This is a genomic window from Pseudomonas sp. EU05-FHT14B02, assembly GCF_058791055.1.
Genome location: NZ_JBYTDD010000008.1, coordinates 1 through 115343 on the forward strand (window position 1 = coordinate 1; position 115343 = coordinate 115343).

General features: G+C 59.2%; 99 protein-coding genes, 1 tRNA gene and 2 pseudogenes (1 of these 102 running past the window's edge). 57 read left to right on the forward strand and 45 right to left on the reverse strand.

Annotation, left to right across the window (positions count from 1 at the left end; genetic code table 11):
• On the reverse strand, positions 1 to 1376 hold a 1376-nt coding region (locus tag AC3WTM_RS09795; protein ID WP_492587604.1), incomplete at its 3' end, for a retention module-containing protein.
• Between the two features lie 361 nt (positions 1377 to 1737).
• Between AC3WTM_RS09795 and AC3WTM_RS09800 the strand changes: the two genes are divergently transcribed.
• From AC3WTM_RS09800 to AC3WTM_RS09830, 7 genes are all read left to right on the forward strand, one after another.
• A complete protein-coding gene (locus AC3WTM_RS09800; protein ID WP_102672437.1) occupies positions 1738 to 3090 on the forward strand; it encodes a TolC family outer membrane protein in 1353 nt (450 codons plus the stop codon).
• Positions 3091 to 3132: 42 nt separating this feature from the next.
• Positions 3133 to 5289, forward strand: coding sequence for a type I secretion system permease/ATPase (locus tag AC3WTM_RS09805; protein ID WP_102672438.1), 2157 nt, complete (start codon positions 3133 to 3135; stop codon positions 5287 to 5289).
• Complete coding sequence (locus AC3WTM_RS09810) at positions 5279 to 6643, forward strand: HlyD family type I secretion periplasmic adaptor subunit (protein ID WP_102672439.1); 1365 nt, start codon at positions 5279 to 5281, stop codon at positions 6641 to 6643. Before AC3WTM_RS09805 ends, AC3WTM_RS09810 begins: the two co-directional genes overlap by 11 nt.
• A 370-nt stretch (positions 6644 to 7013) precedes the next feature.
• On the forward strand, positions 7014 to 7901 hold the full coding sequence (locus AC3WTM_RS09815; RefSeq protein ID WP_102672440.1) for a TauD/TfdA dioxygenase family protein: 888 nt from the start codon (positions 7014 to 7016) through the stop codon (positions 7899 to 7901).
• Between the two features lie 18 nt (positions 7902 to 7919).
• Positions 7920 to 8945: an ABC transporter substrate-binding protein gene (locus AC3WTM_RS09820; RefSeq protein ID WP_102672441.1), complete on the forward strand. Its 1026-nt coding sequence runs from the start codon at positions 7920 to 7922 to the stop codon at positions 8943 to 8945.
• Between the two features lie 5 nt (positions 8946 to 8950).
• On the forward strand, positions 8951 to 9811 hold the full coding sequence (locus tag AC3WTM_RS09825) for an ABC transporter ATP-binding protein (protein WP_102672442.1): 861 nt from the start codon (positions 8951 to 8953) through the stop codon (positions 9809 to 9811).
• Positions 9812 to 9832: 21 nt separating this feature from the next.
• Positions 9833 to 10699 (forward strand): ABC transporter permease, encoded by an 867-nt coding sequence (locus AC3WTM_RS09830; RefSeq protein ID WP_102672443.1) that lies wholly within the window; start codon positions 9833 to 9835, stop codon positions 10697 to 10699.
• A gap of 805 nt (positions 10700 to 11504) precedes the next feature.
• Here the strand turns inward: AC3WTM_RS09830 and AC3WTM_RS09835 are convergent.
• On the reverse strand, positions 11505 to 11804 hold the full coding sequence (locus AC3WTM_RS09835; protein ID WP_256586127.1) for an RHS repeat-associated core domain-containing protein: 300 nt from the start codon (positions 11802 to 11804) through the stop codon (positions 11505 to 11507).
• Between the two features lie 242 nt (positions 11805 to 12046).
• Here AC3WTM_RS09835 and AC3WTM_RS09840 point away from each other — a divergent pair, with 242 nt between their 5' ends.
• The 4 genes from AC3WTM_RS09840 to AC3WTM_RS09855 all read left to right on the forward strand — a co-directional run bounded on the left by AC3WTM_RS09840 (position 12047) and on the right by AC3WTM_RS09855 (position 17404).
• A complete protein-coding gene (locus AC3WTM_RS09840; protein WP_102672444.1) occupies positions 12047 to 12967 on the forward strand; it encodes a LysR family transcriptional regulator in 921 nt (306 codons plus the stop codon).
• A gap of 242 nt (positions 12968 to 13209) precedes the next feature.
• Positions 13210 to 14742 (forward strand): MFS transporter, encoded by a 1533-nt coding sequence (locus AC3WTM_RS09845; protein WP_102672445.1) that lies wholly within the window; start codon positions 13210 to 13212, stop codon positions 14740 to 14742.
• 26 nt (positions 14743 to 14768) lie between these two features.
• Positions 14769 to 15833 carry an HlyD family secretion protein gene (locus AC3WTM_RS09850; RefSeq protein ID WP_102672446.1) on the forward strand — a complete coding sequence of 355 codons (1065 nt, stop codon included), beginning with the start codon at positions 14769 to 14771 and terminating at the stop codon, positions 15831 to 15833.
• Positions 15830 to 17404 carry an efflux transporter outer membrane subunit gene (locus AC3WTM_RS09855; RefSeq protein ID WP_102672447.1) on the forward strand — a complete coding sequence of 525 codons (1575 nt, stop codon included), beginning with the start codon at positions 15830 to 15832 and terminating at the stop codon, positions 17402 to 17404. Before AC3WTM_RS09850 ends, AC3WTM_RS09855 begins: the two co-directional genes overlap by 4 nt.
• 10 nt (positions 17405 to 17414) lie before the next feature.
• Here AC3WTM_RS09855 and AC3WTM_RS09860 read toward each other — a convergent pair whose 3' ends face one another.
• Positions 17415 to 18173, reverse strand: coding sequence for a slipin family protein (locus AC3WTM_RS09860; protein WP_102672448.1), 759 nt, complete (start codon positions 18171 to 18173; stop codon positions 17415 to 17417).
• Between the two features lie 2 nt (positions 18174 to 18175).
• Positions 18176 to 18709 (reverse strand): NfeD family protein, encoded by a 534-nt coding sequence (locus AC3WTM_RS09865; RefSeq protein ID WP_102672449.1) that lies wholly within the window; start codon positions 18707 to 18709, stop codon positions 18176 to 18178.
• Between the two features lie 199 nt (positions 18710 to 18908).
• On the opposite strand from AC3WTM_RS09865, the gene AC3WTM_RS09870 reads away from it, so the two are divergent.
• On the forward strand, positions 18909 to 19370 hold the full coding sequence (locus AC3WTM_RS09870; protein WP_102672450.1) for an aminoacyl-tRNA deacylase: 462 nt from the start codon (positions 18909 to 18911) through the stop codon (positions 19368 to 19370).
• Positions 19371 to 19500: 130 nt separating this feature from the next.
• Positions 19501 to 19746: a DUF2789 domain-containing protein gene (locus AC3WTM_RS09875; protein ID WP_015092958.1), complete on the forward strand. Its 246-nt coding sequence runs from the start codon at positions 19501 to 19503 to the stop codon at positions 19744 to 19746.
• A 4-nt stretch (positions 19747 to 19750) separates the two neighbouring features.
• Here the strand turns inward: AC3WTM_RS09875 and AC3WTM_RS09880 are convergent, their stop codons facing one another.
• Entirely contained in the window at positions 19751 to 20032 is a 282-nt protein-coding gene (locus tag AC3WTM_RS09880) for a type II toxin-antitoxin system RelE/ParE family toxin (protein ID WP_102672451.1), read from the reverse strand.
• Positions 20029 to 20307, reverse strand: a complete 279-nt coding sequence (locus AC3WTM_RS09885; RefSeq protein WP_102672452.1) for an antitoxin of toxin-antitoxin stability system — start codon at positions 20305 to 20307, stop codon at positions 20029 to 20031. The genes AC3WTM_RS09880 and AC3WTM_RS09885 overlap by 4 nt, the downstream gene beginning before the upstream one ends.
• A 199-nt stretch (positions 20308 to 20506) precedes the next feature.
• On the opposite strand from AC3WTM_RS09885, the gene AC3WTM_RS09890 reads away from it, so the two are divergent.
• From AC3WTM_RS09890 to AC3WTM_RS09920, 7 genes are all read left to right on the forward strand, one after another.
• Positions 20507 to 20935: a MarR family winged helix-turn-helix transcriptional regulator gene (locus AC3WTM_RS09890; protein ID WP_173677982.1), complete on the forward strand. Its 429-nt coding sequence runs from the start codon at positions 20507 to 20509 to the stop codon at positions 20933 to 20935.
• Positions 20932 to 23004 carry an FUSC family protein gene (locus tag AC3WTM_RS09895; protein ID WP_102672453.1) on the forward strand — a complete coding sequence of 691 codons (2073 nt, stop codon included), beginning with the start codon at positions 20932 to 20934 and terminating at the stop codon, positions 23002 to 23004. The genes AC3WTM_RS09890 and AC3WTM_RS09895 overlap by 4 nt, the downstream gene beginning before the upstream one ends.
• Positions 23001 to 23210: a DUF1656 domain-containing protein gene (locus AC3WTM_RS09900; RefSeq protein WP_007987399.1), complete on the forward strand. Its 210-nt coding sequence runs from the start codon at positions 23001 to 23003 to the stop codon at positions 23208 to 23210. The genes AC3WTM_RS09895 and AC3WTM_RS09900 overlap by 4 nt, the downstream gene beginning before the upstream one ends.
• A complete protein-coding gene (locus AC3WTM_RS09905; protein ID WP_102672454.1) occupies positions 23207 to 24094 on the forward strand; it encodes an efflux RND transporter periplasmic adaptor subunit in 888 nt (295 codons plus the stop codon). Before AC3WTM_RS09900 ends, AC3WTM_RS09905 begins: the two co-directional genes overlap by 4 nt.
• Positions 24091 to 25539: an efflux transporter outer membrane subunit gene (locus AC3WTM_RS09910; RefSeq protein ID WP_102672455.1), complete on the forward strand. Its 1449-nt coding sequence runs from the start codon at positions 24091 to 24093 to the stop codon at positions 25537 to 25539. Before AC3WTM_RS09905 ends, AC3WTM_RS09910 begins: the two co-directional genes overlap by 4 nt.
• Before the next feature lie 93 nt (positions 25540 to 25632).
• On the forward strand, positions 25633 to 26268 hold the full coding sequence (locus AC3WTM_RS09915) for an NADH:ubiquinone oxidoreductase subunit N (RefSeq protein WP_102672456.1): 636 nt from the start codon (positions 25633 to 25635) through the stop codon (positions 26266 to 26268).
• A 297-nt stretch (positions 26269 to 26565) separates the two neighbouring features.
• A complete protein-coding gene (locus tag AC3WTM_RS09920) occupies positions 26566 to 28071 on the forward strand; it encodes a YdgA family protein (protein WP_102672457.1) in 1506 nt (501 codons plus the stop codon).
• Between the two features lie 72 nt (positions 28072 to 28143).
• Here AC3WTM_RS09920 and AC3WTM_RS09925 read toward each other — a convergent pair whose 3' ends face one another.
• Positions 28144 to 29673, reverse strand: coding sequence for an FAD-dependent oxidoreductase (locus AC3WTM_RS09925; RefSeq protein ID WP_102672458.1), 1530 nt, complete (start codon positions 29671 to 29673; stop codon positions 28144 to 28146).
• Between the two features lie 139 nt (positions 29674 to 29812).
• Here AC3WTM_RS09925 and AC3WTM_RS09930 point away from each other — a divergent pair, with 139 nt between their 5' ends.
• Together AC3WTM_RS09930 and AC3WTM_RS09935 are read left to right on the forward strand one after the other, a co-directional pair.
• Positions 29813 to 30373, forward strand: coding sequence for a YbhB/YbcL family Raf kinase inhibitor-like protein (locus AC3WTM_RS09930; protein WP_102672459.1), 561 nt, complete (start codon positions 29813 to 29815; stop codon positions 30371 to 30373).
• A 57-nt stretch (positions 30374 to 30430) separates the two neighbouring features.
• Positions 30431 to 30700 carry a hypothetical protein gene (locus tag AC3WTM_RS09935; protein ID WP_219736666.1) on the forward strand — a complete coding sequence of 90 codons (270 nt, stop codon included), beginning with the start codon at positions 30431 to 30433 and terminating at the stop codon, positions 30698 to 30700.
• 180 nt (positions 30701 to 30880) lie between these two features.
• On the opposite strand, the gene AC3WTM_RS09940 is transcribed toward AC3WTM_RS09935, so the two are convergent.
• The 5 genes from AC3WTM_RS09940 to AC3WTM_RS09960 all read right to left on the reverse strand — a co-directional run bounded on the left by AC3WTM_RS09940 (position 30881) and on the right by AC3WTM_RS09960 (position 35144).
• Positions 30881 to 31174 carry a DUF3077 domain-containing protein gene (locus AC3WTM_RS09940; RefSeq protein WP_102672461.1) on the reverse strand — a complete coding sequence of 98 codons (294 nt, stop codon included), beginning with the start codon at positions 31172 to 31174 and terminating at the stop codon, positions 30881 to 30883.
• A gap of 592 nt (positions 31175 to 31766) precedes the next feature.
• Positions 31767 to 33491: a DUF2326 domain-containing protein gene (locus AC3WTM_RS09945; protein ID WP_207291260.1), complete on the reverse strand. Its 1725-nt coding sequence runs from the start codon at positions 33489 to 33491 to the stop codon at positions 31767 to 31769.
• Complete coding sequence (locus AC3WTM_RS09950; protein WP_102672711.1) at positions 33482 to 33709, reverse strand: ABC-three component system middle component 6; 228 nt, start codon at positions 33707 to 33709, stop codon at positions 33482 to 33484. Before AC3WTM_RS09950 ends, AC3WTM_RS09945 begins: the two co-directional genes overlap by 10 nt.
• Positions 33696 to 34664 (reverse strand): ABC-three component system protein, encoded by a 969-nt coding sequence (locus AC3WTM_RS09955; RefSeq protein WP_102672712.1) that lies wholly within the window; start codon positions 34662 to 34664, stop codon positions 33696 to 33698. Before AC3WTM_RS09955 ends, AC3WTM_RS09950 begins: the two co-directional genes overlap by 14 nt.
• A gap of 403 nt (positions 34665 to 35067) precedes the next feature.
• Positions 35068 to 35144, reverse strand: a tRNA-Arg gene (locus AC3WTM_RS09960).
• A gap of 348 nt (positions 35145 to 35492) precedes the next feature.
• Here AC3WTM_RS09960 and gabD point away from each other — a divergent pair.
• The 3 genes from gabD (at position 35493) to AC3WTM_RS09975 (ending at position 39748) form a co-directional block, all read left to right on the forward strand.
• On the forward strand, positions 35493 to 36935 hold the full coding sequence (gabD, locus tag AC3WTM_RS09965; protein WP_090452425.1) for an NADP-dependent succinate-semialdehyde dehydrogenase: 1443 nt from the start codon (positions 35493 to 35495) through the stop codon (positions 36933 to 36935).
• A gap of 184 nt (positions 36936 to 37119) precedes the next feature.
• Positions 37120 to 38397 (forward strand): 4-aminobutyrate--2-oxoglutarate transaminase, encoded by a 1278-nt coding sequence (gene gabT / locus AC3WTM_RS09970; RefSeq protein WP_102672713.1) that lies wholly within the window; start codon positions 37120 to 37122, stop codon positions 38395 to 38397.
• A 136-nt stretch (positions 38398 to 38533) separates the two neighbouring features.
• Positions 38534 to 39748 carry a response regulator gene (locus AC3WTM_RS09975; RefSeq protein WP_102672714.1) on the forward strand — a complete coding sequence of 405 codons (1215 nt, stop codon included), beginning with the start codon at positions 38534 to 38536 and terminating at the stop codon, positions 39746 to 39748.
• 130 nt (positions 39749 to 39878) lie between these two features.
• On the opposite strand, the gene AC3WTM_RS09980 is transcribed toward AC3WTM_RS09975, so the two are convergent.
• The gene (locus AC3WTM_RS09980; protein ID WP_102672715.1) at positions 39879 to 40868 is read right to left on the reverse strand and encodes a GGDEF domain-containing protein; all 990 of its coding nucleotides are present in this window, start codon (positions 40866 to 40868) and stop codon (positions 39879 to 39881) included.
• 200 nt (positions 40869 to 41068) lie between these two features.
• A complete protein-coding gene (gene desA, locus AC3WTM_RS09985) occupies positions 41069 to 42253 on the reverse strand; it encodes a delta-9 fatty acid desaturase DesA (RefSeq protein WP_102672716.1) in 1185 nt (394 codons plus the stop codon).
• Positions 42254 to 42400: 147 nt separating this feature from the next.
• Here desA and dibA point away from each other — a divergent pair, with 147 nt between their 5' ends.
• From dibA to AC3WTM_RS10015, 6 genes are all read left to right on the forward strand, one after another.
• Positions 42401 to 44320 (forward strand): phosphodiesterase DibA, encoded by a 1920-nt coding sequence (dibA, locus tag AC3WTM_RS09990; protein ID WP_102672717.1) that lies wholly within the window; start codon positions 42401 to 42403, stop codon positions 44318 to 44320.
• A gap of 269 nt (positions 44321 to 44589) precedes the next feature.
• Positions 44590 to 44772, forward strand: coding sequence for a sulfur starvation response protein OscA (gene oscA / locus AC3WTM_RS09995; RefSeq protein WP_056726967.1), 183 nt, complete (start codon positions 44590 to 44592; stop codon positions 44770 to 44772).
• A 68-nt stretch (positions 44773 to 44840) separates the two neighbouring features.
• A complete protein-coding gene (locus tag AC3WTM_RS10000) occupies positions 44841 to 45854 on the forward strand; it encodes a sulfate ABC transporter substrate-binding protein (protein ID WP_102672718.1) in 1014 nt (337 codons plus the stop codon).
• A gap of 69 nt (positions 45855 to 45923) precedes the next feature.
• A complete protein-coding gene (cysT, locus tag AC3WTM_RS10005; protein WP_007972956.1) occupies positions 45924 to 46742 on the forward strand; it encodes a sulfate ABC transporter permease subunit CysT in 819 nt (272 codons plus the stop codon).
• A gap of 12 nt (positions 46743 to 46754) precedes the next feature.
• A complete protein-coding gene (gene cysW, locus AC3WTM_RS10010; protein WP_102672719.1) occupies positions 46755 to 47624 on the forward strand; it encodes a sulfate ABC transporter permease subunit CysW in 870 nt (289 codons plus the stop codon).
• A gap of 3 nt (positions 47625 to 47627) precedes the next feature.
• On the forward strand, positions 47628 to 48617 hold the full coding sequence (locus AC3WTM_RS10015; RefSeq protein WP_007983086.1) for a sulfate/molybdate ABC transporter ATP-binding protein: 990 nt from the start codon (positions 47628 to 47630) through the stop codon (positions 48615 to 48617).
• A gap of 90 nt (positions 48618 to 48707) precedes the next feature.
• Here the strand turns inward: AC3WTM_RS10015 and AC3WTM_RS10020 are convergent, their stop codons facing one another.
• A complete protein-coding gene (locus AC3WTM_RS10020) occupies positions 48708 to 49232 on the reverse strand; it encodes an Mpo1 family 2-hydroxy fatty acid dioxygenase (RefSeq protein ID WP_102672720.1) in 525 nt (174 codons plus the stop codon).
• Between the two features lie 83 nt (positions 49233 to 49315).
• Between AC3WTM_RS10020 and AC3WTM_RS10025 the strand changes: the two genes are divergently transcribed.
• Positions 49316 to 50002: a Crp/Fnr family transcriptional regulator gene (locus AC3WTM_RS10025; RefSeq protein ID WP_102672721.1), complete on the forward strand. Its 687-nt coding sequence runs from the start codon at positions 49316 to 49318 to the stop codon at positions 50000 to 50002.
• 34 nt (positions 50003 to 50036) lie between these two features.
• Here AC3WTM_RS10025 and AC3WTM_RS10030 read toward each other — a convergent pair whose 3' ends face one another.
• Positions 50037 to 51041: an AraC family transcriptional regulator gene (locus AC3WTM_RS10030; protein ID WP_102672722.1), complete on the reverse strand. Its 1005-nt coding sequence runs from the start codon at positions 51039 to 51041 to the stop codon at positions 50037 to 50039.
• A 100-nt stretch (positions 51042 to 51141) separates the two neighbouring features.
• Here AC3WTM_RS10030 and AC3WTM_RS10035 point away from each other — a divergent pair, with 100 nt between their 5' ends.
• The gene (locus tag AC3WTM_RS10035) at positions 51142 to 52215 is read left to right on the forward strand and encodes a fatty acid desaturase (RefSeq protein ID WP_102672723.1); all 1074 of its coding nucleotides are present in this window, start codon (positions 51142 to 51144) and stop codon (positions 52213 to 52215) included.
• Between the two features lie 131 nt (positions 52216 to 52346).
• Here AC3WTM_RS10035 and AC3WTM_RS10040 read toward each other — a convergent pair whose 3' ends face one another.
• Genes AC3WTM_RS10040 through AC3WTM_RS10050 form a run of 3 tightly spaced genes read right to left on the reverse strand, consistent with a single transcriptional unit; the run spans position 52347 to position 56383 of the window.
• On the reverse strand, positions 52347 to 53957 hold the full coding sequence (locus AC3WTM_RS10040; protein WP_102672724.1) for an arylsulfatase: 1611 nt from the start codon (positions 53955 to 53957) through the stop codon (positions 52347 to 52349).
• A 15-nt stretch (positions 53958 to 53972) separates the two neighbouring features.
• The gene (locus tag AC3WTM_RS10045) at positions 53973 to 54788 is read right to left on the reverse strand and encodes an ABC transporter ATP-binding protein (protein ID WP_057712506.1); all 816 of its coding nucleotides are present in this window, start codon (positions 54786 to 54788) and stop codon (positions 53973 to 53975) included.
• Positions 54785 to 56383 carry an ABC transporter permease gene (locus AC3WTM_RS10050; RefSeq protein ID WP_102672725.1) on the reverse strand — a complete coding sequence of 533 codons (1599 nt, stop codon included), beginning with the start codon at positions 56381 to 56383 and terminating at the stop codon, positions 54785 to 54787. Before AC3WTM_RS10050 ends, AC3WTM_RS10045 begins: the two co-directional genes overlap by 4 nt.
• A gap of 403 nt (positions 56384 to 56786) precedes the next feature.
• Between AC3WTM_RS10050 and AC3WTM_RS10055 the strand changes: the two genes are divergently transcribed.
• Positions 56787 to 57800 carry an ABC transporter substrate-binding protein gene (locus tag AC3WTM_RS10055; protein ID WP_102670652.1) on the forward strand — a complete coding sequence of 338 codons (1014 nt, stop codon included), beginning with the start codon at positions 56787 to 56789 and terminating at the stop codon, positions 57798 to 57800.
• Between the two features lie 106 nt (positions 57801 to 57906).
• On the opposite strand, the gene AC3WTM_RS10060 is transcribed toward AC3WTM_RS10055, so the two are convergent.
• Positions 57907 to 58827 carry a LysR family transcriptional regulator gene (locus AC3WTM_RS10060; protein ID WP_102670653.1) on the reverse strand — a complete coding sequence of 307 codons (921 nt, stop codon included), beginning with the start codon at positions 58825 to 58827 and terminating at the stop codon, positions 57907 to 57909.
• A gap of 183 nt (positions 58828 to 59010) precedes the next feature.
• Here AC3WTM_RS10060 and AC3WTM_RS10065 point away from each other — a divergent pair, with 183 nt between their 5' ends.
• The 11 genes from AC3WTM_RS10065 (at position 59011) to AC3WTM_RS10115 (ending at position 75024) form a co-directional block, all read left to right on the forward strand.
• Positions 59011 to 59931, forward strand: a complete 921-nt coding sequence (locus tag AC3WTM_RS10065; RefSeq protein ID WP_102670654.1) for a TauD/TfdA dioxygenase family protein — start codon at positions 59011 to 59013, stop codon at positions 59929 to 59931.
• A gap of 135 nt (positions 59932 to 60066) precedes the next feature.
• Positions 60067 to 62427, forward strand: a complete 2361-nt coding sequence (locus AC3WTM_RS10070) for a TonB-dependent receptor (protein WP_102670655.1) — start codon at positions 60067 to 60069, stop codon at positions 62425 to 62427.
• Positions 62428 to 62687: 260 nt separating this feature from the next.
• Positions 62688 to 63506, forward strand: a complete 819-nt coding sequence (locus AC3WTM_RS10075) for an energy transducer TonB (protein ID WP_102670656.1) — start codon at positions 62688 to 62690, stop codon at positions 63504 to 63506.
• Positions 63507 to 63550: 44 nt separating this feature from the next.
• Positions 63551 to 64276: a MotA/TolQ/ExbB proton channel family protein gene (locus AC3WTM_RS10080; RefSeq protein ID WP_057712499.1), complete on the forward strand. Its 726-nt coding sequence runs from the start codon at positions 63551 to 63553 to the stop codon at positions 64274 to 64276.
• Position 64277: 1 nt separating this feature from the next.
• Positions 64278 to 64679, forward strand: a complete 402-nt coding sequence (locus tag AC3WTM_RS10085; protein ID WP_008045412.1) for an ExbD/TolR family protein — start codon at positions 64278 to 64280, stop codon at positions 64677 to 64679.
• 288 nt (positions 64680 to 64967) lie between these two features.
• Entirely contained in the window at positions 64968 to 65549 is a 582-nt protein-coding gene (locus tag AC3WTM_RS10090) for an alpha/beta hydrolase (RefSeq protein WP_090452457.1), read from the forward strand.
• A 55-nt stretch (positions 65550 to 65604) separates the two neighbouring features.
• Entirely contained in the window at positions 65605 to 66531 is a 927-nt protein-coding gene (locus AC3WTM_RS10095; protein WP_102670657.1) for a sigma 54-interacting transcriptional regulator, read from the forward strand.
• Positions 66532 to 66745: 214 nt separating this feature from the next.
• The gene (locus AC3WTM_RS10100; protein ID WP_146023711.1) at positions 66746 to 67792 is read left to right on the forward strand and encodes a hypothetical protein; all 1047 of its coding nucleotides are present in this window, start codon (positions 66746 to 66748) and stop codon (positions 67790 to 67792) included.
• 44 nt (positions 67793 to 67836) lie between these two features.
• The gene (locus AC3WTM_RS10105; RefSeq protein WP_158247447.1) at positions 67837 to 72531 is read left to right on the forward strand and encodes an RHS repeat domain-containing protein; all 4695 of its coding nucleotides are present in this window, start codon (positions 67837 to 67839) and stop codon (positions 72529 to 72531) included.
• A 178-nt stretch (positions 72532 to 72709) separates the two neighbouring features.
• Positions 72710 to 73492 (forward strand): MetQ/NlpA family ABC transporter substrate-binding protein, encoded by a 783-nt coding sequence (locus tag AC3WTM_RS10110; protein WP_007972924.1) that lies wholly within the window; start codon positions 72710 to 72712, stop codon positions 73490 to 73492.
• Positions 73493 to 73893: 401 nt separating this feature from the next.
• Positions 73894 to 75024: an RHS repeat-associated core domain-containing protein gene (locus tag AC3WTM_RS10115; protein ID WP_102670660.1), complete on the forward strand. Its 1131-nt coding sequence runs from the start codon at positions 73894 to 73896 to the stop codon at positions 75022 to 75024.
• A 23-nt stretch (positions 75025 to 75047) separates the two neighbouring features.
• Here AC3WTM_RS10115 and AC3WTM_RS10120 read toward each other — a convergent pair whose 3' ends face one another.
• Positions 75048 to 76244 carry an AAA family ATPase gene (locus AC3WTM_RS10120; protein ID WP_102670661.1) on the reverse strand — a complete coding sequence of 399 codons (1197 nt, stop codon included), beginning with the start codon at positions 76242 to 76244 and terminating at the stop codon, positions 75048 to 75050.
• 175 nt (positions 76245 to 76419) lie between these two features.
• On the opposite strand from AC3WTM_RS10120, the gene AC3WTM_RS10125 reads away from it, so the two are divergent.
• From AC3WTM_RS10125 to AC3WTM_RS10135, 3 genes are read left to right on the forward strand one after another with little or no spacing between them, the layout of a single operon-like run.
• A complete protein-coding gene (locus tag AC3WTM_RS10125) occupies positions 76420 to 77523 on the forward strand; it encodes an efflux RND transporter periplasmic adaptor subunit (protein ID WP_102670662.1) in 1104 nt (367 codons plus the stop codon).
• Positions 77520 to 78584: an efflux RND transporter periplasmic adaptor subunit gene (locus AC3WTM_RS10130; RefSeq protein ID WP_102670663.1), complete on the forward strand. Its 1065-nt coding sequence runs from the start codon at positions 77520 to 77522 to the stop codon at positions 78582 to 78584. The genes AC3WTM_RS10125 and AC3WTM_RS10130 overlap by 4 nt, the downstream gene beginning before the upstream one ends.
• Entirely contained in the window at positions 78581 to 81631 is a 3051-nt protein-coding gene (locus AC3WTM_RS10135) for an efflux RND transporter permease subunit (RefSeq protein WP_102670664.1), read from the forward strand. Before AC3WTM_RS10130 ends, AC3WTM_RS10135 begins: the two co-directional genes overlap by 4 nt.
• 99 nt (positions 81632 to 81730) lie before the next feature.
• On the opposite strand, the gene AC3WTM_RS10140 is transcribed toward AC3WTM_RS10135, so the two are convergent.
• The 13 genes from AC3WTM_RS10140 to AC3WTM_RS10200 form a co-directional block, all read right to left on the reverse strand.
• Complete coding sequence (locus tag AC3WTM_RS10140; RefSeq protein WP_102670665.1) at positions 81731 to 82360, reverse strand: class I SAM-dependent methyltransferase; 630 nt, start codon at positions 82358 to 82360, stop codon at positions 81731 to 81733.
• A 197-nt stretch (positions 82361 to 82557) separates the two neighbouring features.
• Positions 82558 to 82914, reverse strand: coding sequence for a DUF6124 family protein (locus AC3WTM_RS10145; RefSeq protein ID WP_102670666.1), 357 nt, complete (start codon positions 82912 to 82914; stop codon positions 82558 to 82560).
• Positions 82915 to 83434: 520 nt separating this feature from the next.
• Complete coding sequence (locus AC3WTM_RS10150; RefSeq protein WP_057712488.1) at positions 83435 to 84079, reverse strand: methionine ABC transporter permease; 645 nt, start codon at positions 84077 to 84079, stop codon at positions 83435 to 83437.
• Positions 84069 to 85190 (reverse strand): methionine ABC transporter ATP-binding protein, encoded by a 1122-nt coding sequence (locus tag AC3WTM_RS10155; protein WP_102670667.1) that lies wholly within the window; start codon positions 85188 to 85190, stop codon positions 84069 to 84071. Before AC3WTM_RS10155 ends, AC3WTM_RS10150 begins: the two co-directional genes overlap by 11 nt.
• Positions 85191 to 85192: 2 nt before the next feature.
• Positions 85193 to 86002 carry a MetQ/NlpA family ABC transporter substrate-binding protein gene (locus AC3WTM_RS10160; protein WP_102670668.1) on the reverse strand — a complete coding sequence of 270 codons (810 nt, stop codon included), beginning with the start codon at positions 86000 to 86002 and terminating at the stop codon, positions 85193 to 85195.
• A 75-nt stretch (positions 86003 to 86077) separates the two neighbouring features.
• Positions 86078 to 87436, reverse strand: a complete 1359-nt coding sequence (locus AC3WTM_RS10165; protein WP_102670669.1) for an LLM class flavin-dependent oxidoreductase — start codon at positions 87434 to 87436, stop codon at positions 86078 to 86080.
• Entirely contained in the window at positions 87436 to 88629 is a 1194-nt protein-coding gene (locus AC3WTM_RS10170; RefSeq protein WP_102670670.1) for an SfnB family sulfur acquisition oxidoreductase, read from the reverse strand. Before AC3WTM_RS10170 ends, AC3WTM_RS10165 begins: the two co-directional genes overlap by 1 nt.
• Positions 88630 to 88652: 23 nt before the next feature.
• Complete coding sequence (locus AC3WTM_RS10175) at positions 88653 to 89885, reverse strand: SfnB family sulfur acquisition oxidoreductase (RefSeq protein WP_102670671.1); 1233 nt, start codon at positions 89883 to 89885, stop codon at positions 88653 to 88655.
• Positions 89886 to 90058: 173 nt separating this feature from the next.
• Positions 90059 to 90880: a hypothetical protein gene (locus AC3WTM_RS10180; protein WP_102670672.1), complete on the reverse strand. Its 822-nt coding sequence runs from the start codon at positions 90878 to 90880 to the stop codon at positions 90059 to 90061.
• Positions 90881 to 91363: 483 nt separating this feature from the next.
• Complete coding sequence (gene tcyN, locus AC3WTM_RS10185; protein ID WP_057712481.1) at positions 91364 to 92119, reverse strand: L-cystine ABC transporter ATP-binding protein TcyN; 756 nt, start codon at positions 92117 to 92119, stop codon at positions 91364 to 91366.
• Between the two features lie 4 nt (positions 92120 to 92123).
• Positions 92124 to 92789, reverse strand: a complete 666-nt coding sequence (gene tcyL / locus AC3WTM_RS10190) for a cystine ABC transporter permease (protein WP_102670673.1) — start codon at positions 92787 to 92789, stop codon at positions 92124 to 92126.
• Positions 92789 to 93589 (reverse strand): cystine ABC transporter substrate-binding protein, encoded by an 801-nt coding sequence (gene tcyJ / locus AC3WTM_RS10195; protein WP_102670674.1) that lies wholly within the window; start codon positions 93587 to 93589, stop codon positions 92789 to 92791. The genes tcyL and tcyJ overlap by 1 nt, the downstream gene beginning before the upstream one ends.
• A 301-nt stretch (positions 93590 to 93890) precedes the next feature.
• Positions 93891 to 94883, reverse strand: coding sequence for a D-cysteine desulfhydrase (locus AC3WTM_RS10200; protein WP_057712479.1), 993 nt, complete (start codon positions 94881 to 94883; stop codon positions 93891 to 93893).
• A gap of 190 nt (positions 94884 to 95073) precedes the next feature.
• Between AC3WTM_RS10200 and epsC the strand changes: the two genes are divergently transcribed.
• Together epsC and betT are read left to right on the forward strand one after the other, a co-directional pair.
• Entirely contained in the window at positions 95074 to 96000 is a 927-nt protein-coding gene (gene epsC / locus AC3WTM_RS10205) for a serine O-acetyltransferase EpsC (RefSeq protein ID WP_090452493.1), read from the forward strand.
• 375 nt (positions 96001 to 96375) lie between these two features.
• Positions 96376 to 98331 (forward strand): choline transporter BetT, encoded by a 1956-nt coding sequence (gene betT / locus AC3WTM_RS10210; protein ID WP_173677922.1) that lies wholly within the window; start codon positions 96376 to 96378, stop codon positions 98329 to 98331.
• A gap of 9 nt (positions 98332 to 98340) precedes the next feature.
• Here betT and AC3WTM_RS10215 read toward each other — a convergent pair whose 3' ends face one another.
• Together AC3WTM_RS10215 and AC3WTM_RS10220 are read right to left on the reverse strand one after the other, a co-directional pair.
• On the reverse strand, positions 98341 to 98601 hold the full coding sequence (locus tag AC3WTM_RS10215) for a hypothetical protein (RefSeq protein WP_102670676.1): 261 nt from the start codon (positions 98599 to 98601) through the stop codon (positions 98341 to 98343).
• A 166-nt stretch (positions 98602 to 98767) separates the two neighbouring features.
• Positions 98768 to 99208 (reverse strand): annotated as a pseudogene (locus AC3WTM_RS10220) (SDR family oxidoreductase); the annotation flags it as partial.
• Here AC3WTM_RS10220 and AC3WTM_RS10225 point away from each other — a divergent pair.
• Positions 99194 to 99673 (forward strand): annotated as a pseudogene (locus AC3WTM_RS10225) (LysR substrate-binding domain-containing protein); the annotation flags it as partial. The pseudogenes AC3WTM_RS10220 and AC3WTM_RS10225 sit on opposite strands and share 15 nt — an antisense overlap.
• A gap of 134 nt (positions 99674 to 99807) precedes the next feature.
• Positions 99808 to 100845 carry an L-glyceraldehyde 3-phosphate reductase gene (gene mgrA / locus AC3WTM_RS10230; RefSeq protein WP_102670677.1) on the forward strand — a complete coding sequence of 346 codons (1038 nt, stop codon included), beginning with the start codon at positions 99808 to 99810 and terminating at the stop codon, positions 100843 to 100845.
• 75 nt (positions 100846 to 100920) lie between these two features.
• On the opposite strand, the gene tauD is transcribed toward mgrA, so the two are convergent.
• From tauD to AC3WTM_RS10265, 7 genes are all read right to left on the reverse strand, one after another.
• Positions 100921 to 101763 carry a taurine dioxygenase gene (gene tauD, locus AC3WTM_RS10235; RefSeq protein WP_102670678.1) on the reverse strand — a complete coding sequence of 281 codons (843 nt, stop codon included), beginning with the start codon at positions 101761 to 101763 and terminating at the stop codon, positions 100921 to 100923.
• Positions 101764 to 101817: 54 nt separating this feature from the next.
• Positions 101818 to 102651, reverse strand: a complete 834-nt coding sequence (gene tauC, locus AC3WTM_RS10240) for a taurine ABC transporter permease TauC (RefSeq protein WP_102670679.1) — start codon at positions 102649 to 102651, stop codon at positions 101818 to 101820.
• Positions 102648 to 103442 carry a taurine ABC transporter ATP-binding subunit gene (tauB, locus tag AC3WTM_RS10245; protein WP_102670680.1) on the reverse strand — a complete coding sequence of 265 codons (795 nt, stop codon included), beginning with the start codon at positions 103440 to 103442 and terminating at the stop codon, positions 102648 to 102650. The genes tauC and tauB overlap by 4 nt, the downstream gene beginning before the upstream one ends.
• Before the next feature lie 15 nt (positions 103443 to 103457).
• Complete coding sequence (gene tauA, locus AC3WTM_RS10250) at positions 103458 to 104435, reverse strand: taurine ABC transporter substrate-binding protein (protein ID WP_102670681.1); 978 nt, start codon at positions 104433 to 104435, stop codon at positions 103458 to 103460.
• 225 nt (positions 104436 to 104660) lie between these two features.
• Positions 104661 to 106244 (reverse strand): glutamate--cysteine ligase, encoded by a 1584-nt coding sequence (gene gshA / locus AC3WTM_RS10255; protein ID WP_102670682.1) that lies wholly within the window; start codon positions 106242 to 106244, stop codon positions 104661 to 104663.
• Between the two features lie 255 nt (positions 106245 to 106499).
• Positions 106500 to 106883, reverse strand: coding sequence for a PaaI family thioesterase (locus tag AC3WTM_RS10260; RefSeq protein ID WP_102670684.1), 384 nt, complete (start codon positions 106881 to 106883; stop codon positions 106500 to 106502).
• A complete protein-coding gene (locus tag AC3WTM_RS10265; RefSeq protein ID WP_102670685.1) occupies positions 106883 to 109207 on the reverse strand; it encodes a Tex family protein in 2325 nt (774 codons plus the stop codon). Before AC3WTM_RS10265 ends, AC3WTM_RS10260 begins: the two co-directional genes overlap by 1 nt.
• A gap of 361 nt (positions 109208 to 109568) precedes the next feature.
• Between AC3WTM_RS10265 and ompR the strand changes: the two genes are divergently transcribed.
• Together ompR and AC3WTM_RS10275 are read left to right on the forward strand one after the other, a co-directional pair.
• Positions 109569 to 110309 carry an osmolarity response regulator transcription factor OmpR gene (gene ompR / locus AC3WTM_RS10270; RefSeq protein WP_007983158.1) on the forward strand — a complete coding sequence of 247 codons (741 nt, stop codon included), beginning with the start codon at positions 109569 to 109571 and terminating at the stop codon, positions 110307 to 110309.
• A gap of 115 nt (positions 110310 to 110424) precedes the next feature.
• The gene (locus AC3WTM_RS10275; protein ID WP_090452519.1) at positions 110425 to 111738 is read left to right on the forward strand and encodes an ATP-binding protein; all 1314 of its coding nucleotides are present in this window, start codon (positions 110425 to 110427) and stop codon (positions 111736 to 111738) included.
• 129 nt (positions 111739 to 111867) lie between these two features.
• Here AC3WTM_RS10275 and rimK read toward each other — a convergent pair whose 3' ends face one another.
• Together rimK and rimB are read right to left on the reverse strand one after the other, a co-directional pair.
• Positions 111868 to 112773: a 30S ribosomal protein S6--L-glutamate ligase gene (rimK, locus tag AC3WTM_RS10280; RefSeq protein WP_007972871.1), complete on the reverse strand. Its 906-nt coding sequence runs from the start codon at positions 112771 to 112773 to the stop codon at positions 111868 to 111870.
• The gene (rimB, locus tag AC3WTM_RS10285; RefSeq protein WP_007983163.1) at positions 112770 to 113249 is read right to left on the reverse strand and encodes a retropepsin-like aspartic endopeptidase RimB; all 480 of its coding nucleotides are present in this window, start codon (positions 113247 to 113249) and stop codon (positions 112770 to 112772) included. Before rimB ends, rimK begins: the two co-directional genes overlap by 4 nt.
• A gap of 216 nt (positions 113250 to 113465) precedes the next feature.
• On the opposite strand from rimB, the gene AC3WTM_RS10290 reads away from it, so the two are divergent.
• From AC3WTM_RS10290 to AC3WTM_RS10300, 3 genes are all read left to right on the forward strand, one after another.
• Positions 113466 to 113873: an RNA-binding S4 domain-containing protein gene (locus tag AC3WTM_RS10290; protein ID WP_057712465.1), complete on the forward strand. Its 408-nt coding sequence runs from the start codon at positions 113466 to 113468 to the stop codon at positions 113871 to 113873.
• A 362-nt stretch (positions 113874 to 114235) separates the two neighbouring features.
• Positions 114236 to 115138 (forward strand): Hsp33 family molecular chaperone HslO, encoded by a 903-nt coding sequence (gene hslO, locus AC3WTM_RS10295; RefSeq protein ID WP_102670686.1) that lies wholly within the window; start codon positions 114236 to 114238, stop codon positions 115136 to 115138.
• A gap of 180 nt (positions 115139 to 115318) precedes the next feature.
• Positions 115319 to 115343: the 5' portion of a phosphoenolpyruvate carboxykinase gene (locus AC3WTM_RS10300; protein WP_102670687.1), read on the forward strand. 1517 nt of this gene lie beyond the right edge of the window; the window shows 25 of its 1542 coding nt (coding positions 1-25); it begins with the start codon at positions 115319 to 115321; the stop codon falls past the right edge of the window.

Below are 115343 nucleotides of genomic sequence, written 5' to 3' on the forward strand. Positions count from 1 at the left end.
CCGGTGGTGCCAGTGATGGTGGTGCTGACGGTGCTGCCGTTGACATAAACGTCATTGGTCGGGGTCTCGACCACGACAGTACCGGTGGTCTGGCCCGCGGCGATGGTGATGACCGAGCCGTTGCTCAAGGTCACGGTCATCGGTGTGCCGGCCGGGTTGCTCAGGGTCGCGGTGTAGGTGATCTGACCGCCTTCGATGACGCTGCCGGTGGCGGTCAGGGTCAGCCCGGTGTTGTCCACGGAATCGGTAATGGTGGTCACGACCGGCGTGGTGTTGGGCACCAGGTTCTCGAAGTTGCCGCCGGTGGTGCCAGTGATGGTGGTGCTGACGGTGCTGCCGTTGACATAAACGTCATTGGTCGGGGTCTCGACCACGACGGTGCCGGTGGTCTGGCCCGCGGCGATGGTGATGACCGAGCCGTTGCTCAAGGTCACGGTCATCGGTGTGCCGGCCGGGTTGCTCAGGGTCGCGGTGTAGGTGATCTGACCGCCTTCGATGACGCTGTTACCGGCCGTCAGGGTGACCGAGGTGGTGTCGAGGGTGTCGGTGACTTGGGTCACGGCCGGGACCGTAGGCGGCGTCACAGTGATGCCGCTGCCGCCGCTGGTACCGGTGACAGTTACATCGATCTGGGTCGCGTCGTTATAGACCGTGTCGTTCGCAGACAATGGCACGTTGACTGTGCCCGTGGTCCCGCCTGCGGGAATCACTATCACGGCGCCGTTGGACAACGTGACAGTCAGGTCGGTCAGCGGTGCCTGGGTCAGGGTCGCGGTGTACACCAGCACGCCACCGGCCTCGGTGATGGTCGGCGTGGCACTGAGGCTGAGGGCTGACTCACTCGGGGTATTGGTGTTGGTATTAACGTTGGTATTGGTATTGACGTTGGTGACCTGGCCACCCGGGATTTCCAGAGTCGTTTGCCCGTTAGTGTTGATACCCGCAGTCGGGAAGCCGATGGTCGGATCGACGCGGCCAGCGGTGGCGTCGAGCATCACGGAGCTGTGACCACCACCGGCGGCACCGCCAGAACTTGCGGCGGCCGGGCCAGCAGCGGTGGCTTCAAGGTCTTTGGTCGGGTCGGCACCGGCGACAATGGCCTGTTGCAGCTCTTCAACGGACGGCGCGGCTTGCGCGGTGGCAGCTGCCAGGTCAGTGCCGGAGTCCGGGGCGTCAGCGCTCCACTGGGTGTCACGGCCCAGATCCAGGGTGCGGCCATCGGCCAGTTCCAGGGACACGGCGCCGGAAAGGCCGGTGTCGATCTGGTCGCCGGCAAACAGTTTGTCGCCTTCAACGAGAACGCGGCGGATGCCCTCTGGGGACACCACGAAAACCTGACCAACAATGCTTTTGACGATGGCAACAACACTGCTCATTGAAGACTCTCCGGGGTGTCACGTTCAGTTGACTTCCATGGACCTGATGGCATCTGTCTGTGCCGACCAGTCTGGACGTACATTGCAAAATAGATGCACAAATTTGACGCATCAGTTCGTCAATATATTGGCTATATTTTTTCGTTATTAACTTTATGCCAAACTATTGACCTTCTTCGAGCCATCCTAAACAATCGCCCCAGTAATGTCACATTGATATTTCAGCTGTGACTCGTCCTCGGTATGTGATTCAGTTCCGTTTTTTGAACTTTCCGACATACGGTCATTCCGCTTGCCATCTTTCGACGCAGCGCGTTCTTTTGCTGTGATTCAAGACAAGAAGTTCTGGGAAATTCCTACAATGCGTTCGCCTATGTTCATGGCAATACCTTTCGTCCTCACCGCGTCTTTTGTGCAGGCACAGTCCTTACCAGAAGCCATGCAACAAGCGCTGGATGTCCATCCGGAAGTTCAGGCGGGTGTCAACAGTCGGTTGGCTGCGGATTATCAGTTGAAGGCTGCAAAAGGTGGATATTTGCCACGGGTCGACCTGCTGGGCGGTTATGGTCGTGAAGGCACCGATAGCGTGACGACGCGAACGGGCGGCAGCAACAATCACTGGGAAACCCTGAATCGCAGTGAGTCAAATTTACGTCTGACCCAAATGGTTTTTGACGGTTTTGCGACGTCCAGCGAAGTAGGGCGTCAACAAGCCACCGTCAACTCCCGCGCCTACTCGCTACTGAGTACTTCCGAGCGTACCGGGCTGACCGTGGCCCAGGTCTATCTCGACGTCCTGACTCGTCGCGAGTTCGTACGTCTGGCCGAGGACAACCTCAAGAGCCACCAGCGCATTTACGACCAGATCCAACTGCGCACCCAGCGTGGCGTCGGCAGTGGCGCCGACCTTGATCAGGCGGAGGCGCGGATGGCCCAGGCGCGCAACAACCTGATCACCGAGCAGACCAACCTGGCTGACGCCGAAACGAACTACCTCTCCGCTGTTGGCCAGATGCCCGATCAACTGGAACGCCCGGCGAGTTTCATGGCGCTGATGCCGGCCAACCTGAATGAAGCCCGTGCGCAGATGCTGGAAAACAGCCCGATCCTGCGTTCGGCCGAATCCGATATCGCCGCTGCCGAGAAGCAATACGACACGGCCAAGTCGACCTTCTACCCGCGCTTCGATGCTGAGTTGGGTCGCTCCGCGGACAACGACATTGATGGTCAGAACGGCCACAACAACGAATGGCAGGCCATGCTGCGCATGCGCTTCAATCTGTATGCCGGCGGCAGCAACAAGGCCGATCTGGAATCCAAGTCCTACCTGTCGAACCAGGCGCTGGACATCCGCAACAACGCCCTGCGCCAATTGAATGAAGAGCTGGGCCTGGCCTGGAACGCCCTGAACAACGCCAACGCGCAAGTGCCGATCGCCCAACAATACGTCGAGCACAGCACCGCCGTGCGTACCGCTTACCAGCGTCAGTTCAGCCTCGGCGAGCGCACCCTGCTCGATTTGCTCGATAGTGAGAACGAACTGTTTTCCTCCTCCCGCCGTCTGGCGGAGATCAAGAACATTCAGTTATTTACCCAGTACCGAATCAAGGCGACCATGGGCGAATTGCTCAAGAGCCAGGGAGTGGTCGCACCATTGGCATCCGTTGTGCAGAACGATATGAAGCCCAAGGTCCAATTGCCCGGTATGAATTAAGCAGGACCTTCATTGTTCAATTGTTAGCCAAGAGTGCCGAGCGTGGAATCAGAAGTCAGTCGGGTTCAACTCATTCATGATCCGCGCGCGTTGCATGACGATCCGTTGCTGGATGGTCTGCTCGCTCTTTGCATGCTGCACCAGAAGCCTGCCAGCGCGGCAATGCTCACCACCGGCCTGCCGCTGCCCGAGCAACGCTTGAGTGTCGACTTGCTACCTCGCGCGGCAGCTCGCGCGGGGCTGCAAGGTCGGGTGCTGCAACGCAAGCTGGAGGATATTCCGGCGATTGCGATGCCAGCATTGTTGTTGCTCAGGGACGGTCGAAGTGCCGTCCTGCTCGGCTGGCAAGGCGAAGATCAGGTACGGGTGCTGCTCAGCGAAAGCGACGGCGGTGAGTCCCTGGTCAGCCGTGACCTGCTGGCCGATGACTACACCGGCAAAGTCTTTTTCGCCCAGCCGCAGCACAAGTTCGACGTCAATCACGGCACGCTGATTCCGCGTGCGCGCTCGTGGTTCCGCGATACCCTCAAGCGTTCGCGCTGGTTGTACGCCGACGCCATCGCCGCCAGTTTTCTGATCAACATCATTGCCATGGCCGCGCCGTTGTTCGTGATGAACGTTTACGACCGTGTCGTGCCAAACCAGGCCGAGGCGACGCTCTGGGTGCTGGCACTCGGCATCACGGGCGCCTACCTGTTCGACCTGATCCTGAAAAGCCTGCGTAGCCTGTGCCTGGATCTGGCCGGCAAGAAAACCGACCTGATTATCTCGGCCACGCTGTTCGAGCGCATCGTCGGCATGGCCATGAAATACCGGCCGGCGCGGGTCGGCAGCTTTGCCCAGAACATCCATGAGTTCCAGAGCCTGCGGGACTTCCTCGCCTCGCTGACACTGACCAGCCTGATTGACCTGCCGTTCACTATTCTGATCTTTATCGTCATCGCGATCCTTGGCGGACATCTGGTTTGGATACCGGTACTGGCATTCCCGATCGCCCTGGCCATTGGCTATGCCTTGCAGAAACCCCTGGTGGCGACCATGGAACGGACCATGGCGCTGGGGGCCGAGCGTCAGTCGAGCCTGATCGAGACCCTGGCCGGCCTGGATGCGGTGAAGGTCAACAACGCCGAAAGCGAACGCCAGTATCAGTGGGAGCAGACAATCGGCACCCTCAGTCGCCTTGAGTTGCGGGTGAAAATGCTCTCCGGCCTGGCGATGAACATCACCTTGCTGATCCAGCAACTGGCCGGAGTGATCATGATCGTCTTCGGCGTGTACCAGATCATCGACGGTCACCTGAGTATGGGCGGCCTGATTGCCTGCTACATGCTCAGTGGTCGTGCGCTCAGCCCGCTGGCGTCACTGTCCGGGCTGCTGACTCGTTATCAGCAGGCGCGGGTGACCATGACCTCGGTCGACCAGATGATGGAGCTGCCCCAGGAGCGCAATTTCGAAGAGCGTCCGCTCAGCCGCAAGGTGCTGCAGGGCGGCATTGAGTGCCGCCAGCTCAACTTCACCTACCCGCAACAGCAGAACCTGGCGCTGAAGAACATCAACCTGTCGATCAGTCCCGGCGAGAAGGTCGGCATCATTGGCCGAAGCGGCTCGGGCAAGAGCTCGTTGGCGAAGTTGCTGGTGGGGCTGTACCAGCCGGATGACGGCGCGTTGTTGGTCGATGGTGTGGATATCCGCCAGATCGACGTCAGCGAGCTGCGCTACAACATCGGCTACGTGCCCCAGGACATTCAGTTGCTCGCCGGCACCTTGCGCGACAACCTGGTTTCCGGCGCGCGGTATGTCGAGGACGAACTGGTGCTGCAAGCCGCAGAACTGGCCGGCGTCCACGAGTATGCGCGCCTTCATCCGCAGGGTTATGAGCTGCAAGTCGGCGAGCGCGGGCAGAACCTCTCCGGCGGTCAACGGCAAAACGTCGCCCTGGCCCGTGCATTGTTGCTCAACCCGCCGATCCTGCTGCTCGACGAGCCGACCAGCGCCATGGACAACACCGGCGAAGAGCGCCTCAAGCAGCGCCTGGCAGCGGTGATCGAAAACAAGACCATGGTGCTGGTAACGCACCGGGCATCGCTGTTGTCGCTGGTGGATCGCCTGATCGTGGTCGACCGCGGGCAGATACTCGCCGACGGCCCGAAAGCCGCAGTGATGGAAGCGTTGAAGAAGGGGCAGATCAGTGTTGCTTAAGTCGGGTAAGGGTTCGATCCTTCGCTACTTCAAAGGCTCTGCTTCGCTGCAGGGCCAGCCGCTGCCGGAGGTCAACAAGGCGCTGATCGAGGATGCGCCCCGCGTGGTGCGGCTGACGATCTGGGCGATCATCGCGTTCTTTGTGTTCCTGATGCTCTGGGCCAACTTCGCGGTGATCGACGAGGTGACCAAGGGCGACGGCAAGGCGATTCCATCGTCGAAGATCCAGAAGATCCAGAACCTTGAAGGCGGTATCGTTGCCGAGCTGTTCGTCAAGGAAGGTCAGATTGTCGAAGCCGGTGCACCGCTGATTCGCCTGGACGACACACGATTTGCTTCGAACGTCGGTGAAACCGAGGCCGATCGGTTGTCGATGCTGCTGCGGGTCGAGCGCCTGAGCGCCGAGGTCGAAGATCGCCCGCTGAACTTCCCCGAGGATGTGCTCAAGGCCGTGCCGGGTCAGGCCAAGAGTGAAGAATCGCTCTATATCAGTCGTCGCCAGCAGTTGCACGATGAGATTGGTGGCTTGCAGGAGCAGCTGATCCAGCGCCAGCAAGAGCTGCGCGAATTCACCTCCAAACAGGCGCAGTATCGCCAGCAATTGGGCTTCCAGCGTCAGGAAATCAGCATGTCCGAGCCGTTGGTGGCCCAAGGCGCGGTATCACCGGTGGAAGTCCTGCGCCTCAGGCGTGCCGAAGCGGAGACCCGTGGTCAGCTCGACGCCACCACGCTGGCAATTCCACGAGCCGAATCGGCAATCAAGGAAGTACAGCGCAAGGTCGATGAAACCCGTGGCAAGTTCCGTAGCGAAGCCCTGACCCAACTCAACGAAGCACGCACCGACCTGAACAAGGCCCAGGCCACTGGTAAGGCCCTGGAAGACCGGGTCAGCCGGACGCTGGTCACTTCGCCAGTACGGGGCATCGTCAACAAGTTGCTGGTCAATACCATCGGTGGGGTTATCCAGCCGGGCAGCGACCTGGTGGAAATCGTGCCGCTGGACGATACTTTGCTGGTCGAGGCGAAGATCCGCCCGCAGGACATTGCATTCCTGCATCCGGGGCAGGAAGCGACGGTGAAATTTACCGCCTATGACTACACCATCTACGGTGGGATGAAGGCCAAGCTGGAGCAGATTGGTGCCGATACCATTACCGACGAAGACAAGAAGACCACCTACTACATCATCAAGCTGCGCACCGACCGCAGCCACTTGGGCACCGACGAAAAACCATTGCTGATCATTCCAGGGATGGTGGCTTCCGTGGACATCATCACCGGCAAGAAGACCGTGCTGAGCTACCTGCTCAAGCCGATCGTCCGCGCTCGGGCCGAAGCGCTGCACGAGCGGTAATCCACCTTCGGGGCCACCGGCCCCATCGCGAGCAAGCTCGCTCCCACAATGGATCTGTATTGAAACGCAATTTTTGTGTTTCCACTGACCCCTGTGGGAGCGAGCTTGCTCGCGATAGCGTCCGCCAAAACACCATAATCCTGTCAGAAAGTGACAAATAACGTCACACCACGATTTCTCCATTCCCTTCGCAATCGCCATATCGTTATTCGTTAACGGTATTTAAATTTCAATTCTTATACCTATAAAGTCAATTTCCTGCGTACCTGCCGACCAATCGGCGCGCCGCACGACACGAACCAACACGGGACCTCCGTGAGTTTCTGATCGACGCGCGCGCCTTTGAGCGTGCCGTGCGTGGGAGTGATTTATGTCTGCAGCTTCAGCTTCGCCAAGCATCGCGCCACAATTCTTTGACGTCCGCCCGTTCAGCGGTGCGGTGGGCGTCGAGATCATCGGTCTCGACCTGTCCCGCCCGATCAATGATCAGGACTTCACCCGTATTCACCGCGCGCACCTGGATCATCACGTGGTGGTGTTCCGCGACCAGCGCATAACCCCTGAGCAACAGATCAATTTCAGCCGTCGTTTTGGCGTGTTGCAGATCCATGTGCTCAAGCAGTTCCTGCTGGCAGGGCATCCGGAAATCCTCATCGTCTCTAACATTGTCGAAAACGGCCAGAACATCGGCCTCGGCGACGCCGGCAAGTTCTGGCACTCCGATCTTTCTTATAAGGAACTGCCGAGCCTGGGCTCGATGCTGCATGCCCAGGAACTGCCATCGGAAGGCGGCGACACGCTGTTCGCCGACATGCACAAAGCCTGGGACAACCTGCCGCTTGCATTGCGCAACGCCGTTGAAGGGCGTTCGGCGGCGCACTCCTACACCGCGCGTTACAGCGAGACCAAATTCGAAGGCAACTGGCGCCCGACCCTGACCCCGGAGCAACTCGCCCAGGTCGCCGAAGTCGTCCACCCGGTCGTGCGTACCCACCCGGAAAACGGTCGCAAGGCGTTGTTCGTCAGCGAGGGGTTCACCACCCGCATCGTTGGCCTGCCGGAAGACGAGAGCCAGCAACTGCTGACCGAGCTCTACACCCACAGCGTGTTGCCGCAAAACATCTACCGCCATCAATGGCAGCCCCATGACCTGGTGTTCTGGGACAACCGTTCGCTGATCCACCTCGCCGCCGGATGCCCCAGCCATCTGCGCCGCAAGCTGTATCGCACCACCATCCAGGGCGACGCGCCTTTCTGATTTGTCGGAGATCTGACCATGTCCAAACGTCTTCCATTCGCACCGCTGGCCGCAGCCATCGGTCTGGGTTTCAGCCTGATTGCCGGCAGCCTGGTGGCGCCAAACGTGGCCCACGCCGAAGGTGAAATCCGCATTGCCGAACAGTTCGGCATCGTTTACCTGCTGCTGAACGTGGTGCGCGATCAGAACCTGATCGAGAAGTACGGCAAGCAGGAAGGCATCGACATCAAGGTCGACTGGACCCAGCTCTCCGGCGGTGCAGCGGTCAACGACGCGTTGCTGTCGGGCTCTATCGACATTGCCGGCGCTGGTGTCGGCCCGCTGCTGACCATCTGGGATCGCACCCACGGCAAGCAGAACGTCAAGGCCGTGGCTTCCCTGGGCAACTTCCCGTACTACCTGGTGAGCAATAATCCCAAGGTCAAAACCATTGCCGACTTCACCGAGAAAGACCGCATCGCGGTGCCGGCGGTGGGCGTGTCGGTGCAGTCGCGCTTCCTGCAATACGCGGCGGCTAAACAGTGGGGCGACAAAGAGTTCAATCGCCTCGACAAGTACACCATCGCGGTTCCGCATCCCGATGCGACAGCGGCGCTGGTGGCTGGCGGCACCGAGCTGAGCGGGCACTTCTCCAACCCGCCGTTCCAGGATCAGGAACTGGCTAATCCCAACGTACACGTGGTGCTGAACACCTATGACCTGTTCGGGCCGAATTCGCCGACGGTGTTGTTCGCTACCGAGAAATTCCGCAACGAAAACCCGAAAACCTACAAAGCGTTTATTGACGCTTTGACCGAAGCGGCGCAATTCGCGCAGAACGACAAGGGCGCGGCAGCCGACACTTACATCCGCGTTACCAAGGCCAAAATCGATCGTGCGGCGTTGCTGAAAATTATCGACAACCCGCAGTTCGAGTTCAGCGTCACGCCGAAAAATACCTACCCGTTGGCCGAGTTCCTGTACCGCGTTGGCGCGATCAAAAACAAACCGGATTCGTGGAAGGATTACTTCTTCCAGGACACCAAACCACTGCAAGGGAGCTGACCGAAATGAACGCTCCTTTGCAAGGCCACACGGTCAGCAAACCGATCGCGGCAGCCCAGGCGCTGCTGTCGGTCGATAACGTCAGCCTCGAATACCGCACACCGCAGCGCGTGGTGCGGGCGACCCATCAAGTCAGTTTCGAAGTGGATCCGGCGGATCGTTTTGTCCTGCTGGGCCCGTCCGGTTGCGGCAAGTCGACGTTGCTCAAGGCCGCTGCCGGCTTCATCCAGCCAGTGGAAGGCGAGATCCGTCTGCAAGGCCAGCGCGTCGATGCGCCGGGACCGGACCGGATCGTGGTGTTTCAGGAGTTCGATCAATTGCCGCCGTGGAAAACCGTCAAACAGAACGTGATGTTTCCGCTTCTGGCTTCGAAAACCCTCAAGCGCAGGGAGGCCGAAGAGCGAGCGCTGCACTATCTGGAAAAGGTCGGCCTGGCGGCGTTTGCCGATGCTTATCCGCACACCTTGTCAGGCGGGATGAAGGCGCGGGTCGCCATCGCTCGGGCGCTGGCGATGCAGCCGAAAATCCTGTTGATGGACGAACCCTTCGCGGCCCTCGATGCACTGACCCGACGCAAGATGCAGGAAGAATTGCTGCTGCTCTGGGAAGAAGTGCGTTTCACGCTGCTGTTCGTCACGCACTCTATCGAAGAGGCACTGGTGGTGGGCAGTCGAATTCTGTTGCTGTCACCCCATCCGGGCCGGGTGAGAGCGGAAGTCCACAGCCACCAATACGATTTGCACAGCCTCGGCGGTGTGGCGTTTCAGGAATCGGCGCGACGTATTCATCGGCTGTTGTTCGATGAAGGTCAATCACCGCAAGCCGAGCATGAACTGGATTTCGCTGACATCCGCATCGCTTATTGAGCCAGTTGAAAGGAGGGCCCGATGAGCCATTTATCATCCCCGCGTGAAGAGTTCGAAACGGTTTTGCAGCCACTGACCAGCGTGCCGCTGGAGCGGGAGTTACCCCTCGGCCAGCGTCTATGGCAGCAAGGTTGGCTGCGCAAAAGCCTGATCCTGATTTTGCTCGCGGTGTTTTGGGAAGCTGTTGCCAGGTATCAAAACAACGACCTGCTGCTGCCGAGTTTTGTGCAAACCGCTCAATCGCTTTACGACGGCCTGCTCAGCGGCGAGTTGCTGGGCAAGGTGTGGATTTCTTTGGTGGTGTTGCTCAAGGGCTACCTGATCGGCATCGTCCTGGCGTTTGCCCTGACCACGCTGGCGGTGTCGACGCAATTCGGTAGTGATCTGCTCAGTACCCTGACCTCGATGTTCAATCCCTTGCCGGCCATCGCCCTGCTGCCGTTGGCGCTGCTCTGGTTTGGATTAGGCCAGAACAGCCTGATTTTCGTGCTGGTGCATTCGGTGCTCTGGGCCTTGGCGCTGAACACCTACGCCGGGTTCCTCGGCGTCTCGGAAACCCTGCGCATGGCCGGGCGCAACTACGGCCTCAAGGGAATGCGCTTCGTGCTGTTCATCCTGATTCCGGCAGCGCTGCCATCGATCCTCGCCGGGCTGAAGATCGGCTGGGCGTTTGCCTGGCGGACCTTGATTGCTGCCGAGTTGGTGTTTGGTGCGACCAGCGGCAAAGGTGGGTTGGGCTGGTACATCTTTCAGAATCGCAATGAGCTGTACACGGACAAGGTATTTGCCGGGTTGGCGGTGGTGATCCTGATTGGGTTGCTGGTGGAGAATCTGGTGTTTGATTCGTTGGAGCGGGTGACGGTCAGGCGGTGGGGGATGGTGCGGTGACTGCGAGTTGCCGCGTTAATTTGCCTCAGTGTTGCAATAGGTATCGGGCGTCTGCTTCAGCTTTTCAAAATCCAGAGTTGGACCACTTATCGAGGCCTCGTTCGTATACCCTCTGCTATAGCCAGCAGGCGGCGAGCCTGAGCCGGATTCATTGCGTTTCTACGTTCACGTGGCTGGGGCTGTTGTTCAGGTGGGCGGCGTGCGACTTCGGGGAAGTGGTTTGGACGAGGATGTGCCTCTAAGTAAACTTGGTATCTTGGGGGTGGTATAGCATTTGCCACAGTGTCAGCATTCCACAATTCCATAGTGGGTTTAGAGGTCATTGCCTGGTCGTAACTTGGTGGTGATCCAAAATTACTCGGCCCTCCAGAATTAGTCGGTCTTCCCGAGATGGGTTTAGCGTAACTTTTCCCCACCACAGGAATAGAGCGCTTCGAACTTGATGAAGCAGGTCCGATTGACATGTGATTGGGAACGCTGCCAGTTTCCCATTTTGCTGTTCCGTGTAACTCCCCCCCATCGTTGCCCCAATTGATCTTGGGCTTCTTGCCGCCAATATAGTCAGCGGCGTTAGCAAGAGCGGACATGTCATGCGTGTTCTCAAGCGTGCGACTTGCTTGCATAGCGCGCGCTGCTTCAGCACCGGCTGAAATGCGCACGAGACTTTTGGGTACTGGAACAGCAACATAATTGGGCAAATGAAATTCCGAAGCCAGCTTACGTGCCTTGGCAATCAAGGTTTGCCAGATATGCCCCGTCGGATCCGACCGGTTCACCGGATCCCCCACGCAATACATATACGCATTCAACCCCCCCCACCAAACGGGCTCCAACTGTCCGGGCTATGAAAACGCATCAATCGCGGGTTGTAGGCGCGATAGCCGTTGCCGAGCAAGTACCAACCGATATTCGCTTCACGTAACTGGCCATTGAACCCGAGCCGTGTCTCGACTCTCTGCTGCGCGGACTGCTCGCCGTACGCTGAGTAGCCGATGGTTTTGGTCAGTCCATCGACGATTTCGCCAATGATGGATTGGCTGCGGTCGGTTGCCAGCAGTACTACGCGTGGCCGGCTGCGGTTGTCTCGATCAACAGGTTGGCTCATGCCGGGATCTTCGCGGAAACGGGGCAGGCTTTGAGTTTTACTCGCTTGAGCCAGGTTTGCGAACTATCAGAACTGATAGTGGTGTGAGTTGTTTCTATGGGCTAGCGCGAATGGATGTGGTGACGGTTCCACCGCTTTCGCGAGCAGGCTCGCGAAGAGGTCGGTGCTGCCAACACATGATTCGGCAGTTTGTTTGCTAGCATTGCGTCTGAATCAGTCCAGATCAAACACGAGTGCTCACCATGCAACTCCCAGACATGAACCTGTTAGTCGCCCTCGACGCCCTGCTCGACGAGGGCAGTGTGGTGGGTGCCGCGCGGCGGATGAACCTCAGCCCGGCGGCCATGAGCCGGACGTTGACGCGCATTCGCGAGGCCATTGGCGATCCGATCCTGGTGCGCGCCGGCCGTGGCCTGGTACCGACCCCCAAGGCACTGGAGTTGCGCGAACAGGTTCGCAGCGTGGTGGAACAGGCCGGTTTGCTGTTTCGTTCGGCCGATGCGGTGGAACTGAGTTCGCTACGGCGGCGGTTCAGTATTCGGGCCAACGACTTTTTTGTCGGCGTCTACGGCGGCAAGCTGTTCGACACCCTTGACCGGCAGGCACCGCACTGTGAGTTGCGTTTCGTCCCGGAAGGCGATGGCGATGATGAGGCGTTGCGCGAAGGGCGGATCGATCTGAGCGTCAGCAACACCCGGCCGTTGACCCCGGAAGTGAAGATTCAGAACCTGTTTTCCACCCACTTCGTTGGTCTGGTGCGCGAGGATCATCCGCTGTTGGACGGTGAGATCACCGCGGAGCGTTACGCGGGGTTCTCGCATATCAGCATGTCCCGGCGCGGCATTGCCCGGGGGCCGATTGATACCGCGCTCAACGCCTTGGGGCTGGAGCGGCGGGTGGCGGTGATCGCGCCGAGCTTTCATGCGGCGATGTTTGCCTTGCCCGATTCGGACCTGATTCTGCCGGTGCCCAAGGAAGCCTTGCTGAGTGTGCGGCGGCTCGGACTGAAGCTGCGCTCGTTCGACCTGCCGATTCCGTTGCCGACCTTGATGCTGACACAGGCCTGGCATCCGCGATTCGACAAGGATCCGGCCCACCGCTGGCTGCGTGAAACGCTGAAATCCTGCTGCGATGAAACCTGGCTGGCCGCCCAGCCGGACTGACCTGAACGCAATTCCCCTCCCCCTGTAGGAGCGAGCTTGCTCGCGAAAAACGTCTGAACGACACGATCAATCAGTCAGCACGCGTTATCGTTGACGTCCATCGCGAGCAAGCTCGCTCCTACAGGGGGCAGGGGATTGTATCGTTGCGTCTAGCGCACTTATAACCTGCCAATAAGTTGATTTTCGTCAGGCATCACGCTTCCTAGAATGCTTCGGTCTTTCCACGCCGGAGCTTGCAGTACATGACTTCCCTTACGGTCACGGCACCTGTTGCTGCGGCCAGCACGGCAGCCGCTCCACCCGTCTTCGGCCCGCGGATCATCATCGGCCTCGTTGGCGTATTGCTGGCAGTGCTGGTGTCGGGCCTGAACGAGATGGTGACCAAAGTCGCCCTGGCCGACATCCGTGGTGCGTTGGCCATCGGCTACGACGAAGGCACCTGGCTGGTCGCCTGTTACACCGCGACTTCGGTGGCGGCCATGGCTTTTGCGCCATGGTGTGCGGTGACGTTCTCGTTGCGGCGTTTCACCCTGTGCGCCATCAGCCTGTTCACCCTGTTGGGTGCGCTGTGCCCCATCGCCCCGAATTACGAAAGCCTGCTGTTGCTACGCACCTTGCAAGGCCTGGCGGGCGGTGCATTACCTCCCATGCTGATGACCGTGGCCCTGCGCTTTCTGCCGGCCAATGTGAAGTTGTATGGCCTGGCCGGTTATGCCCTGACGGCGACGTTCGGCCCGGGTCTGGGCACGCCGCTGGCGGGGTTGTGGACCGAGTATGTCGGCTGGCAATGGACCTTCTGGCAAATCATCGCGCCTTGCCTGATTGCCATGGCCGCAGTGGCGTATGGCTTACCCCAGGACCCCCTGCGCCTGGAGCGCTTCAAGTCCTTCAACTGGCGTGGTGTGCTGCTGGGCTTTCCCGCGATTTGCATGCTGGTGATCGGCATCCTGCAGGGCAATCGTCTGGACTGGTTCGAGTCGAACCTGATCTGCGGGTTGCTCGGTGGTGGGCTGTTGTTGCTGGTGCTGTTTTTGACTGGCGAGTGGTCGCAGCCGATTCCGTTTTTCAAGATGCAGATGCTCGGCATCCGTAACCTGTCTTTCGCCCTGCTGACCCTGGCGGGCGTGCTGGTGGTGTTACAGGCGGTGATCATTATTCCATCCAGCTACCTGGCGCAGGTCCAGGGTTATCGGCCGGTGCAGACCGCGCCGATCATGCTGCTGGCGGCGCTGCCGCAATTGATTGCGCTGCCGTTGGTGGCGGCACTGTGCAACTTTCGCTGGGTCGATTGCCGCTATGTATTGGGCATTGGCCTGAGCATGCTGGCGCTGTCATGCGTCGGCGGCTCGCAATTGACGTCCGCGTGGATTCGTGACGATTTCTATGTGCTGCAATGGCTGCAGATTTTCGGTCAGCCCATGGCGGTGTTGCCGCTGCTGATGCTGTCCACCGGCAGCATAAACCCGATGGAAGGGCCGTTCGCATCGGCCTGGTTCAACACCGTCAAAGGCCTGTCGGCGGTCATCGCCACCGGGGTGATCGAGGCGTTGACCACGGCACGCCTGCATTTCCACTCGACCATGCTGGTCGACCGTCTCGGCAACTCACCGCTGGCGGAGCGCGACAGCGCAAGTCTCGCTCATCGTCTGCATGAACAAGCGGTGGTGCTCACTTCCTCCGACCTTTACCTGTGCATGGCCGGTATCGCCGTGACCTTGGTCCTGCTGATTTTCTGGCTGCCGACACGGATTTATCCACCGCGCGCACCGACCTGATTGCTCCACTGAAACAGAAGGTTTTTATGAACACTCAAGCAAAGCAGAAAGTCGCGGTTGCCATGGCCGCCGCATTGGCCGTCGGTGTGCTGCTGTACCTGGCGATGCCCGGCCTGTTCGGCAAGCGCACCCAGCAGAACACCAATGATGCTTATGTCTCAGCGGATTTCACCCTGGTAGTGCCGCGGGTTGCCGGGTTTATCAAGCAAGTGCTGGTTGAGGACAACCAGCAGGTCAAGGCCGGGCAATTGCTGGCACTGATCGATGACCGGGATCTACGCGCCGCCGCCGAGGCCGCCGATGCCGAAACGCTGGTGGCCAGGGCGCAACTGCAAAACGCCCGGGCGACCCTTGAGCGCCAGGTGTCGGTGATTGCCCAGGCGCAATCCTCGGTGGTTTCGGCCAAGGCGGAAATGGCGTTTGCCGAGCATGAATTGAACCGCTACAAGCACCTCGCCGGGGTGGGCGCCGGCACGGTGCAGAATGCGCAACAGGCGCAAACGCGCATCGATCAGGCCTCCGCGCGACTGGCCAATGCCACGGCGGTACTGGCGGCGGAGCGCAAGCAAGTGGAGATCCTCACGGCCCAGCGCGACGCAGCCGAAGGTGGGCTGAAACGGGCGCAAGCGAAGCTGGAAATGGCCAGCTACGAGTTGTCCTATACGAGAATCGTCGCGCCACAGGACGGCATGGTCGGCGAGCGCGCGGTGCGGGTCGGCGCCTACGTCACACCGGGCAGTAAAATCCTCGCAGTGGTGCCGTTGGCACAGGCTTATGTGATGGCCAATTTCCAGGAAACCCAACTGACGGATGTGCAGCCTGGGCAGGCTGTGCAAGTGCGCGTTGACAGCCTGGGCGGTGCGGTCCTGAACGGCCGCGTCGAAAGCATTGCGCCGGCCACCGGGGTGACATTCGCCGCGGTCAAACCGGATAACGCCACCGGCAACTTCACCAAGGTGGTGCAGCGGATACCAGTGAAGATCGTGCTGGAGCCGGGACAATCGCTGGCCGAGCGCTTGCGGGTGGGGATGTCGGTGGAGGCGAGCATCGATACCGGCAGTGGTGTCTCGCGTGAGGTGACTCAGCGATGAAAACCTGTGTTGACGGTGCGGATGCCATCGCGAGCAAGCTCGCTCCCACAAGGGTTATGTGCGATGTACAAGATTTTCGCATCACAGAAAGTCCATTGTGGGAGCGAGCTCGCTCGCGAAGAGGTCATCAGCCTCGCCTGACTTTTTCTGCCTTGCTTATGCTGAGCCTGTCCGCCTGCACCGTCGGCCCGGACTTTCACAAACCTCAGCCCACACATATCACCGAGTGGTCGAAACCATCAAAGGCGGCCGCCAGCCAAGTAATCGCCGAAACGATGAACGAGCGCTGGTGGGAGGTGTTCAACGACCCGAAACTCTCGGCCCTCACGCAACGCGCCCTGACCGACAACCTCGACCTGAAGCTGGCCAGCAGCCGTTTGCAGCAAAGCCGTGCCGTTCGCCAGGTGATCACCGCCAACCGCTATCCGAATACCGCCGCCACGGGAAGTTACGCCCGAAAACGTAATAGTGGTGAAGGCCTGAGCGACCCGTCAGGGCACAACGGCCAGTCCGCATTCAACCTGTGGGATGCCGGCTTTTCCGCGTCCTGGGAGCTGGACCTCTGGGGCCGCGTGCGGCGGGAAACCGAAGCGGCCGACGCCAACCTTGAAGTCGCCGAGAACGACCGGCGCGGTGTGCTGCTGTCAGTGCTGGCCGAAACCGCCCAGGACTACATTCAGCTGCGTGGCGTGCAGAACACCCGGCTCGTCACCGAACAGAACCTCGACGTCGCCCGGCATAGCCTGAAGCTTTCGCAACTGCGCCTGGCTGACGGCGTCGCGACGGATCTGGATGTCGCTGAAGCCGCCGCACAGGTGGCGGCCATCGAATCGCGCCTGCCCGCACTGGAGCAGCGCCAATGGCAACTGATCAACGCCTTGAGTCTGTTGATGGGCGAACCGCCCCAGGCATTGGCGGCGGAGTTATCCACAGACGCACCGGTGCCACAAACGCCGCGCCAGGTCGCCATTGGCTTGCCCTCGCAACTGGCTGAACGCAGGCCGGACATTCGCCAGGCCGAAGCACGGCTGCATGCCGCCACGGCCAGCATTGGCGTGGCCAAGGGCGATTTCTATCCGCGGATTACCCTGTCGGGCAATGTCGGTTCGCAAGCCATGCAGTTGAGCGATTTTGGTTCGTGGGGCTCGCGAGCGTTCGGCATCGGCCCGCAATTCAGCCTGCCGCTGTTCGACGGCGGGCGCTTGCGCGGCGTGCTGAGTTTGCGCGAAGCCCAGCAACAGGAAGTGGCCATCGTCTACCAGCAAACCGTGCTGCGCGCTTGGCATGAAATCGATGACCAGTTGACTGCCTACAACGCCAGCCAGTTGGGCCGCGACAGCCTCGCCGAAGCGGTGCGGCAGAACCAGATCGCCTTGCAAACAGCGCAACAGCAATATGTCGAAGGGGTGGTGGACTTTGTCAATGTGCTCACCGTGCAAGGTGCGCTACTGGCGACCCAGGAGCAATGGGTCGAGAGTTCGACCGGCGTGTCGCTGGCGATGGTCGGGTTGTACAAGGCCCTCGGCGGCGGATGGGAGTCGATGTATCCGTTGGCGGCGCAGACTGAGTAAGCGTCTGAGTTCAAGGTTTTGACGACAAGTTCGCCATGCCCTTGAGCAACTCGATCGGCAGCGGAAAGACGATGGTCGAGCTCTTGTCGCCGGCAATCGAACTCAGGGTCTGCATGTAGCGCAGCTGCATGGCCCCCGGTTGGCGGCCCAGCATTTCGGCGGCCTGCATGAGTTTTTCCGAGGCCTGCAATTCGCCTTCGGCGTGGATTACCTTGGCTCGCCGTTCCCGTTCGGCTTCGGCCTGCTTGGCGATGGCGCGGATCATCGATTCGTTGAGGTCCACGTGCTTGATCTCGACGTTGGCGACTTTGATGCCCCAGGCATCGGTCTGGGCGTCGAGCACTTGCTGGATGTCCAGGTTCAAGCGTTCGCGTTCGGCCAGCAGTTCGTCCAGTTCGTGTTTACCCAGCACCGCCCGTAGTGTGGTTTGCGCCAATTGGCTGGTTGCCATCAGAAAGTCTTCGACCTGGATGATCGCCTTTTGCGGATCGAGCACGCGGAAATACAGCACTGCGTTGACCTTGACCGACACGTTGTCGCGGGTGATCACGTCTTGCGGTGGCACGTCCAGCACCACGGTGCGCAAATCGACCCTTACCATTTGCTGGACCGCCGGAATCAGCAGGATCAGGCCAGGGCCCTTGACCTGCCAGAAGCGCCCAAGCTGGAACACCACCCCGCGCTCGTATTCGCGCAGGATGCGGAACGTCGACCCCGCCAGTGCGATGATCAACAATAGCAGCGCGACAAAACCCAATTGCAAACCCATGACTATTCTCCGCCCGGCGCCGCATCAGCCGCGGCCACTTGCAGCAGCAAACCCTTGCGCCCCACCACCCGCACCCGTTGCCCGGGTTGCAGCGGCGTTGCGCTAAGCACTTGCCATTGTTCTCCTTGCAGATGAATCCAGCCGCCATAGGCGTTACCGGTTTGCAATGACGTCACCGCCGTCACGCTGCCGAGCAGCCCGGCATCACCGCTGACGATGTCGCGCGGTCGTGTCTTCATGGCGTGAATCACCAGGTAGATCAGCAACAGCGCGCTGACCAGTCCCAGGCCGATCATCAACGGCACGGGCACTTCGGTATTGGACAGGATCACCGCGCCGATCACGAACATCACGATGCCGCCCAGGCCGATCACTCCGTAATTGGGCAGGGCCGCCTCGGCGATCAGGAACGCAATGCCGAAGGTGATCAACCAGATCCCGACGGGGTTGGGCTCCAGCACCACAACCGTGTCGGCGGCGCAGACTGATCCGCTCAACGCCAACAGCAACGCAACTGCACAGCAACGGGTGTTCACTTGACCCTCCGGGAGAGTCATGGAGTGGCTCTGAATACAGTTTAGTTGAGCCTCGGCCGGTATGAATTTTGCTCAATTACCGTCGGCAGCCGATGAGCGGATTTCCCACCGGAACGCGCTGACGGGCCTAGACTTTTACTACGCAAGCCAAGCTTTAATCATCGTCCGCAAGCGATCATGGCGGACACCGAGGTGCATCATGCGTATGGCAAGAACCGTGCAGCGAAGCCTGGAAAAGGCTCAATGCGAATACGACATTGTCAGCCACCCACACTCGGCCAGCAGCCTTGAAACGGCGCGGGTCGCAGGTATTCCTGCCGAACGGGTGGCCAAATCAGTGATCCTCGACGATCACCATGGGCATTACCTGATGGCCGTGTTGCCCGCCAGCCGTCACCTTGACCTGAGCAAAGTCCGCAGCAGTGGTGAGTGGCAAATTTCCCGCGAAAGCAACCTAGCGCACCTGTTCGATGATTGCGAACGCGGTGCCGTACCGGCGCTGGGTGAGTCCTACGGGTTGGAGGTGGTTATCGATCCGCTGCTGACCCGGCAAAAAGACATCTATCTGGAGGCTGGAAACCACGTCAACCTGGTGCGCATGGACGTGCCCGAGTTCCTGAAAATGGTGCCGCATGCCGAGGTGCGGGAGTTGAGTCATTGAGTTTTGTTTCGTCAATGCTGACGTCATCGCGGGCAAGCTCGCTCCTACAGATTTATCGCATTTCCTGTGGGAGCGAGCTTGCTCGCGATGACCGCGCAGCGGTCCTTGAATTGGTCCCCAGGAGTTCGACATGGAAAGCCCGACCCACAACCTTCCTTCGCTGTTCAAGCAACTCGGCCTGCCGGACGACGCCGAAAGCATCGATAAATTCATCGCCACCCATTCACCGCTCAAACCGGAGCTGCACCTTGCGGATGCGTTTTTCTGGAGCCCGAGCCAGGCGGAGCTTCTGCGGGAGGAGATTCTCGATGACGCGGATTGGGCCGAGGTGGTGGATCAACTGGATGTGATGTTGAGGAAGGGGCGCGGGGTGTGAATCGTCATCGTCCGGGCGGCCACTGTCGGGATGTATGGACCAGGGCGAGTATCCAGATGGCGTCCAGTCCCTGCTCATAAACAATGCGGTAACTCTGATGTGGCGTCAGCTCGCGAGTGCCTGAAATGATCCCGGCAGGGCCGATTTCCGGGTATTTGGCAAGCCGGGATAGCGCATTGCTGAACCGGTTGTCCATGTCGATGGCTGCTTTTGGGTTAACGGCATGCAGGTAATCCCAAATGTCTGCACGGTCCTGTGCTGCTTCTTTCGTCCATATTATTTTCATTCCTGTGGCGCGGCCCGCCTGCGCCTGGCAGCGAACTCTGCCTCAATTTCATCATTTGTCAGCCCGTCGCCGGCGCGCATCGAAGCGCGTGCGGTGTCGACCTTGCGCTGCAGGAATGCTTCGTACTCGCGAGCCTCCCGTTGGGTTTGAACAAACTGACGCATCATTTCCCGGACGATTTGCGAGGCGGGGCGATGAGCGGCTTCTGCCTCTGCCATGAACTGTTCACGCAGTTCAGACTCAAGTTTCATTGTAAAAACGGCTTGTTTCGACATGGCTGCCTTCTCGGTTGTCGTGCTGACAAAGTATATACATCTTCAGTATGGTGGCTTGTTCACCCCATATGGCTTCGCGACGGATGGAAGCCAATATGTTTCAAAACTTGACGGAAAATCCCCTCCAATGCGATATTGATAGTTAGCAAACTAACAGTGTGTGTTTTCCCTCGTGCCGAATAACCTCGACATCCTCCAGATGAACATCAGCAGTGCCATGGTGGTGGCCGCCAGGCACTGGCGCAAAATCTGCCAGACCACGCTGGTCAACTATGGCATCTCCGAAGCCTGCGCCGTTCCGCTGTTGATGATCGGGCGTCTGGGCGAGGGCGTGCGCCAGGTGACGGTGGCGCAAGCCGCGGGGATGGAGAGCCCGTCGCTGGTGCGCCTGCTCGATCAGTTGTGCCATGCCGGTTACGTCTGCCGGACCGAAGACACACAGGACCGCCGCGCCAAATGCCTGAGCCTGACCGAAACCGGTCGTGAGCTGGTGCAGGCGGTCGAAGTGGAGCTGGTGCGCTTGCGCCAGGAGGTACTTGAAGGCATTGACCAGGGTGACCTGGAAGCTACGCTGCGGGTACTGAGAGCATTTGAAGCGGCCACGCCGCCATCGGTGGTCAACTCGTGAGCGGATTTTTCTCTGGCATGCCCCCGGCGCGGGACTGGTTCTACGGGGTCCGCACCTTCGCCGCATCGATGATCGCGCTGTATATCGCCCTGCTCATGCAAATGCCGCGTCCGTACTGGGCGATGGCCACGGTGTACATCGTTTCCAGTCCGTTTCTCGGTCCTACCAGTTCCAAGGCGCTGTACCGGGCGGTCGGCACCTTTGTCGGCGCTGCGGCGGCGGTTTTGTTCGTGCCGATGTTCGTGCAGAGCCCCTACGTGCTGGTGGTGGTGATTGCGCTGTGGACCGGGACGCTGCTGTTTCTGTCCCTGCATTTGCGTACCGCGAACAACTACGCCTTGATGCTCGCCGGTTACACCTTGCCGCTGATTGCCCTGCCGGTGGTGAATAACCCGCTGGGGGTGTGGGACGTGGCCGAGGCACGGACCGAAGAAATTTTCCTCGGCATCGCCGTGGCGGCAGTGGTTGGCGCGATGTTCTGGCCCCGGCGTCTGGCGCCGGTGTTCAATGATTCGGTGAGCAAATGGTTTGCCGATGCCTCGACCTACAGCCTGCGCTTCCTAAGCCGCAGCGTGCAGCCTGAAGAAGTCAGTGCGTTGCGTGCATCGATGGTCGCCACCTTCAACTCCCTGGAGTTGATGATCGGCCAGTTGCCCCACGAAGGCTCGCGTCCGCAGACAGTACGCAACACCAGGGAGTTGCGCGGGCGGATGATTCACCTGCTGCCGGTGATCGATGCCCTCGACGATGCGCTTTACGCCCTGGAACGGCGCACCCCCGAGCTTGTGGACAAGTTCGCACCATTGCTGACGGCCACCACCGAATGGCTCGAGCACAAGGATGCCGACCTCGACCGCTGGCAGGCACTGAAGGATAAACTCGAGGCCCTGCAACCGGCTCCCGAAGCGCTGGATGACCGCAAGCAACTGCTGTTCTCCAATGCCATTTACCGTCTCGGCGAGTGGATCGATTTGTGGCAGGACTGCCGCAGTCTGCAATACGCCATCCAGTGCGAAAGCCAGGACAACTGGCGCGCGGTGTATCGGCATTGGCGGCTGGGGCGGCTGTCCCCGTTTCTGGATCGCGGCCTGATGTTTTATTCCGCGGCCTCCACCGTCACCGCGATAATCGTCGCTTCGGTGCTGTGGATTCTGCTCGGCTGGACCGATGGCGGCAGCGCAGTGATCCTGGCGGCGGTGGCGTGTAGTTTCTTTGCCTCGATGGACGATCCCGCGCCGCAGATTTACCGGTTCTTTTTCTGGACGGCGATGTCGGTGGTGTTCGCCAGCCTTTATCTGTTTCTGGTGCTGCCCAACCTGCATGACTTTCCGATGCTGGTGCTGGCGTTTGCCGTGCCGTTCATTTGTGTCGGCACCCTGACGGTCAAGCCGCAGTTTTACCTGGGCATGCTGCTGACCCTGGTCAACACCTCGTCCTTCATCAGCATTCAGGGCGCTTACGACGCGGACTTCCTCAGTTTCGCCAACTCCAACCTGGCCGGCCCCATGGGGTTGTTGTTCGCGTTCATCTGGACCCTGATCGCCCGACCGTTCGGTGCCGAACTGGCAGCCAAGCGCCTGACCCGTTTCAGCTGGCGTGACATTGTCGGCCTCTCCGAGCCGGCCACGTTGTCTGAACATCGGCTTCTGGGCATACGGATGCTCGATCGGCTGATGCAGCATCTGCCGCGCCTGGCCATGACCGGCCAGGACTCCGGTGTGGCACTGCGGGAAGTGCGGGTGGCGCTGAATCTGTTGGACCTGCTCGCTTATACGCCGCGGGTCCTTGGTGTGCCGCAGGTGCTGCTGCGCCAGGTGGTGACCGAGGTTGGCGAGTACTTCAAGGCCTGTCTCAAGGCCGGTGAGCGCCTTCCGGCACCTAGCCCGTTGCTGATGACCCTCGACCGCACCCGTCGCGCCCTCAGCGGTGCCGGCGATGACGAAACCCGTCGGCATCTGCTGCACGCCCTGAGCGGCTTGCGCCTGGCACTGCTGCCCGGTGTCGAATTCGTCGGTTCCGCCGAGCTCGAAGAACCGCTTCCCCATGGCATTGATGGAGCGCCTTTATGATCGGTGACCTGGATCTGAGCGGGGTGTTCCTGCCCACGCTGCTGGTGCTGATGGGCATTACGTATGTGTTGTACCTGTTGGTGCACGGGGTGCTGACGCGCCTGCACTTTTACCGTCTGGTCTGGCACCGGGCATTGTTCAACGTGGCCCTCTACGCCTTGCTGCTTGGCGCCGTGGACTCACTCAGTCGATACCTGATGACATGAAAAAACCGATTCTAACCCTGGGTCGCGTGGTGCTGACCCTGCTGATCGTGAGCTTCGCCGTGGTCGTGGTCTGGCGCATGGTGATGTATTACATGTTCGCGCCCTGGACCCGCGATGGGCACATCCGCGCCGACATCGTGCAAATCGCGCCGGATGTCTCCGGGCTGATCCAGCAAGTGGAGGTGCGCGACAACCAGTTGGTCAAGCGCGGCCAAGTGCTGTTCAGCATCGATCCGGACCGCTTCAAGCTGGCCCTGCGCCAGGCGAAAGCGGCCGTCGCCGACCGCGAGGAAACCCTGGCCCAGGCCCAGCGCGAGGCCAAGCGGAACAAGGGTCTTGGTAACCTGGTGCCGGGTGAGCAACTGGAAGAAAGCCAGTCGAAAGTGGCCCGCGCCCAAGTGGCCTTGTTGGAAGCCCAGGTGGCGGTGGACAGCGCACAGCTCAACCTCGACCGCTCGGTGATCCGCAGCCCGGTAGACGGCTACGTCAACGACCGCGCGCCACGGGCCCAGGAGTTCGTCAGCGCCGGGCGGCCCGTGTTGTCGGTGGTCGACAGCAACTCGTTCCACATCGACGGCTATTTCGAAGAAACCAAACTGAACGGCATCCATATCGGCCAGAGCGTCGACATCCGGGTGATCGGCGACAATGCACGCCTGCGCGGGCATGTGGAGAGCATCGTCGCCGGTATCGAAGACCGCGACCGCACCAGCGGCAATAACCTGCTGCCCAACGTCAACCCGGCCTTCAGCTGGGTGCGGCTGGCCCAGCGAATTCCGGTGCGTATCGCCTTCGATGACGTGCCGGATGATTTCCGCATGATCGCCGGGCGCACCGCCACGGTATCGATCATCGACGATCAACAACGGGAGCCGACGCAATGAGCAAGGCCTCGGGTTTGGCGGTCGCCGGGTTAGGCCTGTTGCTGTCGGCGTGTCAGATGGTCGGGCCGGATTATCATTTACCGGAAGAGGCGGCTGTCCATCGTCCTGACTTTCAGGGCGATCTGGCGGTCGACGGCAAAACGGTGGTTTCCGCACCGGTGCCGGCCGATTGGTGGCGCCTGTACAAAGACCCGCGACTCGACCAGTTGGTACAGCAGGCCATGGCCTCCAACACTGATTTGCGTGTGGCGGCGGCCAGCCTGTCGAGGTCTCGGGCTCAGGTCGATGAGGCCGAAGCGGCAGGTGGCTGGAGCGGCGGCGTGAAGATGGGCGCCCAGCGCTTGCAGGAGTCCGGTCAGGCCTTCCTGCTGCCGGAAAAAGTGCCGGTGGCCAACATCGGCGATATCGGCATCAGCGCGTCGTACCAGTTCGACCTGTTCGGCACCTTGCAACGCGGTATCGAAGCGGCCAAGGCCAATGCCGATGCGACACAAGCAGCTGCCGATACTGCACGCATCACCGTGGTGGCCGACGTGGTCCGGGCCTACACCCAGGTGTGTGCAGCCAATGAAGAGCGGGAAATCGCCCAGCATTCCCTCGACCTGCAAGCCCAGAGCACCACGCTGATCCAGCGTCTGCGCGATGCCGGGCGTGGCGACGAAACCCAGGTCACCCGCTCGCAGACCCAATTCAAATCCCTGCGCGCCGACATGCCGCGCTATGAAGCGTCGCGCCAGGCCGGGCTGTACCGCTTGTCGATGTTGCTGGCCAAGCCGGTGGACCAACTGCCGGCCGGCACCGCCACCTGCGACGAGTTGCCAAAAATCGCGCAACTGGTACCGGTGGGCGATGGTGCCGCGTTGCTCAAGCGTCGTCCTGATGTGCGGCAGGCCGAGCGTCGACTGGCGGCCGCGACGGCCGGTATCGGCGTCGCCACGGGCGAGCTGTACCCGAACATCAGCATCGGCGCGACCATCGGTACCGTCGGTATTCTGGACGATCTCGGCGACCCGTCTACCAATCGCTGGGGCTTCGGTCCGTCGCTGACCTGGAACGTGCCGACCAACGGCGCCCGGGCGCGCATCCGCGAAGCCGAAGCGGTGACCCAGGCGACCCTGGCGCATTTTGACGGAGTGGTTCTCAACGCCATTCGTGAGACCCAGACCGGTCTTGCCCAGTACACGGCATTGCTGCAACGCCGCGATGCACTGGCCGATGCCGAGCAATCGGCAAAACTGGCAGCTGACCAGACCCACCGCTTCTTCCAGGCCGGCCGCGCCTCGTTCCTGGCCGACCTGCAAGCCACCCGCACCTACATCGACGTCACGGCGCAGCTGGCGGCCGCTAACACTCAGGTTGCCGCCAGCCAGATCGACTTGTTCCTCGCCTTGGGCGGCGGTTGGGAAAGCGGACGAACGCAAGCGTCGAACTCCGGCAAACCCTGAGGCCGTTGCTATGCTTTGAAGTGTTGGGAGGGTGCCCCGTGCAAAGCGCCCTTTCTTCGCACAAGGCTCGCGCAGGTCAGGGGGAAACCAATAATGAAAAACCCTTACGTTCTCGGTTTTTGGTGCGCCATCGTGGCGTTGGTGCTGCTGTCGGCCACTTATTTCTACGGAATCATGCTGGCCCAACAGATCGACAAGGCACTGGTGTTCCTCGACAGTGCCGTCGCACTGATTGCCGTGATGTCCGTTGCAGTGGTGGCCTGGGCCTCAGTCCAGAATCAACGCATCAAGAAAAGACAACTCGAACAAGGCAAGACCCTGGTCCTGATCTGGGACACCAAGGTGGCGTTGCGTCGTGTCGAAACGGTGTTCGACCGTTATTTCTGGGGCAGTTACTGGCAACCGGGGCGCACGTTTCAGGAAGTCATGGGCGAATTGACCGGCACGCCGTTGGAAAAAAGCCTCGATACCTTGAAAAAACAATGCGTGGCGCTGGACCGGCAAGTGGCTGACGACGGTCGGCACTGGCTCAACAATGCCCGGGAGCTGGCCGATGTCGCTACGGCCATGGCCCGCGAACGCTATCAACTGGACGTCTGCGACCCGCGCGCGGAAGTGACGGGCGGGGCGGTGATCAATCGTGACTTCGAAGTGCTGGTGTACACCTGGACTGCGCGGCTCAAAAGCTTTGATCATCAGCTGGATGAGATTGAAGTCCAGTATTCCTGATTTTGTGGTGGCTGTTATGCCGCCATCGCGGGCATGCCCGCTCCCACAGGTATAGCGTGATCCCTGTGGGAGCAAGCTTGCTCCGGGCGGCGTTCCGACGATAGCGATCGAATGGACTGCGAAGATCTCGAATCCTGCGCCCCCGCCCCCAAGACACTCTTTCACCTTTAATCATTGGGCCGTTCGTCGCCCCTGATGCTAATCTCCATTCCACTTTCAGCACTGTCGAGCCACAACCCGTCATGGGTTCAGGGAAGACGATCTCACTTTCAACAACGGACACTGAACGGGTCATACATGAATAAATCAGCAGGCGTGCTACTGGGAATTGTTGTCGCCATCGGTGCCATCAGCGCAGGCGGGGCCTGGTTCACCAGCACCAGGATCGAAGGTGTGCTGAACACCTCGATAGCCGATGCCAACAAGGAACTGCAGGCGGCGATGGTTGGTTCCAACGGCACGGCGTCGCTGGAGCTGGTGTCGCTGGAGCGTCATGTGTTCAGCAGCACCGCGCACTATCGCCTCAAGGGCGAAGGCGAAATGTTCGGCGAAGCGCCGGTTGAGTTGCTGTTTGTCGATCACATCGAACACGGCCCGTTGCCGTTCTCGCGCCTGATGTCGCTCAAGTGGCTGCCGGTCCTGGCGACCAGTCACTACGAGCTGGAAAAGACCCCGTTCACCGAGAAGTGGTTTGCCGCCGCCAAAGACAAGTCCCCGCTGACCGGCGTGGTCAATATCGGCTATGACAACGCTACCAATGGCACCTTCGAGTTGCAGCCGCTGGAAATGGCACTGGATGACAAGTCGAGCATGAAGTTCTCCGGCTTGAAAATGGACGTCGACGCCAGCGCCAAGGCGCAGAAGGTCAAGGCCAACGGCTACATGGACAGCCTGAAGGTGACCACCGTGTCTGAAGACCAGACGCCGGTGCAGGTTGAATTCAATGGCCTGACCCTGGCCAGCAACCTGACAAAAAGTACCTACGGTTTCTACACCGGCGAAAACGTCGTTGAACTGGCCAGCGGCAAATCGACTTTTGGCGTCAAGCAGTCGGTGCTGGACTTCAAGAAATTCGAGATGAAAAACCTGACTGAAGAAAAGGGCAGCAACGCCTCAGGGCGTGCCGATTACAAGGTTGGCGAAGTGTCCCTGAACGGCAAGACCATTGGTTCCGGTTCGCTGGCCATGAGCCTGAAGAACCTCGACATTCCGGCGACCCTGTCGTTGATGCAGATTTACCAGAGCAAACTGCAGCCGTATGAACGGACGGTGGCCGAAGCAACGGCGGCCGGTCTGCCGGCACCGGAGCTGAAACTGACCGAAGCCGAAGAGGCGCTGCTCAAGTCCAGCCTGGAAAAACTGCTGGCGGCCGGACCACAAGTGGCCCTGGAAAACCTGTCGTTCAACACCGCCAATGGTGAGAGCCGCGCCAACATGGTGCTAGACCTGACCAAGCCACAAGCTATCGATCTGCCGACCGATCAGTTGGTCAGACAGCTGATCGCGCTGCTGGACTTCAAGCTGCAAGTGTCCAAACCCATGCTGATCGATGTGCTCACCGTGCAATCGCAAATCGACGGTCAGACCGACGCCAAGCTGATTGCCGATCAGGCCACCGCCACCGCGGACATGTTCAGCAGCATGGCGGTCGGCAGCCAACTGGCAAAACTGGACGGCAATAACATCGTCACCAACCTGCGTTACGCCAACAATCAGGTGGACTTCAACGGCCAGAAAATGACCGTCGAAGAGTTTGCCGGTTTTGTGATGAGCAAGTTTGCGGATGCTGGCGCTACCGAATAACGGCGGCCGTTTACCTCGCAACGCCCGGCCTCTGCATCGCGCAGGCGCCGGGCGTTTTGCTGTCTGGCAACTCTAGGGAACGTCACGGATCAGGCGCCATGCCTCTTCCCATGGCAGCGGTTGTTTCATCCGCTCGGCGAGCATCGCCATTGCCCGGTCCATCTCGCAGGCTACCGCCGCCGACACCACACCGTTTTTTCCGAACAGGCCTATGAACGGCGGGTTGTAAGGGTCGCCGTTGAACTCGACTTCGTCCCAGGCCTCGGAGTGGCCGAGGTAGTCATAGGTTTTACCGAAATGCCAGGTCCAGAAAAACGGCACGTCGAGGTAATGCTCGTCACCGCCCAGCATATTGGCCGCGGCGATCCGCGCCTGTTGTTGGGCCAGTCGCCAGTGTTCGATGCGCAGGTATTGGTTGTTCAGCGGGAACGTTGCGATATCGCCAGCCGCCCAGAGACCGTCGGCCACGCGCATTGCGCCATCGACATGCAGCGAGTGATCCTGCTCCTTCGGTAACCCGGTAAAGGCCGCCGTGGCTGGCGTCACGCCGATGCCGACCAGCACCAGATCGGCCGCCAGGCGTTGGTCGTTGTCCAGGCGCACGGCTTCGACCTTGTCTGTCCCTTCGATCTGTACCGCATTGCCCTGGGTATGAAACACGACGCCATGGGCTTCATGTCGTGCCCGAATGGCCTTGCCGACCGTATCGCCGAACTGTTTGGCAAGTGGCACCTCGTGGCGGGCCAGTACGGTCACGTGCAGGCCAAGCTGGCGCAGGGACGAGGCGGATTCCATGGCAATGAAGCTGTCGCCGATGATCACCACCCGCTGGCCGGCGCTAGCGCTTTCCAGAATCTGCTGCGCATGGGCTTTGGAGCGCAGGACGAACACTTGCGGCAGGTCAGCGCCGGGCAGCGTCAGCGAATTGGGTTCGCCGCCAGTGGCCAGCAGCGCGGCGTCGTATGTCAGTGATTGGCCGTCAGTCAGCCGCAGCGTCCGGTTTGGCGCGTCCAGGCTTGCCACTTCGCCTCGCAGGCGTTCGATCCGCTGCTCGCGGTAAAAATCCTCGTCGCGCAGCGGCGGGACTTCGTGCAGCGGCATCTCCCCGGCGATCACGTATTTGCTCAGCGCGGTGCGGTCGTATCCGGCGTCGGCTTCGCGGTCGATCAACAGCAACCGGCCGCCGAATCCTTTCTCGCGCAACGCCGCTGCCGCCGCCGTGCCTGCCGCGCCAGCGCCGACAATGATGAAGGTTCGTGGATCGTCGGCCGGTGGCGCGTGGGCGTCCGGCATCGGCTGGTCGCCGACCCAGATGTCGCCGTCACGGACTTCAAGGGGATAGCGCTTGAGGCTGTCCAGGGCTGGCGGTTCACACAGCCTGCCATCCTCGACCCGAAACTGCGCCTTGTGCCATGGACATGTCAGGCGCCCGTGGCATATCGCGCCGTCAGCCAGCGGGGCTCCGGCATGTGGGCATTCGGCCTGATAAGCGCGCAGTTGTTCGCCGGCCCGCAACAGCAGAATCTTGCTGTCCTGGACCGGCACTTCCAGACCTCGGTCTTCGGGCACATTGGCGACACGTGCAACGCGATGCAGAGTCATGATTGCTCTCCAGACAGACGTTTCACTTATGAGTCTGGTACTTATCGCGAGGTTCGGCCAATTGCCCCTGCCACGGCGTGAACGGTGCGGCTATAGTTTGCACGCCGACGACGGCCCAACACGTACAAGGTGCTCCGGTATGCCCCGATTGACCTCAATGAACCCTTGGCTTGCGGCCTTGGCAGTCGCCCTGTGCGTGCAGTTCCCGGCGCAGGCCCAGGAACGTTTCACCCTGAACATTCCTGGAGTCTCCGATGACCGCCTGTTCACGTCGGCCGCTGCCAGCGATTCCGCCGGCTGTGGCGGACACAACATTTCCCCGGCATTGAACTGGAACGCCGGCCCGGCAGCCACCCAAAGCTATGCCATCGTCATGCACGACCCTGACGGCCAGAAGGGCCAGGGCATCGACCAGTGGGTGCATTACGGCATCAAGGCCGGCACCCACCAGATCCCGGCCGGCGCCGGGAGTAAACCCGGCCTCGAGGGCGTCGCCGGTACCAACAGCAAGGCAACCACCGGCTATGTCGGCCCTTGCCCGCCCGTTGGCGACAGCGCGCACCACTACATCATCCAGATCTACGCTCTGGACCTGCCCCCGGACGCCTTGCCCGCCGGCCTGACCCGTGCGCAGTTGCTGGAAAAAATCAAAGGCCACGTCCTGAAAAACAGCAGCGTGGTGCGGCGCTATCACCGCTAAAGGCTGATCGCCCCAGCGGATTTGCAGAAAACTGAAGTGCGCGGTATTCCGGGGGATTTGGCATCCACCCCCGAAAGCGCGCACTATCAGGCTATAGCCGATGCGTTGGAGGATGCCGTGGCAAAAAAGATCGACCGCATCGCCCAAATGCTCAACTGCCCGCAAAAGGGTGAGGAACTGCGGCGAGCGATTACCGAGAGTCGCAAGGATTTTCTGCTGAATCAGTCGGAAGAGGCTGTTGTTGAAGACGACGACCTTGAAGAGGAGTTTTTCGAGGACGACGAAGACGATGATGAGTACGACGAGTTCGACTGGACGACAGAATGAAAAAAACCGCTTCGGCGGTTTTTCATTATGAGCAGTGGTTCGGATAAACCGAACAACTGAAGGGCTAGTGACCCCCTCTCTGAGTGGCCCGAAGCATAGGTTGCCCTGAGTCGACTCCATGCTGCCCTGGGTTTGTGGAGGCCCCGAAAGCTCGGGGCGTATTTCAAGGTTGAGTGATCACTACTCTGTGGCTTGTTGCTTGAGCGTCAGAGGACGTCGCGTCAGCACTTTCACCACATCATCAATTACTGCCTTACTCATCGCGGTCAGATAATGGGCCGCCCATGCATGGCGGTCGGTATCTCTTGCATAGGCAGCATCCTCGGCGAACGACTTGGCCAGGAACAGCAGATCGGATGCTTGAGCTAATGCTTTGCTGATAGGTACCCCTCCGCTGACATGGAACAGCGGTTCGTCCGGGCAGTAGATGCAGGGAGTCAAACCGATGGTTGTTGCTTCTGAATGTTCAGTCACTTGCCACCTCCATTGACGGAGATGCAGAGAGATCGCGACTCGAAATCGCGTTGAGGGATAAGCCAAATTTCGTGCGGATTTGTATTGCGCATGGTCTAGCTCCTTGACGTGGAACTGCCACTTTTTCGTTACCAAGCGAATGGGTGGCAGCTGTGCGCAGGTTGGTAAACCGGGAGTCAAGGAATCCGGCACGCCCGAAGACGTCCCACGCACAGCCGCCATAACTCAAAATTGCGGACGTCAAAAACGCCTGTAATTCTCAATGGGGGCGCTGTTGCGCTTAACTCTCGGGTTACCAAGCCCGGTCGCTGAATTGGCAGCGACGGCGGAAGGTTAGCGCGCGGGATGGTCTCCTGCAACCTTGAAATTTGGGCTGCGAGACGATGATGGCTCGAAGAACGTCACCAGCAAACTCTCGCAAAACCCATAACAACTATTCAAAAAGTTGGCGGATCTGGCTAAAACCGTTAACGGGTATAAATGCCTGTTATTTTAATTTTTTACATTTGAAAACAAACTAAAAAATTTGGGCGTTTAGCTTAGAAAGCGACTCCCGAATGTCTAAAATATCTGCATTGTGGAAGCTTAGTATTTAGTTGCCAAAGTTTTCGATTCTGAAAAGTTTGTCATCTTCAGATAGTTTTACAATGAAGTTGTCTTCGTTGTTTATCTCATCCGGAAGCTTGTCTCTTAAGATAGAGGCAACAAATTGGATGTTCGAGTTTTCTACCAGGTTGGCGATTTTTATTAATTGGTTGTCGTGCATTAGTTCTTTTTTGTCGTTCAATAAGAAGTGAAAGCACGGAATTCTTTCTTCGTCAGCAAATAGAGTGTAAGCAATATCGAAACAAGAAATTTCGCCTTGTTTTTTCCCCGAGCTAAAGTTCGTATTGAACGCACTAAATTTGTAAAGTCGTTTCCCGTTTTTTATTTCAGGGTCAACCTTTAATGCATACTGTTCGTCGTATAGATCTTGTGAGACTGTCGAAAAGTATTTGTTGAATTTAGTTACTTGATCTTTTATTTTTTGTTCATACTCCTGCGAAAATAGAGAGTCGTCTATTGCTTTTAATTGCTTGTTTAGTTCTGCCAACTCTAATTCAGATCGCTCTAGCTGTAGCAGTATATTTTCGAATTCGCCTTTTTTGTGATGTTTTTCATTAAGCTCCGCTATTATTTTCTCTAGCTCTTCAAATGGTTCGCTTTTGGAAATTGACAAAGTTATTTTTGCTTCGGCTTCAAGGAGTCGATTGAGATGGCCAGACTTGAGTAGAATGTCATTTTCAAGTCTTGGTAAGTCTTTTGAAATGTAAAGTACCTTCTCTGTAATCATTTGATTATGGAAGGTGTAAAGCTCGTCAAATGTTTTTTGGATTTCTGGAATAAGTGTAGTTGCCTGTTCGTAAATGGCTCTTAGTTGCGCAGTGTCGATGTTTGCAACATTCGATGACAGGTCGCTCTGTGCTTCTAATACTAAAGAGCGTCGAATGTTGAGTCTTCCGATTTCTGAGCTGAGTTGGCTTATTTCAAATTTTATATTGTTTAAAGTGCTAAGGTCTGATTCGAAATTTTCATTGAGATTGAATGTTGACTTGCGGTGGTTGAGTTTGCTTATTTCTTCATTAAGTAAGGAAAGGGCAATTTCATATGCGGAACGAGTTTGCTCTTTTTCAAGGCGTGTTTTGAATGATTGTTCTAAACGGATTTTTGTCAGTAACTCTTGTTTGCTATCACCGTCTTGGAAATCACAACCAAGCAGAAATAAATAGAGAGTTTCGTACTCTTCGTTTTTAGTGTAAGCGTCGAGAGTTTTTAAAGTATTATTAATGCTAAGATCTCTATAGCGGATGTTATGAGATATTATTTGCCTAAATGTTGGTTTTTTACCATAGTGGTTTTGAAATAATAGATTGGTTAAACCTTCCTCGAACTCATCGTCAGTTTTTTGTAAGCCATTGATTTTCTGAATTTTTTTCGAGCGTGACAAAAAATTACGATCAATACGAGTCTCTTTAGATTCTATGATTGATATGTCTTCTTTGAGAATTAAAGTTATTAGAATTTCGTTTTTTATTAAGTACTCTTTAACTGCTTTGTGTTCTTCTTTTTTATTTTCTGGATCGGTATAGATATGCTTGGGGCTTGCGCCCAAGCAAAAGTCTATTAACATTAATACTGTTGTCTTGCCTACATTGTTTCCAGTTTCATTGCCAAATGAAACTGGAGTCTCATCGACGATTAAATTGATTCCCTTGCGGAAATTAATTTCTCTAATGATTTTATCGTCGCTGGAAATTTTTAACGATTTTAAATGCATAGTTCTACCCGTCCTTGGCTTGTGATTTTTGCAACGTTGAGCAAGTAGAGCCAGTCCAAGCAAAGTATGAAGATAGGCATAGACATTTCTTTTATTTTTTTTGTTTCAGCGTAAAGATCAAGTAACTCTATAGATTCATTTTTTTGCATGGCGGCCAAGACGATACCCCCATTATAGTAAACTGTCTGTTCTGGATGGATATTATCAGGAAGTAGCATTGAGTTCATACCTTTCCGGATTTTTGAAAATTTTGCACCTGATGAAAGTATCTACAACAAGTATATTCACACAAAGACTCAGTTCGTCTTGCGGTATTGTAGTGTAGTTTGCACTGCTTTGTATTATTTTTTCTACGCAGGAAATAATCTCAAAAAATAGTTGATCACCTTTTAGTGCTCCTTTGTTTTTTATGTAAATATTCCTGATTGCGCTGAGCACGGAAAGGCTTTTGTTTTTTCCTTGAGTATCGAATGTTTTATATATGGAGTCTAAGCGATGGTAGTGTATTTTATAGTCATCAATGATGTCTTTGGCATCGTTTAAGTCGTTGTGGTCTATTTTTTTTCCGATATCATATGGTGTGACTTCAATGTCCGTACTGCTTTCAGTCCATGAATGCTGGCTAAGAATATTTATGATGTTAGCCAAATTGGTTTCTGTTTTTATTGGTTCGATTTCGGCTTGGAACTCTAGCTTGATATGATCAAAGATTTCTTTCTGTGACTCTATATCTAACGAGGTGTAAGTTCTGATGATCGAGGGTACATCGTAAATGTCAGTTTTGGGATTGAAGCTAAGCTGGTTAGGGTTTTTGTAGGTTTTGTCTCTAAGGTTGCCAGCATCTTTAGAAATAGAAATAAATTTAAATGAATAGCCCGTGTATTTTTTTAGATCCTTTTCTAGTGCTGATTCTACTTTGGATTTGGTGGCCGTAGAAGATACTTGAATTAGTATTTTTTGCAGGTTGTCGATCAAGTCGATCGCCTCTGCATTTTGATCGGTAAGGTTTAAGTTGCTTAAATTCCATTTAAACAATTTATTAAATAAATGTGTGTAGAAATTTTCAGAGTGTATGTTCAAATCCAAAATGTTAAGTTTGCTGCGCACTTCTATTCTATATGCAAGCTGGCTTAATTGTTCTTCTACGTAATTGCAATAAGTCTGACGGTTCATCCATTTACCTTCTATGAAGATTTCAAGAGCATTCTAAGCGGCTTCAGCAGGCATTTTTCATAGTCAACTCTATCTATGCCACTGTTGCAATGCTATTTTTTCAGTGTGGATAAATCAAAAATAAGTTGTGGCATAAAATCGCGATTTGAGTTGTGCTTCAGCAGTACAGGGAAGGTGAAAATTCGCCGGCCAAGCCATGCTCAATTGCGCCATTGCCAGATTACCTCTGAAATCTACGGGCTGTATCTAAAAATCAATATTGATAGTTTTTATCTATATCACTTTTGGCATGTCTTACACACAGCATCTGTATACGTCGTTCTATTTAGATCGATTTTTCTAACATGGCACCCACAAAAAAGCCTCAGACCCTACGGTCTGAGGCTTTTTCGTTTCTACTATATGGTGCACCAGGCGGGATTCGAACCCACGACCCCTGCCTTCGGAGGGCAGTACTCTATCCAGCTGAGCTACTGGTGCAGCGGGCGCCATGATACTCATATGCGTTGAAGGCGTCCATGCTGCTGAATCGCCTGTGTTTTTTGAAGCTGTAACGCGCGCCTGCTACGTTGATCAGAAAAAACAGGCAAAAGCGTCGTTTTCGTTCTTTTTTTCGAACAGGCTATTGTCCTTTACCCCCTTTGATCCTAGGATTCGTTTGAGATTTCAAACGCTCTTGTCTGGGTGCTGAACCGCACGAGTTCAATCAGTGCGCTATTTATGTGCTTCAGCCCGGTGAATGATTTCCCTGACGGCAGCCTATCGAGGCGCCTTTCTACAATCATAATTTGCTCCGCATTCATTGCGGTGCTGTTAAGGAAAGCCGACATGCAGCTTAAAGACACCCAGTTGTTCCGCCAGCAAGCCTTCATCGATGGCGCGTGGGTTGATGCGGACAATGGTCAGACGATCAAGGTCAACAACCCGGCAACGGGCGAAATTCTGGGCACCGTGCCGAAAATGGGCGCTGCCGAAACCCGCCGTGCGATCGAAGCTGCTGACAAAGCGCTGCCGGCCTGGCGTGCTCTGACCGCCAAAGAACGTGCGACCAAGCTGCGTCGCTGGTTCGAACTGATCATCGAGAACCAGGACGACCTGGCTCGCCTGATGACCCTGGAGCAAGGCAAGCCATTGGCCGAAGCCAAGGGCGAAATCGTTTACGCCGCTTCCTTCATCGAATGGTTCGCCGAAGAAGCCAAGCGCATCTACGGTGACGTGATTCCGGGCCACCAGCCAGACAAGCGCCTGATCGTGATCAAGCAGCCAATCGGCGTGACCGCTGCCATCACCCCGTGGAACTTCCCGGCTGCAATGATCACCCGTAAAGCCGGCCCGGCCCTGGCCGCCGGTTGCACCATGGTGCTCAAGCCTGCTTCGCAAACCCCGTACTCCGCATTCGCCCTGGCCGAACTGGCCCAGCGTGCCGGCATCCCGGCTGGCGTGTTCAGCGTTGTTTCCGGCAGCGCCGGCGACATCGGTACCGAGCTGACCAGCAACCCGATCGTGCGCAAGCTGTCCTTCACCGGTTCGACCGAAATCGGCCGTCAACTGATGGCCGAATGCGCCAAGGACATCAAGAAAGTGTCCCTGGAACTGGGCGGCAACGCACCGTTCATCGTGTTCGACGACGCGGACCTGGATAAGGCCGTCGAAGGCGCGATCATTTCCAAATACCGCAACAACGGCCAGACCTGCGTCTGCGCCAACCGCCTGTACATCCAGGACGGTGTTTACGACGCATTCGCCGAGAAGCTGAAAGTGGCTGTCGCCAAACTGAAGATCGGCAACGGTCTGGAAGCAGGCACTACCACTGGCCCGCTGATCGACGAAAAAGCCGTGGCCAAGGTGCAAGAACACATCGCCGATGCCTTGAGCAAAGGCGCGACCGTGCTGGCGGGTGGCAAGCCGATGGAAGGCAACTTCTTCGAGCCGACTATCCTGACCAACGTGCCGAACAACGCTGCCGTGGCCAAGGAAGAAACCTTCGGTCCATTGGCTCCACTGTTCCGTTTCAAAGACGAAGCCGACGTGATCGCGATGTCCAACGACACCGAGTTCGGTCTGGCCTCGTACTTCTATGCCCGTGATCTGGGCCGTGTGTTCCGTGTGGCTGAAGCCCTGGAATACGGCATGGTCGGCGTCAACACCGGGTTGATCTCCAACGAAGTCGCGCCGTTCGGCGGCATCAAGGCCTCGGGCCTGGGCCGTGAAGGCTCCAAGTACGGCATCGAAGATTACCTGGAAATCAAATACCTCTGCCTGGGCATCTAACCCCGGAAGAGCATTGCTTCAAGCGCAAAGGGCACGAGAGCGCTGTCCCTTTGCGCCGCTTCAAACCGGAATTTTCTCGGTGGCCGGGAACGCAGTGGCAGTCGATCATCGCATGCTGCCGCCGTTGTTCCCCGCCGCTTAATCCTTGAACCACGCCGCCCGATGAGCGGTGAATGAGGAATGTATGAGCAAGACTAACGCTTCTTTGATGGCCCGCCGTACCGCTGCTGTTCCACGTGGTGTTGGCCAGATTCACCCGATTTTCGCCGATTCCGCGAAGAACGCGACCGTAACCGACGTTGAAGGTCGTGAGTTCATCGACTTCGCCGGCGGTATCGCCGTGCTGAACACTGGCCACGTGCACCCGAAAGTCATCGCCGCCGTGACCGAGCAGCTGAACAAGCTGACCCACACCTGCTTCCAGGTACTGGCCTACGAGCCGTACGTGGAAGTGTGCGAAAAAATCAACGCCAAGGTGCCAGGTGATTTCGCCAAGAAAACCCTGCTGGTGACCACCGGTTCCGAAGCCGTTGAAAACTCCATCAAGATCGCCCGTGCCGCCACTGGCCGCGCCGGCGTGATCGCCTTCACCGGCGCTTACCACGGTCGCACCATGATGACCCTGGGCCTGACCGGTAAAGTCGTGCCTTACTCGGCCGGCATGGGCCTGATGCCAGGCGGCATCTTCCGCGCGCTGTACCCGAACGAACTGCACGGCGTGAGCATCGACGATTCGATCGCTTCCATCGAACGCATCTTCAAGAACGACGCCGAGCCGAAAGACATCGCTGCGATCATCATCGAGCCGGTTCAGGGCGAAGGTGGCTTCTACGTCGCGCCGAAAGAATTCATGAAGCGTCTGCGTGCCCTGTGCGACCAGCACGGCATCCTGCTGATCGCTGACGAAGTACAGACTGGCGCCGGCCGTACCGGTACTTTCTTCGCCATGGAACAGATGGGCGTTGCTGCCGATCTGACCACTTTCGCCAAATCCATCGCTGGCGGCTTCCCGCTGGCCGGTGTGTGCGGCAAGGCCGAATACATGGACGCCATCGCTCCAGGCGGCTTGGGCGGCACCTACGCCGGTAGCCCGATCGCTTGCGCCGCGGCCCTGGCCGTGATGGAAGTGTTCGAAGAAGAGCACCTGCTGGATCGTTGCAAGGCTGTTGGCGAGCGTCTGGTAACCGGCTTGAAGGCCATCCAGGCCAAGTACCCGGTGATCGGTGAAGTTCGTGCCCTGGGCGCGATGATCGCTGTCGAGCTGTTCGAAGATGGCGACAGCCACAAGCCGAACCCGACTGCCGTGGCAGCCGTTGTGGCCAAGGCTCGCGACAAGGGCCTGATCCTGCTGTCCTGCGGCACCTACGGCAACGTTCTGCGCGTCCTGGTACCGCTGACCTCGCCGGACGAGCAACTGGACAAAGGCCTGGCGATCATCGAAGAGTGCTTCTCCGAGCTCTGATCACCCAGTGTGACCTGATCCACAAAAAACCCGCTTCGGCGGGTTTTTTCATGTCGGTCGAAATACAACCCGCATATTTGCGCTGTATCGAATGGCGTGTTTTGGCTAAGGTTCCTGCATTGCCAGGGAGCGCTGTATGACAACCGTCATTTTACCCGCGGTTCCGAGAGTCCTGATCGCCGAGGCCGACCCCTGGTCCCGGGATCTGCTCAAGGAAGTGTTGTTGAACGTACGCTGCGATGCGCAGCTGGATTTGTGTGCCGATGGTCAGCAAGCGCTGGAGCTGTTGGCCGCCAATCCCTATGACCTGGTGATCGCCGACTGGGAGTTGCCCGGCGTCGATGGCCTTAACGTCCTGCGCAGCATCCGTCAGCGCAAACGCAATCCGCCGATGCCGTTCATTCTGATGAGCAGTCGTAACGACAGTGCCAGTGTGCGCGAGGCCTTGCCGCTGGCGCCGGCGGCGTACCTGACCAAGCCCCTGAATATGCAAAGCCTGACCCATCGGTTGCAGGGAGTGCTGCTGAACGCTGGCGAAGAAGTCTTGTGCGAGGCGCCGTCGCTGGCGCCGGGCATGACGTTGTCTGTGTATCTGGAGCGTCGACGCGAATTGGCCGATGGCGCGCCACTGATGACCGACGTGCAAGTGGCGGTCAAACGCAGCCTCAATCCCAATGGCCTCGATCTGACGGTGCTGGAAGACGAAATTCGCACCGACCCGCAGGTCACGGCCGTGCTGATCGCCGCTGCCAACAGCGCGGCCCGGCACCACGGCGCCGCTGTGCAAACCCTGTCCCAGGCGCTGCATCGCCTGGGCACCGGGCAGAGCATGAACCTGATTCTCGGGTTGGCGCTCAAGCGCAGTGCCCGGCTCAGTGATCCGCAATTGGCCGACTATGCCGAGCGTTACTGGGGGCTGTCCCTGCACACTGCCGAATACGCGAGAACCCTGGCGCGCTTGCTCGATCTGGATCAGGAGCGCTGCTATTGCGCCGGCATGTTGCATCGTCTCGGCGATCTGGCGTTGCTGCGGTGTTTGCAGGAATGGAAACAGGCCGGTGGCGAACTGGACGAGTGGGAGGAAGTAGGTGAGGCGCTGGCTGAATACGGCGCGGCCTATGGTTCGGCACTGCGCACACGCTGGCGCCTGCCACTGGAGTTGCGAGAGCTGATTGCGGCGGCCTACCAGCTCGGTGGCGGGGTTTATTCCCGCGAAGCGCTGGTGATGAACATGGCGGCGCAGATGGCGCGCCTGAGCGAGCATGAGGGCATCGAGGCGCTGGCGAAGAGCCGGACGGCGAGGTTGCTCAAGATCGACCTGCCGGAGCTGATGCGCCTGCGCAAGAAATGAGGCTCATGCGCACCCCTTGTAGGAGCGAGCTTGCTCGCGATGTAGGTCAAAGATAACGCGGGAAATCTGAATCTCAGTGTTGCTCTCGGGTTTTTCGCGAGCAAGCTCGCTCCTACAGGGCGGGGATTCGTCAGCCCGTCACAATCCGGTTCTTGCCCTCGCGCTTGGCCTGATACATCGCTGCATCCGCCCGGGAAAACAGGTTTTCCACGTTTTCGTCCGTGGCGGTCAGGCTGGTCAGGCCCTGGCTGACGGTGATGCCGAACGTCTGGCCCTCATGGTTGAAACTCAATTGCTGAATCTGCCGTTGCAGGCGTTCAGCCACTTGCAGGGCCATCTGTGGCGTGCACCCGGGAAACACCGCTGCAAACTCCTCACCGCCAATACGCCCGAACAGGTCGCCACGACGCAACGCTGCGCGGCCGCTTTCGGCAATGCGCTGCAACACGTTGTCGCCTTCCTGGTGACCGTAGGTGTCGTTGATCGTCTTGAAGTTATCAATATCCAGCATCAGAAACGACAGCGGCTCGCCCTGTTGCCGAGTGTGTGCGAACGCGCGGTGGGCGCATTCGAAGAAATGACGACGGTTGCTGCTCTGGGTCAGCGCATCGATGGTAGCCAAGCGATGCAGTTCGGTTTCCATTTGCTTCTTGTCGGTGATGTCTTCGGCGATGCCGACGATGATCACCGGTTGCCCCGGCTCGGGCTGGCGGTTGATGTAGCATTTGTCGCTTAGCCAGCGCACCTGGCCATCTGCGGCGATGACTCGATACTCGCGGTCTTCGATGGCGCCTTTATCCAGCACTTCAGCCAGGCTGCGTTCGGCATAGTCCAGGTCGTCAGGGTGAATGCTGTCGCACCATTGATTGCAGTCGGCCAGCAGTCGATCGGCCGAACGGCCAAAGATCCGTTCATAGGCGGGGCTGACGTAAAGCACCTTGCGGGTTTCCCAATCGAATGCCCACAGCACTGCATTGACGCTCATAAGCAAGGTGCTGAACAACTGTTCGCGTTCGCTCAGGGGGGCGACTTCACGTTGGGCATGCATCGGCGCTATCAGGGGCCGTGCGGCCTCGGGCCAATGCGACGCAGATGAGTCTTGCAGGTTTTTTGGGGCCATCGACACAAATCTCAAAGGGCATGCCGCGCGTTCGATAGCGGCCAACACCAAGCCCGGGGAATGGCGAAGTGTCTTTGAGATAGGGCTTTTTAGATGAAGTTCCCGCCTTGTGTGGCGAGGGAGCTTGCTCCCGCCGGGCGGTACTGATGGCACGCCACATAACTATGTGGGAGCGAGCAGGCCCGCTCCCACAGGTTTTTTCAGACGGCGGCAGGGCGCAGGGAGTAGGTCTTCAACTGATCGGCGAAGTCGCGCAGGGATTGAATCCCGCTGGCTTCGGCTTCGTGTACCCAGTCCTTGATGGCCGCCAGCATGTCGTGGCCATTTGAGCTGGTCTTGACCCAGATCTGCTGCAGAGCCAGGCGTTTCTCGTAAATTACCTTCAGTGCCTGGCTGTGCTCGAGCATGTTCTGGATGCGTACATGGTGTTTGTCATCCAGCAGGCTGGTCTCCCGCGAAAGCAGGCGTTTGGCCCGGTGGAACTGGTGACGTACCGAGTGATCGACCTTTTCCAGCTCTTGCTTGACCAGCGGGCCGATCACCAATTTGCGGTACTGGGCCATGATCTGGAAGCGGTTGTTGAGGATCGCCATGGCGGTGTCCATGTCCAGGTTGCCCTTGCCTTCGACGCGATGGGCAATCGGCGCAACCCGTTGAACCTTGGCCAGGCGCAGGAAGCTGAAGACTTGAATCCACGCCCAGCCCAGGTCGAATTCCCATTTCTTCACCGACAGCTTTGCCGAGTTAGGGTAGGTGTGATGGTTGTTATGCAGCTCTTCGCCGCCAATCAGGATGCCCCAAGGCACCAGATTGGTCGCCGCATCGCGACATTCGAAGTTGCGGTAGCCGATGGCATGGCCCAGACCATTGACTACACCGGCGGCCCACACTGGGATCCACATCATCTGGATCGCCCAGATGGTGATGCCGATGGTGCCGAACAGCAGCAGGTCGATAACGCCCATGATCGCGATGCCCAGCAGCGGGAAGCGGCTGTAGAGGTTGCGCTCGATCCAGTCTTCGGGGCAGTTCTTGCCGTAGATGCGCAGCGTCTCGGGGTTTTCCGCTTCGGCGCGGTACAGTTCGGCGCCTTTGCGCAGCACCGTGGACAAACCCTTGATGACCGGGCTGTGCGGGTCATCGACGGTTTCGCATTTGGCGTGATGCTTGCGGTGGATGGCGGTCCACTCGCGGGTGTTCTGCGCCGTGGTCAGCCACAGCCAGAAACGGAAGAAATGCTTCAGGCCGGCATTCAGCTCCAGGGAGCGATGGGCCGAGTAACGATGCAGATAGACCGTGACGGCGATGATCGTGACGTGGGTCATCAGCAGGGTGACTGCTACCAGTGACCAGGGCGACAAGCCAAGAAAACCTTCGTACCACATAGGCTATAGGGCCCTCGATGAAAGAAAAAACAGCCGTTGCATTATCACTAAGCCCACACAGAAAACCAGTCGCCCTTTCAGATAAGAGTGGCTGGATGTGTCTTTAAACTATAATTCCAACCTTTTTGTAGGGACATGGATCGCCGGATGTCTGCCACCTATCGCGATGCCTTGCGTGCAGCGCTGCTCTATCTGCTGCTTTCTGTGGTTTGGCTGCAGATCAGTGGCTATTTATTAAACAGTTTCTTCGATAGCTCTGCCGAGCGATTGCGATGGCAACTGATCAACGGTTATGTCTGGGTGCTGTTCAGTGCCGGGTTGATCTTCATTGCCCGGGCGCGGCTGCTGCGGTGTCTGGGTATCGGCGCCAAACTGCGTGAGCGCGATGTCGACCGCATGCGCTTGCGCCAGGCGGCAGCCGTGTTTGACTGTACCCGCGAAGGTGTGCTGGTCACCAATCGGGAAGGTCTGATCGTCCATGTGAACCGGGCGTTCATGGAAATCACCGGTTACGGGTGTGAGGACGTGCTGGGGCAGCGGCCCAACCTGTTCAAGTCCGGGCGACACTCTCCTGAGTTCTATCAGGTGATGTTTGCCACGCTCGCCAGTGTCGGGGAGTGGAGTGGAGAGATCTGGAACCGGCGCAAAAGCGGCGAGATTTACCCGCAATGGCAAACGATCCGCCTGATCCACGACGACTACGGCCAGCCGAACCAATATGTGGCGGTGTTTTCCGACATCAGCGCAATCAAGAATTCAGAACACGAACTGATGCACCTGGCGCACCACGATCCGCTGACCGATCTGCCGAACCGCTTGCTGTTCATCGACCGTGCCGAACAGGCCCTGGCCTCGGCACAGGTCCATAAGCGTGGCTGTGCGCTGCTGATGGTCGATCTCGATCACTTCAAGATGATCAACGACAGCCTCGGGCATACCATTGGCGACCAGTTGCTCAAGGCTGTGGCCGAGCGCCTGGGGGCCATGTTCGGTCCGGGCGTTACCCTGGCGCGGTTGGGTGGGGATGAGTTCGCCATACTTGCCGAAAGCTGTCCGCAACTGGTTCAGGCCGCTGCGTTGGCCCAGCGGATCATCGATGGCCTTAAAGAGCCGTTCCTTATTGATGGGCACCAACTGTCCATAAACACTAGCATCGGCATTAGCCTGTTCCCCAGCGATGCGTTGAGCGTCGAGCAACTGCTGCGCAATGCCGACTCTGCGCTGTTCAAGGCCAAGAGTGCGGGGCGCAATGATTATGCCTTGTACACCGAAGAGCTGACGGCCCACGCCCAGCAACGGGTCGAGATCGCCTTCGAATTGCGCCAGGCCCTGGACCGGCAAGAGCTGCGGGTCTATTACCAGCCTGTTCACGACCTCAAGACCCGTCGCCTGATTGGCGTCGAGGCGCTGGTGCGTTGGCAGCACCCGCAGCGGGGCCTGGTGTCGCCGGCGGAGTTCATTCCAGTCGCCGAACGAACCGGTCTGATTGCAGAAATCGACGCCTGGGTCATGGCGCAGGCGTGCCGGCAGATGTGCCAGTGGCAGCAGGGCGGAGTGGTGCTGTCGTTCGTCGCGGTCAACGTTTCTTCGCGTCTGTTCGCCCGTCGTGAGCTGTATCAACAGGTGGCGCAAGTCCTTCACGAAACCGGGCTGGAGCCGGCGTTTCTCGAGTTGGAAGTCACTGAAAGCGCGGTGATGGAAGACCCGGAAGTCGCGCTGGAGCAGATGCATCGCCTGCGCGAGCTGGGTGTGCGCCTGGCCATCGACGACTTCGGCACGGGTTACTCATCGCTGCTGCGGCTCAAGCGTCTGCCGGTGCAGAAGTTGAAAATCGACCAGGGCTTCGTCGCCGGGTTGCCGTGGGATGAAGATGATGCGGCGATTTCACGAGTGATCATTGCGCTGGCCCAGAGCATGGGCATGCAGGTCCATGCCGAGGGGATCGAGCAGGTCGAACAGGCGGCTTTCCTGCTCGAGCAGGGATGTGATCTGGGGCAGGGCTATTGGTTCGGGCGGCCGGTGCCGGCTGGGCAGCTGGATTGGTTGCGTGCTCCGATGATCGTGTAGGAGCGAGCTTGCTCGCGATGGTGGCAGGGGCACCGTGTTCATTCAGGCAGTCCTTGTCATCGTTAACGTTCATCGCGAGCAAGCTCGCTCCTACAGGGGGGGCGTACTTCTAAAGGGTGCAAACCCTTGCCCCGCCAAATAATGTCTTCTAGTTATATAAACATTCTTAAATAGTCTTTTTAAGAATATCTACACCTCTCTAGTATTGCTCTCAAGCCGCAAGCAGTGCCGTCACTGCGAGGCAACCTCTCAGTTGAAGGAGCAGCAATATGAGCGCATCCCTACGTAGCGTCGACGGTCAAGACGAAGCCACCATCCTGCGTGAAATCCAGAGTGCCCTGCGCGATCTGCGCTTTGGCGCTGTGGAAATCACTGTGCACAACGCCCAGGTGGTGCAGATCGAACGCAAGGAAAAATTCCGTTTGCAGCAGCCGGGCAACAAGTCGGGCTGAGGCGAATCAGGCAACGCGATATTCCATAAGAAAAAGCCAACAAACCAAGAATTCCAGGAGCTTTCACCATGTCGTCGATTCGTCATTTCGCTTTGGCCGCCCTGGCCAGCGCCCTTTTTGCCGGTTCCGCCGTTGCCAAGGACTATGAGCTGCTCAACGTGTCGTACGACCCGACCCGCGAGCTGTATCAGGACTACAACGCCGAATTCATCAAGTTCTGGCAAAAGGACCACGCCGGTGACTCCGTGAAAATCCAGCAATCCCACGGCGGTTCGGGCAAGCAAGGTCGGGCGGTGATCGATGGTCTGCGTGCCGACGTCGTGACCCTGGCCCTGGCCGGCGATATCGACGAAATCGCCAAGCTTGGCAAGTCCCTGCCGGCGGACTGGCAAAAGCGCCTGCCGGACGCCAGTACGCCTTACACCTCGACCATCGTGTTCCTGGTGCGCAAGGGCAACCCTAAAGGCATCAAGGATTGGGGCGACCTGATCAAGAATGACGTCTCGGTGATCACGCCGAACCCGAAAACTTCCGGCGGTGCGCGCTGGAACTTCCTCGCGGCGTGGGCCTATGGCCTGAAAGCCAATGGTGGCGACGAAGCCAAGGCCAAGGAATACGTGCAAACCCTGTTCAAGCACGTGCCAGTGCTGGACACCGGTGCTCGCGGCTCGACCATTACCTTCGTCAACAACGGTCAGGGCGACGTATTGCTGGCCTGGGAGAACGAAGCCTTTCTGGCCCTGAAGGAAGAGGGTGGTGCCGACAAGTTCGACATCGTCGTGCCTTCGCTGTCGATCCTCGCTGAGCCGCCGGTGGCGGTAGTCGACAAAAATGCCGAGAAAAAGGGCAACGAGCAGATCGCCGAAGCCTACCTCAAACACCTGTACAGCCCGGCCGGCCAGGAAATCGCGGCGAAGAACTTCTATCGTCCACGTGACAAGGACGTGGCTGCCAAATACGCCCAGCAGTTCCCGAAACTGGAGCTGGTGAGCATCGACAAGGATTTCGGCGGCTGGAAAACCGCACAGCCGAAATTCTTCAATGATGGGGGCGTGTTCGACCAGATTTACCAGGCGCAGTAATCTTAAATAGCCATCAACGAGCCCCGGATTCACCTCCGGGGCTCAGTGCGTTCTCAACCAAGGACTTTTATGTCGCGTCGTATCTCCCCCGTCATACCCGGCTTCGGGCTGACGCTGGGCTACACCTTGGTGTACCTCAGCCTGATTGTGCTCATACCACTTGCGGCGATGTTCGTGCATGCCGCTCAACTCACCTGGGATCAATTCTGGGCAATCATCTCGGCGCCGCGGGTGCTGGCTGCATTGAAACTCAGCTTTGGCACCGCCCTGTGTGCCGCGATCATCAACGGCATCATCGGCACGCTGCTGGCTTGGGTATTAGTGCGCTATACCTTCCCTGGACGAAAAGTGATCGATGCAATGATCGACTTGCCGTTCGCATTGCCCACGGCGGTGGCCGGTATTGCGCTGACGGCGTTGTACACCCCTACCGGTCTGGTGGGTCAGTTTGCAGCGGATCTGGGTTTCAAGATCGCCTACACCCCTCTGGGCATTACCCTTGCCCTCACTTTTGTGACACTTCCATTCGTAGTACGTACCGTACAGCCAGTATTGGCGGATATTCCTCGTGAAGTCGAGGAAGCGGCGGCGTGCCTGGGTGCAAAACCCTTGCAGGTTTTCCGCCATATCCTGCTGCCTGCACTGCTCCCGGCATGGCTTACCGGCTTCGCATTGGCCTTTGCCCGCGGGGTCGGGGAGTATGGTTCGGTGATTTTCATCGCTGGCAACATGCCGATGAAAACCGAGATCTTGCCGCTGCTGATCATGGTCAAGCTCGACCAATACGATTACACCGGCGCTACCTCCATTGGTGTACTGATGCTGGTGGTTTCCTTCGTCCTGTTGCTGCTGATCAACTTGTTGCAGCGGCGCATCGAAACCCCATAAGGAGGCGCACCCATGTCCCAATCGTCTATTGCTGCCGCTTCCTCGAACGCTGCCCGCCGTGGCAGTGCGACCTCGCGGCGAATCCTGATCGGCCTTGGCTGGCTGATTTTTGCGCTGTTCCTGTTGTTGCCGCTGTTCATCGTGGTGTCCCAAGGGCTGAAGCTCGGCCTCGGTGCGTTTTTCGCCGCGATCTTTGAGCCGGACGCGCTGTCGGCCCTGAAACTCACGGTCATCGCCGTGTTGATTTCGGTGCCGCTGAACCTGGTGTTTGGTGTCAGTGCCGCGTGGTGCGTGAGCAAGTACTCGTTCCGTGGCAAGAGCATGCTGGTGACACTGATCGACCTGCCGTTCTCGGTGTCGCCGGTGATCGCCGGTCTGGTCTATGTGCTGATGTTCGGCGCCCAAGGCCTGTTCGGCCCATGGTTGCAGGACCACGACATCCAGATCGTCTTCGCCCTGCCGGGCATCGTGTTGGCGACGATCTTTGTCACCGTGCCGTTCGTGGCCCGTGAACTGATCCCGCTGATGCAGGAACAAGGTACCCAGGAAGAGGAGGCCGCGCGTCTGCTCGGCGCCAACGGCTGGCAGATGTTCTGGCACGTCACCGTACCTAACATCAAATGGGGCCTGATCTACGGCGTGGTGTTGTGTACCGCGCGGGCCATGGGGGAGTTCGGTGCGGTGTCGGTGGTTTCCGGGCACATTCGCGGGGTGACCAACACCCTGCCGTTGCACGTTGAGATCCTCTACAACGAATACAACCACGTGGCCGCGTTCGCCGTGGCGAGCCTGTTGCTGATCCTGGCGCTCTTCATCCTGCTGCTCAAGCAGTGGAGCGAAAACCGTATTAACCGCCTGCGCGCCAGCGCCGCGGAGGAATAATTCATGTCGATCGAAGTGCGTAACGTCAGCAAGAATTTCAACGCGTTCAAGGCGTTGGACAACATAAGCCTGGACATCCAGAGCGGCGAACTCGTCGCGTTGCTCGGTCCGTCGGGCTGCGGCAAGACCACGCTGCTGCGAATCATCGCCGGCCTGGAAACCCCGGATCAGGGCAACATCGTGTTCCACGGTGAAGACGTTTCCGGCCATGACGTGCGGGATCGCAACGTCGGTTTCGTATTCCAGCACTACGCCTTGTTCCGCCACATGACGGTGTTCGACAACGTCGCGTTCGGCCTGCGCATGAAACCGAAAAACCAGCGCCCGAGCGAAAGCCAGATCGCAACCAAAGTCCACGAACTACTGAACATGGTGCAACTGGACTGGCTGTCGGATCGCTACCCGGAACAACTCTCCGGCGGTCAGCGTCAGCGCATTGCACTGGCCCGCGCCTTGGCGGTGGAGCCGAAAGTGCTGCTGCTCGACGAACCTTTCGGCGCCCTCGACGCCAAGGTCCGTAAAGAACTGCGTCGCTGGTTGGCGCGCCTGCACGAAGACATCAACCTGACCTCAGTGTTCGTGACCCACGACCAGGAAGAAGCAATGGAAGTCGCCGACCGTATCGTGGTGATGAACAAGGGTGTGATCGAGCAGATCGGCTCACCGGGCGACGTCTACGAAAACCCGGCCAGCGATTTCGTCTATCACTTCCTCGGTGATTCGAACCGACTGCACCTGGGCGAAGACAATCACGTGCTGTTCCGCCCGCACGAGGTGTCGCTGTCACGCCATGAACTGGAAGACCACCACGCGGCGGAAGTACGGGACATTCGTCCGCTGGGCGCGACAACGCGGGTGACGCTTAAGGTTGAAGGGCAGAGCGATCTGATCGAAGCCGAAGTGGTCAAGGATCACGATAGCCTGATCGGGTTGGCGAAGGGAGAGACGCTGTTCTTCAAACCGAAGGTTTGGCAGAAGGTCGCCAACATCTAAAGCAAAAGCTTCGCGAGCAAGCCCGCTCCCACAGGGGTTCTATGTGCACCATAGATCCTCTGTGGGAGCGAGCTTGCTCGCGATGACGGTCTAGACCGCAGCGCGCTTCGGATTGACCCGCACACCTCCCGCCCGCGCCTCGATCTGCTCTTTCAGGTCATGCCGCATCCCCAGCATGAACGCCAGCTCTGCCACCACAAACAACGGCCCGACAATCAACCCCGTCACATCATCGACGAACGCCGGTTTGCGCCCTTCGTAGTGATGGCCGACAAACTGAATCGCCCAACCGATCACGAACATCGCCACGCCGCTGCCCAGCCACACCAGCGTGCTTTGCTGTGCCAGCGCATGCCCGGCCCAGACACTCAGCCCGAGCAGCACGGTCATCAATACGCCCAGACGCAACTCCAGTCGCAGGTAAAACCATGCCGATGCCAGCGAAACGAGTACCGCCGGAGACAGCCACACGCCGCCCAGCGACCACTCCGGCCGGGACAGCAGCACCGCGACGGCCACCACGATCAGAGGAATGCCGATAAAGTGCGAGGCGATGTTGCGCGGGTCACGGTGGTAGGCGGCGTATTGACTGAGGTGGTCGACGAGGCTTTTCATTGTTGTTCTCCTGTAGGGTGATTGATCATGCCCCGGGGCCATTTCCCGCTCTGTCAGCCAGGCGACAATCTCTAGGAGTTTCCATGGATATTCACGTCTGGCGTCCACGCCTGATGAGCGGTCAGTGGTTCAACCATTTGCCTGTTTCCCTACAGGATAGCCTGCTGTCGGCGGCCAGGCTGCGGCGCCTGTCGCCGGGCCAGCGGCTGTTCAAGCGCGGCGATCCGCCCTGTGGCCTGTACGCGGTGCTTGAAGGCGCGGTGCGCGTCGGTGCCGTGAGCGAGCAAGGCAAGGAAGCGTTGCTGAGCCTGGTGGAGCCGCCGCACTGGTTCGGCGAAATCTGCCTGTTCGATGGCCAGCCACGCACCCACGATGCCTACGGCGTGGGCCAGTGCACGCTGCTACATATTCCCCAGAACACTTTGCTGGCGCTGCTGGACGAGCATCCGCAGCACTGGCGGCAACTGGCATTGCTGATGAGCCAGAAATTGCGCATGACCTTCATCAACCTCGAACAACTGAGCCTGTTGCCGGCCCCGGCACGGCTGGCGCACCGCTTGTTGTTGATCGCCGAAGGCTATGGCGAGACCGCCCCACCGCGCCGCGTCCTGCAACTGCCCCAGGAGCAGCTTGCCGCAATGCTGTCGCTGTCGCGCCAGACCACCAACCAGATTCTCAAGGAGTTGCAGGGGCAGGGGATTATCGGGCTGAGTTACGGCGAAATTGAAATCCTCGATGCTGCCAGGTTGCGGGAGCTGGCCACAATCTGAAACTCGACTCATATCCCTTGTGGGAGCGGATCAATCACCGCAACCCATCCCGAAATTGCCCCGGTGTCATCCCCGTCCAGCGCTTGAACGCGCGACTGAAGCTGCTGGTGTCGGCAAACCCGAGCAGATAACTGATTTCGCTCAGCGACACCTGCTGGTCGCGCAGGTGCAGTAGGGCGAGGTTTTCGCGGCTTTCGTTGAGCAACGTGTCGAACCGGCAGCCTTCATCGGCCAGGTGCCGTTGCAGGCTGCGCAGGCTCAGGTGCAGGGCCTTGGCGATGTGTTCGGCGCTGGGTTCGCCTTCGGGCAGTTGTTCTTCAATGGCATCGCGAACCTTGCGCTCCCAGGTCAGCGGCTTGAGTTGTGCCAGGGTGCGTTTGAGCACGGTTTCGTTGTGTTCGGCCAGTTCCGGGTTGGCGTCATCCAGGTGGCTGTCGAAGTCGACGAGGGCGAACTCCAGCCGGTCTTCGTCGGCGCCGAAGTGCATGGGCGAGCGGAAGACCTTATGCCATTGGTGCGCGTCCATCGGCTCCGGGCGACGCAAGTAGGTCGCCAGTGGCGCGTAGTCGCGACCCAGGCGATTGCGGCAGGTGCGCACGTAAATCGCCATGAACGCATCGATGGCTTCGAAGGCCGGGGCGGGGTTACCGGTCGGGATTTTCAGGCTGAAACGGTAGCGATCCTCGGCACGGGTCAGCTCCAGTTCCAGGGCATCGCTGACCACCTGGTGATAGCGCACGATGCGCTCGAACACTTCCCGCAGGCTGCCGCTGGCCACCAGCGCATAACCCAGCGCATGGAAGGTGGTCGGGCTGACGAAACGCGAAACCCGCAAACCGATCGCCGGGTCACCGCTGGCCTGCACCGCCAGATTCCACAGGTGCGTGGTGCCCGACAGCGGATAGCGCGCGTTCGGGTCGTCCATCAGTTGCGGGTCGAGCCCCGCTTGCTGGCACAAGGCGGTGCTGTCGATGCCCAGGGCATCGAGTTGCTTGCGCAGGGCGCGGGTCCAGCTGGCGAGGGAGGTCGGTTCAGTCATGCTGATTGGCGCTTCCGGTCAACAGGTTGGCGTTCTCGGCTACCGCGTTGCGAGGGTTCGCAAGGCAGGATGCAACCATCAATAACCAGAGGATGGAAGCATGAGCGGTACTTCTGCAAGCCCCCAACGACTGAATGCAGCCCAACGATCGGCCCATATCCGTGAAGTGGTGCTGGCCAGAGGCGTCGAGTTGCGTGAGCAATACCCGATTCTCAAGCATCAGGACGCCCTCGGCGCAGGCATTCTGGCCTTCGCCCTGGCTGGTATGGTCGGTTCGGCGGCGCTCTTTGTGACCGGGCACATGGCGTGGTGGGCGTGCCTGCTGCTCAACGCGTTTTTCGCCTCGTTGACCCATGAGCTGGAGCACGACCTGATCCACAGCATGTACTTCCGTAAGCAGAAGGTGCCGCACAACCTGATGATGGGGCTGGTGTGGCTGGCGCGGCCGAGCACCATCAACCCGTGGATTCGCCGCCACCTGCACCTCAACCACCACAAGGTCTCGGGTTCTGAAGCCGATATGGAAGAGCGCGCCATCACCAACGGCGAACCATGGGGCATCGCGCGATTCCTGATGATTGGCGACAACATGATGTCGTCGTTCATCCGCATGCTGCGGGCCAAGACCTGGGCGCAAAAGATCAGCATCGTCCAGCGCACCCTGAAGGTCTACGCACCGCTGGCGCTGATACATTGGGGCACCTGGTATGTGTTTCTCGGTTTCCATGCAGCGAACGGCGTTGCGCATCTGATGGGCGCACCGATCGAGTGGTCGGCGACCACCTTGTCGGTGATGCAGGTGATCGACATCGCGGCAGTGGTGATCATCGGCCCGAACGTGTTGCGCACGTTCTGCCTGCACTTCATCAGCTCGAACATGCACTACTACGGTGACGTGGAGCCGGGTAACGTGATGCAGCAGACGCAAGTGCTGAATGCCTGGTGGCTGTGGCCGTTGCAGGCGTTCTGCTTCAACTTCGGCAGCAGCCACGGGATCCATCACTTTGTGGTGAAGGAACCGTTCTACATCCGGCAGCTCACCGTTCCGGTGGGACACAAGGTGATGCGCGAGATGGGCGTGCGGTTTAATGATTTCGGCACGTTTGCACGGGCCAATCGGTTTGAGCGCAAGGACGAAGTGGCTGCGCAAAAGGTGCGTACGGTCGGGGCTTGATTGGGTGGCTTAGATGGCCCCATCGCGAGCAAGCTCGCTCCCACAGGGTGTGTCGGTGTGAATGCGATCTTTGCATCACATCGGCCAGTGTGGGAGCGGGCTTGTTCGCGAATGCGGTGCATCAGGCAATATCAATCCGGCTGAAACGGCGACTCACTCAAGATCACCCCTGTCTCATCCACATACCGCTGCCAGTGTTCGATCAAGGCACTGAGCTTCTGCGGTAGGCTCGACGCCAGGTCATGAATTTCCCCCGGATCATTGCCCAGGTCATACAACTGCCAGGTCGCCGGCCCCACCGGTCCCGGGATGTAGACCGCCTTCCATTGCCCTTGCCGAATCGCCCGTCGTCCGAACAATTCCCAACCGGTGACGGTGTGCTCGTCATGCACTTGCGCCGTCTCGCCCGACAAGAACCCAAGCCACGACTTGCCTCGAACTTCCGCCACGGGTTTGCCGTGCCACTGCTTGCCTGGATGACGCACGCCGGCCAGATCAAGAATGGTCGGCGTGATGTCCATCACCGTGCCAAACCCATGGCTGATCTGGCCCTTGAGCGGCAATTGCGGGTAGTGCACCAGTGCCGGAACACGTATCCCGCCTTCGGTCGTGAAGGCTTTGAACAGCCGCGACGGCGCGGTCGCCACTTGCGCCCAGTTCGGCCCGTACCAGACGTAGGAGTTGGCGCGACCGATGTTGTCCAGGCTGTTGTCGTAATGCTGGTTGAGATAGGTCAGCAACTGCGGGCCGAATTTCGGAAAGGCCTCCAGCAACGCCCCTTCGGCACCGTTATCGGACATGAACAGGATGAAGGTGTTGTCCAGTTGCCCTTGCTGGCGCAAGTAATCGACGACCCGCCCGATGTTCCAGTCCATGCGCTCGACCATCGCCGCATAAACCTCCATGGCACGGGCGGAGATCTGCCGTTGTTCGTCGCTCAAGGCATCCCACTGTGCATTCAGCTGGATCAGCGGATGGGGTTCGACATCGGCCTCGATCAACCCCAGGGACTTGAGCTTTTCCAGGCGCTCGAGTCGCAGCACTTCAGGGCCGGCGTCATAGCGCCCGCGGTATTTTTCCACCACCTCGGCCGGCGCCTGCAGCGGCCAGTGGGGCGCGGAAAACGGCAGGTAGGCGAAGAAAGGCCGGGTCTGGTCGCGCTCCTTGAGGTATTGCAGCAGCTTGTCGCCAAAGGCATCGGAGGAATAAAAATCCTTCGGCAGTTCATCGATGAATTGGTCGTCTTCGATGTACAGCGCCGGGGTGGATTTCAGCAGCCGTGGCGTCGTTTCATCGTAGGTCGGCTCGAAGCCGTAATGGTTGGCCGCGCCGGGCAACAGCGAAAACGAACGCTCGAAACCCCGGGCATGAGGCGCCAGCTCTGCGGTCAGGCCCAGGTGCCATTTGCCGCTCATCAATGTCTGGTAACCGGCCTCGCGCAGCAGCTCGGGCAGGGCGACCACGCGGTCGTTCAGGTGTCCTTCGTAACCCGGTTTGCCGATCAGGTCCGGGGTCAGTGCTTCGGCCATGGTGCCGATGCCGGCGATGTGGTGGTCGGTACCGGTGAGCAGCATCGAGCGGGTCGGCGAGCAGGTCGGCGCGGTGTGAAAATCGGTCAGGCGCAGGCCATTGTTGGCCAGTGCATCGAGATTCGGCGTGTTGATTTCGCCACCGAAGGCGCCGATGTCGGAAAAGCCCAGGTCATCGGCCAGGATCACTAGAAAGTTGGGACGTTGCGGCATCAAGAATTTCCTTTTTCAGTAGGCAATGAAGGACAACGGCAGATCGCGGACCTGCACCGGCACGGGGGGCTGGTAGTGATCGTCGCTGGTGAGTTCGTGAAGCAGTTCCTCGCGTAACTGGTGGAAGTCGAAACTGCTGCGCTGGCGCGGATGGGGCAGGGCAATGTCGACCACTTGTTTGATCCGCCCCGGACGCGGCTCCATCACCACGACACGGTCGGCGAGGAAGATCGCTTCCTCGACATCGTGGGTGACCAGCACGGTGGTGATTTTTGCCCGGGCGCGGATCGCCAACAGTTCGTCCTGCATCTGCTGGCGGGTCAGTGCATCGAGGGCGCCGAAGGGCTCATCCAGCAGCAGAATCCGTGGGCTGGCCACCAGGCCGCGAGCAATGGCCACGCGCTGGGCCATGCCGCCGGAGAGCTGGTGCGGATAGGCGCGGGCGAAGTCGCCCAGGCCCACCAGTTCGATGAAATCATGGATGCGCCTGTGCTTTTGCGCAGCGCTCAATGGCTCGTTGACCAGGCCCAGGCCGATGTTGTCGGCCACGCTCAGCCACGGGAACAAGCGGTGTTCCTGAAAGACGATGCCGCGCTCGCCGCCGATGCCGGTGACGGCTTTTCCGTCCACGCTGATTTGCCCGCGAAACTGCGTATCGAGGCCCACCAGCAGCCGCAGCAAAGTGGATTTGCCGCAGCCGCTGGAACCGACAATGGCGACGAACTCGCCCTCGGCGATGTCCAGGTTGAATTCGCGAATGGCCTCAAGTGTGAAGCCGTCGACGTCGAAGGTTTTGCCCACGTGATTGAAGCTGACAATCGGTGCGTTCATGCGTGTCTCCAGCGAGTGACGCGGATTTCCAGGCGTTGGCCAATGAGGTTGAGCAGGGCGCCGGTCAGGCCCACCAGCAGCATGCCGGCCATGATCAGGTCCATGCGCAGCAGTTGCTGGGCGCCGATCATCTGGCTGCCGATGCCGCCGTTGGACGGCATGAAGTATTCAGCGCCAATGGTGCCGAGCCAGGCGTAGATAAGGCTCAGCCGAAGCCCTGCAAAAATTCCCGGTGCCGCGCCCGGTAGTACCAGTCGAACCAGTCGCTGACGCAGACTCAGGCGCAACACCTGCGCGGCCTCGTTCAGTTGCGGCGACAGGTGGGCGACGCTGCGTTGGGTGGCGATAAACAGCGGGAAAAAGGCGGCGAGCGCGATAAACACCCACTTGGCCAATTCCCCCAGGCCGAACCACGCGGTGAGCAGTGGCACCCAGGCGAATATGGCGATCTGACGGATGGCGGCGAAGGTTGGGCCGAGCACGCGTTCACTGATGCGCGACAACCCCAGCAGCAATCCCAAGGTAAACCCGAACCCGCCACCGAGCAGCAACCCGCCAAGGGTTCGGCCCAGGCTCAGGGCCATGCCAGCAAGCAATGTGCCGTCGAGCAAACCATCCCGAGTGGTCTGCAGGACAACCAGCGGGCTGACCAGAATGTTCGCGTCGACCCACTGCTGATCCGAGGCCAGTTGCCACAACGCCAGAAGCGCCAGTGGCAGCAGCCACGGTTGCAATCGCTGCCAACCTTGATAACGCGGCCCGCGGCGGATTTCGGCGGTGGCCGGGTGCGGCCAGTGCACCAGTTTCCTGTCCAGCAAACCGATGCCGCGATCCATCGCCACACCGATCAAGCCGATCACCACGATGCACACGAACACGATGTCGAGCATGAACAGCTGCCGCGCCCAAACCATCAGGTATCCGATGCCTTCACTGGAAGCGAGCAGTTCAACAGCGAGCAGTGAAGTCCAGCCGGCGGCCAGTGCGAGGCGCACACCGGCCATGAATGCCGGCAGTGCGGCAGGCAGCAACAGGCGTCGGATCAGCAGGTGTCTGGGCAGGCGCAACACGGCGGCGGCTTCGCGCAGTTTTGGTTGTGCATCACGCACACCGACCAGCGTATGCAGGGTCACCGGCACCACGATGGCCTTGATCAACACCACCAGTTTCAGCACTTCGCCAATGCCGAAAAACACCATGAACAATGGAATCCAGGCTAGGGTCGGAACTTGCGCCAACCCGGCGAAGGTTGGAAATACCAGACGCTCCAATCGGCGACTGAAGCCCAGTGCGGCACCCAAAACCGCACCTGCGCTGATCCCGGCCAGCAGCCCCCAGAACAATCGTTGCAGGCTGATCCACAAATGGCTCCACAACTCGCCTTGGGACAGTTCCAGTGCGCTGCTCCAGACCAGGGTCGGTGCCGGCAGGATCTGCTCGCTCATCCAGTGATTGCGGCTGGCGAGCCACCAGAGGCTGAACAGGAGAGTTGGCAACAACCATGGCAACAGCCGATGGTTCAGGCTCGGCCAGCGCTGCTTGCTTTCAAGCGACGGCGCGGGCAATGGCAGGCTGAGCAGAGAAACACGGGCCATGGGTGACCTCCGTTGTCGAGTTGCAATACAGGCCTGCTTTTTTGTGGGAGCGAGCTTGCTCGCGATGAGGGCGTGTCAGGCGACTTATGTGCTGGATGACACACAGCCATCGCGAGCAAGCTCGCTCCCACAGGGTTAAAGGCGTATGCAAAATTGATCTATAAAAATTAAAATCAATGCTATTGAGAGATAAGCGAGACCATTTAAGGCCTCCATAAGCCACTGCATCCAATGCATTCGAAGAATATTTTTGATGCTGCAAAGGCATACGTCACGGAGAGGTCCGCAGGCGTTGATATAGATCTAAATGCTCTAAAAGTGTGAATTTATAGTATTTAAGTGTTGATTCTACTTGGGCCTACTTTCGACCCATCAACGCCCGTTGCCTCAAGGAGCCGCAACCATGAACCTTCCCTTCAAACGTGTCATCAGTCTGTTCGCCGCACCGGCCTTGGCGGGCCTGCTGGCTTTCACGGCCAACGCTGGTGAACTCAAGGAAATCCGCATCGCCGTGCCGGACCTGAGTGCCGGTACCCAGCACAGTGGTGGCGGTGTCGTGGATGTGCTGCGTGATCAACAGATCTTCGAAAAGGCTTTCGCCGATCAAGGCATCAAGATTCAGTGGAGCTTCTTCAAGGGCGCAGGCCCGGTGATCAACGAGGCGTTCGCCAACGGTCAGGTGGACCTTGCCTACCTCGGCGATCTGGCAGCCATCATCGGCAAGTCCAATGGCCTGGATACGCGGTTGCTCAGCGCCTCGGCGCGCGGGGTCAAGCATTACCTCGGCGTGGTGCCGGGTTCAGGGATCAAGACTCTGCAGGACCTCAAGGGCAAACGCGTGGCCATCTTCCGTGGCACCGCCAGCCAACTGTCCTTTGACGCGGCGCTGGCTAGCCAGGGGTTGAGCGAGAAGGATGTGAAAGTCATCAACCTCGACTTCAACGCGGCGGTCGCGGCGCTGGCGGCGAAGCAGATCGATGCCTCGTGGGGCGGTTCCGGGCTGACGGCGTTGCAGGCCAAGGGGTTGGCCGAGTTGCCGCTCAATACCAAGGATCTGGGCGGTGCCGGCAGCGTGCAGGCGGTGCTGATAGGGACTGGAAAGTTTGTCGATGCGCATCCGGAGGCGGTGGCGAAACTGCTCAAGGCCCAACAGCAGGCCGTGGAGTGGCTGACCCAGGACAGCAACAAGGACGCCTACATTCAGTTGGTGTCGGGGCTGGCGAGTTATCCGGCGGTGATCCTCACACAGGACCTGAAGGATCAGAAACTGAGCGAGGTGTTCCCCTCGACGCTTGACCCGGTGTTCCTCGGCAAATTGCAGGATGCCGTGGACCTGGCTTCGCAGCAGAAGCTGATTCGCAAGTCGTTCAAGGTCAGTGATTGGGTGGTGCCGGAGTTGGCTGCGGCGAAGCTCTGAATTTTCAGTGAGCTCACTGGGCCCCATCGCGAGCAAGCTCGCTCCCACACTGAGCGTGTGAACACTGGAGGTCCCCTGTGGGAGCGAGCTTGCTCGCGATGAGGCCCTAAACCGCAACGGCAATCTGCTGCCTGTCCACCGCCACCAACGTCTCGATCATCGCCCGCGCCGCCGGTGACAACCGGAACCCCGTGCGGCTGACAATCCCGCACCGCGCATTCATGCTCTCAATGTTCTGCGGCAGGTTGCGCCAGTGCAGCAGCGCCAGCGACCCCTGGGCAATGTCTTCAACAAACGCTTCTTCAGTCCCCACGCCGATGGCATTGGATTGCAGCACCACTTTCACCAGCGCCGGAAAATGTTCGGTCTCGATGGTCGGTGAAAAATCCACCCGGCCACTGAGGTTCGCCAGCAGTTTGCGAATGCCCGGCGGGATCTTCGTAGTCGCCAGCGGGTAATCGAACATGTCGTTGGTCGACAGGCTCTCCTTGGCCAGCAGCGGATGCCCTGGCCGGCAGAAAAACACGCCGCGCTTGGGCGTCAGAGCCTGGGTCTGGAAGTTCGGATCGGACTCGAAATGGCGGATGTCGGCGATGAAGAACTCGATCTCTTCACGGCTCAGGGCGCGGCTGAGTTTCTCCCAGTTATCCACCTCGAAACAGGTGCGCACTTTCGGGTGCGCGTTGATGAATTGCGCCACCGCATCCGGCACCAGTTTCACCGCCGGCGCCGGGCCGCAACCGAAGCGCAGTTCACCGGCATCGAGCTTGGTCATCTGCGTCACTTCGCAACTGAGCAACGCCGCACCCTGCACCAGGCTGCGGGCATGTTGCAGCACCACCAAGCCTTCAGGGGTGGGGCGCAAATCCTTGTTGCCACGGTCCACCAGGACGCAGCCGAACTCGTGTTCGAGCCCCTGAATGCTGCGACTGAAGGCAGGCTGGGTAATGCCCATGGCCTCGGCTGCGCGCACGAAACTGCGGTGTTCGTCGAGGGCGATGAAGTAACGCAACTGGCGAAGATCCATATGCTTTTCCGGCATCCTAAAAATAGCTCGAAGGCATTTGCGACGAGGGTTGACTGAGGTTTTAAATGCAACCTCTTATTCCGTCAACGAAGCATGTTGATATCTATTAGATCTAAATTGAATATAGATAGAGCAGTGTTTCGCGGCCGGTTCAACCGCAAGCAGTCTGATGAGGGTCTACCCATGAGCAATGCCGCTTTCGCAGTACAACCCGCTGTTCACGCGCTTGAAATCCATCCGGTGGCCGGTCGCATCGGTGCCGAAATCCGTGGCGTACAGCTTTCGGGCGAGCTGGATGCCGCCACTGTTGAAGCCATTCAACAGGCGCTGCTGCAATACAAAGTGATCTTCTTCCGCGACCAGACCCAGCTCGACGATCAGCGCCAGGAGGCGTTCGCCCATCTGCTCGGCGAACCGGTGGCGCACCCGACCGTACCGGTGCGCGAAGGCACGCGTTTTCTGCTGGAACTGGACGGTGCCGAAGGCCAGCGAGCCAGCTCCTGGCACACCGACGTGACATTCGTCGAGGCCTACCCCAAAGCTTCGATCCTGCGCTCGGTGGTGGCCCCGGCTTTCGGCGGCGACACCCTGTGGGCCAACACCGCCTCTGCCTACGACGGGTTGTCGGCGGAGCTGCGTGAGCTGGCCGACAAACTGGTCGCCGTGCACAGCAACGAATACGACTACGCCGGCACCCGGCCGGACGTCTCGGCCGAGAAGCTGGAGCGTTATCGCAAGATCTTCACCTCGACCGTCTACGAGACCGAGCACCCGGTGGTCCGCGTGCACCCGGTCAGCGGCGAGAAAAGCCTGCTGCTGGGGCATTTCGTCAAACGCATCAAGGGTTATTCCCAGGCCGATTCGGCGCACCTGTTCGGTCTGTTGCAGAGCCATGTGATCCGCCAGGAAAACATCGTGCGCTGGCGCTGGAAGGCCGGTGATGTGGCGATCTGGGACAACCGCTCCACCCAGCATTACGCGGTGGATGACTACGGGACCCAGGATCGCATCGTGCGCCGGGTGACGCTCAAGGGGGAAGTGCCGGTAGGGGTGAACGGGCAGGTCAGCCAGACCGTGAAAGGGCCGGATATCGGCGGCGTCTGAGCCGACGCTATCGCGAGCAAGCTCGCTCCCACAGGAGATCTTCGGAGTTCACAGGAATCAGTGTGGGAGCGAGCTTGCTCGCGATGGCGGCCTGGCAAGCAACACAGCATTTACTTCGATCGGGAACCCCGCCTTATGAGTCCGTTACACCTCGCTTCAACCTCTTCCCCCCAACGGCTCAAACGCCTGCCACTGGCCTTGTTGCTGGCAGGCAGTGCCGGTTGGACCCAAGGCTATGCAGCCGACAGCGCCTCCCCGGAATCCATTCCGGCCAAGGCCGCCACGGCCGACAGCGCGCAATTGGAAACCGTGACGGTCACCACTCGCCGCCGCGAAGAAAGTTCTCAGGATGTGCCGACGCCAATGAGCGTGGTCAGTGGCCAGACTCTGGAAACCCAGCGGGTCTATCGCATCCAGGATCTGCAGCAACTGGTGCCGAGCGTCAACGTCGCCTACATGCATGCGCGCCAATCCAGCGTGTCGATCCGTGGCCTGGGCAACAACCCGGCCAGCGATGGCCTGGAAGGCAGTGTCGGCCTGTACATCGACAACGTTTACCTCGGCCGCCCCGGCATGGCTGTATTCGACCTGATGGACATCGAGCAACTCGAAGTGCTGCGTGGTCCGCAAGGCACCTTGTTCGGCAAGAACACCACCGCCGGCGTGATCAACATCAGCACCCGCGCGCCGACCTTTACCCCTGAACGCAGCATCGAATCTTCGGTGGGCGAGGATGGCTACTTCCAGACCAAGGGCACGATTTCCGGCCCGCTGAATGACGAACTGGCGGGACGTTTTTCCGCGTATCGCACCCGCAGCGACGGTGACATCAAGAATGAATTCGACGGCCACGATTTGAACGGTGGCTCCCGCGAAGGCTTCCGTGGGCAGTTGCTGTTCAAGCCTAACGAGTCGTTCAACTTGCGCTGGATCGGCGACTACAACGAGGAAGATTCCAGCGCCGGCACCCGTGTGTTGTACAACACCGGCCCAACCATCAATGGCACCAACCTGTATCAGACCCGGGCCAACGCGGCGGGCGCGACACTGGTCGACGGCACGCACCGTAAGGTCAACCTGAACAACGAACAGCACGTCACCGTGCATCAGGGTGGTACTTCGGTCGAGGCCAACTGGACGCTGCCAAGCGACTTCACCCTGACCTCTATCAGCTCCTATCGCTGGTGGAATTTCACCCCACGCAACGATGATGGTCTGAACGTATCCGCCTTCCACAACGCTGGCGTTTCGGTGGAGGATAAACAGTACTCTCAGGAGTTTCGCCTGGCGTCGCCTACCGGTGGATTCTTCGATTACGTGCTCGGCGCCTATTACTTCGGTTCCGACCTGGACAACAAATCCTTCACCTTCTACGGACCGCAAGCGGACATCTGGAGCGGTACACCTAACGGTGCGCTGAACAACATCGACAGCGTCGGCAACGGTCACATCGAAACCAACAGCTTCGCGCTGTTCGCCCAAGGCACCTGGCACCTGACCGAACGCCTGGATTTCACCGCCGGGCTACGTGGCACCTATGAAGAGAAAAGCGCCAATGTCACCCGTGATGCCCCGGTGGGTGGTGCAGCGGTTACCGGTGCGGCGGCTGCGGCACGACGTGCTCGCGCTGGCGTCTTCGACTCCGGCGATCTGAATCAGTACAGCTCCAGCCCTTCGGGTCTGTTGAACCTCAGCTACCGCATCACCGACGACCTGCTCACATACGCCACCTTGTCCCATGGCGAAAAGTCCGGCGGGGTCAATCTGGCGGTAGGCACGGCAGCGGTTGCCGGCGCCGACTCGCTGCTGATCGGCACCGAGCGCGCCAATAACGCCGAGCTCGGTTTGAAGAGCACCCTGTGGGACCGTCGCCTGCAACTCAATGCCAACCTGTTCTGGACCCAGGTCAACGGCTATCAGACCAACGCCTACGACGCCGTCAATCGCGTGCAATACCTGACGAACGCCGGCTCCGTGCGCTCCCGTGGCGTGGAGTTCGAAAGCACCCTGATCCCGCTGCGTGGCCTGACGCTGAACATCAACGGCTCGTACAACGACGTCAGCTATCTCTCCTACAAGGATGCACCGTGCCCGCCGGAAGTCAGCCTGGCACCGGGCGCTCCAGCGTCCTGCGACCTCAGCGGCCATCAAGTGGTCGGTGCTTCGAAATGGATCGGCAACGCCAATGGCGAATACAAATGGAACCTGAGCAACGGCTTCGAAGAGTACGTCACCGCCAGCTATGCGTTCCGCTCCAAAGCGGTGGGCACAGTGGAAGATTCCGACTTCGGGCAGATTCCGAGTTATGCGGTGGTCAACCTGTCCACCGGCCTTCGCGGCGACTTCAACCAGGGGCAGTGGGACGTTTCGCTGTGGCTGAAAAACGCCTTCGACAAAACCTACTACACGACGCTGTGGACGGCCGCCAATGGCGGTTATGAAGGCCTGCTCGGCACACCGCGGACGCTGGGCGTGACCGGTCGATACGACTTCTGACGGCGAAAAACCATGCCTTGAATGAATACTTTCAATGCGGGCAAGGCATCGGTTTTTTTCCACAACGCCGGAGCCCTTGAATGGCGGGCTCTGGCGGTGGGTTGATGGTTTTATATATTCGCTAAAGGTCTAAACATAAGTTTAAACATTACTTTAAGAGCTAAGCGTTCAAGCCAATGATTGCTCTACCAGGACGTCGTCGGGGGGATGTTCAGCACGACGTTCCGGTAATCCGCAAAGAGACCGCAGGGAGTTAAACAATGGGCAATGTCCAGACCGCCGCCGGTGCACATGAAGTGCTGTGGCGCCAGGCACCCGGTGGTGAGCTGGTCGACCTCGGCCGACCGCACCGGGTGCCCTTGGGCCAGTTGCGTTTGCAGCGCGCGCCACAAGACGTCCTTCGCCGACGGGAAACGATCGTGCTGGGCTTGCTGGCGTTGCTGGTGCATGGCGCGGTGATCTATTGGGTCAATCAGCAACCGACCACCGTGCTGCCCATCGTGCCACCGCAGATTCCGCCGATGACCATCGAGTTCTCGCGTCCGGCGCCACCGGTGGTTGAGCCGCCGCCACCGCAACCTGTCCAGCCAGTGGTTGAGCCGCCTGCGCCCGTGGAAGACGAACTGGCTGTGAAGCCGCCGCCACCGAAGCCGGTTCCCAAGCCCAAACCGGTTGCCAAGCCGGTAGCGAAGCCGGCGCGAAAAGCCGTTGAACAACCACCTGCGCCGCCACAACCGGCAGCGCCTGTCGCGGCCCCGGTGCCACCTGCGCCACCTGCGCCGCCTGCGCCCGCACCTGTGACACCGGCCTCGGCCACCGCCGGTTACTTGAAAAACCCGGCACCGGAATACCCCTCGCTGGCCCAGCGTAAAGGCTGGGAGGGCACGGTGTTGTTGCGCGTGCATGTGCTGGCCAGCGGCAAGCCCGGCGATATCCAGCTGCAGAAAAGCAGTGGCCGCGATGCGCTTGATGAGGCGGCGCTGAATGCAGTGAAGCGCTGGAGTTTCGTGCCGGCCAAGCAGGGTGATGTCGCCCAGGACGGTTGGGTCAGTGTGCCGATCGATTTCAAGATTCATTAAACCGAAACCAAATTCGCGCGAAACGTTTACACGAGGAATACATCATGACGTTACTGGCATCTCCACTTGAATCCATCGAAAGCGCGGTGATCTGGCTGCTGGTGGTTTTTTCCGTCGCGACCTGGGGTCTGGCATTGCTCAAGGGCGTGCAGTTCGGTCGCCTCAAGGCACAGGATCGAAAGTTTCATCAACAGTTCTGGGCCGCTTCGAGTCTCGACTCGGCGGCCGAACTGAGCGAAACCCGGCCCGGAGCGGCAGCCCGGGTTGCACAGGCCGGTTATGCGGCCATCCAGGTGGGCGAGGCGCCGCAGGCGGCGGACCTGAGCCAGGCGATCAATCATCAGGATCGTCTGGAGCGAGCCTTGCGACAGCAGATCGTGCGTGAGCGCCGGTCGCTGGAAACCGGGTTGGCGGTACTCGCGAGCATTGGCAGCACCTCGCCGTTCATTGGTCTTTTCGGCACGGTGTGGGGAATCATGGAAGCGTTGAAAGGCATCAGCGCGGCGGGCTCGGCAAGCCTTGAAACGGTCGCCGGGCCGATTGGCGCGGCACTGGTCGCCACCGGCGTAGGTATCGCCGTCGCGGTACCGGCGGTGCTGGTTTACAACTATTTTTTGCGTCGTTTAAAACTGACGGCGGCGGACCTGGATGACTTCGCCCACGACTTCTACAGCCTGGCGCAGAAGAGTTCGTTCCGTGTGCTGATCCACCCGACGGCGCACAAAGTGGCGGCCCAGGGCAGCGTGCAGAAAGTGAAGGAGGCGTCCTGATATGGCCTTCTCCACGCAAGACACCGATGAGGTGCTCAGTGAGATCAACGTTACGCCGCTGGTGGATGTGATGCTGGTGTTGCTGGTGGTGTTCATCGTCACCGCACCGCTGCTGACCAACGCGATTCCGATCAACCTGCCCAAGACCGAAGCGGTGGCGCCGGTGGAGCAGAAAGACCCGTTGGTGGTGAGCATCGACGGTGCCGGCAAACTGTTTATCAACAAGGACGAGATACAGCCGGACTTGCTGGAGTTCAACCTCAAGTCGGCGAAGGCGAAGGACCCCGAGGTGCGCGTGCAGTTGCAGGCGGACGATGGGGTGAATTACGGCGAAGTGGCACGGGCCATGGCGTCGATTGAACGGGCAGGGATTACCAGGCTGTCGGTGATTACTGCGCGTTAACGGATTTTCGTTTTCCGGGGCCGTCTCCTTGGCAGGGTGCGGCCCTTTTTTTATGCCTCGATTTCAGTAACACCACAAACCCCCTGTGGGAGCGGGCTTGCTCGCGAATGCAGAGTGTCAGGCGACAAGGATGTTGGATCTGATGGCCCCTTCGCGAGCAAGCCCGCTCCCACATTAGATTGAATTGTATATTCGATACTGGTCTTAACAAATAGCTTCTTATTCCTTAACGAATATAAATCCTCTCCCTATACTCGACCTGGAACAGACACGCAGGAGAGCTCCCCCATGCGCAACGAATCAATTCGCTACCTGATTGTGCCGGGCTGGCAAGGATCGCCAGAAGATCATTGGCAAAGCCACTGGCAGAACAGCCTGCCGAATAGCGCACGGGTGGAACAGGCCGACTGGTTGACGCCGCGCCGTGAAGACTGGGTCGCGGCGCTGGCCGAGGCGATTGCCGCCGACAGCACGCCGGTGATTCTCATTGCCCACAGCCTGGGTTGCATCACCGTTGCCCATTGGGCCGCGAGTGCCCCCGTGCAGTTTTTGCGTCAAGTGCGCGGCGCATTGCTCGTCGCACCGGCAGATGTCGAACGCCCGGCTTGCGCGCCGGCGTTGCGCAACTTCGCACCGATTCCGACGGATCTGCTGCCGTTCCCCAGCCAGGTTGTCAGCTCCGACAACGACAGCGCCGTCAGTGCACCGCGGGCCCTGGAGCTGGCGCGTAACTGGGGCGCCGAGGCGGGGATTCTCTCGGGGGCAGGGCACATCAACGTGAAGTCCGGTCACCAGCGTTGGGAGCAAGGTTTTGCCTACCTCTATCGACTGCAAAACCGCATGGAACACCACGCCCTGCGCCGCGCTTGAACACTTTCTTTATTTAACGCCCCCGTCTCCCGGCGGTTTTGGGTGGGAGTCTGCCATGAGCTTTGAAACCTTCGGCCAGCCGCTGCTGACCTTTCCCGATGCGGAAAAAAGTCCCCTGAGCATCCGCGCCAAGGCGCTGGTGTTTGTCGATCCGCGTTCACGACAATTACGTGAAGACCTTGAGCAACTGGCCACGCGTTCAGTGTCAGTGCTTATCCGTGGCGAAACCGGCACCGGCAAGGAGTTGCTGGCCCGCCATATCCACCGTGCCAGTGATCGCGGCGGGTTGTTCGTGTCGGTCAACTGCGGCGCCATCAGCCCGACCTACGCCGACGCCGAATTGTTCGGCTATGCGGCGGGCAGCTACAGCGGCTCGGCGAGCAGCCGCGCCGGGTGGTTCGGTTCGGCCAATGGCGGCACGCTGTACCTGGACGAAATCGGCGACCTGCCGCTGCCGATCCAGACCAAATTGCTCGCTGCCCTGGAGAACCACGAAGTCACCCGCGTCGGAGCCCATCAGCCGAGCCCGGTGGATGTGCGTCTGGTGGCGGCCACCAGCATCGATCTGGCCCAGGCGGTTGCCGCCGGAAAATTCCATGAACGCCTTTATCACTACCTCAGCGAAGGCCAACTCGAACTGCCGGCACTGCGCGAACGCACAGGTGACATCCTGCCGCTGGCCGAATACTTCCTCGGTATCTACAGCCAGCGTCTCGACTTGCCAGTGCCGTTGATCAGCGAAGCGGCGCAGCTTGTGCTGGAACGCCACAGTTGGCCGGGCAATACCCGGGAACTCGAAAACGTCATCCACTTTGCGCTGTTGGTGAGTACCGGCGACGAGATCTTGCCGGAGCATTTGAATTTGCCGGTTGTCCGTCCATCTGCGGTTCTTGTACGAGGATGGATAGATCAACTTATTCAACAAGGGGATGTCGCTGAAGTCCGGGCGCTGAAAGAATATTTCGCAAGCATCAATATATAAGCACGTTTGTTGGCGTTATAACGAAACCGGGCAATTGATGGTTGCCAGGTTTTTTATGGGCGCTGATTGTTGCTGTTATATTTTGTACTATTTGCAGTGTGATTGTAACAATTTTGTATTTTGTGAGCTAATAGGTTTTGACATATCTTCTAGTTTCTCCCTGGATACATTGATATCCGTCGTTGTTACATATCATATGAAAAAGGATTTTTCTGTGAAGTTTGTTGGAAATAATGCTGCGATAGCTCCAGGTGTCGACGATGAGTTGAAAGATATCAATCCCCTTGTCGACGGTTATATGCCTGCTGACCCGGAGATGGCGCCCCAGTCTTTTCAAGAGGCTGATTCTCCTGAGTGGATAGACCTCAAACGACTTCAGGTTTTCTCGACTTCGGGCGGAAACATAATTTACGCCAACGGATACCAGCAGTTGAGATTGATGGTAGTTGTACAAGCTGTCGACGAAGGGCAAAAGGTAGTTGGAATTTCCGAAAGCGAGCTCGACAGCATTCAATTGCTGGATGCCTATTCCGGAAAAGCCCTGCCGATAGACACCATTCGAGACGGCGAGGAACCGGTGTGGAAGTGCATGCTGGAGCGACGCTTGCCGTACGCGCCGTTTCCTCACACGGGTGAACTGCATGGCCCGGTTGTGCGGGGGAAAGGCATCTTTCTCAAGGAGTTCTACGTCAGCAGCAACTCACCCGACCCCGTCAAGCTGATTGCGGCCATTACCCGTTCGGACGGTGAGGTGTTCTATTCGGAAGAAACCTCGGAATTCGGTGAAATAAGCCTGAGGACCGTGCCACCGCCGATCTATCGAAAAGAACAGTTCAGGGTCAAACACCTGTCCGCCAACTGGAAGCCGACAGAGAACGTTGCCAAGGTTGATCGATATGTCCTGGACCTGTTAGTGGACCAGCAGCATATAAAATTCGTCGATTGCTCGATTGCGGGCGTATTGCATGCACGCAGTGAACATCCTGACTATCTCGGGTATTACGCCGTTGGCTATTTTAATGGGCTCAAGTCTAATGACGGCGCGGAGGCATTGTGGGAAACAGCCGATCAAATTGCGACCTACCATGATGAGCAAGGCAAAATAACTTTTTTGATGCACTTTGCCAGAAAGGGCGGAGAGTCCACAGTTCGATATGATCAATTGTCGGTGAAGATGTTTGTTCGGGATATGTATGGGAACGGGCATGAAGTCGACGTCGCAATGAACACCCAAAGCCCTTCGATGATCGAAGTTGTTTAATTTTACTGTATCTGCAGCGTCAAGGAATGATGATGAGTACAGCTATGCCAGAAGTGGAATCCAGTGCGTTCAATTTTTCTGAATTTATACAGTCTGGAGTGGACGTCCGTACCGGCTCTTATAGTACCAGCATTAATCTCGCGGGGTGGGTGGCCAACAATATCAACGGTCCGCTGATACCCTTCAGTATTTCATTCGATAGTTTCCGCACAACGGATTTCGGTTGGGGACGCGGTTGGTCATTGGGCTTGAGCTCCTACAATCGAAAGACCCGTAAGCTGACCCTTGCTAGCGGTGTTTCTTACCGTGTCTACATCAGCAAAGGGCAGCTCATCGTCCGGGATAAAAAGCTTCAAGACACTCGGGTCACGCTCGACGGCGACAACCTGGTTGTCAGCCATAAAAACGGTCTGATCGAGAGGTTGGTCAGGCCGGATGAAACTTATGATGAATGGTTGCCCGAACATGTCTTCTCCAACGAAGGGCGCTCGATCAATCTGAAATACATGTTGGTGCGGGGCCGTCGCGTCCTGCACGAAATTCACGATCAGCAACAACGCGTCGTGGCCCTGAGTCATGAAACGAAAGATCAACCCGCCAGCATTACCGTATGGCCTGATCATCCGCCAAGACGCTTGAATTTTGTTTTGCGGGTTCGTGATGGTTGGCTTCGGCAGATAACCCTTGATCACGGTTCTGCCGAGCACCTTGCATGGTCATTCAATTACCAGTTACTCGATGGTTTTCTGGTCATGACGGACGTCCGCGCGCCGGGCGGCAGTGTCGAGCGTATCGAGTACGCTCCTCAGAAGCATCGGTTGCCGCTCGGGGCGCCGATCAATGCCTTGCCGGCGGTGCGGCGCAGTGTTCTGGTGCCGGGTACAGGGTTGCCGACGATCACCCGTGTCTATGAATACTCCGACAAAAATTTCCTCGGCTATCAATCGGGACTTCGTTGGGTGCAGGACGGGGACCATCTGCATGGGCACAAAGGACCTTACACCTACTCCTGCACCGAACGCCTGGTTGCGGGGGAGGGTGTTAATGCGGTTGAACTGAGTCGCATCGAAAGAACCTACAACCGCTTTCACCTGATGATCTCGGAAAAATCCATTTCCAACGGCAAGGTTCAGCAAAAAACGGTTGTTTATCACGATGTTGACGGTCTGGACTTCTCCGGTCAGCCCGCCAATTTCCAACTGCAGAAAACAGCTGTCGTCAGTTATGTCGATATTTCTGCGAGCGCCACGCGCCGAGCCGAAACCACCCATACGACCTATGATGAATTCGGCAATCTGCTAACCCAGATCAATCCGAGCGGAGCCCGGGAAGACTACGTCTATTATCCGGCCGAAGGTGCCGAGGGTTGCCCCCCCAATTCACTGGGCTTCATCACGGCATTGAAGGAGCGATCGGTCACGCCTTCACCTGATTTTGCCCCGGCGCCGACAGTCATTGTCCGTTTTTCCTACATCGACTTGCCCTCCTTGCGCGAAGGCGGTCATCGGTTTTTGTTGCCTCAAAGCGAAAGGTTGTTTGAAGGCGGGAACAACAAGCCATGCGTGGATACTCGATTCGAGTACATCGATGATGCCAGCGATGCATTTTACGGACGCCTCAAGAGTCGCTCGCAAGCCGGGCACAATGGTCACCGCCGTCTCGAATTCAAATATTCAATTGATGGAGATTGGGTAAAAACCCTTCAACAATTGTTCGTGGGTAGTGAAAGGCATGATCGCAATGTCTGGCATGACCGATTTATCGGACAGGAAGTCAAGCTTCGGGATGGGGGCGGCAATGAGTTGTTGAAGAAGTACGACAATCTGAACCGTGTCGTTCGCGAGACAGCGGCATTCGATGGAACGGATATCGCGTCACGCATCACTGAATTCTACGGCGAAAGCCAGTCAGAGGACGGCGCAACCATCGGCATTACCAACATACGGGGAGTGCTGAGCAAGATTTGGCTCGATGGGGTCGGGCGCACGACCAAGGTCAAGGTTCAGGATTTCGATTCAGCCGACAGACCATTACGACTGACCTATGAGGCCCACTACGACAATTTTGGGCGACTGGTGAGCGAAGTCAGCCAGGACTGGTCCGAGGGCAAGGCCACCGAGTCAACCACTACCTACAGCCACGACGGCTGGGGGCGCGTATGCAGAACGGTAGGTCCTGACGGTGTCCCGGTAAACGATGTGTTTGACCCGGTTTCATTGACTCGAACTTGCTGGCTCGACGGTGCTGGAAAAACCCGTTCTGTATTGAACGTGTTCGGTAAGCCGGACCGGGAAGAGCGCATCGACTCCGAAGGTGTTGTCACTATCACCGCGACTTTTACCTACGACGGACTTGGGCGTTGCCTGACGCAAACCAACGAGGCGGGATTCGAAACGAGCTTCCGTTATGACCTTTACGGGCGTCTGATCGAGACGGTTCTGCCGGATGGCACTTCGATAAAAAAAAAGTATGACCCCCTGAGCACAGGGGATCATCCAATCGAAATCAGTGCCGATGACTACGTATTGGGCACCCGGACTTACGACGGTTTGTTGCGTGTCACCCGTACGACCGTCGGCGGTAGAACCGAAACCAGGACCTATGAGGGTGGTGGCGCTCAAGCTTTGCAGCAAGTGACGGCGGCGGGCGATGTTTTCAGGTTCGCCCTTGATCCCATGCTCAACGGCGCAGTGACCGCGCGGATGGGTGGCCGCGCGGAATCAGCCAGACATCGATTTGATCCATTGACCGGGCAACTCGTCGAAACCTCCAGCCCTGCCATTCAGCGCCGGTTTGAGTACTCCGGGTCGGGCAAAGAAAAGTCCCGGGAGTGGATCTCCAGCGAAGGCCGCTTCGGCACTGCCACTACCCGTTCATTGAATGGGTTGCCCATCAGCTTTATCGATGTCAACGATGTAGAAACTGCTTACATCCATGACGCTGCGGCGCGGCCTGTGGAAATACGGCAGGGACCGGTTCTGGCGAAGTACGCCTACGGTGCCCAAGGGCAGTTGCTGACATTGAGTGTCGAGGACACCGCCTCGAAACGTTCGCTGACGACCACCTTGGTTCACGATGAGTTCGGTCGTGAGATTCAGCGTATTTCGCAGTTCGGCGACGGATCTCGCCTGGAGGTCCTTCAAGCGTTTGGGGCCGATGACAAACTTCAGCAACGATCGCTGGTGTCCGGTGCGCAGTCACGTACAGAAACCTTCGCCTACGACAGCCGCGGGCGTTTGGCGCGCTATGACTGTGAAGGCACGCAGGCACCGATCGATGCCTGGGGAAAACGCATTGATTTTCAGGCGTTCACCTACGACTACCTCGACAACCTGTTGACGGTGCGTACGGGGTTCGATGGGGAGGAGAACCTGTGCAGGTTTTCCTACGATCGTCCTGACAAAACCCAGTTGAGTTCAATGACTCACAGTCACGCGCACTATCAGCCCGGGCAAGTGAGCTTCGAATACGATGCCAACGGTAATCTGCTTAACGATAACCAGGGGCGCACGTTCAGGTATGACACGCTGAGTCGGCTCGAAAGTGTCGCCAGCGCTGGCAGTCGCACGCACTATCAATTCGACGGCGAAGATCAATTGCATGCGGTGGCTGCCGAATCCGCAGAGTTGATCAGACTTTTCCATAGCGAACATGCGCTGTGCAGCGAAGTGGCGGGAAACCACCGACGCAGTCTGTTGTCAGGCGACGGCAAGTACTTGGCCGAGCAGCAAGGTGACGATGTTGTCTTGTTTGTCACGGATGGTCAGGGCACCGCCCTTGCTCGCCTTGGATCTCAAGACGAATCTGTTTTGTCCTGCCTTCCTTATGGTGATCGCCCCGCATCGAGCGGACTTGGCGCCCTGCTGGGGTTTCAGGGTGAGCGACTGGACCCTTCAACCGGCTGTTACCTGCTCGGCAGGGGGTATCGGGCGTACAACCCCCGATTGATGCGATTTCACAGCCCCGACAGTTGGAGCCCCTTTGAAGGTGGCGGCCTCAATGCCTATGCCTATTGTCTGGGGGATCCGGTCAATCTCAAGGATCCCACCGGGCATATCCCGACCCTGGGGTGGGTGAAAATCGGAGTGACTGCCGCCCTAGCCGCCGCCGCGATTGCCCTCACCGTCGTGACCATGGGCGCAACCGCACCACTCGTGCCGATCTCGGCCAACGCCTTTGCCTTTTTAACCCTGGAGGTCATTTCCGCGACGGTTTCAATTGCCTCCGCGGTTGTCGATGAGCTGGCCCCGGATACCCTTGGCGCCCAGATATTGACCTACTCGTCGCTGGCGTTGGGAGTTGTGTCGCTCGGGGCCACCGCGGTTGCAAAAATTGGTAGTAAAGGCATTGGCTTTGCGCTGACGAAAAGTGTGGGCTCCCTGGCAGACGTGGTGGCTGTACAGCGAGGGGCAGCGCGGGTGGCGGTGGGGCGGCGTCTACACGGCGCTGTTTCCACGGCAAGTGAGGCATTGAGAAACACGGTCAAATTACAGAGCCGGCTGAACAACGTGTTGACGGCAAAAACGGTCACCAGTGGGGTGGGTATCGCTGCCAAATCAGCATTCGTGGTCGTGAATTCGGAAAAGTACGCGGCAAAAGCCGACGCATTTCTTCAAGACTACTGGCCATCACTGACTGAGGATTTCAGTGCCCAGAAATTTCGAAGCCATGCGCTGGACGCTTTGGAGTCATTCACTCATGAGATTGGCGAGCAGATCATCAAGCTGCGCGGCATTTGAACAACGATGACCAGAGATTTGGATGCTTTCAAAATGGAATATCAATTTGAATAAAAGTTATTGTTCGGGAATAAAAAATCCCGGTATTGTCCGCTTCACGCCAGCGATAGCACTTCACTGGCACTCTCATGTTCAAGCCGTCGCTACAAGCGACTGTGATTCTCGATAAGGACACTGCATGAAAAAGGTTCTGTTGTTCACCGCGCTGGCGGCTGCCCTGACCGCTGGCCTGGCCCAGGCTGGTGAGAAACTGGTGGTTGCCGCGACCCCGGTCCCACACGCCGAGATTCTCGAGCTGATCAAGCCAACCCTCGCCAAAGAAGGCGTGGACCTGGAAATCAAAGTCTTCACCGACTATGTTCAGCCGAACGTGCAGGTCGATCAGAAGCGTCTGGACGCCAACTACTTCCAGACCCTGCCGTACCTGAAGAGCTTCAACGAAGGCAAAGGTACTCACCTGGAAACCGTGATCGGTGTTCACGTTGAACCCTTCGGCGGCTACTCGAAGAAAGTCAAAACCCTGGCTGAACTGAAAGACGGCGCGACCATCGCCATCCCGAACGAAGGCAGCAACAGCGGTCGTGCCCTGATCCTGCTGCAGAAGGCTGGCCTGATCGAGTTGAAAGACCCGAAAAACGCCCTGGCCACGCCGAAAGACATTGCCAAGAACCCGCACAACTTCAAGTTCAAGGAGCTTGAGTCCGCGATGTTGCCGCGCGTGCTGGATCAGGTCGATCTGGACATGATCAACACCAACTACGCGCTGGAAGCGGGTCTGAACCCGGCTAAAGACGCCCTGGTGATCGAGGGTGCCGATTCGCCTTATGTGAACTTCCTGGTGGCCCGTCCGGACAACAAGGACAGCGTTGCCATCCAGAAACTGGCCAAGGCCCTGACCAGCCCGGAAGTGAAAGCCTTCATCGAGAAGAAGTACAGCGGCGCGGTACTGCCTGCGTTCTGATTCGCGAAGCAAACCCCTTCAAGGTTTCAAACGCCGACGGCTGATTTAGCGTCGGCGTTTTTTTATTGGGCGATGGATTGCTCAGGCCGGCCCGGCCTTCAAGGCCCTGCGCAACGCCATCAAGAGTTTCAGAATGTCCTGCGGATCCAGCCGTTGCGGCGGTTGTACGTCTGCCATGTTCTCGTCCTTGTGAGATTTTGGCCGGGAGTCTGGCCAAAAGTGGTTCGTCCTTGGAGAGGCGTTTCGAAAAAAAGATCCTTCCTACGGCGTAATGGAAAGTAGCTGTCCTCTCTTGCCTGGGCAAACCCGGGCGACAGCTTTCTCCCGGCACTAACAGTTCTGCTAGGTGCCGGCGCATTCAAGCGGGTGCAAACTGCTTCCTTCGCCGGGAGTTGAACCTCATGAGCCCAATGACTCGCCTCCTCAATCGCTACCGCTATGATGCTCTGGATCGGCTGGTCGAACTGGAGCCGTTGGAGCTGGAAAAATTGACCCGGTTCTACCGCGGCGAACATCTGGTGACGCAACTGAAAGGACAGGATGCGTACAGCGTGCTTCAACACGACAGGCAACTGCTGGCAGTGCAATCGTTGGACGGTGGCGAGCGCAACAGCCTGTTACTGGTCACTGATCAGCAACGCTCGGTATTGCAGATGACCGGCCCCGACGGAGATGTGCGTCAGGTCTACGCGCCCTACGGTCATCGGCGGGTCGAGAGTGGTCCCGGTGGTTTGCTCGGATTCACCGGCGAAGTGGTCGATCCGGCCACCGGCCATTACCTGCTGGGTAACGGGCATCGGGCGTTCAACCCGGTGCTGATGCGCTTCAACAGACCGGACAGCTTGAGCCCGTTTGGGCGGGGCGGACTGAATGCGTATGCGTATTGTCTGGGGGACCCGGTGAATTTCAGTGATCCGACGGGGCAGTTTGCCAGGTTGATCACGAGCCTGTTCAGCGTGGCCAATGCTCGAATTACTATGTCGCCCGCCATTCCCTTCAAGTTGGCCAAGGATGCTTTGCAATGGGGTGCAGCAGGTCGGTTACCCTACAAATACACCCTCGGTGCAGCAGGTTCGACTGTGGCGGGAGTGGTGACGATGGCTTCAGCGCTGACGGGTGTTGCCAGTGCTGTTGCGGGTATTACCGGGGACTCTGAGTCAGCTAAAACTCTCGGGTTTATTGCATTAGGATTGGCGGGGCTTACGGTGGTTTCGAGAGCGACTGTTTACTGGGCTGCGCGTGATCCCAAGACTGTCCCTGCCTTGAAGAGATTTGTGGAACGTCGCAAGCGTCCGGTCGCTCTGTCTTTACCTGCTGCACAACCACCAAATTTCCCGACTCCTTCAGCCCCTCCTCTGAGTCCCGGTACACCTCAACCATCGGCTCCCTTACCGACTCCAGGACCAGTGGGCTTCGAGGGTTTTGAGTTTCCCGTCAATAAAAGTCGAACGGTCTTTTTTTTGAGTAAACAACTCGACAGACAGCCCGACATCTTCAGGAATGCCAAATATATCCGTCGTCACTCCCTATAGGGCGGAGCCGGAGTGGCGGTGATTCACCCCGGCCAATACCACGCCGGCTCATCCAGCATCCGCTGCCCGACAATCCCGGTCTGTCCGAGGTTCTTCTCCAGCACGATGCAATTGCACTCCGGGTCCTCCTGCAGCGCCGAAATCAAACGTCGGGCGTGGGACACCACCCACACCTGGCACTGCTCTGAAGCGCGGATGATCAAGCGCGCCAGCGCCGGCAGCAGATCCGGGTGCAGGCTGGTTTCCGGTTCGTTCAGCACCATCAGCGTCGGCGGGCGTGGCGTCAGCAGCGCCGCGACCAGCAGCAGGTAACGCAACGTTCCGTCCGACAACTCGGCGGCCGACAACGGTCGCAACAAACCTTCCTGAAAGAACTCGATGGCGAAGCGCCCGCCCGGCAGAGGTTCGATGTTCAGTCGTGCGCCGGGGAAGGCGTCGCTTATCGCCGCCCGCAAGGCCTCGGGGTCACCAATTTCGATGATCGTCTGCAAGGCCGCCGCCAGATCGCGTCCGTCGTGGTGCAGCACCGGCGTGCGGGTGCCCAGTTGCGGTTGCCGCGCGGGGGCGTCGGCATCGCTGCGAAAGTGATCGTAAAAGCGCCAGCGGCGGATGAACTCGCGCATCTCCAGCACCTCCGGCGAACTGCGCAGGCTGCCGACCTGATCGAACAGGCTGTCGAAAGTCGGCGTGTGCTGCGCCAATACATCCCACTTTCGATCGGCGCGGGCACGGATCATCGGGCCGTCACGATCAACCAGCAGGCTGGCCGGCCGATAGAACGCTCCGGCCCACAGGCATTCGCGTTTGATCTGTGGGTCGAGGCTGAAATAAGACGGTATTGGCGAGCTGTGCCCGGGGAGCATGAAATGGCCGTTGGAATCGGGCAGGCCGAGGCTGATCGAGTAGCCGAAATCCTCTCCCGCAAACCCCAGGCGCAGACGTTTGGCGCCCTGGCGCACGGTGGGCTCGATGGCGACTTCGCCAGTGCGCATGCGCCGGGAGATGGTTTCCGGGCCGGCCCAGAAGGTCGAATCCAGGCCACCTTCTCGGGCCAGGGCATTGACCACCCCGCCGTGGGCGGTTTCCGCCAGCAGGCGCAGCGCGCGATACAGGTTGGACTTGCCGCTGCCGTTGGGGCCGGTGATCAGATTCAGCCGTTCCAGCGGGATCACCAGTTTGTTGATCGAGCGGTAATTGGCCACCGCGAGGGTCTTGAGCATTTGGGTTCCTGAGGGGGATCGACCGGGGCTCATTGTCAGGCATGCACAGGTGTCTATGGCAAGTGTTTCAGGGCTAAAAGAGTGTGAGCTTTTTCTTCATAAGACGCTCGTGCAAGGTTCCAATCCTGTTCTAAGCTCTCTGTCGAGTTGTACATGAAAAGGCCAAGGAGTTTGCATGGTGGTTCCCGGATTTAAAGTAGTCATGGCCTTGAGTGTCGTCACCCTGCTGACGGCTTGCGACGAGAAAAAAACCGTGCAGGAATACCTGCCACGGGTGTTCGTGCAAGTCGTCAAGCCGGCCGATTACGCGGTCCCGGTTACCCTCACCGGTGATATCCAGGCTCGGGTTCAGACGGAGCTGTCTTTCCGCGTGGGTGGCAAGATCATCCAGCGCTCGGTCGACGTCGGTGATCGAGTGACCGCCAAGCAAGTGCTGGCCCGGCTCGACCCCAAGGATTTGCAGACCAATGTCGATTCCGCCCAGGCGCAAGTCGTCGCCGAACAGGCGCGGGTGACGCAAAGTGCTGCGGCGTTCATGCGTCAGCAAAAATTGCTGCCCAAGGGTTACACCAGCCAGAGCGAATACGACTCGGCCCAGGCAGCCCTGCACAGTAGCCAGAGTGCCCTGAGCGCTGCCAAGGCGCAGTTGGCCAATGCCAAGGATCAGTTGAGCTATACGGCGCTGATCGCCGATGCACCGGGGATCATTACCGAGCGCCAGGCGGAAGTCGGCCAGGTGGTGCAGGCGACGATGCCGATCTTCAGCCTGGCCCGTGACGGCGACCGGGATGCGGTGTTCAACGTCTATGAATCGCTGCTGGCCGAGAAGCCGAGAGATCACACCATTGTCCTCAGCCTGGTCGATAACCCTGCGATCAAAACCACTGGCACCGTACGCGAAATCACCCCGTCGGTGTCGGCTCAATCCGGAACCGTACAGGTCAAGGTCGGCCTCGACAAACTGCCCGACGGCATGCAGTTGGGCTCGGTGGTGAGTGCCACGGCCAGGGGATCGGGCAAGTCGGTCATCGAGTTGCCGTGGTCGGCACTGACCAAAAACATCAGTGCTCCCGCTGTCTGGATTGTCGACGACAAGGGCAAGGCCCAATTGCATTCAGTCACGGTCGGCCGCTACCTGACCGGCAAGGTCATCATCAGCGGCGGGTTGAAGGACGGGGACAAAGTCATCATCGCCGGCGGACAACTCTTGCACCCGGACATGGAAGTCGAAATTGCCGAAAACACTTACAAGGATCTGACGTGGGGAGCCAAGCCATGAAGCCTTTATGGGCGTTGTCCATCGGGCTGGTGCTGAGCGCCTGTTCCAAAAACGAACCGCCGCCGGCGCCGGTACGGCCGGTGTTGTCGATCAAGGTCCAGACCTTGAGCGAAGAGGACCTGGGCCGCTTCGCCGGCAGCATCCAGGCGCGTTATGAAAGCAATACCGGCTTCCGAGTGGGCGGGCGAATCGCCAGCCGTAACGTCGATGTCGGCGCCGCGGTGGAGAAGGGTACGCTGCTCGCCACCCTCGATCCTTCCGATCAGCAGAACCAATTGCGTTCGGCCCAGGGCGACCTGTCGAAAATCCAGGCGCAACTGATCAATGCCAAGGCCAGTGCCCTGCGTCAGCAAGCCTTGTTTGATCGTGGGGTCGGCGCGCAAGCGCAACTCGACGAGGCCAACACGGACCTCAAAACCACCCAGGCCTCCCTCGATCAGGCCCGGGCGGCCGTCAACCAGAGCAAGGACCAACTGGGATACACCGAGCTGCGCGCCGACCATAAAGCTGTGGTCACCCAGTGGAGCGCCGAGGCCGGGCAAGTGGTAACGGCCGGTCAGCAAGTGGTGACTCTGGCGCAACCGGACATCAAGGAAGCGGTGATCGACCTGCCCGATACCCTGGTCGATCAACTGCCCAGCGATGTGGTGTTTCTGGTCGCTGCGCAGCTGGATCCGAGCATCAACACCACCGCCATCATCCGTGAAATCGAACCTCAGGCTCAAAGCGCCACACGCACCCGTCGCGCCCGCCTGAGCCTGGCTGAAACACCCGATGGCTTTCGCCTCGGCACAGCCATCAGCGTCACCCTGAGCTCGGCGATCAAGCCGCGTATCGAGTTGCCTGTCACTGCGCTGCAGGAGGTCGATGGCAAGCCACGCATCTGGGTGATTGATGCACAAAGTAAAACCGTCTCCCCCCGTGACATCACCGTGATCAGCCGTACCGATAGCACCGTGGTGCTGGCTGGCGGCGTGAAGAACGGCGAGCGGGTGGTCAGTGCCGGTGTGAACAGCCTCAAGCCGGGGCAAGCAGTGAAAATCGACGAGGACAGTCAATGAAAGGGCCTTTCAACCTCTCGGAATGGGCCCTCAAGCATCAGTCGTTCATCTGGTATCTGATGTTCGTCGCGTTGTTGATGGGTGTGTTCTCGTATTTCAACCTGGGGCGCGAAGAAGACCCTTCGTTCACCATCAAGACCATGGTGATCCAGAGCAAATGGCCGGGGGCGACCCAGGAGGAAACCCTAAAGCAGATCACTGACCGGATCGAGAAAAAGCTCGAAGAGCTCGACTCCCTCGACTATGTGAAAAGCTACACGCGCCCCGGCGAATCGACGGTGTACGTGTACCTGCGCGACACCACCAGTGCCAAGGACATCCCGGAAATCTGGTACCAGGTGCGCAAGAAGATCAACGACATCAAATACCAGTTCCCGCAAGGCATACAGGGGCCGTCGTTCAACGACGAGTTCGGTGACGTCTTCGGGTCGATCTACGCCTTCACCGCTGACGGCCTGACCATGCGTCAGTTGCGCGACTACGTGGAACAGGCCCGCATGGAAATTCGCGGCGTGCCGGGGCTGGGCAAAATCGAAATGGTCGGCCAGCAGGACGAAGTGCTGTACCTGAACTTCTCCACGCGCAAACTCGCCGCGCTGGGCATTGATCAGCGTCAGGTGGTGCAAAGCCTGCAAACCCAGAACGCCGTGACCCCGGCAGGTGTCATCGAGGCCGGGCCGGAGCGGATTTCGGTGCGGACTTCGGGGCAGTTCGCTTCGGAGAAAGACCTGGCCGAGGTCAACCTCAAGCTCAACGACCGCTTCTATCGTCTGGCCGACATTGCCGAAATCAGCCGTGGCTATGTCGATCCGGCCTCGCCGGAATTCCGCTTCAACGGCAAACCGGCCATCGGCCTGGCGATCGCCATGCAGAAGGGGGGCAACGTCCAGGCATTCGGCAAGGCCCTGCACACCCGTATCGACGAGTTGACCGCCGACCTGCCGGTCGGTGTCGGCATTTACAACGTCTCCGACCAGGCCGTGGTGGTGGAGGAGGCCGTTGGTGGCTTTACCAGCGCGTTGTTCGAGGCGGTGGTGATCGTGCTGCTGGTCAGCTTCGTCAGCCTTGGCGTGCGTGCCGGGCTGGTGGTGGCGTGCTCGATCCCGTTGGTGCTGGCGATGGTGTTCGTATTCATGGAATACAGCGGCATCACCATGCAGCGGATTTCCCTCGGCGCACTGATCATCGCCCTCGGCCTGCTGGTGGACGATGCGATGATCACCGTGGAAATGATGGTTACGCGTCTGGAATTGGGCGAGACCAAGGAGCAAGCGGCGACCTTCGCCTACACCTCCACGGCGTTCCCGATGCTCACCGGTACGCTGGTGACGGTGGCGGGCTTCGTGCCGATCGGCTTGAACGCCAGCTCGGCCGGTGAATACACCTACACCCTGTTTGCTGTGATTGCCTGCGCGATGCTGGTTTCGTGGGTGGTGGCGGTATTGTTTGCGCCGGTGATCGGCGTGCACATCCTCAGTGCCAACGTGAAACCCCATGAAGGCGAACCCGGGCGTATCGGCAAGGCGTTCAACGGCGGGCTGCTGTGGTGCATGCGCAATCGCTGGTGGGCCATTGGCATCACCGTACTGTGCTTTGTACTGGCGGTGTTCAGCATGCGCTATGTGCAGAACCAGTTCTTCCCGTCTTCGGATCGGCCGGAAATCCTGGTGGACCTGAACCTGCCGCAAAACGCCTCGATCGACGAAACCCGCCGGGCCGTCGATCGCCTTGAAGCCACGCTCAAGGACGATCCGGACATCGTGCGCTGGAGCACTTACGTCGGTCAGGGCGCCATCCGCTTCTACCTGCCACTGGACCAACAACTGCAAAACCCGTTCTACGCGCAGTTGGTGATCGTTAGCAAAGGCCATACTCGCGAGGCCATGATGCAGAAGCTTCGCGAGCGCTTGCGCAATGACTTCGTCGGCATCGGCAGTTATGTCCAGGCTCTGGAAATGGGCCCGCCGGTAGGGCGTCCGATCCAGTACCGGATCAGCGGCAAGGACATCGACCAAGTGCGCCGACATGCCATCGACCTGGCCACTGAGCTGGACAAGAACCCGCATGTTGGCGAGATCATCTACGACTGGAACGAACCGGGCAAAGTGCTGCGGATCGACATCGCCCAGGACAAGGCGCGGCAGTTGGGGTTGTCTTCGGAGGATGTAGCCAACCTGATGAACGGCATCGTCAGCGGCCAGTCGGTGACCCAAGTCGATGACGACATCTATCTGATCAACGTGGTCGGTCGCGCGGTGGATTCCGAGCGCGGTACGCCGGAAACCCTGCAGAACCTGCAAATCGTCACGCCAAGCGGCACGTCGATACCGCTGCTGGCGTTCGCCACGGTGCGCTACGAACTGGAGCAGCCGCTGGTGTGGCGTCGCGATCGCCTGCCGACCATCACCATCAAGGCGGCGATACGCGACGAGATCCAGCCGACGGACCTGGTGAAAATCCTCAAGCCGTCCATCGACGATTTCGCTGCCAAATTGCCGGCGGGCTACAAGGTCGCCACCGGTGGTACGGTGGAGGAAAGCGGCAAGGCCCAGGGACCGATTGCCAAAGTTGTGCCGCTGATGCTGTTCTTGATGGCGACCTTCCTGATGATCCAGCTGCACAGCGTGCAGAAGCTGTTCCTGGTGGCCAGCGTCGCGCCGCTGGGGCTGATCGGCGTGGTGATCGCGCTGGTGCCTACCGGTACGCCGATGGGCTTCGTGGCGATCCTCGGGATTCTGGCGCTGATCGGTATCATCATTCGCAACTCGGTGATCCTGGTGACCCAGATCGAGGAATACGAACTGAAGGGCTATGCGCCGTGGGATGCAGTGGTGCAGGCCACCGAACATCGGCGCCGTCCGATCCTGCTGACCGCAGCGGCGGCGAGCATGGGGATGATCCCGATTGCCCGGGAAGTGTTCTGGGGGCCGATGGCCTACGCGATGATCGGCGGGATCGTCATCGCCACCTTGCTGACGCTGCTGTTTTTGCCGGCGCTGTATGTGGCCTGGTACAAGATTCGCGAGCCGAAGAAGGACACGGTTTAAAAAGCGAGCGCTTCGCGCTCATCGCGAGCAAGCTCGCTCCCACAGGTTGACTGCAATCCACTGTGGGAGCGAGCTTGCTCGCGATGGCGTCCGAATGGGCTACACAGCTTTACGCCAGACACTCGCCAACCAGGGCTGCTGCTCCCTCGGCAGCCCTGCCGGCCGGTAGTAATGCTCCAGCTCCACAAACCCCGCCTCGATCAACAAATGCTGCCAGGCCGCCAGGTCGTGATACGACCCATAACGCGGCCCGTTCCAGCCTTCCTGATTCTCGCCACGGGGATTGGAACTGAACAACACCCCACCCGGTTTCAGCGCTTCCCACAACTGCTTCAACACCCGTGGCAACTCCTGACGCGGAACATGAAACAGCACCGCGTTGGCAAAGATCCCGTCGAAGCGTTCGGCCGGCAGATCGAGCTTCAGGAAATCCTGCTGCCAGACCTCGCAACCACTGTCCTCACGGGCCATCTGCGCGAGTTTTTCCGAACCGTCGAGGCCGACAGCCCTGTGGCCCATGCGGGTGAAGGTTTGCAAATCCCGACCCGGCCCGCAGCCGAAATCGAGAATGTCGAAAGGCGCATCGCCCTGAATGTGCCGCAGCAGGGCATCGATGTTCTGGCTGACGTCGTGATCGCGGGTGCCTTCACGGAAGTCTTCGGCCACTGCGTTGTAATGGCCCAGGGTGGTGGCGGTGATCTGTTCGAGGTCGTCGGGCGTCTGTTTCATTGTCGGGCTGCGCGGGCAATAGAGATTTGGCCAATATACGCCATCAGGTTGGGGGCTGCTTCGCAGCCATTCGCGAGCAAGCCCGCTCCCACATTTAACCGAGTCGAACAAATGGTTTGTGTTCGCCAGAGATCAGATGTGGGAGCGGGCTTGCTCGCGAAAGCTGCATCACTGACAACGGATGACTAGAGCCTGACTCAACTTTTTTTCATCCCCAGACATTCAATGGAGTGATCCACCATCGCCTTGGCAATCTCCAGCAAATGCCAGATCGAGTACACCATCGCACGGTCGGCACCCTTGAGTTGATCGCCACACTGATACGCCGTGACCGAAGCACAGCGCAGCAGATCGGCCACATACAACTGGGTGTCTTCAAAACTCACGTCTTTGCTGACGTTGTAGAAGCGCATTTCATCGGGCGGTGCGGGTTGCTTGCCGGTGAGGTAGAAATCGATGGCCCGATAAAGCACGGAGCGATCCCTGAGCAATTCGTCGGTCACGGTTTCATTGGCGGGATTTTCTGGAGGCGGATCGGGAACGGATTTTTCCATTGGTAAAACTCCTAGAGCTAATTGGAGCCAACCGATGTCGCGACTAAACGAGCAGGGGTGGCGGCTGCACGCAGGTTAGTCGACCGGTCTCTAGGCAACCCGGCGCACCCGAGGGTGCCCTGCGCACAGCCACCATAACTTTCAGGTAATGAAAACACCTGGAATGAGGTGGCGCTGTGCGCCTAGAAAGATCCGGGCGACTAAACCCGATCACTGACGAGCAGTGACGGACCGAGATTAGCCACCGGTTTTGGCAGGCGCAAGCGAGCGAAATGATCTAGGAAATGTCCTGCAAAGGAAAGGGAATAGGCCTGCGGAACGGCTGATTTCCCTGTACGAAAACTTCCCTGTCAGGGGTGGTGATCACCTGTGGCGAGGGGGCTTGCCCCCGTTGGGATGCGAAGCGCCCCCATAACCATGCAATGAAGTATGTCAGAAACAACGAGTACGCCGGTTTTGCGACTGCTGCGCAGTCGAACGGGGGCAAGCCCCCTCGCCACAAAGGGTGTTCGCAATGTGGTTAGCGCTTGTTGAGGCCCCGCGCCAACCGATCCCCACCGAGCTGAATCACCGCCACCAACGCCACCAGCAGCACAATCACCGTCAGCATGATCTGGCTGTCAAACCGCTGATACCCATACCGATACGCAATGTCTCCCAAGCCACCCGCACCGATCGCCCCGGCCATGGCCGAGGAGTTGATCATGGTCACCAGGGTAATGGTGAACCCGCCGACAATCCCGGGCAGCGCCTCGGGCAACAGTACGTGCCAAACGATGTGCCAGCGCCGGCAACCCATGGCTTGCGCCGCTTCGACCAAACCGTGGTCGACCTCGCGCAAGCTGACCTCGGCAATGCGCGCAAAGAACGGCGTAGCCGCGATGGTCAACGGCACCACGGCGGCCCACACGCCGTAAGTGGTGCCGACGATGAGCCGGGTGAACGGAATCAACGCCACCATCAAAATCAGGAAAGGAACCGAGCGGAACAAGTTCACGAATGCGCCCAACGCGCGGTTCAGCGCCGGGGCTTCGTAGATGCCGCCCTTGGAACTGGTGACCAGGATCACTGCCAGCGGAATGCCCGCCAACAGCGCGATCAATGACGACACGCCGACCATCAGGAACGTGTCGATAAAACCCTGCAGCAAGCGATCAAACCACATAACCCAGCACCTCCACCTGTTGCGCCCATTGGCTGGCGCGCTGACGCAATTCTTCGGCACCAAGGGGTGAGCCCGTCACCGCCAGCAGCAGTTGCCCAAGCGCATGCCCCTGAATCCGTTCCACGCCGCCTTGCAGCAAGCGCACTCGGCCACCGAGCGCGCTGAACAATGCCGCCAGGTCCGGTTCGTCGCGTTGGCTGCCGGTGAACTGCAAGCGCAGGACCACGGCGGCATCGGGGGATGTCGCTTGCGCCAACAGACGGCTTTGCAGCTCTTGCGGCAATGCGTGTTGCAACGGCGCCAGCAGCGTCTTGCTGACCTCATGTTGCGGATTGCCGAAAACTTCCCACACCGGCCCTTGCTCGACGATGCGGCCGTGTTCGAGCACGACCACCCGATCACAGATCTCGCGGATCACCGCCATCTCGTGGGTGATCAAAACGATGGTCAGGCCCAGGCGCCGGTTGATCTCGCGCAATAGGCCGAGGATCGATTGCGTGGTCTCGGGGTCCAGTGCCGAGGTGGCTTCGTCGCACAACAGGATTTGCGGGGCATGCACCAGCGCCCGGGCAATGCCCACGCGCTGTTTCTGCCCGCCGGACAACTGCGCCGGGTAAGCCTTGTGTTTGGCCTGCAAGCCGACCAGTTCCAGCAGTTCACGGACTTTCTGCTCGCGTTGTTCCTTCGGCACGCCAGCAACTTTCAACGGCAGCTCGACGTTCTGCCAAACGGTCTTGGCCGACATCAGGTTGAAGTGCTGGAAGATCATGCCGATGCGCCGTCGCAGCGCCACCAGTCGGTCTTCGTCGAACTCGCCGATGTCCACTTGATCGATCAGCACCCGACCGCTGCTCGGCTGTTCCAGGCGATTGATGGTGCGGATCAGCGACGACTTGCCGGCGCCGCTGCGGCCGATGATGCCGAACACTTCGCCACGCTGGATCGCCAGGTCGATGCCGTGCAGGGCAGCCACCGGCCCTTGCTGGCCGTTGTAGGTTTTGCCCAGGCCGATGAAGCGGACGTGGGCATGGTTGAGTTCGGGATGCAGCTCAGTGCGCTCGGCACTTTGCGGCTCTGGAATCTCCAGTCGCCGTTGGATGGCGGCGGTCATGCTCAGCTTTCCCAGCCGGCTTGATACAGCTTGCCGTGAGCTTTATCCAAGGCGGCGCGCACAGCGGGTGAGTGCTGGTAGATGTCGACGAACTTGATCAGGCGCGGGTCGGTTTTGCTCTTCGGCTGGATCACGAACTGAATCACGTACTCCTTGTGATCGAGGCCGTCGAACAGCAGCGCGGAGCCCGCATCGAAGGTTTTCGACAAGCGAATGTAGGCCGGGTAGCCCTGCACCAGATCGGCATCGTCATAGGCACGCACCAGTTGCACGGCTTCGACCTGGAGGATCTTGATGTGCTTCGGGTTGGCGATGATGTCTTCTTCGGTGGCCTTGTAGCCGACGCCGGGCTTGAGGGTGATCAGCCCGGCCTTGGCCAGCAGCTGCAAGCCACGACCGCTGTTGATCGGGTCGTTGGCGATGGCCACGCTGGCGCCTTGCGGCAGCTCGTCGAAGCTTTTGTATTTCTTCGAATAGAGGCCGACGTTGTTGATGATCCCCGGCGCGAAAGGCACCAGGTCGAAACCCGAAGCGGCCTTGGCGTTTTCCAGGAACGGGATGTGCTGGAAGTAGTTCACGTCGATGTCGCCCGCGGCGAGGCTGACGTTCGGTGCGATCCAGTCGGTGAATTCCACCAGCTCGACTTTCAGGCCTTGTTTGGAGGCCTCTTCGACGGCCGCTTCCAGGGGAATGGCGAAGGCGGCGGTGGTGCCGATTTTCAGCGGGGCGTCGGCGGCGAAGGTCACCGAGCTGAACAGGCCGAGGGCCAGGGCCAGTGCTTTGACTGGGTGAGAGAGGTAGTGCTTTTTCATGATCAGGTTTTCCAGTCAGTGCATAGAATTTGTGGTGTCTGTTCGGGCCACATCGCGAGCAAGCTCGCGATGCTTTTAGCGGCGGTAAGCCGAGCCGGTATGTTGCTCAGGCAAAAACGCCTCTCGCTGAAACAGCTTTTGACGCAAGGTGCCACTGTCGTACGCCGTCTTGTACGACCCCCGCCGCTGCAACTCGGGAATCACCAGTTCAATGAAATCCTCATAGCTTTCTGGCGTGACGATGCGGGTCAGGTTGAAGCCATCCAGCCCGGTTTCGGCGATCCACGATTCCAGCTCATCGGCCACCTGTTCCGGGGAACCCACTACGGTGATATAGCGACCGCCGAGGGCGTGTTGTTCGAGCAATTTGCGCCGGGTCCAGTCGTTGTTTTGCAGGTGTTTGGTGGCGGACTGGATCGCGTTGCTCTTCACGTACTGGATCGGTTCGTCGATTTCATACTGAGAAAAATCAATCCCGGTGGACGCCGAAAAATGCGCCACGCCGGCCTCTGCACTGGCGTAGCTCAGGTATTCGGCGTGCTTGGCCCAGGCCAGCTCCTCGGTGGCGCCGACGATCACATTCAGGCCCATGAACACTTTGATGTCCTCGGGGTTGCGTCCGGCGCCGATGGCGCTGGCGCGCACCTTGTCCACCTGAGCCTTGGTCGATGCCTTGGTCTGGCCGCTGATGAACACGCACTCGGCATGGCGCCCGGCGAACAGCAAGCCGCGATCCGAGCTACCGGCCTGGAACAGCACCGGCGTGCGCTGCGGCGAGGGCTCACAGAGGTGATAGCCCTCGACCTGATAGAACTCGCCCTTGTGCTCGACCTTGTGCACTTTGTCCGGCTGCGCGTAGATCCGCTGCTGTGGATCGTTGAGCACTGCGCCGTTTTCCCAGCTGCCTTCCAGGAGTTTGTAGAGCACCTCCAGGTACTCATCGGCCTGGTCATAACGACGGTCATGCTCGACCTGTTCGCTCAGACCCATGGCCTTGGCGGCGCTGTCGAGATAGCCGGTGACGATGTTCCAGCCGACCCGCCCACGGCTCAGGTGATCCAGGGTCGACAGACGGCGGGCGAACAGATACGGCGCTTCGTAGGTGAGGTTGGCGGTCAGGCCGAAACCGAGGTTCTTCGTCACCGCCGCCATGGCCGAGACCAGTAGCAGTGGATCGTTGACCGGCAACTGGATTGACTCTTTCAACGGCACGTCCACCGAGTTCTGGTAGACGTCGTAGACTCCGACGATGTCGGCGATGAACAGGCCGTCGAACAGCCCGCGCTCCAGCAGTTGCGCCAGTTCGGTCCAGTATTCGAGGGTGTTGTAGCGGGTTGATGTGTCGCGCGGGTGCGTCCACAAACCGTGGTTGATGTGCCCGATGCAGTTCATGTTGAACGCGTTGAGCAGGATCTTCTTTTTAGTGCCAGCCATCAGATGGTCCCCCGCAGTGGCGGGTTTTCATCGTTGAGGTAGTAATTGCCGACAGCGTGGTACTTCCAGCGCACCGGGTCGTGCAGGGTGTGCACCCGGGCGTTGCGCCAGTGGCGATCCAGGCTGTGCTCAATCAGGGTCGCCTGGCTGCCGGCCAGTTCGAACAGCGTGCTGCCGGCGGCCAGGGAGATTTCGGTGCTGAGGGCGCGTGCTTCGGCGACGGCAATCGAGGCGGCCGCGACGGTCTCGGCCTGAGTGTCGGCCTGGGCCTTGTCGAGGAATTCACCGGCACGTTCCAGCAGCGCCTCGGCGGCGTGCAGGCGGATGCTCAGGTGGCCGAAGCTCTTGAGGGTCAGCGGATCGTCCGTGGCTTTTTCGTGGGTGGCGTCGATCCAGGGCCGGGTTTTCGTGCGCACGAAATGCAGCGCATCTTCATACGCGGCGCGGGCGATGCCGGTGTCGATGGCGGCATGGAGAATCTGCGCCAGCGGGCCGACCGGAGTCGGGCGCTCGAAAGCGCTTTGAAAGGGGATCACATCTTCGGCTGCGACGTAGACATCTTCGAACACCACCGAACCGCTGCCGGTGGTGCGCTGGCCGAAGCCGCTCCAGTCGTCGATCACGCTCAGGCCCTTGCTGTTGCGCGGGACGAACGCCAGTTGCTGCACGCCGTTTTCATCCACCACCGAGGTGGGAATGCGCTGGGCGTAGATCGCGCCCGTGGCGTAGAACTTGCGACCATTGATGCGATAGCCGCTGCCGTCGCGGGTCAGGCTTGTGACGCGATCATGTGCGGTTTTGGTGCCGAGTTCGGCCAATGCATTGCCGAAGCGTTGACCGGCCAAAACCTCGGCGTACAGGCGTTGCTTCTGCTCGTGGCTGCCGTTCACCCGCAGTACTTCGAGGGCATAGAAGTGATTCTGCGGGATCTGCCCCAGGGAGCCGTCGGCCCGGGCGATCAAGGCGATGACCTTGGCCAGGGTGACATTGGAAACACCGGCGCCGCCGTATTCCTTTGGCACGCTGATGCCCCACAGGCCCGATCGGGAAAACACTTCCAGTTCCGGGTGTGGCAAGCGGCGCTCGCGGTCGCGTGTGGCGCTGTCGCGTTTGAAGTCTTCGGCAAGGTCGCTGGCAACGATCAGAGCTTGTTCATCGCTGGCGATGACCGCGACGTGGTGAGAACTTGTCATGTGTTTCTCCAGATGTCTGGTCGTCAGATCCAGGAATGGCGATTAGGCAGCGTGCCGTTGAGGCGATAGGCGCCGACCGCGTGATACTTCCAGCGCACCGGGTCATGCAGGGTGTGCACCCGGGCGTTGCGCCAGTGGCGGTCGAGGTTGAATTCGGCGAGGGTCGCGCGGCTGCCGGCCAGTTCGAGCAGCTTTTCGCTGGCCAGCAACGAAATCTCGGTGGTCAGCACCTTGGCTTCGGCCACGGCAATCGAGGCGCGGGCGGCGGACTCGGCGGTAAGCGGCGCGGCGCTGACCTGATCAAGCACCTGTCCGGCCTTGCGCAGCAACGCTTCGGCGGCGTGCAATTCGATTTTCAACTTGCCGATATCGGCGATCACGTACAGGTCGTCGCTGGCCCGCTCGACCTTGGCGTCGATCCACGGCCGGGCGCGGGTTTTCACGAAGTCGATGGCGTCGTCGATGGCGCCTCGGGCGATACCGGCGTCGATGGCCGCCTGAATCAGTTGGGAGACGGCACCCTGAATGTTCGGCGTGTCGTTGATCTTCCAGTTATCCACAACCAGTTCGGGGTCGACTCGCACGTTGTTGAGCAAAATCGTGCCGCTGGCGGTGGTGCGCTGACCGAAGCCGGACCAGTCATCGACGATGCGCAATCCCGGGGTGCCACGACGGATGAACGCCAGCACCTGCCTGCCATCGTCATTCAATGCCTTGACCGCAACCCAATGGGCGAACAGGGCGCCGGTGGAATAAAACTTCTGGCCGTTGAGGACGCCGTCTGCGGTCAGGCGTGCCTTCAGTTCCAAGGTGTTCCTGGTGCCGCGTTCCGGCCCGGCATTGCCGATGCGCCAGCCATCAAGAACGCTTTTGAACAGTTGTCGTTTCTGCGTTTCGGTGGCGCTGCCGAGGATCAGGTTAAGAATGCCGAACTGGTTTTGCGGGATCTGCCCAAGCGCCGGGTCGGCGGCGGAAATGATCGTGAAAACCTCGGCCAGGGTGACGAACGAAACCTGCGGGCCACCGTACTCGCGGGGGATGGAAATGCTGCCCAGGCCGCTGCGGGTGAACTGCTCGATTTCCGACCATGGGAGCTTGCGCTGCTGGTCTCGTTTGGCTGCTTGCAGGCGGGCGACTTGCGCCAGTTCGTGGGCCGCCTTGATGGCTTGAGCGTCGTTGCGCAAGATTTGTGCGGGCAACAACAGGGGGGCGACGTCCAGGTCACTCTGGACGATTGCATCTGCCAGACTGGACATCAGTGCCGCTCCTTGGCTGCACGCAATGCCCTGGCGATCTGCACTGGGGTGATTGTGTTCCGGACCATACCTACCTCACATCTTATGGAAGCGCCGCTTGTGGCGGCGCATGAAAACAAGGATGTCCGGTGGTCCGGTGTATATACCCTAAACGCGTATAAATATTTTATGAACTAACTTTTAGGAATATTGATAGAAGGATGATCCTGCGGCTGTGAGCGAGCCCTGTATTCATTGCTGCGGGATTCGGCGGCCTTGAGCACTTTTTTCGGGGGGACTTTCAGATAAGGATTGGCGCAACCGATCTTCAACGTGCGGGGCGGTGCCCAGCGGGAGTTGTTGCCCACCCTGTCGAGAATGCAGTAGGTCACTTCCAGCCGCAGATCTTCGCCGGCTTCGAGGATGATGGCCGGCGGTATCCAGACCTGAATCGGCTGCCCCACATCTGCGGCCTTGAGCCGTGGCAGATCCATGCGTACATCGCCCCAGCGCAGGGTGATTTCGTCGTCGACGGCCATGTTCAGGTACGGCTCGATGGTCAAGGGAACACCGCGCTTGACCTGGCTCGGATTGACCCCTTGACGGCGAATCGCCTCGGGAATGCTCACCGGTGCCAGGCACTGGTTTTCATCGCCGCACAGTGCGGAGGGTTGGCCTCCTGGGCAGTCGAGTTTGATCTGCACGTTTCGGCTGGCCGAAATCACCGGGTCTCGACCAACCTGCATGACCCGGTAGTAAATGCGTGAGGTCCCGTTGGCGACAAAACTTTCAGGCACCCGCAGCTGCACCGGTTGGCCGACATCGCTGGCCGTCAGCACGCGGGAGGCCACGTAGCAGTTGTCCCAGAACAGTTCGATCAGGTCGCCTTCGTCCATGGCGGGGTAGGGCGCCACATCGATCAGCAGGTGCGCCGCGCAAGTGACGTTGATGCCGGTCTTGTTGGATTGCGCCAGGGTCGGGGCCACAAGCCCGGATTTGTGCGAGGTGCTTTTCATGAAGTCTCCTTGAAGTCTTGCAGCGAAGTCCGTTTCTGGGAATTCAAAAACTAAATATCGAACAGCAAAACCGTTCATTACTTTTAATTGAAATAATGAATTTTGGCGTGAAGAGTGATGTTGGTCGGAGACTAGATAAGACTCAGGGGGAGCAAGTGTCAATAGGATTTATTAGTTGTGGGTGGTGCGCGATGTTATTCAGAAAGTTCCTACGGTGCAAAGTAAGTAAACCATGCCGCTGCGTCGAATTTGTCCGCTGAAAGTGGCTGAAACCGGGCCGCTCGGCGGGCGTTGTTGGCCAAGTGCTGCGAAAGGAACATGGTGGGGATAGGGGGGGTTATTGTTGCGATGCATATATATGTACCGCTCGCGCGTACAAAATATGTATATAGAGTGGATGGGTTTAGTTTGGTATTGATGAAGTGTTTTTTTCGGGGTGTCACTTCCGTCCATGGAAGATGACCATTGTTGAATCGGGGGGTGTTAGTTGTGGGCGTTATTCAGAAACTTGCTGAGGAATTGTTTTGTCCGCTCCTCTTTCGGGTTGGCAAACAATGCCTTCGCTTCGCCTTGTTCGACGATCACACCCTTGTCGAAAAACACCACACGGTTGGCCACGTCCCGGGCAAAGCCCATTTCGTGGGTAACGATCACCATGGTGCGCTTCTCTTCGGCCAGGCCGCGGATGGTCGCCAATACCTCGCCCACCAGCTCCGGGTCGAGGGCCGAGGTCGGCTCATCGAACAGGATCACTTCCGGCTCCATCGCCAGTGCCCGGGCAATCGCCACGCGCTGTTGCTGGCCACCGGAGAGGCGACGCGGGTAAGCGTCCTCCTTTCCCGCCAGGCCGACCTTGGCCAGGAGCTTCTTACCCAAGGCAACGGCGTCGGCATGTGGGGTCTTCTTGACCACGATCGGGCCTTCGATGACGTTTTCCAGGGCGGTGCGATGGGGGAACAGGTTGAAGTTCTGGAACACGAAACCAACGTGCTGGCGCAAACGCCGCACCAGGCTCTGCTGCTGGTTCAGCGGGCGGCTGGTATCGACCTCGATATCGCCGACCTTGATCCGGCCGCTGGTGGGTTCTTCCAGAAAATTCAGGCAGCGCAGGAAGGTGGTCTTGCCCGAACCGCTAGGGCCGATGATCGCGACCACCTCGCCTTCCTTGACCTCAAGATCGATGCCGTTGAGCACGATTTGACCCTTGAACTGCTTTGTCAGTTTTTCCACGACAATCATCGGGTCAGGACTCCTGGTCGTGCCGATTGACCCGCGCTTCCAACTGGTTCTGCAGGTGCGACAGCACCGTGGCCAGGACCCAGTAGATCAGTGCGGCGGCAAGATACATGGTGAAGATTTCGAAGGTACGGGCAGTGATCAGTTGCGCTTGGCGGAACAGTTCCGGCACCTGGATGGTAGCGGCCAGTGCCGTGTCCTTGACCAGTGAAATGAAGCTGTTGCCCAGCGGCGGCAATGCGGTGCGCATTGCCTGCGGCAGGATGGCCCGGCGCAGGGTTTGCGCACGAGTCATGCCGATGCTGGCAGCCGCTTCCCACTGGCCGCGCTCGATGGAGCTGATCGCGGCACGTAGGATTTCACAGGCGTAGGCGGCCATGTTCAGCGAGAAGCCGATCAGGGCCGCCGGCAGCGGATCAAGTTCCAGACCCAATTGCGGCAAGCCGTAATAGATCACGAACAGTTGCACCAGCAACGGCGTGCCACGAAAGAACGACACGTAGATGCGGGCCAGCCAGCTGACCGATTTGAAGCGCGACAGGCGCATCAGCGCCAGGCCGAACCCCATTACCAGGCCGAAGAACATCCCGCCCAGGCTGAGGATGACCGTGAAATACGCGCCCTTGAGCAGAAAGGGCGCGGAGTCCAGTGCGAGTTGGAAAGCTGCTTCCATTATTTGGTGACGTCAGCTTGGAAGTACTTTTCCGAGATCTTGGCCAGGGTACCGTCGGCACGCAGCTCGTCGAGGGCCTTGTTCACGGCAGCCAGCAGTTCCGGCTCGCCTTTGCGCAGGGCAATACCGGATTCCTGGCGGGAGAACGCCTGGCCGGCAGCGACGGTTTTCGGTGCTTTCTTGGCGTATTCAAGGGCGGCCAGGCGGTCGATCAGGATGGCATCGGTACGGCCGTTGTTCAGGTCGGCGAACTTGGTCGGATCATCGTCATAGGTGCGCACGTCGGCGCCCGGCACGTTGGCGCGGACCCACTGTTCGTAGTTGGTACCTAGGCCCACGCCGACTTTCTTGCCGGTCAGGTCAGCGGCGCTCTTGATGTTCAGCGCGGCTTCCTTGTCCTTCAGCACCAGCGCCTGAATCCCGGAAATGGTGTACGGCTCGGAGAAGTCATACTTCTTCTTGCGTTCCTCGGAGATGGTCACCTGGTTGACCACAACGTCCAGGCGCTTGGATTCCAGAGCGGCGAGGATGCCGTCCCACTTGGTTGGCTGAATCTTGGCCTTGACGCCCAGCTTCTGGGCCAGGGCTTCGGAGAGCTCGACTTCGAAGCCGGCCAGTTTGCCGTCGGCGTCGACGAAACTGAACGGTGGGTAGGTGCCTTCCAGGCCGACGTTAATCACGCCTTTGTCCTTGATTTGTTGCAGTTGCTCACCGGCAACCGCCTGGCCAATCAGGCCGGCGCTCAGTGCCAGGCCCAGCGAACCCACCAGCAGATTGCGACGTAGTGCGGAAAAATTCATGACAAGCCCCTGTGTTTTCTTATGGAAGACGCTTTTGTGAAAATTTGGCGAAATCGGGAATTAAGCGACAGCGCTATCCTGCCTTAAAGCAGCGTATGCGTCTCTCGGGAAATTCGCCTGTAGCATGACTATATGATGGCGTTCTTAGATTGGAAAATAATAATTAATCTTCTTGTTATTCAATTTTGGAATAGCTTGCGTTTTTACTGTAGGAGCGTGCTTGCACGCGATGGACGTCAACGATAACGCTGGCAACCGACACCCCGCGGTGCCCTGTCGTCCATCGCGAGCAAGCTCGCTCCTACAGGAAATCCTTGTAGGCAAACAGCGCCGGTGCCCCGCCGGTGTGCAGGAAGATAATCGGACCTTCGTTGAACCGCTGACGGCCGATCCCGTCCAGCAGGCCCGCCATGGCCTTGCCAGTGTAGACCGGGTCCAGCAGCAAGCCTTCCTGACTCGCCAGCAGCTTCACCGCTGCCAGTGTGCCGGCATTCGGCTCGCCATAACGCGGGGCGAAATACTCATCCCACAACTCGACCTTGAAAGCCTCCGGCAGGCTGACGCCCAGCAACTCGGCGGTGCGTTCGGCCAGGCCTTGAACCTTAGGTCGCTGATCTTCATCGCTGCGCGAAACCGTCACGCCAATCACTGGCAGATCCGGCAGCGCTTCACTCAAGGCCAGTGCCAGGCCGCTGTGGGTACCGGCGCTGCCCGAGGCCAGAACCACGGCGGCGAACTTCAAGCCGGTGTCCTTGATCTGCTCGGCCAGTTCCAGCCCCGCGCGCACGTAACCCAGGGCGCCCAAGGCATTGGAACCACCGATCGGCACCAGGTACGGCTTCTTGCCGTTGCTGCACAGTCGGTTGGCCAGGGCTTGCAGTTGCTCGTCGGCGTTGTCGAGGTTTTCCACCAATTCGACCTTGGCATCGAACAGGTCGAGCAGCAGACGGTTGCCGTTGCCGGTGTAATTGCTGTCGTCAGTGCCCAGAGGATTTTCCAGAAGAGCTACGCAGCCCAGCCCTAACTTTGCGGCAATGGCGGCTGTCTGGCGCACGTGGTTCGATTGTAGCGCGCCCGCCGTGATCAAGGTGTCGGCACCCTGGGCCAAGGCATCGGCGGCCAGGTATTCGAGTTTGCGCAGCTTGTTGCCGCCCATCGCCAGCGGCGTCAGGTCATCGCGCTTGACGTACAGGTCGCGGCCCAGCCAGGTCGACAGGCGTTCGAGTTTTTCCAGGGCGGTGGGCTGACCGAGCAGGTCGAGGCGGTTAAAGCGGGCGAGCTGTTGTTTGATCATGAGTCCGTACTGGCGGTTGAAGATCTCAGGACTATAGGCACGCCCAAAAGCCGGGGCAACCGTCAATCGCTTATAGCTAATCGAACTGAGCACAGCACTATTGGTTCTTAATTTGCCTCGCGACCCTTGCCGTAAAGTAATCGCCGTCAGTGCGGCCAGACAGTCCGGCCGCCCGTGAGGAGTTTTTACCGTGAGTGAGCGTTCCAGCCATTGGCAATTGCAGACCATCGTCAGCCAGCTGCGCACGGCACGTGAACAGTGGCGAGCACAAAACGGCCGGGCCAGCGGCGAGCAGGGCGGTCGCGAATTGCCGTCCCGCGCAGCCATGGCGGAGATTCTCGAAGCGCTTTGCGGTGCGTTGTTCCCGATGCGCCTGGGGCCGGTTGACCTGCGCGAAGAGAGCGAAGATTTCTACGTCGGCCACACCCTCGATGTGGCGCTGAATGCGCTGTTGGCCCAGGCGCGGCTCGAATTGCGCTACGCCGCGCGTCACAGTGCCCAGGCCGAGACTGAAGTCGAAGCCAAAACCATCCAGATCATTCAGGACTTCGCCCTCGCTTTACCAGGGTTGCGCAGCTTGTTGGACACTGACGTATTGGCTGCCTATCACGGTGACCCGGCGGCGCGCAGTGTCGATGAAGTGCTGTTGTGCTACCCGGGGATTCTGGCGGTGATACACCATCGCCTGGCCCACCATTTGTATCGCGCCGGGTTGCCGCTGCTGGCGCGGATCAGCGCGGAAATCGCTCACTCGGCCACCGGCATCGACATTCACCCTGGAGCGCAGATCGGCCGCAGTTTTTTCATCGACCACGGGACGGGTGTGGTGATTGGCGAAACCGCGATCATCGGCGAGCGCGTGCGGATCTATCAGGCGGTGACTTTGGGCGCCAAGCGCTTCCCGGCAGACGAGGACGGTCAGTTGCAGAAAGGCCAGCCACGACACCCGATAGTCGAGGATGACGTAGTGATTTATGCCGGGGCGACGATTCTCGGGCGGATCACCATCGGCCAGGGCTCGACCATCGGCGGCAATGTCTGGTTGACCCGCAGCGTACCGGCGGGCAGCAACCTGACCCAGGCGAATCTGCAGCATGATGATGGGGCGCAGAAGTAGGCCTCTAAATCTCCACTGATTTTTCTGGCCTCATCGCGAGCAAGCGCGCTCCCACAGGGGGACGCGGTCAACTGTGGGAGCGAGCTTGCTCGCGATTGGATTTCAAGCCGAATCGAGCCAGTGGTCCTGATCTGATCCTGCGCCGAACCCTCTCTTGAGCTAGCGTAATACCAGTACCGCCGAGCCCTGCGATTAGTCCTTAGCCCCCTATCCATGTTTAACTTGAACGTTCATTCAAGTTAAACCGGCGGTTCGCTGCCCGCTCACAACAGGAGGCTTGCCTTTGCTGAGTCCGATTTCTACAGCCACGTTTTACCCCTTCGAGGTGCACCGAACATGAGTGCATCGTCCATCCCTCCAAGCGGCCTGATCCGCATGAATCCGCCGGTGTTCTGGTTCTCGGCAAGCTTCATTCTGTTGTTTGGTGTCGTTGTCATCGCCATGCCCGAGCAGGCCGGTGCCTGGTTGCTGGCGGCGCAAAACTGGGCGGCCAATACGGTCGGCTGGTATTACCTGCTGGCGATGACCCTGTATCTGGTCTTCGTGGTGGTCACCGCCTTGTCCGGCTACGGCAAGATCAAGCTCGGTGCCGACCACGACGAACCCGAATTCAGTTATTTGTCCTGGGCCGGCATGCTGTTCGCCGCCGGGATCAGCATCACCCTGTTTTTCTTCTGTGTGTCCGAGCCGCTGACCCACATGCTGCAACCGCCCCAGGGCGAGGCCGGTACGGCAGATGCTGCGCGCCAGGCGATGCAGATTCTGTTTCTGCACTGGGGCCTGCATGGCTGGGGCGTGTTCGCCTTTGTCGGCATGGCGCTGGCCTACTTTGCCTACCGGCATAACCTGCCACTGGCCCTGCGCTCGGCGCTGTATCCGCTGATCGGCAAGCGCATCAATGGCCCCATCGGCTACGCGGTGGATGGCTTCGGCATCATCGCCACGGTGTTCGGCCTCGGTGCCGATATGGGCTTCGGTGTGTTGCACCTCAACTCGGGCCTGGACTACCTGTTCGGCATCGCCCACACCCAATGGGTTCAGGTCGGCCTGATCACCTTGATGATGGGCGCTGCGATCATCGTTGCCGTATCCGGCGTCGACAAGGGTGTGCGGGTCATGTCCGACATCAACATGCTGCTGGCCTGTGCGCTGCTGCTGTTCGTGTTGTTCGCCGGCCCCACGCAGCACCTGCTCAACACCCTGATCCAGAACCTTGGCGATTACCTCGGCGCCTTGCCGATGAAGAGTTTCGACCTCTACGCCTACGACAAACCCAGCGACTGGCTGGGCGGCTGGACAGTGTTCTACTGGGCCTGGTGGATAGCATGGTCACCGTTCGTGGGCCTGTTCATCGCTCGGATTTCCCGTGGTCGCACCATCCGCGAGTTCGTCTTCGGCGTGCTGCTGATTCCGCTCGGCTTCACCCTGGCGTGGATGTCGATCTTCGGCAACAGCGCCATCGATCAAGTGCTCAATCACGGCATGAGCGCGCTCGGCATGTCGGCCATCGACAATCCGTCGATGACGCTCTACCTGCTACTGGAAACCTACCCGTGGAGCAAAACCGTCATTGCGGTCACGGTGTTCATCAGCTTCGTGTTCTTCGTCACCTCCGCCGACTCCGGCACCGTGGTGCTGTCGACGCTGTCCGCCAAGGGCGGCAATCCTGATGAAGACGGGCCGAAATGGCTGCGGGTGTTCTGGGGCGCGATGACCGCATTGGTGACCAGCGCGCTGCTGTTTTCCGGCAGTATCGATGCGTTGAAGTCGGCGGTGGTCCTGACCTCGTTGCCGTTCTCGCTGATCTTGCTGTTGATGATGTGGGGGCTGCACAAGGCGTTTTATCTGGAATCGCAGAAGCAGATTGCGCAGATGCATTCCTTGGCACCAGTGTCCGGTTCACGGCGGGGCGGTTGGCGCCAGCGCCTGAGTCAGGCGGTGCATTTCCCGTCGCGGGATGAGGTCTACCGTTTCCTCGATACGACGGTGCGTCCGGCGATTGAAGAAGTGTCTGCCGTGTTCACCGAAAAGGGTTTGCACGTAGCGACACACCCGGACCCGGCCAATGACAGCGTCAGCCTGGAAATCGGCCATGGCGACCAGCATCCATTCGTTTATCAGGTGCAGATGCGCGGCTATTTCACGCCATCGTTTGCCCGTGGCGGCATGGGTTCCAAGCAACTCAACAATCGTCGTTACTACCGAGCCGAAGTGCATTTGAGCGAGGGCAGTCAGGATTACGATCTGGTGGGCTACACCAAGGAACAGATCATCAACGACATCCTCGACCAGTACGAGCGGCACATGCAGTTCCTGCATCTGGTGCGTTGATCAAGGCCTTCACGTTTCGGTGGTCAACACCATGAACAACACCAGCGCCGCCACCGGGACACCGAACACGGCGCTACCGACCACCAGTTCGCTGCTCAATGGCTGGCCGGCATGCACTATGCCGACTGCGCCGTTGATCAGCGTCAGCGCCAGCCACAGCAGGATAAAACTGTAGGCCAGGGTCTGGCGGGTGAAGCCGACTTTCTCGCCGATGTAGAGCATCAGCGCCAGGAGAATCAGGCCGAAGGTGATGATGATGGTGGTGTGCATGAACTGTTCCGCCCTTCAGATGTGCATTGCTTTGGAGGCAGCCATCGCGAGCAAGCTCGCTCCCACATTGATCTTGGTTGCTCACAAAATTTGTGCTCAAAGGAGATCCCCTGTGGGAGCGAGCTTGCTCGCGATTGGGGGCGCTGCGGTCTCAGTGTGAACTCAGTTAAACCAACCCGCCATTCACCCGCAAAATCTGCCCATTGACCCAACCCGAATCCGGCCCCGCCAGAAACGACACGACACGGGAGATGTCCTCCGGCTGCCCCAGACGCTCCAGCGGCGCCATTTTGGCGAAGGTCTGGATCTGTTCTTCGCTCTTGCCATGCAGGAACAAGTCGGTGGCCACGGGCCCCGGAGCCACCGCGTTGACGGTGATGTTGCGCCCGCGCATTTCCTTGGCGAATACCTGGGTCAGGGATTCCACTGCCGCTTTGCTGGCGATGTACACCGCATAGCCTGGCAGGTTCATGCCGACGGTGCTGCTGGAGAAGTTGATGATCCGGCCACCGTTGTTCAGGCGGGTCGCCGCTTCACGCAGGATATTGAAGATACCGCGAGCGTGGATGTTGAAGGTCTGCTCGAACAGTTCGTCGCTGTGCTGCGCGCTGGCACTTTGAGCGACTCCGCGCTGGTCGGAAAACGTGTCGCCAACCTACGCCAGATCACCTGCGCCAGCCCTGCCTATCTGCGTAAAAACGGCGAGCCAAAAAGCCTCGACGACCTGAAGAACCACCGCGCGGTGAGCTATGTCTTACGCACCACCGCCAAGTTGTTCCCGTTCGAATTCATGGTGGACGGCAAACTCAGGGAAGTGACCATCGATGGCGCCGTTTCGGTGTTCGGCGCCGAAATCTACGCAGCCTCAGCCATCGCCGGACTGGGCTTGATCCAGTGCCCGCATTACCGGATGGAAACGCAGATCGCTCAGGGGCTGGTGAAGGAAATCCTCACCGAGACACCGCCGCCGCCAATGCCGGTGTCAGTGCTTTATCCACACAATCGACATATGTCGTCACGGATTCGGGTATTTGTGGATTGGTTGGGAGAAGTGTTTGCGCAGGCCCGGTAGCTGGGAAGTCGGCAAGCATATGAAACGTTTCAGCCATTAGTCGAATCCGGGGTTTTCTGGCGTTTGTCTGGGCGTATGCTGGGCGACTGGCAAAGCAGTCGATACCAGATTCAAGACAGACAAGAGAGGATTCGATGACTTACACCGCTGCCGAAAACCGCTACGACTCCATCCCTTATCGCCGCGTGGGCCGTAGTGGGCTGGTGCTGCCGGCGCTGTCCCTGGGCCTGTGGCACAACTTCGGCGACAGCACACCGATCGATACCCAGCGCGCGTTGTTGCGCACGGCATTCGATCTGGGCATCAACCATTTTGACCTGGCCAACAACTACGGCCCGCCGTATGGCAGCGCCGAGATCAACTTTGGCCGTTTACTGCGCGAAGACTTCAAGCAGTACCGCGACGAGCTGATCATTTCCAGCAAGGCCGGTTGGGACATGTGGCCCGGCCCTTACGGTCAGGGTGGCGGTTCGCGCAAGTACGTGCTGGCCAGCCTCGACCAGAGCCTGCAACGCCTGGGCGTGGACTACGTCGACATCTTTTATTCCCACCGCTTCGATCCGGACACCCCGCTGGAAGAAACCGCCAGCGCACTGGCCACTGCGGTGCAGCAGGGCAAGGCGCTGTACATCGGCATTTCGTCCTATTCCGGGGTGAAAACCCGCGAAATGGCGGCGTTGCTCAAAGAGTGGAAAGTGCCGCTGCTGATTCACCAACCGGCCTACAACCTGCTCAATCGCTGGGTGGAAAAAGACCTGCTGGATACCACCGACGAACTCGGCACTGGCGTGATTGCCTTCACGCCGCTGGCGCAGGGATTGCTGACCGACAAATACCTCAACGGCGTGCCGACGGATGCACGGGTCAATCGTCCGGGCGGTGGTTCGTTGCAGGCGTCGCACTTGTCCGAAGCCAACATCGCCCAGGTGCGGGCACTCAACGAAATCGCCCAGCGTCGTGGCCAGAGCCTGGCGCAACTGGCGCTGGCCTGGGCCTTGCGCGATCCTCGGGTCACTTCGGCCTTGATTGGCGCGAGCCGGCCGGAGCAGATCATCGAAAACGTCGGGGCATTGAAGAACCTGAGCTTCAGTGCGCAGGAGCTGGCGGAGATTGACCGGTTTGCCCGGGAGGGCGGGATCAATCTTTGGGAGAAGCCTTCGACGGCGGAGTAATTTTTCGGTGTCTGTTCCGGCCCCATCGCGAGCTTGCTCGCGATGGGGCCAGTCCTGACTGCAAAGATTTCAGGTTCAGCGAAAGAAAGGCACATCCCCCAATACCGTCGCCCGCTGCATCACCCGCCGCACCGGCCGGTAGTCATCCACCGCGTAATGCTGGGTCACGCGGTTATCCCAGAATGCAATGTCGTCTTTCTGCCAGCGCCAGCGAATGGTGAATTCTGGCCGCGTTGAATGGGCGAACAGGAACTTCAGAATCGCCTCGCTCTCGGTTTCCGACAGTTCGTTGATCTTCGAGGTGAAGCCTTCATTGACGAACAGCGAGCGGCGTCCGCTGACCGGGTGCGTGCGGATCACCGGGTGTGACAGCGGCGGATTCTTGCGTCGTGCTTCTTCCCATTGGACCAGCGCCTCGGGCGTGTTGCCATAGCGCTCCAGCGGGAATGAGCGAGTGAAGTCGTGGGTGGCGGTCAAACCTTCGAGCAAGGTTTTCAGCGGCGTGGACAGGGCTTCATACGCCGCAATCCCGCTGGCCCACAACGTGTCGCCGCCATACTCCGGCAGCAACTTGGCGCTGAGCACCGCACCCAGGGCCGGAGTCGGCAGGAAGGTCACGTCGGTGTGCCAGATCGCGTTGTCGCGCACGTCGGTGACGGCGGTGTCGAGGATCAGCACTTCCGGTTGTTCCGGCACATTGGGGTAGATCGGGTGAATGTGCAGGTCGCCGAAATTCGCGGCGAATCGCGCCTGTTGCTGTGGCGTGATCGGCTGGTCGCGGAAGAACAGCACCTGATGCTTGAGCAGTGCCTGCTCGATGGTATCGCGCTGTTCAACGTTCAGCGGCTGACTGATGTCGATGCCGCTGATTTGCGCACCAAGGGCAGAGCTTAAGGGGACGATGGTCAAGTCACTCATGGTGATTCTCTTGAAATTCGGGGGTGTTGATTACTGTGGGAGCAGGGTAATCATTCAGTGAGCCTGACCATGCCACGGCACCAGTTTGCGTTGCAGGGTGCGCAGGCCCATCTCCATCGCGAAGGCGATCAGTGCGATCACCAGAATCCCCAGTACCACCACATCGGTGACCAGGAACTGTGCGGCCGACTGCACCATGAAGCCCAAACCGCTGGTGGCGGCGATCAGTTCGGCGGCAACCAGCGTCGACCAGCCTACGCCGAGGCCAATGCGCACACCGGTCAGAATGTCCGGCAAGGCACTCGGCAAAATGACGTGGCGAATCAACTGCGCCCGCGTCGCGCCCAAGGACTGTGCAGCGCGCAATTTCGCCGGGTCGACAGTCCGTACGCCAGTCGCGGTCGCAATGGCGATCGGGGCGAAAATTGCCAGGTAGATCAGCAGCACTTTCGACAATTCACCAATGCCGCACCAGATCACGATCAGTGGCAGGTAGGCCAGCGGCGGAATCGGCCGGTAGAACTCGATCAGCGGGTCAAGCACACCACGGGCGATACGGTTGGCGCCGATGGCGATTCCCACCGGCACAGCGGTGAGAATCGCAAAGCCGAGGCCCAGGCCGATGCGCCCCAGGCTCGCGCCGAGGTGCTGCCACAGGGTTGAATCCATATAACCCGAGGTCGCCAGTAGCCAGCCCTTTTGCAGCACGGCGGAAGGTGGTGGCAGGAACAGCGGCTCGATCAAGCCGGTCGCCGTCACGGCCCACCAAATAGCAACGAGAACGACCAGCGTCAGCACACTGATCCAGCGAGTGCTCAAACGGCGACTTGCTGGAGTTACGGCTGAGCCAGGCGTAATCGCCGCGACGGGAATTTCGTAACTGCTCATGCGCGCTCCTGCCGCTGGGCGGCGCTGCGTTGGGAGAACACTTTGGCGAGTACGTGTTCGCGGGTTTCGATAAAACGCGGGTCGGACTTGATCGAGCGGGCCGACTCACCGGCGGCATAACGCTGACCGAAATCGAGGCTCAGGCGTTCGACGATTTGCCCCGGGTTGGGCGCCAACAGAATCAGGTCGGTGGCGAGGAACACGGCTTCTTCGATGTCGTGGGTGATCAGGAACACCGGCTTGGCGGTGCGTTGCCAGACCTGCAGCAACAGCTCCTGCATCTGCTCGCGGGTAAAGGCGTCGAGGGCGCCGAAAGGTTCGTCCATCAGCAACACGCGCGGGTCGGCGGCGAGGGCGCGAGCCAGGCCGACACGCTGCTTCTGGCCGCCCGAAAGCTGCCAGATGCGGCGCTGTTCAAAACTGGACAGATCGACCAGGGCGAGCATTTCCCTGGCGCGAGCTTCGCGTTTTTCCCGGGCGATACCGGCCAGCTCCAGGCCGAACCCGACGTTAGCCAGCACATCTTGCCATGGCAGCAGCGCGTCGTCCTGAAACACCACGCCGCGCTCGGCACTCGGGCCTTTGACGGGCACGCCGTCGAGGGTGATGCGCCCGGCGCTGGGTTCGACGAAACCGGCAATCAGGTTCAACAGCGAAGTCTTGCCACTACCGGACGGGCCGAGGGCGACCAGCAATTGCCGGGGCCCCAGGCTCAGGGAGATATCCGCCAACACCGGTTCCGGGTTGCCGGGGTACTGTGCGCTGATGCGCTCCAGCTGTAGCAAGGCCATCGCGTTGACTCCAGATCAGTTGGTGATGAACTTGGCGCTGACGTACGGCGCGTAGTCCGGCAGCACGGCCTCGACCTTGCCTTGTTCCTTGAGGAACGCCGCGGTGTCGGTGATAGCTTTGGTGGTCGGTGCGCCGAGGGTGAGCACCTGGTCAGCCGCCAGCGGGTAGACGTTGCCTTGCAGCAGCAATGGAATGTCACTGGCCTTGGCACCAGACAGTTTTACAAGCTTGTCGACGTTGCCCTGATTGGTGAGCCAGGCTTGCGGGTCTTTGCGGTAATCGGCGTAGGCGTCCAGGGTCACTTTGGCGAACGCGGTGACGATCTCCGGATGCTTCTCGGCGAAATCCTTGCGCACGATCCAGGCATCGAAAGTCGGTGCGCCGAACTTGGCCAGCTCGCCGGAGGTGATCAGCACTTTGCCGTTTTCCTTGGCGACACCGAGGGCCGGATCCCAAACGTACGTGGCGTCGATATCACCGCGTTTCCAGGCGGCAATGATCGCGGGTGGGGCCAGGTTGAGAACGGTGACTTTCGACGGGTCGATGTTCCAGTGCTTCAGCGCGGCGAGCAGGCTGTAGTGGCCGGTGGATACAAACGGCACGGCGATTTTCTTGCCGATCAGGTCTTGTGGGGTCTTGATCCCGGAACCGTCGCGGGCAACCAAGGCTTCGGCGGCGCCGATCTGGGTGGCGATGAGGAAGGTTTGCACCGGGACTTTGCGGGTGATAGCCGCGGTCAGAGGGCTGGAACCGAGGTAGCCGATCTGCACGTCACCAGAGGCGATGGCGGCGATGATATCGGCACCGTTGTCGAATTTGCGCCAGCTGATATCGGCCTTGGTGGCCTTTTCGTAGGCGCCGTCAGCCTGGGCGACTTTTGCCGGGTCAACGGTGGTCTGGTAGGCGACGGTGAAGTCGGCCGCCTGGGTAAAAAAACTCGCGGTAGCCAAGGACGCGGCCGCCAGCAAGCGTAGAGGGAAAGTCAGTTTCATCAGAAAGCTCCTTGTCAGGCGACCGAGTGTCGGCGTGAGAAAGAGACTAAATGATCTAATAATTCGAAAATAAATAACTTTTTCGAATTAGCTTATGAGAGGACAACTTGAGGAGCGACCGCTACGCGGTCATCGCGAGCAAGCTCGCTCCCACAGTGGGCCATTGAACCCTGTGGGAGCGAGCTTGCTCCGGGTGGCGTTTCGACGATAAGGTCCGCAGGACCTTCAGTTACTGATCGCCAGAATGCTCGCCTGGTATGCCCCGACGAACACATCGAAATCACCGACTTCGTTCTGCTCCAGCTCAGCCTGCTGAGCCAGCGAAGAACGCGCCCGCTCTTCAAACTTCGCCTGTTCCTCAGCCGGCAATGGCTCGCTGAGGAAGAACTCGGCATGGGCCTGGCTCTGGCGCAGGGAGAACTGGGCAAAGCTTTCCTTGTGTTCGGCCATCGCCGCCAATACCTGGGCCGACGGCGTCAGGGACGGGTCCTGGACCTTGGCCATCTGGGCGTCCAGCGCCTTGCTGTGGGCGTCGCCGCCATGGCTCTGGTCGAGCATCGCCGCCAGAGGGGCGATTTTTTCCAGCAGCTCGCCGGCCCATTCCTTCAGGTCAACCGGCTGGCCATCCCGTTGCAGTTGCAGGCCCGGACGACGACCTTCCTTGACCACGCTGAGGAAGTTCGAAGTCGCGTTGCCACAACTGGTGCTGGTGAGCAGCGGGCTATCGTTGAGCGCGCAGTACAGCAGGAACGCATCGAGGAAGCGTGACTCGGTAAGGTCGATGCCCATCGGCAGGAACGGGTTGATGTCCAGACAGCGTACTTCGACGTACTGGATGCCACGGGCCATCAGTGCCTGGATAGGGCGCTCGCCGGTGTAGGTCACGCGTTTGGGACGGATGTTGGAGTAGTACTCGTTTTCGATCTGCAGGATGTTGGTGTTGAGCTGCACCCACTCGCCATCCTGGTGGGTGCCGACTTCGACGTATGGCGCATACGGCGTGGCCACCGCTTTGCGCAGGCTGTCGGTGTAGCTGTTCAGATCGTTGTAGCACGGCGTCAGGCCGGCCTGGGCGTTGCTCTGGTAACCCAGGTCGCTCATGCGCAGGCTGGTAGCGTACGGCAGGTACAAGGTCTGCGGGTCCAGTTGTTCCAACTGGTGCGAACGACCGCGCAAGAAGCCGGCGTCCAGTGCCGGCGAGGCGCCGAACAGGTACATCAGCAGCCAGCTGTAGCGGCGGAAGTTACGGATCAGCGCGATATAGGACGCCGACTGGAAGTCGCGGTCAGTGCCGACAAAGCCTTCGGCCTGCTTGAGCAAAGGCCAGAGTTTTTCCGGCAGGGAAAAGTTGTAGTGGATGCCAGCAATGCATTGCATGGTCTTGCCGTAACGCAGGGCCAGACCCTTGCGGTAGACGTACTTGAGCTGTCCGATATTGGACGTGCCGTAATAGGCGATCGGGATATCTTCCTCGGCCGGCAACGGGCACGGCATCGATGGGCTCCACAGATACTCATTGCCGAGCTTGCTGTAGGCAAAGCGGTGAATGCTGTCCAGGCTCGCCAGCGTATCGGCAGGATCGGGCAGGGCCGGGGTGATGAACTCCAGCAGCGACTCGGAATAGTCGGTGGTGATCTGTTCATTGGTCAGCGCGGAACCCAATGCTTCCGGGTGCGGCGTTTGCGCCAGGCGACCTTCATCGGTCACGCGCAGGCATTCACGTTCGATGCCGTGAAGGCACTGTTCGAGCAGAGAGAGGTTAGCGCGCTCGCCGAGCAGGGCCAGGCGGCGGTTGAGAAGTTCGCTCAAGTTGGATTCCTTCACGCGTCAGTCGCCCCAATATGGGGGTGGGCAAGACGGTCTACAAGGGTGAAGTTAAAACTGGCGTTTTCGCCTGGTTTTCGGACCACGCAGGCCCATACCCTGTAGGAGCGAGCTTGCTCGCGATGGAGGTTAACGATAACGAGGGGTGCCTGAGTGCAAACGGCGCCCTGACGTTCATCGCGAGCAAGCTCGCTCCTACAGGTCATAACGCCGAAATTAACTCAATTTGATGACGACTAGCTACAGGACAGCGAACGTGCCTTGTGCTTTTGCGACCAGTTTGTCGCCCTGCATCACATCGGCTTCAACCACCAGTGTGCGGCGGCCCGGGTGGATCACCCGCGCCGTGCACATCACTTCGCCGTCGGAAACCGCGCGAATGTAGTTGATCTTGCACTCGATGGTCGCGCTCTGCTGGTCAAAGCCGTGGGTGCTGGAACAGGCCAGCCCCATGGCAATGTCCACCAGGCTGAACAAGGCCCCGCCGTGCAGCTTGCCGCCGCGATTGCGCAGCTCCGGTTCCAGCGCCAGGGCGACTTGCGCCACCCCGGTTTCCAGGCTGTGCAAGCGGCAGCCCAGCAGCCTGAAAAACGCACTTTCGGTCAGCCCGGCTGGAATGTCCATCAGCGTTTCTTCAACTGCTTGGCATTGGCGAACAGCGAGGCCATGGCATTGTTGCTCGGGGCCGCTGCCGTGGTTTCCTTGCGCGGTGCGGTGTTCTGGGATTGGCGTGGCGCCGAACCCGGACGTGCGCCGCGGGCACCGTCGATTTTCTCGCCCGGGGTGTCGCTCATGCGCATCGACAGACCCACGCGTTTGCGCGGGATGTCGACTTCCATGACCTTCACTTTCACCACGTCACCGGCCTTCACCGCTTCTCGTGGATCCTTGATGAACTTCTCCGAAAGCGCAGAGATGTGCACCAAACCGTCCTGATGCACGCCGATATCGACGAAGGCACCGAAGTTGGTCACGTTGGTGACGACGCCTTCTAGGATCATGCCCAGTTGCAGGTCCTTGAGGTCTTCGACGCCTTCCTGGAACTCGGCGGTCTTGAACTCGGGGCGCGGGTCGCGACCGGGTTTTTCCAGTTCCTGGAGGATGTCGGTCACGGTCGGCAAACCGAAGGTTTCATCGGTGTACTTCTTCGGATCGAGACGCTTGAGGAACGCGGCATCGCCAATCAGCGAGCGAATGTCACGGTCGGTTTCGGCGGCGATGCGCTGAACCAGCGGATAGGCTTCCGGGTGAACCGCCGACGAGTCCAACGGGTTTTCGCCGTTCATGACGCGCAGGAATCCGGCGGCCTGTTCGAAGGTTTTTTCACCCAGGCGCGCGACTTTCTTCAAGGCTGCGCGAGTCTTGAATGCGCCGTGCTCATCGCGGTGGCTGACGATGTTCTGTGCCAGGGTCGCGTTGAGGCCGGAGATCCGCGCCAGCAGTGCCACGGAAGCCGTGTTCACGTCGACGCCGACGGCGTTCACGCAGTCCTCGACCACCGCATCCAGGCCACGGGCCAGTTTCAGCTGCGACACGTCGTGCTGGTACTGGCCGACACCGATGGATTTCGGATCGATCTTCACCAGCTCGGCCAACGGGTCTTGCAGGCGACGGGCAATCGACACGGCGCCACGGATCGACACGTCCAGGTCCGGGAACTCCTTGGAAGCCAGTTCCGAGGCGGAGTAAACCGATGCGCCGGCCTCGGAAACCATGACCTTGGTCATTTTCATGGCCGGGTATTTTTTGATCAGTTCAGCGGCCAGCTTGTCGGTTTCGCGACTGGCGGTACCGTTGCCGATGGCGATCAGGTCCACCGAGTGCTTGGCGCACAGGGCGGCGAGCACGGCGAGGGTCTGGTCCCACTTGTTGTGCGGCACGTGCGGGTAAACCGTGGCGTGATCCAGCAGCTTGCCGGTCGAGTCGACCACGGCGACCTTGCAACCGGTGCGCAGGCCCGGGTCGAGGCCCAGGGTGGCGCGCGGGCCGGCCGGGGCCGACAGCAGCAGGTCGTGCAGGTTGTGGGCGAAGACGTTGATCGCTTCGGTTTCCGCGCCATCGCGCAGCTCGCCCAGCAGATCGGTCTCCAGGTGGGTGTAGAGCTTGACCTTCCAGGTCCAGCGCACCACTTCGCCCAGCCATTTGTCGGCGGCGCGGTTCTGGTTCTGGATGCCGAATTGCTGGCCGATCATGCCTTCGCACGGGTGCATGGTGCCCGGCAGTTCGTCGCCGACTTTCAGCGCGGAGCTGAGGATGCCTTCGTTACGGCCACGGAAAATCGCCAGCGCGCGGTGCGACGGCATGCTTTTGAGCGGTTCGTCGTGTTCGAAGTAATCGCGGAACTTGGCGCCTTCCTCTTCCTTGCCGGCAATCACGCGGGCGCTGAGGGTGGCTTCCTGCTTGAGGTAGCTGCGCAGCTTGTCCAGCAGGCCGGCGTCTTCGGCGAAGCGTTCCATCAGGATGTACTTGGCGCCTTCGAGGGCAGCCTTCACATCGGCCACGCCTTTTTCCGCGTCGATGAAGCGTGCGGCTTCGGTTTCCGGGCTCAGGGACGGGTCGTTGAACAGGCCGTCGGCCAGCTCGCCCAGGCCTGCTTCCAGGGCGATCTGGCCCTTGGTGCGGCGCTTCTGCTTGTACGGCAGGTACAAGTCTTCGAGACGGGTCTTGGTGTCGGCGAGCTTGATGTCGCGTTCAAGTTGCGGGGTCAGCTTGCCCTGCTCCTGGATGCTGGCGAGGATGCTGATACGCCGTTCGTCGAGTTCTCGCAGGTAGCGCAGGCGCTCTTCCAGATGACGCAATTGCGTATCGTCGAGGCTGCCGGTCACTTCTTTCCGGTAACGGGCGATGAAGGGAACGGTAGAGCCTTCATCGAGTAGCGCGACGGCCGCTTCGACCTGTTGTGGGCGTACACCGAGTTCCTCGGCGATGCGGCTGTTGATGCTGTCCATAAAACCACCTGACAAATTGTGAAAGCAGGCTCGCAGGCGCAGAGATAGGGCCTGGGCGAGTCTGGTTGAGCGGCCTGGCCCGCGCCGCTACCTGGATCAAAAGGTATCCCGTTGACCCGTGAAATCGAACAATTACTGCCGACGCCATGAAAATAAATGGTGCCCGTCTGTAGTACCTGTCTGATGTTGCCTGACACAAAAGGCCGCGCATTATAACCAGCGTTCCGGCATTCGGGGACATCGCGGGTTGCAGGTGAAATGGCCGGTTTTCTGGCACTAAAGGAAAAATCTGCTAACAATGCACACGGTGCGTATAACGGCAGCTACGCCATAATGCGCGCCGAGATCAAAGGAGCATCCAATGAGCAGCACTGCACAAACTGCTGAAGGCGAAAAAATTCTTATTGTTGACGACGATCCTGGGCTCAGCAGCCTGCTGGAGCGTTTTTTCGTCAGCAAGGGCTACCGCGCCCGCGCCGTACCGAACACTGAGCAAATGGATCGCCTGCTGGCGCGCGAAGTGTTCAACCTGGTCGTACTCGACCTGATGCTGCCCGGTGAAGACGGCTTGACCGCCTGCCGCCGTCTGCGCGGCGCGAACAACCAGATTCCGATCATCATGCTGACCGCCAAGGGCGACGAGCTGAGCCGCATCAAGGGCCTGGAGCTGGGTGCCGACGATTACCTGGCCAAGCCGTTCAACCCCGATGAGCTGATGGCTCGTGTCAAAGCGGTCCTGCGTCGCCAGTCGGCTCCGGTGCCGGGCGCGCCAGGCAGCGAAGACGAAAGCGTGACCTTCGGTGACTATGAATTGTCCCTGGCTACCCGCGAGCTCAAGCGCGGCGAAGAAGTGCACATGCTTACCACCGGCGAGTTCGCTGTACTCAAGGCCCTGGTGATGAACGCGCGTCAACCGCTGACCCGCGACAAATTGATGAACCTGGCCCGTGGCCGCGAGTGGGATGCCCTGGAGCGTTCCATTGATGTGCAGATTTCCCGTCTGCGCCGGATGATCGAGCCCGATCCGTCCAAACCGCGTTACATCCAGACTGTCTGGGGCGTGGGTTACGTGTTTGTACCGGATGGTACCGCCACCAAGTGATTGGCGATTTGTAGGAGCGGGTCACGCGGACAACGGATCAATCGATCCTGTCCGCAGACTCGCGATCCGCAATATGCGAGCATCGCTCGCTCCTGCAAGTGTTTAACGGTTATCCATGAAAACCCCCGTTTGGTTCCCCCAGAGCTTTTTCTCCCGCACCCTTTGGCTGGTGCTCATCGTCGTACTCTTCTCCAAGGCGCTGACCCTGGTTTATCTGCTGATGAACGAAGACGTGCTGGTGGACCGCCAGTACAGCCACGGTGTCGCCCTGACGCTGCGCGCCTATTGGGCTGCCGATGAGGAAAACCGCGGCAAGATCGCCGAGGCCGCGACCTTGATCCGGGTGGTGGGTGCCGGCGTGCCGGAAGGCGAACAGCACTGGCCTTACAGCGAGATCTACCAGCGGCAGATGCAGGCGGAGCTGGGTGCCGACACTGAAGTCCGGCTGCGCATGCATTCGCCACCGGCGCTGTGGGTCCGGGCGCCAAGCCTGGGCGATGGCTGGCTGAAAGTACCGCTTTATCCCCATCCGTTGCGCGGCCAGAAAATCTGGAACGTGCTGGGCTGGTTCCTCGCTATTGGCCTGCTGTCCACCGCTTCGGCCTGGATCTTCGTCAGCCAGCTCAATCAACCTTTGAAGCGTCTGGTGTATGCCGCGCGGCAACTTGGCCAGGGCCGCAGTGTGCGCTTGCCAATCAGCGATACGCCGAGCGAGATGACCGAGGTGTACCGCGCCTTCAACCAGATGGCTGAAGACGTCGAACAGGCCGGTCGCGAGCGTGAATTGATGCTGGCCGGGGTTTCCCATGATTTGCGCACGCCGTTGACGCGATTGCGTCTGTCCCTGGAGCTGATGGGCGATCACACGGACCTGACCGACGACATGGTGCGTGACATCGAAGACATGGATGCGATTCTCGATCAGTTCCTGGCGTTCATTCGTGACGGGCGCGACGAGTCGGTGGAAGAGGTTGACCTGAGCGACCTGGTCCGTGAAGTTGCCGCGCCGTATAACCAGACCGAAGAAAAAGTGCGGCTCCGGCTGGAGCCTATCCAGCCGTTTCCGCTGCGTCGGGTATCGATGAAGCGGCTGCTGAACAACCTGATCGGCAACGCACTGCATCATGCCGGCAGCGGTGTGGAGGTTGCGGCGTATGTGTCCGGGGATACCAGCGCACCGTATGTAGTGCTGAGTGTCATGGACCGTGGTGCCGGGATCGATCCTTCGGAGCTGGAGGCGATTTTCAACCCGTTCACCCGTGGTGACCGTGCCCGGGGTGGCAAGGGTACCGGGTTGGGATTGGCGATCGTGAAGCGGATTGCCTCGATGCATGGCGGCAACGTTGAGCTGCGTAACCGCTCGGGCGGTGGGCTGGAAGCTCGGGTGCGGTTGCCGTTGGGGCTGCTGCTGCCGCGGGATGCCGTTTAAGGCCTGATTTTCAGTGGGGCTGACGACCCCTTCGCGGGCAAGCCCGCTCCCACAATGATTTTGGCTAAAACCCTGTGGGAGCGAGCTTGCTCGCGATGGCGGCATCCCTGCCGCCACAAGGCTTGAGGTTTAACCCTTCCCTTTGGTCCGAGTCATATTCGGCCCGCCATTCTTCTCCAGATGCTCAATGATGATCCCCGCCACATTCTTCCCGGTGGTGGTCTCAATTCCCTCCAGACCCGGCGACGAGTTAACTTCCATCACCAACGGCCCGTGATTGGAGCGCAGGATGTCGACGCCTGCCACTGCCAGCCCCATGACCTTCGCAGCGCGTAACGCCGTCATGCGCTCCTCCGGGGTGATCTTGATCAGGCTCGCGCTGCCACCGCGATGCAGGTTGGAGCGAAATTCGCCGGGTTTGGCCTGGCGCTTCATTGCTGCAATCACCTTGTCACCGACGACGAAGCAGCGAATGTCCGCGCCACCGGCTTCCTTGATGTACTCCTGAACCATGATGTTCTGCTTGAGGCCCATGAACGCCTCGATCACCGATTCTGCGGCCGTGGCGGTTTCGCACAGCACCACGCCGATGCCTTGGGTGCCTTCCAGCACCTTGATCACCAACGGCGCACCGTTGACCATTTCGATCAGGTCGGGAATGTCATCGGGGGAGTGGGCAAACCCGGTCACCGGCAAGCCGATCCCGCGACGGGACAACAATTGCAGCGAACGCAGCTTGTCCCGCGAACGGGCAATGGCCACCGACTCGTTGAGCGGAAATACCCCCATCATTTCGAACTGGCGCAGCACTGCGCAGCCATAAAAGGTCACGGATGCACCAATCCGTGGAATCACCGCATCGAAACCCTCCAGCGGTTTACCGCGGTAGTGGATCTGTGGCTTGTGGCTGGCAATGTTCATGTAGGCGCGCAAAGTGTCGACCACCACCATTTCATGGCCACGCTCGGTACCGGCTTCGACCAGACGACGGGTGGAATACAGACGCGGATTCCGCGACAGCACAGCGATCTTCATGCAACACCTGTGGAGGAGGTAGATACCGGGAACACCGGCTTGTCTTGTACGTACTTGATGCCCGGATTGACCACCAACTGGCCGTGAATCAGGGCTTTGGAGCCGAGCAACAGGCGATAACGCATGGACTTGCGGCAGGCGAGCGTGAACTCGACCCGCCAGACCCGATCACCAAGGGCCAGGGTAGTGCTGATCACGTATCTCACCTGCGCGTGACCGTTTGAACTTTTAATGGTTTTCATCGTCACCAGCGGTGCTTCGCAGCGTCGGTGGCGCAGTTGTACGACGGAACCCAGGTGGGCGGTAAAGCGCACCCACTGCTCACCATCGCGCTCGAAAGGCTCGATTTCGGTGGCGTGGAGGCTTGAGGTGCTGGCACCGGTGTCGATTTTTGCCCGAAGGCCGGCGACTCCCAAATCCGGGAGCGCCACCCACTCGCGCAGACCGACAACGGTCAAATGGTCAAATGTCTTCAATAGTGCTCAACCGGTAGAAACCGCTCGGGCCGCACGCGGCCGGATTCGCGGTATTCACGCAGAATAATGATTAAAAGGCGACAGATATCTACGGCCCGGATTTCCAGCCACGCAAGGAGGTTATGGAATGTCAGCATTGTAATCCGAGACAGTGAAATTCTTGGTACGTCAGAAACGGTAGTACAGTTCACCAATATTTCAGAATGAGGAAATTCCATGGCACAAAAAAACGAAGAGGACGACAAAGTCCGCCTCGATAAATGGTTGTGGGCTGCACGATTCTACAAAACCCGCGCTCTGGCCAAGGCGGCGATTGAAAGCGGCAAGGTGCATTGCCGGGGCGAGCGCTGCAAGCCGGGTAAAGAGCCACGGATCGGCGATGAGTTTGTGATTCGTACCGGTTTCGAGGAGCGAACAGTGGTGGTCCAGGCGTTATCGATCGTCCGCCGCGGCGCGCCGCAGGCGCAGACCTTGTATGCCGAGACCCTGACCAGCATCGCCAAGCGCGAAGAGGCCGCGGCGCAAAGAAAGGCCGGAGCCCTGGGCGTGAGCACCGACGGTAAGCCGAGCAAGAAGCAGCGGAGGGATTTGTTCAAGTTTCGTGGCAGCAGTAACGACGACTAATACAAATATTGCTCGGGCGAGCGCCGCGCACTCGCCAGGCCTCACCTCGCCTTCAGGCTCAGACTTGCAATTGACCCGGTGCGCATCCATATCTGTGCTTCGCCAGCAGTGCATCGCATGGACGATATCGCCGCTCGTCGAATATCACACACAGTCTCTGATCTGTAGGCCATAACCACATTGCCAGCAGTGCAGGGCGGGAAACGCCTCGGAACCCATCAGCGCTTGTTCCACCTGCTTGGATCAGGCCCGGATTGTTCATAAAATGCCTTTCATGGCTGAACGTTGCGCACCCGATGGGTGGCGCAAGGTCAATTTCTTGTTTCCTGTAACCATTTTCACTACTTCAGATACCCAGACCTATGACCGATCACGCGGATAACGACTTCACCCAACGCTTCATCTTCGATGACAGCGACACCCGTGGCGAGCTGGTCTCGTTGGAGCTCAGCTACGCCGAAGTCCTGGCCAAACACGCCTACCCGCAGCCGGTCGCGCAACTGCTCGGCGAGCTGATGGCGGCCGCATCGTTGCTGGTCGGCACGATGAAGTTCGATGGCTTGCTGATTCTGCAAGCCCGCTCCGAAGGCCCGATCCCGCTGCTGATGATCGAGTGCTCCAGCGAGCGCGACATCCGTGGCCTGGCCCGTTACGACGCGGATCGTATCGCTGCCGATGCCACCCTGGCTGACTTGATGCCTGAAGGCGTCCTGGCATTGACCATCGACCCAAAACAGGGCCAGCGCTACCAGGGCATAGTGGACCTCGACGGCGCCACCCTGTCCGAATGCTTCACCAACTATTTCGTCATGTCCCAGCAAGTCGGCACGCGTTTCTGGCTGTACGCCGATGGTCGTCGTGCCCGTGGCCTGTTGCTGCAACAACTGCCAGCCGACCGTTTGAAAGACGAAGACGAACGCGCCGCCAGCTGGCAGCACATCACCACCCTGGGCGGTACGCTGACCGCCGATGAGCTGTTGAGCCTGGACAACGAAACCGTGCTGCATCGCCTGTACCACGACGAGCAGGTGCGTCTGTTCGATGTGCAGAAGCTGCGCTTCCGTTGCAGTTGCTCGCGCGAACGTTCAGCCAATGCACTGGTCAGTCTGGGTATGGAAGATGCCCGGCAATTGGTCGACGAACACGGTGGCAACATCGAAATCGATTGCCAGTTCTGCAACCAGCGCTACCTGTTTGACGCGGCCGATGTCACTCAATTGTTCGCAGGCGCGGGTATCGAGACACCGTCAGATACCCGTCACTAAAACGGTTCAGCGTAGGTAAATTCACTGCCTTGCGCCGGATTAACGCCGTTACGACAGGAGGGGCCTACTTTTTTTGGGCTTTTCTGGCATAATCCGGCCCACTTTTTTCGCGGTAGTAGTGCACGACTTTCTACTACAAAAACGTTTGGAGCACTCGGCCACTGGCCGACGGGGAACCTCATGACGCAAGCCAACAATGCCGTGT

Coding starts and splice junctions, on each gene's coding strand:
- AC3WTM_RS10170 (WP_102670670.1), bottom strand. CDS start 88,629: ATGACAAGTTCTCACCACGTCGCGGTCATCGCCAGCGATGAACAAGCT.
- AC3WTM_RS10180 (WP_102670672.1), bottom strand. CDS start 90,880: ATGAAAAGCACCTCGCACAAATCCGGGCTTGTGGCCCCGACCCTGGCG.
- AC3WTM_RS10085 (WP_008045412.1), top strand. CDS start 64,278: ATGGCCTTCTCCACGCAAGACACCGATGAGGTGCTCAGTGAGATCAAC.
- AC3WTM_RS09880 (WP_102672451.1), bottom strand. CDS start 20,032: ATGAAAATAATATGGACGAAAGAAGCAGCACAGGACCGTGCAGACATT.
- AC3WTM_RS10000 (WP_102672718.1), top strand. CDS start 44,841: ATGTCGTCGATTCGTCATTTCGCTTTGGCCGCCCTGGCCAGCGCCCTT.
- AC3WTM_RS10275 (WP_090452519.1), top strand. CDS start 110,425: ATGAAAACCCCCGTTTGGTTCCCCCAGAGCTTTTTCTCCCGCACCCTT.
- AC3WTM_RS10030 (WP_102672722.1), bottom strand. CDS start 51,041: ATGACTGAACCGACCTCCCTCGCCAGCTGGACCCGCGCCCTGCGCAAG.
- AC3WTM_RS10200 (WP_057712479.1), bottom strand. CDS start 94,883: ATGATCAAACAACAGCTCGCCCGCTTTAACCGCCTCGACCTGCTCGGT.
- tauB (WP_102670680.1), bottom strand. CDS start 103,442: ATGGCCTTGCTACAGCTGGAGCGCATCAGCGCACAGTACCCCGGCAAC.
- AC3WTM_RS10070 (WP_102670655.1), top strand. CDS start 60,067: ATGAGTCCGTTACACCTCGCTTCAACCTCTTCCCCCCAACGGCTCAAA.
- oscA (WP_056726967.1), top strand. CDS start 44,590: ATGAGCGCATCCCTACGTAGCGTCGACGGTCAAGACGAAGCCACCATC.
- AC3WTM_RS09830 (WP_102672443.1), top strand. CDS start 9,833: ATGAGCCATTTATCATCCCCGCGTGAAGAGTTCGAAACGGTTTTGCAG.
- AC3WTM_RS09870 (WP_102672450.1), top strand. CDS start 18,909: ATGCGTATGGCAAGAACCGTGCAGCGAAGCCTGGAAAAGGCTCAATGC.
- AC3WTM_RS09885 (WP_102672452.1), bottom strand. CDS start 20,307: ATGTCGAAACAAGCCGTTTTTACAATGAAACTTGAGTCTGAACTGCGT.
- AC3WTM_RS10055 (WP_102670652.1), top strand. CDS start 56,787: ATGAACCTTCCCTTCAAACGTGTCATCAGTCTGTTCGCCGCACCGGCC.
- gabT (WP_102672713.1), top strand. CDS start 37,120: ATGAGCAAGACTAACGCTTCTTTGATGGCCCGCCGTACCGCTGCTGTT.
- dibA (WP_102672717.1), top strand. CDS start 42,401: ATGTCTGCCACCTATCGCGATGCCTTGCGTGCAGCGCTGCTCTATCTG.
- AC3WTM_RS09905 (WP_102672454.1), top strand. CDS start 23,207: ATGAAAAAACCGATTCTAACCCTGGGTCGCGTGGTGCTGACCCTGCTG.
- AC3WTM_RS10040 (WP_102672724.1), bottom strand. CDS start 53,957: ATGCCGCAACGTCCCAACTTTCTAGTGATCCTGGCCGATGACCTGGGC.
- AC3WTM_RS09860 (WP_102672448.1), bottom strand. CDS start 18,173: ATGGGTTTGCAATTGGGTTTTGTCGCGCTGCTATTGTTGATCATCGCA.
- AC3WTM_RS09840 (WP_102672444.1), top strand. CDS start 12,047: ATGCAACTCCCAGACATGAACCTGTTAGTCGCCCTCGACGCCCTGCTC.
- AC3WTM_RS09875 (WP_015092958.1), top strand. CDS start 19,501: ATGGAAAGCCCGACCCACAACCTTCCTTCGCTGTTCAAGCAACTCGGC.
- AC3WTM_RS10095 (WP_102670657.1), top strand. CDS start 65,605: ATGAGCTTTGAAACCTTCGGCCAGCCGCTGCTGACCTTTCCCGATGCG.
- tcyL (WP_102670673.1), bottom strand. CDS start 92,789: ATGGAAGCAGCTTTCCAACTCGCACTGGACTCCGCGCCCTTTCTGCTC.
- AC3WTM_RS09915 (WP_102672456.1), top strand. CDS start 25,633: ATGAAAAACCCTTACGTTCTCGGTTTTTGGTGCGCCATCGTGGCGTTG.
- AC3WTM_RS10115 (WP_102670660.1), top strand. CDS start 73,894: ATGAGCCCAATGACTCGCCTCCTCAATCGCTACCGCTATGATGCTCTG.
- AC3WTM_RS09975 (WP_102672714.1), top strand. CDS start 38,534: ATGACAACCGTCATTTTACCCGCGGTTCCGAGAGTCCTGATCGCCGAG.
- AC3WTM_RS09800 (WP_102672437.1), top strand. CDS start 1,738: ATGCGTTCGCCTATGTTCATGGCAATACCTTTCGTCCTCACCGCGTCT.
- AC3WTM_RS09850 (WP_102672446.1), top strand. CDS start 14,769: ATGAACACTCAAGCAAAGCAGAAAGTCGCGGTTGCCATGGCCGCCGCA.
- AC3WTM_RS10145 (WP_102670666.1), bottom strand. CDS start 82,914: ATGGAAAAATCCGTTCCCGATCCGCCTCCAGAAAATCCCGCCAATGAA.
- AC3WTM_RS10035 (WP_102672723.1), top strand. CDS start 51,142: ATGAGCGGTACTTCTGCAAGCCCCCAACGACTGAATGCAGCCCAACGA.
- AC3WTM_RS10290 (WP_057712465.1), top strand. CDS start 113,466: ATGGCACAAAAAAACGAAGAGGACGACAAAGTCCGCCTCGATAAATGG.
- AC3WTM_RS10150 (WP_057712488.1), bottom strand. CDS start 84,079: ATGTGGTTTGATCGCTTGCTGCAGGGTTTTATCGACACGTTCCTGATG.
- AC3WTM_RS10090 (WP_090452457.1), top strand. CDS start 64,968: ATGCGCAACGAATCAATTCGCTACCTGATTGTGCCGGGCTGGCAAGGA.
- cysT (WP_007972956.1), top strand. CDS start 45,924: ATGTCGCGTCGTATCTCCCCCGTCATACCCGGCTTCGGGCTGACGCTG.
- AC3WTM_RS10075 (WP_102670656.1), top strand. CDS start 62,688: ATGGGCAATGTCCAGACCGCCGCCGGTGCACATGAAGTGCTGTGGCGC.
- AC3WTM_RS10110 (WP_007972924.1), top strand. CDS start 72,710: ATGAAAAAGGTTCTGTTGTTCACCGCGCTGGCGGCTGCCCTGACCGCT.
- AC3WTM_RS09845 (WP_102672445.1), top strand. CDS start 13,210: ATGACTTCCCTTACGGTCACGGCACCTGTTGCTGCGGCCAGCACGGCA.
- tcyJ (WP_102670674.1), bottom strand. CDS start 93,589: ATGAATTTTTCCGCACTACGTCGCAATCTGCTGGTGGGTTCGCTGGGC.
- AC3WTM_RS10065 (WP_102670654.1), top strand. CDS start 59,011: ATGAGCAATGCCGCTTTCGCAGTACAACCCGCTGTTCACGCGCTTGAA.
- tcyN (WP_057712481.1), bottom strand. CDS start 92,119: ATGATTGTCGTGGAAAAACTGACAAAGCAGTTCAAGGGTCAAATCGTG.
- AC3WTM_RS10125 (WP_102670662.1), top strand. CDS start 76,420: ATGGTGGTTCCCGGATTTAAAGTAGTCATGGCCTTGAGTGTCGTCACC.
- AC3WTM_RS10130 (WP_102670663.1), top strand. CDS start 77,520: ATGAAGCCTTTATGGGCGTTGTCCATCGGGCTGGTGCTGAGCGCCTGT.
- AC3WTM_RS10140 (WP_102670665.1), bottom strand. CDS start 82,360: ATGAAACAGACGCCCGACGACCTCGAACAGATCACCGCCACCACCCTG.
- AC3WTM_RS10135 (WP_102670664.1), top strand. CDS start 78,581: ATGAAAGGGCCTTTCAACCTCTCGGAATGGGCCCTCAAGCATCAGTCG.
- AC3WTM_RS10165 (WP_102670669.1), bottom strand. CDS start 87,436: ATGGCTGGCACTAAAAAGAAGATCCTGCTCAACGCGTTCAACATGAAC.
- AC3WTM_RS09890 (WP_173677982.1), top strand. CDS start 20,507: ATGAACATCAGCAGTGCCATGGTGGTGGCCGCCAGGCACTGGCGCAAA.
- AC3WTM_RS10215 (WP_102670676.1), bottom strand. CDS start 98,601: ATGCACACCACCATCATCATCACCTTCGGCCTGATTCTCCTGGCGCTG.
- tauA (WP_102670681.1), bottom strand. CDS start 104,435: ATGAAACTGACTTTCCCTCTACGCTTGCTGGCGGCCGCGTCCTTGGCT.
- AC3WTM_RS10260 (WP_102670684.1), bottom strand. CDS start 106,883: ATGGACATTCCAGCCGGGCTGACCGAAAGTGCGTTTTTCAGGCTGCTG.
- AC3WTM_RS09980 (WP_102672715.1), bottom strand. CDS start 40,868: ATGGCCCCAAAAAACCTGCAAGACTCATCTGCGTCGCATTGGCCCGAG.
- AC3WTM_RS09825 (WP_102672442.1), top strand. CDS start 8,951: ATGAACGCTCCTTTGCAAGGCCACACGGTCAGCAAACCGATCGCGGCA.
- AC3WTM_RS10045 (WP_057712506.1), bottom strand. CDS start 54,788: ATGAACGCACCGATTGTCAGCTTCAATCACGTGGGCAAAACCTTCGAC.
- AC3WTM_RS09955 (WP_102672712.1), bottom strand. CDS start 34,664: ATGAACCGTCAGACTTATTGCAATTACGTAGAAGAACAATTAAGCCAG.
- AC3WTM_RS09910 (WP_102672455.1), top strand. CDS start 24,091: ATGAGCAAGGCCTCGGGTTTGGCGGTCGCCGGGTTAGGCCTGTTGCTG.
- AC3WTM_RS10080 (WP_057712499.1), top strand. CDS start 63,551: ATGACGTTACTGGCATCTCCACTTGAATCCATCGAAAGCGCGGTGATC.
- AC3WTM_RS09855 (WP_102672447.1), top strand. CDS start 15,830: ATGAAAACCTGTGTTGACGGTGCGGATGCCATCGCGAGCAAGCTCGCT.
- AC3WTM_RS10160 (WP_102670668.1), bottom strand. CDS start 86,002: ATGAAAAAGCACTACCTCTCTCACCCAGTCAAAGCACTGGCCCTGGCC.
- AC3WTM_RS09815 (WP_102672440.1), top strand. CDS start 7,014: ATGTCTGCAGCTTCAGCTTCGCCAAGCATCGCGCCACAATTCTTTGAC.
- AC3WTM_RS10175 (WP_102670671.1), bottom strand. CDS start 89,885: ATGTCCAGTCTGGCAGATGCAATCGTCCAGAGTGACCTGGACGTCGCC.
- AC3WTM_RS09820 (WP_102672441.1), top strand. CDS start 7,920: ATGTCCAAACGTCTTCCATTCGCACCGCTGGCCGCAGCCATCGGTCTG.
- betT (WP_173677922.1), top strand. CDS start 96,376: ATGAATCCGCCGGTGTTCTGGTTCTCGGCAAGCTTCATTCTGTTGTTT.
- AC3WTM_RS09920 (WP_102672457.1), top strand. CDS start 26,566: ATGAATAAATCAGCAGGCGTGCTACTGGGAATTGTTGTCGCCATCGGT.
- AC3WTM_RS09950 (WP_102672711.1), bottom strand. CDS start 33,709: ATGCTACTTCCTGATAATATCCATCCAGAACAGACAGTTTACTATAAT.
- AC3WTM_RS10155 (WP_102670667.1), bottom strand. CDS start 85,190: ATGACCGCCGCCATCCAACGGCGACTGGAGATTCCAGAGCCGCAAAGT.
- AC3WTM_RS09945 (WP_207291260.1), bottom strand. CDS start 33,491: ATGCATTTAAAATCGTTAAAAATTTCCAGCGACGATAAAATCATTAGA.
- AC3WTM_RS10020 (WP_102672720.1), bottom strand. CDS start 49,232: ATGAAAAGCCTCGTCGACCACCTCAGTCAATACGCCGCCTACCACCGT.
- rimK (WP_007972871.1), bottom strand. CDS start 112,773: ATGAAGATCGCTGTGCTGTCGCGGAATCCGCGTCTGTATTCCACCCGT.
- hslO (WP_102670686.1), top strand. CDS start 114,236: ATGACCGATCACGCGGATAACGACTTCACCCAACGCTTCATCTTCGAT.
- cysW (WP_102672719.1), top strand. CDS start 46,755: ATGTCCCAATCGTCTATTGCTGCCGCTTCCTCGAACGCTGCCCGCCGT.
- AC3WTM_RS10120 (WP_102670661.1), bottom strand. CDS start 76,244: ATGCTCAAGACCCTCGCGGTGGCCAATTACCGCTCGATCAACAAACTG.
- AC3WTM_RS10105 (WP_158247447.1), top strand. CDS start 67,837: ATGCCAGAAGTGGAATCCAGTGCGTTCAATTTTTCTGAATTTATACAG.
- AC3WTM_RS09835 (WP_256586127.1), bottom strand. CDS start 11,804: ATGAGCCAACCTGTTGATCGAGACAACCGCAGCCGGCCACGCGTAGTA.
- AC3WTM_RS09900 (WP_007987399.1), top strand. CDS start 23,001: ATGATCGGTGACCTGGATCTGAGCGGGGTGTTCCTGCCCACGCTGCTG.
- AC3WTM_RS09925 (WP_102672458.1), bottom strand. CDS start 29,673: ATGACTCTGCATCGCGTTGCACGTGTCGCCAATGTGCCCGAAGACCGA.
- AC3WTM_RS10060 (WP_102670653.1), bottom strand. CDS start 58,827: ATGGATCTTCGCCAGTTGCGTTACTTCATCGCCCTCGACGAACACCGC.
- AC3WTM_RS10050 (WP_102672725.1), bottom strand. CDS start 56,383: ATGGCCCGTGTTTCTCTGCTCAGCCTGCCATTGCCCGCGCCGTCGCTT.
- ompR (WP_007983158.1), top strand. CDS start 109,569: ATGAGCAGCACTGCACAAACTGCTGAAGGCGAAAAAATTCTTATTGTT.
- gabD (WP_090452425.1), top strand. CDS start 35,493: ATGCAGCTTAAAGACACCCAGTTGTTCCGCCAGCAAGCCTTCATCGAT.
- AC3WTM_RS10025 (WP_102672721.1), top strand. CDS start 49,316: ATGGATATTCACGTCTGGCGTCCACGCCTGATGAGCGGTCAGTGGTTC.
- desA (WP_102672716.1), bottom strand. CDS start 42,253: ATGTGGTACGAAGGTTTTCTTGGCTTGTCGCCCTGGTCACTGGTAGCA.
- AC3WTM_RS09930 (WP_102672459.1), top strand. CDS start 29,813: ATGCCCCGATTGACCTCAATGAACCCTTGGCTTGCGGCCTTGGCAGTC.
- AC3WTM_RS10265 (WP_102670685.1), bottom strand. CDS start 109,207: ATGGACAGCATCAACAGCCGCATCGCCGAGGAACTCGGTGTACGCCCA.
- tauD (WP_102670678.1), bottom strand. CDS start 101,763: ATGAGTGACTTGACCATCGTCCCCTTAAGCTCTGCCCTTGGTGCGCAA.
- AC3WTM_RS10015 (WP_007983086.1), top strand. CDS start 47,628: ATGTCGATCGAAGTGCGTAACGTCAGCAAGAATTTCAACGCGTTCAAG.
- mgrA (WP_102670677.1), top strand. CDS start 99,808: ATGACTTACACCGCTGCCGAAAACCGCTACGACTCCATCCCTTATCGC.
- tauC (WP_102670679.1), bottom strand. CDS start 102,651: ATGAGCAGTTACGAAATTCCCGTCGCGGCGATTACGCCTGGCTCAGCC.